This is a genomic window from Arthrobacter sp. PvP103, assembly GCF_017833075.1.
GTDB lineage: Bacteria > Actinomycetota > Actinomycetes > Actinomycetales > Micrococcaceae > Arthrobacter.
This window is the reverse complement of the sequence record NZ_JAFIBQ010000001.1, coordinates 57,672-171,720: the sequence shown is the minus strand read 5'-3', so window position 1 is coordinate 171,720 and position 114,049 is coordinate 57,672. Positions and strand designations below refer to the sequence as shown.

The 114,049-nt window shown below is 65.2% G+C and carries 107 protein-coding genes and 1 tRNA gene (2 of these 108 only partly in view); 45 read left to right on the top strand and 63 right to left on the bottom strand.

The window, feature by feature from the left end:
- The 9 genes from pafA to JOE41_RS00760 all read right to left on the bottom strand — a co-directional run.
- Window positions 1-225 carry the 5' end (the start) of a Pup--protein ligase gene (gene pafA / locus JOE41_RS00800; protein WP_011692024.1) on the bottom strand. It extends 1,140 nt beyond the left edge of the window, so the window shows 225 of its 1,365 coding nt (coding positions 1-225); it begins with the start codon at window positions 223-225; the stop codon falls past the left edge of the window.
- 1 nt (window position 226) lies between these two features.
- Window positions 227-934 (bottom strand): proteasome subunit alpha, encoded by a 708-nt coding sequence (prcA, locus tag JOE41_RS00795; RefSeq protein ID WP_011692023.1) that lies wholly within the window; start codon window positions 932-934, stop codon window positions 227-229.
- Between the two features lies 1 nt (window position 935).
- A complete protein-coding gene (gene prcB, locus JOE41_RS00790; RefSeq protein ID WP_011692022.1) occupies window positions 936-1,763 on the bottom strand; it encodes a proteasome subunit beta in 828 nt (275 codons plus the stop codon).
- Window positions 1,764-1,849: 86 nt separating this feature from the next.
- Entirely contained in the window at window positions 1,850-2,053 is a 204-nt protein-coding gene (locus tag JOE41_RS00785; RefSeq protein WP_209750368.1) for a ubiquitin-like protein Pup, read from the bottom strand.
- Between the two features lie 84 nt (window positions 2,054-2,137).
- A complete protein-coding gene (dop, locus tag JOE41_RS00780) occupies window positions 2,138-3,757 on the bottom strand; it encodes a depupylase/deamidase Dop (protein WP_209753493.1) in 1,620 nt (539 codons plus the stop codon).
- 50 nt (window positions 3,758-3,807) lie between these two features.
- Complete coding sequence (gene arc / locus JOE41_RS00775) at window positions 3,808-5,589, bottom strand: proteasome ATPase (RefSeq protein WP_043430712.1); 1,782 nt, start codon at window positions 5,587-5,589, stop codon at window positions 3,808-3,810.
- An 82-nt stretch (window positions 5,590-5,671) separates the two neighbouring features.
- Window positions 5,672-6,739 carry a tRNA (adenine-N1)-methyltransferase gene (locus JOE41_RS00770; RefSeq protein WP_011692018.1) on the bottom strand — a complete coding sequence of 356 codons (1,068 nt, stop codon included), beginning with the start codon at window positions 6,737-6,739 and terminating at the stop codon, window positions 5,672-5,674.
- A 101-nt stretch (window positions 6,740-6,840) separates the two neighbouring features.
- Window positions 6,841-8,052: a site-2 protease family protein gene (locus JOE41_RS00765; RefSeq protein WP_011692017.1), complete on the bottom strand. Its 1,212-nt coding sequence runs from the start codon at window positions 8,050-8,052 to the stop codon at window positions 6,841-6,843.
- Window positions 8,021-8,770 carry an HAD family phosphatase gene (locus JOE41_RS00760; RefSeq protein WP_083812691.1) on the bottom strand — a complete coding sequence of 250 codons (750 nt, stop codon included), beginning with the start codon at window positions 8,768-8,770 and terminating at the stop codon, window positions 8,021-8,023. Before JOE41_RS00760 ends, JOE41_RS00765 begins: the two co-directional genes overlap by 32 nt.
- A gap of 164 nt (window positions 8,771-8,934) precedes the next feature.
- On the opposite strand from JOE41_RS00760, the gene JOE41_RS00755 reads away from it, so the two are divergent.
- Window positions 8,935-9,840, top strand: a complete 906-nt coding sequence (locus JOE41_RS00755; RefSeq protein WP_011692015.1) for a PAC2 family protein — start codon at window positions 8,935-8,937, stop codon at window positions 9,838-9,840.
- Between the two features lie 68 nt (window positions 9,841-9,908).
- Here the strand turns inward: JOE41_RS00755 and mshC are convergent, their stop codons facing one another.
- Both mshC and JOE41_RS00745 read right to left on the bottom strand, forming a co-directional pair.
- Window positions 9,909-11,189 (bottom strand): cysteine--1-D-myo-inosityl 2-amino-2-deoxy-alpha-D-glucopyranoside ligase, encoded by a 1,281-nt coding sequence (gene mshC / locus JOE41_RS00750; RefSeq protein ID WP_209750367.1) that lies wholly within the window; start codon window positions 11,187-11,189, stop codon window positions 9,909-9,911.
- A gap of 15 nt (window positions 11,190-11,204) precedes the next feature.
- Window positions 11,205-12,038 carry an undecaprenyl-diphosphate phosphatase gene (locus tag JOE41_RS00745; protein WP_043429776.1) on the bottom strand — a complete coding sequence of 278 codons (834 nt, stop codon included), beginning with the start codon at window positions 12,036-12,038 and terminating at the stop codon, window positions 11,205-11,207.
- A gap of 52 nt (window positions 12,039-12,090) precedes the next feature.
- Here JOE41_RS00745 and JOE41_RS00740 point away from each other — a divergent pair, with 52 nt between their 5' ends.
- Window positions 12,091-13,026 (top strand): aldo/keto reductase, encoded by a 936-nt coding sequence (locus tag JOE41_RS00740; protein ID WP_011692012.1) that lies wholly within the window; start codon window positions 12,091-12,093, stop codon window positions 13,024-13,026.
- A 54-nt stretch (window positions 13,027-13,080) separates the two neighbouring features.
- On the opposite strand, the gene JOE41_RS00735 is transcribed toward JOE41_RS00740, so the two are convergent.
- The gene (locus tag JOE41_RS00735; RefSeq protein ID WP_011692011.1) at window positions 13,081-13,347 is read right to left on the bottom strand and encodes a hypothetical protein; all 267 of its coding nucleotides are present in this window, start codon (window positions 13,345-13,347) and stop codon (window positions 13,081-13,083) included.
- A gap of 39 nt (window positions 13,348-13,386) precedes the next feature.
- On the opposite strand from JOE41_RS00735, the gene JOE41_RS00730 reads away from it, so the two are divergent.
- Window positions 13,387-13,620, top strand: coding sequence for a DUF5703 family protein (locus tag JOE41_RS00730; RefSeq protein ID WP_011692010.1), 234 nt, complete (start codon window positions 13,387-13,389; stop codon window positions 13,618-13,620).
- Window positions 13,621-13,624: 4 nt separating this feature from the next.
- On the opposite strand, the gene JOE41_RS00725 is transcribed toward JOE41_RS00730, so the two are convergent.
- Together JOE41_RS00725 and JOE41_RS00720 are read right to left on the bottom strand one after the other, a co-directional pair.
- Entirely contained in the window at window positions 13,625-14,788 is a 1,164-nt protein-coding gene (locus JOE41_RS00725) for an acyl-CoA dehydrogenase family protein (RefSeq protein WP_011692009.1), read from the bottom strand.
- Between the two features lie 44 nt (window positions 14,789-14,832).
- On the bottom strand, window positions 14,833-16,137 hold the full coding sequence (locus tag JOE41_RS00720; protein ID WP_209750366.1) for a M20/M25/M40 family metallo-hydrolase: 1,305 nt from the start codon (window positions 16,135-16,137) through the stop codon (window positions 14,833-14,835).
- 165 nt (window positions 16,138-16,302) lie between these two features.
- On the opposite strand from JOE41_RS00720, the gene JOE41_RS00715 reads away from it, so the two are divergent.
- A tRNA-Leu gene (locus tag JOE41_RS00715) sits at window positions 16,303-16,385 on the top strand.
- Between the two features lie 391 nt (window positions 16,386-16,776).
- On the opposite strand, the gene JOE41_RS00710 is transcribed toward JOE41_RS00715, so the two are convergent.
- From JOE41_RS00710 to JOE41_RS00700, 3 genes are all read right to left on the bottom strand, one after another.
- On the bottom strand, window positions 16,777-17,853 hold the full coding sequence (locus tag JOE41_RS00710; protein WP_209750365.1) for a hypothetical protein: 1,077 nt from the start codon (window positions 17,851-17,853) through the stop codon (window positions 16,777-16,779).
- A 109-nt stretch (window positions 17,854-17,962) separates the two neighbouring features.
- On the bottom strand, window positions 17,963-18,715 hold the full coding sequence (locus JOE41_RS00705; protein WP_011692006.1) for an HNH endonuclease family protein: 753 nt from the start codon (window positions 18,713-18,715) through the stop codon (window positions 17,963-17,965).
- Between the two features lie 129 nt (window positions 18,716-18,844).
- On the bottom strand, window positions 18,845-19,417 hold the full coding sequence (locus JOE41_RS00700; RefSeq protein ID WP_209750364.1) for a hypothetical protein: 573 nt from the start codon (window positions 19,415-19,417) through the stop codon (window positions 18,845-18,847).
- Window positions 19,418-19,530: 113 nt separating this feature from the next.
- Between JOE41_RS00700 and JOE41_RS00695 the strand changes: the two genes are divergently transcribed.
- From JOE41_RS00695 to JOE41_RS00670, 6 genes are all read left to right on the top strand, one after another.
- Window positions 19,531-20,004 (top strand): hypothetical protein, encoded by a 474-nt coding sequence (locus tag JOE41_RS00695; protein WP_209750363.1) that lies wholly within the window; start codon window positions 19,531-19,533, stop codon window positions 20,002-20,004.
- The gene (locus JOE41_RS00690; RefSeq protein WP_011694000.1) at window positions 20,001-20,192 is read left to right on the top strand and encodes a hypothetical protein; all 192 of its coding nucleotides are present in this window, start codon (window positions 20,001-20,003) and stop codon (window positions 20,190-20,192) included. Before JOE41_RS00695 ends, JOE41_RS00690 begins: the two co-directional genes overlap by 4 nt.
- Before the next feature lie 525 nt (window positions 20,193-20,717).
- Window positions 20,718-22,022 carry a class I SAM-dependent methyltransferase gene (locus tag JOE41_RS00685; protein WP_209750362.1) on the top strand — a complete coding sequence of 435 codons (1,305 nt, stop codon included), beginning with the start codon at window positions 20,718-20,720 and terminating at the stop codon, window positions 22,020-22,022.
- A gap of 45 nt (window positions 22,023-22,067) precedes the next feature.
- Window positions 22,068-23,267, top strand: a complete 1,200-nt coding sequence (gene lhgO, locus JOE41_RS00680; RefSeq protein WP_011692002.1) for an L-2-hydroxyglutarate oxidase — start codon at window positions 22,068-22,070, stop codon at window positions 23,265-23,267.
- A gap of 139 nt (window positions 23,268-23,406) precedes the next feature.
- Window positions 23,407-23,778: an STAS/SEC14 domain-containing protein gene (locus JOE41_RS00675; RefSeq protein ID WP_011692001.1), complete on the top strand. Its 372-nt coding sequence runs from the start codon at window positions 23,407-23,409 to the stop codon at window positions 23,776-23,778.
- A 58-nt stretch (window positions 23,779-23,836) separates the two neighbouring features.
- On the top strand, window positions 23,837-24,730 hold the full coding sequence (locus JOE41_RS00670) for an HNH endonuclease (protein ID WP_209750361.1): 894 nt from the start codon (window positions 23,837-23,839) through the stop codon (window positions 24,728-24,730).
- A gap of 60 nt (window positions 24,731-24,790) precedes the next feature.
- Here the strand turns inward: JOE41_RS00670 and malQ are convergent, their stop codons facing one another.
- Window positions 24,791-26,944, bottom strand: coding sequence for a 4-alpha-glucanotransferase (malQ, locus tag JOE41_RS00665; protein ID WP_209750360.1), 2,154 nt, complete (start codon window positions 26,942-26,944; stop codon window positions 24,791-24,793).
- Window positions 26,945-27,010: 66 nt separating this feature from the next.
- Complete coding sequence (locus JOE41_RS00660; protein WP_209750359.1) at window positions 27,011-27,529, bottom strand: hemerythrin domain-containing protein; 519 nt, start codon at window positions 27,527-27,529, stop codon at window positions 27,011-27,013.
- Between the two features lie 165 nt (window positions 27,530-27,694).
- Between JOE41_RS00660 and JOE41_RS00655 the strand changes: the two genes are divergently transcribed.
- Genes JOE41_RS00655 through JOE41_RS00635 form a run of 5 tightly spaced genes read left to right on the top strand, consistent with a single transcriptional unit; the run spans window position 27,695 to window position 32,241 of the window.
- The gene (locus tag JOE41_RS00655) at window positions 27,695-28,060 is read left to right on the top strand and encodes a TraR/DksA C4-type zinc finger protein (protein WP_043429769.1); all 366 of its coding nucleotides are present in this window, start codon (window positions 27,695-27,697) and stop codon (window positions 28,058-28,060) included.
- Complete coding sequence (locus JOE41_RS00650; RefSeq protein WP_011691996.1) at window positions 28,057-28,803, top strand: M50 family metallopeptidase; 747 nt, start codon at window positions 28,057-28,059, stop codon at window positions 28,801-28,803. The genes JOE41_RS00655 and JOE41_RS00650 overlap by 4 nt, the downstream gene beginning before the upstream one ends.
- A 9-nt stretch (window positions 28,804-28,812) precedes the next feature.
- Window positions 28,813-29,895 carry a glutathione S-transferase family protein gene (locus tag JOE41_RS00645; RefSeq protein WP_209750358.1) on the top strand — a complete coding sequence of 361 codons (1,083 nt, stop codon included), beginning with the start codon at window positions 28,813-28,815 and terminating at the stop codon, window positions 29,893-29,895.
- 36 nt (window positions 29,896-29,931) lie between these two features.
- Complete coding sequence (locus tag JOE41_RS00640; protein WP_209750356.1) at window positions 29,932-31,068, top strand: serine hydrolase domain-containing protein; 1,137 nt, start codon at window positions 29,932-29,934, stop codon at window positions 31,066-31,068.
- Between the two features lie 51 nt (window positions 31,069-31,119).
- Window positions 31,120-32,241: an aromatic acid exporter family protein gene (locus tag JOE41_RS00635; protein WP_011691993.1), complete on the top strand. Its 1,122-nt coding sequence runs from the start codon at window positions 31,120-31,122 to the stop codon at window positions 32,239-32,241.
- Here the strand turns inward: JOE41_RS00635 and JOE41_RS00630 are convergent.
- Genes JOE41_RS00630 through JOE41_RS00620 form a run of 3 tightly spaced genes read right to left on the bottom strand, consistent with a single transcriptional unit; the run spans window position 32,232 to window position 35,873 of the window.
- Window positions 32,232-33,155: a MaoC/PaaZ C-terminal domain-containing protein gene (locus JOE41_RS00630; RefSeq protein WP_209750354.1), complete on the bottom strand. Its 924-nt coding sequence runs from the start codon at window positions 33,153-33,155 to the stop codon at window positions 32,232-32,234. The genes JOE41_RS00635 and JOE41_RS00630 overlap by 10 nt on opposite strands.
- Window positions 33,152-34,492: a 3-oxoacyl-ACP reductase gene (locus tag JOE41_RS00625; RefSeq protein WP_011691991.1), complete on the bottom strand. Its 1,341-nt coding sequence runs from the start codon at window positions 34,490-34,492 to the stop codon at window positions 33,152-33,154. Before JOE41_RS00625 ends, JOE41_RS00630 begins: the two co-directional genes overlap by 4 nt.
- A 10-nt stretch (window positions 34,493-34,502) precedes the next feature.
- The gene (locus JOE41_RS00620) at window positions 34,503-35,873 is read right to left on the bottom strand and encodes an acetyl-CoA C-acetyltransferase (RefSeq protein ID WP_209750352.1); all 1,371 of its coding nucleotides are present in this window, start codon (window positions 35,871-35,873) and stop codon (window positions 34,503-34,505) included.
- 156 nt (window positions 35,874-36,029) lie between these two features.
- Between JOE41_RS00620 and JOE41_RS00615 the strand changes: the two genes are divergently transcribed.
- Together JOE41_RS00615 and JOE41_RS00610 are read left to right on the top strand one after the other, a co-directional pair.
- A complete protein-coding gene (locus JOE41_RS00615; RefSeq protein ID WP_209753492.1) occupies window positions 36,030-36,686 on the top strand; it encodes a TetR/AcrR family transcriptional regulator in 657 nt (218 codons plus the stop codon).
- A gap of 30 nt (window positions 36,687-36,716) precedes the next feature.
- Window positions 36,717-38,831 carry an acyl-CoA dehydrogenase gene (locus tag JOE41_RS00610; RefSeq protein WP_011691988.1) on the top strand — a complete coding sequence of 705 codons (2,115 nt, stop codon included), beginning with the start codon at window positions 36,717-36,719 and terminating at the stop codon, window positions 38,829-38,831.
- 86 nt (window positions 38,832-38,917) lie between these two features.
- On the opposite strand, the gene glgA is transcribed toward JOE41_RS00610, so the two are convergent.
- Window positions 38,918-40,114, bottom strand: a complete 1,197-nt coding sequence (gene glgA / locus JOE41_RS00605; protein WP_209750350.1) for a glycogen synthase — start codon at window positions 40,112-40,114, stop codon at window positions 38,918-38,920.
- Window positions 40,115-40,216: 102 nt separating this feature from the next.
- On the opposite strand from glgA, the gene glgC reads away from it, so the two are divergent.
- The 3 genes from glgC (at window position 40,217) to JOE41_RS00590 (ending at window position 43,695) form a co-directional block, all read left to right on the top strand.
- The gene (gene glgC / locus JOE41_RS00600) at window positions 40,217-41,614 is read left to right on the top strand and encodes a glucose-1-phosphate adenylyltransferase (RefSeq protein ID WP_209750348.1); all 1,398 of its coding nucleotides are present in this window, start codon (window positions 40,217-40,219) and stop codon (window positions 41,612-41,614) included.
- Between the two features lie 68 nt (window positions 41,615-41,682).
- The gene (locus JOE41_RS00595; protein WP_011691985.1) at window positions 41,683-43,134 is read left to right on the top strand and encodes an SDR family NAD(P)-dependent oxidoreductase; all 1,452 of its coding nucleotides are present in this window, start codon (window positions 41,683-41,685) and stop codon (window positions 43,132-43,134) included.
- 96 nt (window positions 43,135-43,230) lie between these two features.
- Window positions 43,231-43,695 carry a pyridoxamine 5'-phosphate oxidase family protein gene (locus JOE41_RS00590; protein WP_011691984.1) on the top strand — a complete coding sequence of 155 codons (465 nt, stop codon included), beginning with the start codon at window positions 43,231-43,233 and terminating at the stop codon, window positions 43,693-43,695.
- Between the two features lie 58 nt (window positions 43,696-43,753).
- Here JOE41_RS00590 and JOE41_RS00585 read toward each other — a convergent pair whose 3' ends face one another.
- The gene (locus JOE41_RS00585; protein WP_209750346.1) at window positions 43,754-44,197 is read right to left on the bottom strand and encodes a universal stress protein; all 444 of its coding nucleotides are present in this window, start codon (window positions 44,195-44,197) and stop codon (window positions 43,754-43,756) included.
- A 271-nt stretch (window positions 44,198-44,468) separates the two neighbouring features.
- Here JOE41_RS00585 and JOE41_RS00580 point away from each other — a divergent pair, with 271 nt between their 5' ends.
- Entirely contained in the window at window positions 44,469-45,233 is a 765-nt protein-coding gene (locus JOE41_RS00580; protein ID WP_011691982.1) for a response regulator transcription factor, read from the top strand.
- On the opposite strand, the gene JOE41_RS00575 is transcribed toward JOE41_RS00580, so the two are convergent.
- Window positions 45,230-46,927, bottom strand: coding sequence for a GAF domain-containing sensor histidine kinase (locus JOE41_RS00575; RefSeq protein ID WP_209753491.1), 1,698 nt, complete (start codon window positions 46,925-46,927; stop codon window positions 45,230-45,232). The two genes, JOE41_RS00580 and JOE41_RS00575, sit on opposite strands and share 4 nt — an antisense overlap.
- 157 nt (window positions 46,928-47,084) lie before the next feature.
- On the opposite strand from JOE41_RS00575, the gene JOE41_RS00570 reads away from it, so the two are divergent.
- On the top strand, window positions 47,085-47,570 hold the full coding sequence (locus JOE41_RS00570; protein WP_043429765.1) for a pyridoxamine 5'-phosphate oxidase family protein: 486 nt from the start codon (window positions 47,085-47,087) through the stop codon (window positions 47,568-47,570).
- A gap of 11 nt (window positions 47,571-47,581) precedes the next feature.
- On the opposite strand, the gene JOE41_RS00565 is transcribed toward JOE41_RS00570, so the two are convergent.
- From JOE41_RS00565 to JOE41_RS00555, 3 genes are all read right to left on the bottom strand, one after another.
- On the bottom strand, window positions 47,582-48,433 hold the full coding sequence (locus JOE41_RS00565; RefSeq protein ID WP_011691979.1) for a transglutaminase family protein: 852 nt from the start codon (window positions 48,431-48,433) through the stop codon (window positions 47,582-47,584).
- The gene (locus tag JOE41_RS00560) at window positions 48,430-49,356 is read right to left on the bottom strand and encodes an alpha-E domain-containing protein (RefSeq protein ID WP_011691978.1); all 927 of its coding nucleotides are present in this window, start codon (window positions 49,354-49,356) and stop codon (window positions 48,430-48,432) included. Before JOE41_RS00560 ends, JOE41_RS00565 begins: the two co-directional genes overlap by 4 nt.
- 81 nt (window positions 49,357-49,437) lie before the next feature.
- On the bottom strand, window positions 49,438-50,994 hold the full coding sequence (locus JOE41_RS00555; protein WP_043430693.1) for a circularly permuted type 2 ATP-grasp protein: 1,557 nt from the start codon (window positions 50,992-50,994) through the stop codon (window positions 49,438-49,440).
- A gap of 120 nt (window positions 50,995-51,114) precedes the next feature.
- Between JOE41_RS00555 and JOE41_RS00550 the strand changes: the two genes are divergently transcribed.
- Both JOE41_RS00550 and pepN read left to right on the top strand, forming a co-directional pair.
- Window positions 51,115-52,239: a YeiH family protein gene (locus tag JOE41_RS00550; protein ID WP_011691976.1), complete on the top strand. Its 1,125-nt coding sequence runs from the start codon at window positions 51,115-51,117 to the stop codon at window positions 52,237-52,239.
- Window positions 52,240-52,300: 61 nt separating this feature from the next.
- Window positions 52,301-54,928, top strand: a complete 2,628-nt coding sequence (gene pepN / locus JOE41_RS00545; RefSeq protein WP_209750337.1) for an aminopeptidase N — start codon at window positions 52,301-52,303, stop codon at window positions 54,926-54,928.
- Window positions 54,929-54,977: 49 nt separating this feature from the next.
- Here pepN and JOE41_RS00540 read toward each other — a convergent pair whose 3' ends face one another.
- The 5 genes from JOE41_RS00540 to JOE41_RS00520 all read right to left on the bottom strand — a co-directional run bounded on the left by JOE41_RS00540 (window position 54,978) and on the right by JOE41_RS00520 (window position 59,021).
- Window positions 54,978-56,087: a biotin/lipoate A/B protein ligase family protein gene (locus JOE41_RS00540; protein WP_209750334.1), complete on the bottom strand. Its 1,110-nt coding sequence runs from the start codon at window positions 56,085-56,087 to the stop codon at window positions 54,978-54,980.
- 91 nt (window positions 56,088-56,178) lie between these two features.
- Window positions 56,179-56,436: a type B 50S ribosomal protein L31 gene (locus JOE41_RS00535; protein WP_011691973.1), complete on the bottom strand. Its 258-nt coding sequence runs from the start codon at window positions 56,434-56,436 to the stop codon at window positions 56,179-56,181.
- A 179-nt stretch (window positions 56,437-56,615) separates the two neighbouring features.
- The gene (locus tag JOE41_RS00530) at window positions 56,616-57,425 is read right to left on the bottom strand and encodes an RNA methyltransferase (protein ID WP_209750332.1); all 810 of its coding nucleotides are present in this window, start codon (window positions 57,423-57,425) and stop codon (window positions 56,616-56,618) included.
- 7 nt (window positions 57,426-57,432) lie between these two features.
- Window positions 57,433-58,218, bottom strand: a complete 786-nt coding sequence (locus JOE41_RS00525; protein WP_011691971.1) for a sulfite exporter TauE/SafE family protein — start codon at window positions 58,216-58,218, stop codon at window positions 57,433-57,435.
- A gap of 17 nt (window positions 58,219-58,235) precedes the next feature.
- Window positions 58,236-59,021, bottom strand: a complete 786-nt coding sequence (locus JOE41_RS00520; RefSeq protein WP_011691970.1) for an ABC transporter ATP-binding protein — start codon at window positions 59,019-59,021, stop codon at window positions 58,236-58,238.
- Between the two features lie 120 nt (window positions 59,022-59,141).
- Here JOE41_RS00520 and serB point away from each other — a divergent pair, with 120 nt between their 5' ends.
- On the top strand, window positions 59,142-60,035 hold the full coding sequence (gene serB / locus JOE41_RS00515) for a phosphoserine phosphatase SerB (protein WP_209750330.1): 894 nt from the start codon (window positions 59,142-59,144) through the stop codon (window positions 60,033-60,035).
- Window positions 60,036-60,168: 133 nt separating this feature from the next.
- Here serB and JOE41_RS00510 read toward each other — a convergent pair whose 3' ends face one another.
- The 3 genes from JOE41_RS00510 to fabG form a co-directional block, all read right to left on the bottom strand.
- Window positions 60,169-60,930, bottom strand: a complete 762-nt coding sequence (locus tag JOE41_RS00510; protein WP_209750328.1) for an SDR family oxidoreductase — start codon at window positions 60,928-60,930, stop codon at window positions 60,169-60,171.
- A gap of 208 nt (window positions 60,931-61,138) precedes the next feature.
- Entirely contained in the window at window positions 61,139-61,558 is a 420-nt protein-coding gene (locus JOE41_RS00505) for an Hsp20/alpha crystallin family protein (protein WP_011691966.1), read from the bottom strand.
- Between the two features lie 154 nt (window positions 61,559-61,712).
- Window positions 61,713-62,438, bottom strand: coding sequence for a 3-oxoacyl-ACP reductase FabG (fabG, locus tag JOE41_RS00500; protein ID WP_043481540.1), 726 nt, complete (start codon window positions 62,436-62,438; stop codon window positions 61,713-61,715).
- A gap of 140 nt (window positions 62,439-62,578) precedes the next feature.
- Between fabG and JOE41_RS00495 the strand changes: the two genes are divergently transcribed.
- The 4 genes from JOE41_RS00495 to JOE41_RS00480 are packed head-to-tail and all read left to right on the top strand — an operon-like array spanning window position 62,579 to window position 64,617.
- Entirely contained in the window at window positions 62,579-63,010 is a 432-nt protein-coding gene (locus JOE41_RS00495; RefSeq protein WP_209750326.1) for a DUF3099 domain-containing protein, read from the top strand.
- On the top strand, window positions 63,007-63,267 hold the full coding sequence (locus JOE41_RS00490; protein ID WP_011691963.1) for a hypothetical protein: 261 nt from the start codon (window positions 63,007-63,009) through the stop codon (window positions 63,265-63,267). The genes JOE41_RS00495 and JOE41_RS00490 overlap by 4 nt, the downstream gene beginning before the upstream one ends.
- Window positions 63,268-64,134 (top strand): SURF1 family protein, encoded by an 867-nt coding sequence (locus JOE41_RS00485; protein WP_209750324.1) that lies wholly within the window; start codon window positions 63,268-63,270, stop codon window positions 64,132-64,134.
- Window positions 64,135-64,617, top strand: a complete 483-nt coding sequence (locus JOE41_RS00480) for a YbaK/EbsC family protein (protein ID WP_209750322.1) — start codon at window positions 64,135-64,137, stop codon at window positions 64,615-64,617.
- Between the two features lie 25 nt (window positions 64,618-64,642).
- On the opposite strand, the gene JOE41_RS00475 is transcribed toward JOE41_RS00480, so the two are convergent.
- Window positions 64,643-66,241 (bottom strand): ABC-F family ATP-binding cassette domain-containing protein, encoded by a 1,599-nt coding sequence (locus tag JOE41_RS00475; protein WP_011691960.1) that lies wholly within the window; start codon window positions 66,239-66,241, stop codon window positions 64,643-64,645.
- A 311-nt stretch (window positions 66,242-66,552) separates the two neighbouring features.
- On the opposite strand from JOE41_RS00475, the gene JOE41_RS00470 reads away from it, so the two are divergent.
- Genes JOE41_RS00470 through JOE41_RS00460 form a run of 3 tightly spaced genes read left to right on the top strand, consistent with a single transcriptional unit; the run spans window position 66,553 to window position 68,646 of the window.
- Window positions 66,553-67,227, top strand: coding sequence for a biotin transporter BioY (locus tag JOE41_RS00470; protein WP_209750320.1), 675 nt, complete (start codon window positions 66,553-66,555; stop codon window positions 67,225-67,227).
- Between the two features lies 1 nt (window position 67,228).
- Entirely contained in the window at window positions 67,229-67,999 is a 771-nt protein-coding gene (locus tag JOE41_RS00465; protein ID WP_011691958.1) for an energy-coupling factor ABC transporter ATP-binding protein, read from the top strand.
- Window positions 67,996-68,646 carry an energy-coupling factor transporter transmembrane protein EcfT gene (locus tag JOE41_RS00460; RefSeq protein WP_209750318.1) on the top strand — a complete coding sequence of 217 codons (651 nt, stop codon included), beginning with the start codon at window positions 67,996-67,998 and terminating at the stop codon, window positions 68,644-68,646. The genes JOE41_RS00465 and JOE41_RS00460 overlap by 4 nt, the downstream gene beginning before the upstream one ends.
- Here JOE41_RS00460 and JOE41_RS00455 read toward each other — a convergent pair.
- Complete coding sequence (locus JOE41_RS00455; protein ID WP_374068597.1) at window positions 68,643-69,866, bottom strand: acetyl-CoA C-acyltransferase; 1,224 nt, start codon at window positions 69,864-69,866, stop codon at window positions 68,643-68,645. The two genes, JOE41_RS00460 and JOE41_RS00455, sit on opposite strands and share 4 nt — an antisense overlap.
- On the bottom strand, window positions 69,859-71,265 hold the full coding sequence (locus JOE41_RS00450) for a class I adenylate-forming enzyme family protein (RefSeq protein ID WP_209750315.1): 1,407 nt from the start codon (window positions 71,263-71,265) through the stop codon (window positions 69,859-69,861). Before JOE41_RS00450 ends, JOE41_RS00455 begins: the two co-directional genes overlap by 8 nt.
- Before the next feature lie 60 nt (window positions 71,266-71,325).
- On the opposite strand from JOE41_RS00450, the gene JOE41_RS00445 reads away from it, so the two are divergent.
- Window positions 71,326-72,207 (top strand): neutral zinc metallopeptidase, encoded by an 882-nt coding sequence (locus JOE41_RS00445; RefSeq protein ID WP_011691954.1) that lies wholly within the window; start codon window positions 71,326-71,328, stop codon window positions 72,205-72,207.
- 96 nt (window positions 72,208-72,303) lie between these two features.
- Here JOE41_RS00445 and JOE41_RS00440 read toward each other — a convergent pair whose 3' ends face one another.
- The 6 genes from JOE41_RS00440 to JOE41_RS00415 are packed head-to-tail and all read right to left on the bottom strand — an operon-like array spanning window position 72,304 to window position 77,448.
- Window positions 72,304-72,636 carry a metal-sulfur cluster assembly factor gene (locus tag JOE41_RS00440; protein WP_011691953.1) on the bottom strand — a complete coding sequence of 111 codons (333 nt, stop codon included), beginning with the start codon at window positions 72,634-72,636 and terminating at the stop codon, window positions 72,304-72,306.
- Between the two features lie 13 nt (window positions 72,637-72,649).
- Window positions 72,650-73,447 (bottom strand): Fe-S cluster assembly ATPase SufC, encoded by a 798-nt coding sequence (sufC, locus tag JOE41_RS00435; RefSeq protein ID WP_011691952.1) that lies wholly within the window; start codon window positions 73,445-73,447, stop codon window positions 72,650-72,652.
- A 42-nt stretch (window positions 73,448-73,489) separates the two neighbouring features.
- On the bottom strand, window positions 73,490-73,846 hold the full coding sequence (locus tag JOE41_RS00430; RefSeq protein WP_209750307.1) for a non-heme iron oxygenase ferredoxin subunit: 357 nt from the start codon (window positions 73,844-73,846) through the stop codon (window positions 73,490-73,492).
- Window positions 73,847-73,865: 19 nt separating this feature from the next.
- Complete coding sequence (gene sufD / locus JOE41_RS00425; RefSeq protein ID WP_209750305.1) at window positions 73,866-75,116, bottom strand: Fe-S cluster assembly protein SufD; 1,251 nt, start codon at window positions 75,114-75,116, stop codon at window positions 73,866-73,868.
- Window positions 75,116-76,579 (bottom strand): Fe-S cluster assembly protein SufB, encoded by a 1,464-nt coding sequence (sufB, locus tag JOE41_RS00420; protein ID WP_011691949.1) that lies wholly within the window; start codon window positions 76,577-76,579, stop codon window positions 75,116-75,118. Before sufB ends, sufD begins: the two co-directional genes overlap by 1 nt.
- Entirely contained in the window at window positions 76,579-77,448 is an 870-nt protein-coding gene (locus JOE41_RS00415) for a metalloregulator ArsR/SmtB family transcription factor (RefSeq protein WP_011691948.1), read from the bottom strand. The genes sufB and JOE41_RS00415 overlap by 1 nt, the downstream gene beginning before the upstream one ends.
- 113 nt (window positions 77,449-77,561) lie before the next feature.
- Between JOE41_RS00415 and JOE41_RS00410 the strand changes: the two genes are divergently transcribed.
- Genes JOE41_RS00410 through JOE41_RS00400 form a run of 3 tightly spaced genes read left to right on the top strand, consistent with a single transcriptional unit; the run spans window position 77,562 to window position 80,237 of the window.
- The gene (locus JOE41_RS00410; RefSeq protein ID WP_011691947.1) at window positions 77,562-78,530 is read left to right on the top strand and encodes an ABC transporter ATP-binding protein; all 969 of its coding nucleotides are present in this window, start codon (window positions 77,562-77,564) and stop codon (window positions 78,528-78,530) included.
- On the top strand, window positions 78,527-79,285 hold the full coding sequence (locus JOE41_RS00405; protein WP_011691946.1) for an ABC transporter permease: 759 nt from the start codon (window positions 78,527-78,529) through the stop codon (window positions 79,283-79,285). The genes JOE41_RS00410 and JOE41_RS00405 overlap by 4 nt, the downstream gene beginning before the upstream one ends.
- Window positions 79,286-79,292: 7 nt before the next feature.
- On the top strand, window positions 79,293-80,237 hold the full coding sequence (locus JOE41_RS00400) for a heme A synthase (protein WP_043429759.1): 945 nt from the start codon (window positions 79,293-79,295) through the stop codon (window positions 80,235-80,237).
- A gap of 330 nt (window positions 80,238-80,567) precedes the next feature.
- Here JOE41_RS00400 and JOE41_RS00395 read toward each other — a convergent pair whose 3' ends face one another.
- The gene (locus JOE41_RS00395; RefSeq protein WP_209744804.1) at window positions 80,568-81,527 is read right to left on the bottom strand and encodes a heme o synthase; all 960 of its coding nucleotides are present in this window, start codon (window positions 81,525-81,527) and stop codon (window positions 80,568-80,570) included.
- 437 nt (window positions 81,528-81,964) lie between these two features.
- On the opposite strand from JOE41_RS00395, the gene tkt reads away from it, so the two are divergent.
- The 6 genes from tkt to pgl all read left to right on the top strand — a co-directional run bounded on the left by tkt (window position 81,965) and on the right by pgl (window position 90,229).
- On the top strand, window positions 81,965-84,082 hold the full coding sequence (gene tkt / locus JOE41_RS00390; protein WP_043429756.1) for a transketolase: 2,118 nt from the start codon (window positions 81,965-81,967) through the stop codon (window positions 84,080-84,082).
- A gap of 63 nt (window positions 84,083-84,145) precedes the next feature.
- Window positions 84,146-85,261, top strand: a complete 1,116-nt coding sequence (tal, locus tag JOE41_RS00385; RefSeq protein WP_209750303.1) for a transaldolase — start codon at window positions 84,146-84,148, stop codon at window positions 85,259-85,261.
- Window positions 85,262-85,267: 6 nt separating this feature from the next.
- Window positions 85,268-86,905, top strand: a complete 1,638-nt coding sequence (locus JOE41_RS00380; RefSeq protein WP_209750301.1) for a glucose-6-phosphate isomerase — start codon at window positions 85,268-85,270, stop codon at window positions 86,903-86,905.
- A gap of 15 nt (window positions 86,906-86,920) precedes the next feature.
- Window positions 86,921-88,483, top strand: a complete 1,563-nt coding sequence (zwf, locus tag JOE41_RS00375) for a glucose-6-phosphate dehydrogenase (protein ID WP_011691940.1) — start codon at window positions 86,921-86,923, stop codon at window positions 88,481-88,483.
- Entirely contained in the window at window positions 88,480-89,421 is a 942-nt protein-coding gene (locus JOE41_RS00370) for a glucose-6-phosphate dehydrogenase assembly protein OpcA (RefSeq protein WP_011691939.1), read from the top strand. Before zwf ends, JOE41_RS00370 begins: the two co-directional genes overlap by 4 nt.
- Window positions 89,411-90,229: a 6-phosphogluconolactonase gene (pgl, locus tag JOE41_RS00365; protein WP_011691938.1), complete on the top strand. Its 819-nt coding sequence runs from the start codon at window positions 89,411-89,413 to the stop codon at window positions 90,227-90,229. Before JOE41_RS00370 ends, pgl begins: the two co-directional genes overlap by 11 nt.
- Here pgl and JOE41_RS00360 read toward each other — a convergent pair.
- The 17 genes from JOE41_RS00360 to JOE41_RS00280 form a co-directional block, all read right to left on the bottom strand.
- Entirely contained in the window at window positions 90,200-90,577 is a 378-nt protein-coding gene (locus tag JOE41_RS00360; RefSeq protein WP_011691937.1) for an RNA polymerase-binding protein RbpA, read from the bottom strand. The two genes, pgl and JOE41_RS00360, sit on opposite strands and share 30 nt — an antisense overlap.
- A gap of 145 nt (window positions 90,578-90,722) precedes the next feature.
- Window positions 90,723-90,980: a preprotein translocase subunit SecG gene (secG, locus tag JOE41_RS00355; RefSeq protein ID WP_011691936.1), complete on the bottom strand. Its 258-nt coding sequence runs from the start codon at window positions 90,978-90,980 to the stop codon at window positions 90,723-90,725.
- A gap of 49 nt (window positions 90,981-91,029) precedes the next feature.
- Complete coding sequence (tpiA, locus tag JOE41_RS00350; protein WP_209750299.1) at window positions 91,030-91,845, bottom strand: triose-phosphate isomerase; 816 nt, start codon at window positions 91,843-91,845, stop codon at window positions 91,030-91,032.
- Between the two features lie 80 nt (window positions 91,846-91,925).
- The gene (gene pgk / locus JOE41_RS00345) at window positions 91,926-93,152 is read right to left on the bottom strand and encodes a phosphoglycerate kinase (protein WP_209750297.1); all 1,227 of its coding nucleotides are present in this window, start codon (window positions 93,150-93,152) and stop codon (window positions 91,926-91,928) included.
- A gap of 10 nt (window positions 93,153-93,162) precedes the next feature.
- A complete protein-coding gene (gap, locus tag JOE41_RS00340) occupies window positions 93,163-94,173 on the bottom strand; it encodes a type I glyceraldehyde-3-phosphate dehydrogenase (RefSeq protein WP_209750295.1) in 1,011 nt (336 codons plus the stop codon).
- Between the two features lie 275 nt (window positions 94,174-94,448).
- Window positions 94,449-95,072 (bottom strand): superoxide dismutase, encoded by a 624-nt coding sequence (locus tag JOE41_RS00335; RefSeq protein ID WP_043430683.1) that lies wholly within the window; start codon window positions 95,070-95,072, stop codon window positions 94,449-94,451.
- 182 nt (window positions 95,073-95,254) lie between these two features.
- Window positions 95,255-96,235: a DNA-binding protein WhiA gene (whiA, locus tag JOE41_RS00330; RefSeq protein WP_011691931.1), complete on the bottom strand. Its 981-nt coding sequence runs from the start codon at window positions 96,233-96,235 to the stop codon at window positions 95,255-95,257.
- Window positions 96,236-96,244: 9 nt separating this feature from the next.
- Window positions 96,245-97,264, bottom strand: coding sequence for a uridine diphosphate-N-acetylglucosamine-binding protein YvcK (gene yvcK, locus JOE41_RS00325; RefSeq protein WP_011691930.1), 1,020 nt, complete (start codon window positions 97,262-97,264; stop codon window positions 96,245-96,247).
- On the bottom strand, window positions 97,264-98,187 hold the full coding sequence (gene rapZ, locus JOE41_RS00320) for an RNase adapter RapZ (RefSeq protein WP_011691929.1): 924 nt from the start codon (window positions 98,185-98,187) through the stop codon (window positions 97,264-97,266). Before rapZ ends, yvcK begins: the two co-directional genes overlap by 1 nt.
- 68 nt (window positions 98,188-98,255) lie before the next feature.
- A complete protein-coding gene (gene uvrC / locus JOE41_RS00315; protein ID WP_209750294.1) occupies window positions 98,256-100,265 on the bottom strand; it encodes an excinuclease ABC subunit UvrC in 2,010 nt (669 codons plus the stop codon).
- 56 nt (window positions 100,266-100,321) lie between these two features.
- Entirely contained in the window at window positions 100,322-100,990 is a 669-nt protein-coding gene (locus JOE41_RS00310) for a 1-acyl-sn-glycerol-3-phosphate acyltransferase (protein WP_011691927.1), read from the bottom strand.
- Window positions 100,977-101,693, bottom strand: a complete 717-nt coding sequence (locus tag JOE41_RS00305; RefSeq protein ID WP_209750292.1) for an HAD hydrolase-like protein — start codon at window positions 101,691-101,693, stop codon at window positions 100,977-100,979. The genes JOE41_RS00310 and JOE41_RS00305 overlap by 14 nt, the downstream gene beginning before the upstream one ends.
- 112 nt (window positions 101,694-101,805) lie before the next feature.
- On the bottom strand, window positions 101,806-104,733 hold the full coding sequence (gene uvrA / locus JOE41_RS00300) for an excinuclease ABC subunit UvrA (protein WP_011691925.1): 2,928 nt from the start codon (window positions 104,731-104,733) through the stop codon (window positions 101,806-101,808).
- A gap of 46 nt (window positions 104,734-104,779) precedes the next feature.
- Entirely contained in the window at window positions 104,780-105,160 is a 381-nt protein-coding gene (locus tag JOE41_RS00295) for a GntR family transcriptional regulator (RefSeq protein WP_011691924.1), read from the bottom strand.
- Entirely contained in the window at window positions 105,157-107,025 is a 1,869-nt protein-coding gene (locus tag JOE41_RS00290) for an ABC transporter ATP-binding protein (protein ID WP_245200583.1), read from the bottom strand. Before JOE41_RS00290 ends, JOE41_RS00295 begins: the two co-directional genes overlap by 4 nt.
- Window positions 107,022-108,758, bottom strand: a complete 1,737-nt coding sequence (locus tag JOE41_RS00285; protein ID WP_209753489.1) for an ABC transporter ATP-binding protein — start codon at window positions 108,756-108,758, stop codon at window positions 107,022-107,024. Before JOE41_RS00285 ends, JOE41_RS00290 begins: the two co-directional genes overlap by 4 nt.
- A 40-nt stretch (window positions 108,759-108,798) precedes the next feature.
- Window positions 108,799-109,578: a trans-aconitate 2-methyltransferase gene (locus JOE41_RS00280; protein WP_209750290.1), complete on the bottom strand. Its 780-nt coding sequence runs from the start codon at window positions 109,576-109,578 to the stop codon at window positions 108,799-108,801.
- 111 nt (window positions 109,579-109,689) lie between these two features.
- Between JOE41_RS00280 and JOE41_RS00275 the strand changes: the two genes are divergently transcribed.
- The 3 genes in view from JOE41_RS00275 to JOE41_RS00265 are tightly spaced (at most 31 nt apart) and all read left to right on the top strand, a layout consistent with a single transcriptional unit that may run on beyond the window.
- Window positions 109,690-112,236, top strand: a complete 2,547-nt coding sequence (locus JOE41_RS00275) for an RNA helicase (protein WP_209750288.1) — start codon at window positions 109,690-109,692, stop codon at window positions 112,234-112,236.
- A gap of 19 nt (window positions 112,237-112,255) precedes the next feature.
- Window positions 112,256-112,756, top strand: a complete 501-nt coding sequence (locus JOE41_RS00270; RefSeq protein ID WP_209750286.1) for a GNAT family N-acetyltransferase — start codon at window positions 112,256-112,258, stop codon at window positions 112,754-112,756.
- Window positions 112,757-112,787: 31 nt separating this feature from the next.
- Window positions 112,788-114,049, top strand: the 5' portion of a protein-coding gene (locus tag JOE41_RS00265) for an alpha/beta fold hydrolase (RefSeq protein ID WP_209753488.1). It continues 91 nt past the right edge of the window; 1,262 of the gene's 1,353 nt are visible here — the first part of the coding sequence; the start codon lies at window positions 112,788-112,790; its stop codon lies off the right edge, out of view.

The window sequence follows — 114,049 nt, the reverse complement described above, 5'->3', positions numbered from 1 at the left end:
CAGCTGTCCCAGGTCGTCGCATTCGGCGGTCGCGTACTCGGGGTGGGAGCCCACGTCCAGGTATAGGCGTGACCCGTTCGTCAGGAACACATTGGAGGAACGGCCCCAGCTGACCACCTTGCGGAAGAGGTAGCGTGCCACTTCCTCCGGTGCTAGCGGACGCGAGTCCGGGCTCGAGTACGAGATGCCGAATTCGGTTTCAATGCCGAAAATGCGCTTGTCCATTTCAGTTCTCCTTAGACAGCAGGGCGGCGATTTCGTCGTCGCCGAGGCGCCGGAAGGCCCGCCGGGATCCACGGGTGCTCTCCGAAGCGCGGTCCAGTACTGCAACTTCCAGGGCTGACGCCGGAAGTTCGCCGGCTTCCTTGTCGGTGACGAGCCCTTTCATTGCGAGCCTGATTGCACCGGCGAAGTTCAGTTCCTGCTGCCACCCGCCCTCCACCGTCTCGGCCACCTTGTCGGCCTGGCCGCCCATCACGATGAAGCGTTTCTCATCAGCGATCGAACCGTCGAACGTCAGCCGGTACAGGTGGTCGTCCGACTGGTTCCCTCCGACTTCCGCTACTGCAAGCTCAACTTCAAACGGTTTCTGTTCGGCCGTGAACACTGCACCCAGGCTTTGCGCATAGACGCTGGCCAGGCCCCTTGCTGTGACGTCCTCCCGGTCGTAGGAGTAGCCGCGGACGTCCGCGTACCGGACTCCCGCTTGGCGGAGGCTTTCAAACTCGTTGTATTTTCCGACGGCGGCGAAGGCGATCTTGTCGTAGATTTCACCGATTTTGTGCAACGACGGGGAGGGATTTTCCGCGACGAGTGCAATTCCCTCCTCGCAGCTGATGACCACGACCGAGCGGCCGCGGGCGATACCCTTCCGTGCGAAGTCCGCACGGTCCTTCATCAGCTGTTCGGGTGACACATAAAACTGTTGGGTCATCTCAGGCCTCCCGCCGTGCCGTGGTCCTGGCCTCGATAATGGCGCCGGCTACGGAGGCGAGGTCATGGTCGGGTATGCGCCTGGCGCCTGAACGTTCAACGGTATAGACAACCGGCCACAACTGCCGGACGGGGTCCGGTCCGCCGGTTGCCGAGTCGTCGTCAGCCGCGTCGTAAAGGGATTCAACGGCCACGGCCACGGCCTCTTCGGCCGTCAGCCCCGGCCGCCAAAGTTTCTTGAGTGCACCTCGAGCAAACACGGAACCGGAACCCACGGCATGGTGTTCCTTCTCCTCGTACCGTCCGCCGGTGACGTCGTAAGAAAACAGGCGGCCGATGCCGACGGGCAGGTCGAACCCGGCGAACAACGGCACTACGGCCAGTCCCTGCATGGCCATGGGCAGGTTTCCGCGGATCATGGCACCGAGCCGGTTGGCTTTACCCTCCAGGCTCAGCAGGGTTCCCTCGATCTTTTCGTAGTGTTCCAGCTCCACCTGGAACAGCCGCGTGAGATCGATGGCGATGCCTGCAGTGCCGGCAATTCCCAGCACCGAATAGCTGTCGGCAGGAAACACTTTTTCGATGTGCCTGCTGGCGATGACGTTCCCCATCGTGGCGCGGCGGTCTCCGGCCATCAGGACTCCCCCGCCATAGGTCAGGGAAACGATGGTGGTGGCGTGCGGCACCTGCAACGGCTGTGATCCCGCCCCGGTCAGCGCTGCCGGGAACGGCTGATTGTAGGGAAGCAGGCCGGGCCTGTTGCGTTGGAGGTGTTCAGTGAATGATGACGTGGCGTTGGCAGCTACCTGGTTGGCTGTGGTGTCCTGCACTGATGCACTCCTTCAACGTGGTGGATCAACGTCTCTTCGGGCGTCCGGCCTGCCGTCCCTCCGTTCAGGCGATGGCAGCCTGGGCCCTATTGGCCGCCCTTTTGAACGAAGGCACGGACGAATTCTTCGGCGTTTGATTCGAGGACGCCGTCGATTTCGTCCAGGAGGTCATCCACGCCTTGGGTGGCTGCCGACGCCTGGGCTTCTCCGGATGCGGGCGGCGTTGCGGGGGCGTCGTCTTCGAATTCGCTCTCCCGTGACTGCGGCTGCTGCTGCTCCTGGCCTGCCATTTTCCTTCTCCTTCTATCCATCCCCGATGAGAGGGGACATCCTGTAAGCCCATATTGCCACGCCTTAAGCCATGGTGGGGTGCTTTATGCCGGTGGCGGAGGCGGAGTTTGTCCGAGTAGTTCTGCCAGGAAAGACCCGGTGTCCTTGTGCCTCGCAAACAGGCCCCCGGTGAGGGCTTCCGTTCCCCTCAAGGGCTCACGGGTGGGTACTCGTTGGAGCCGTCCATGGCCCGGTACATCGAAGATGACCGAGTCCCAGCTTGCACCGACCACGTCCTTGCTGAAGCTGCTGACGCAGCGGCCGCGGAAGTATGCGCGCGTGTCCGACGGCGGCTCCGTCATCGCCCGGGCGATGGTTTCGTCGGCGACGATCCGGTCCATCCGGCCTCGTGCAAGCATCCGGTAGTAAAGCCCCTTTTCGGGCCTGACGTCTGCCCACTGAAGGTCCACAAGGCCCAGCCTGGCGTCGTTCCATTGCAGTCCATCCCGCTGCCGGTAGCCTTCCAGCAAGGAAAGCTTGGCAAGCCACTCCACGGACGAGGCAGCAGCCGTCCGGTCACTGTCGAGATTCGTCAGCGTCGCAGCCCAGCGTTCCAGGAGGGCGTGGGTGTGTCCGTCGCCGTCCACGGAATCAGCCACCCCGGTGTCCTGGGCGAGCTTGGCTGCGGCCTCGTGGTACATCCACTGCAGGTCCAAAGCCGTTACGCGGCGGCCATCGAGAAGCCTGAGGGTTGCGGTCAGGGACGTGTCATGGCTAACGGCCTGGAGGGCCGCGACCGGCTCGTGGACCTCAACGCGGGGGGCAAGTCCGGCCTCGATCAGGCTGAGCACCATGGCCGTGGTGCCGAACTTCAGGTAGTTGGCGGCCTGGCTGAGGTTCGCGTCTCCGATGATCACATGAAGGCGGCGGTATTTGTCGGCCGTGGCATGCGGTTCGTCACGGGTGTTGATGATCGGACGGCGGATGGTCGTCTCCAGACCAACCTCAGCCTCGAAGAAATCCGCCCGCTGGCTGATCTGGTAGCCCGGCCGCGAGCTGTCCTGTCCGAGGCCCACGCGGCCGGCACCGCACATGATCTGACGCGTGATGAAGAAAGGCGTGAGTCCCCGGACGATGTCGCCAAAGGGCACCGCCCGCGGCATGAGGTAATTCTCGTGCGAGCCGTAGGACACCGACTTGTTGTCCGTATTGTTCTTGTACAGGTTCACCGGCGGAAGCTGCGGATCGGCGGCCATGCGGCGTACCGCCGAAAGTGCCACCAGGTCTCCTGCAGCGTCCCAGGCAACCGCGTCAAGCGGATTCGTCACCTCCGGGCTGGAATATTCCGGATGCGCGTGGTCCACGTACAGGCGCGCGCCATTGCCCAACACCATGTTCATCAGGAGCGAGCCGGTTTCGTCTTCGCCGTCCTGCTCCAGTTCTTCGCGTCCGTAGGCCAGCGCCACAGCTTCGGCGTCGAGGACCGGGGGCTGGTCCGTCAGCTGGCTTGGGTCGGCCTGGTTGCGTTCGAGGGTCCAGCCCCGGGCGTCATGCAGGGGTTCCTCGTCCGTGTAGTCCCACCGTGTTTCCGCCCCGCCTGCAGCGCGCTGGCGGGTCAGCTGGGCATAGGCCTGAATTACCCGGGCGGACATCATCGTGGCGTTGGCGCCCGGCGCCGACGGAGCGTGGATGCCGTATTCGGTTTCCGAACCCATCACCCGCATGGCCCCGCCCGCCGGGAGCGGGGCGCCGGGAACCCCGGCGCTGCGCGGCGTCACAGGTACTGGCCCGTGCTGGGCATTGTCTCGATGGATTTCCCGGGTTCCTGTCCTGCCTTGCCCTGGACGATCGTGCGGATATAGGTGATGCGTTCACCCTTCTTGCCGGAGATCCGCGCCCAGTCATCCGGGTTGGTGGTGTTGGGCATATCCTCATGTTCACGGAATTCATCGACGACGGCCCGCAGCAGGTGGTCGATGCGAAGACCCTTTTGCTGTGTGGTCAGAAGATCCTTGATGGCGTACTTCTTGGCACGGTCAACCACGTTCTGCACCACGGCGCCGGAGTTGAAGTCCTTGAAGTACAGCATCTCGGTATCGCCGTTGGCGTACGTCACTTCGAGGTACTCGTTGGATTTCTCGGTGGAGTACATTGCCTCAACGGTGCGCTGGATCATGGCGTCGACGGTCGCCTGGACGTCGCCGCTGTGTTCGGCGAGGTCGGACTCGTGGAACGGAAGGTCCGTGGTGATGTACTTGTAGAAGATATCGGCGGCGGCTTCTGCATCCGGCCGCTGGATCTTGACCTTGACGTCCAGCCGGCCCGGGCGCAGGATGGCCGGGTCGATCATGTCCTCACGGTTGGACGCGCCGATGACAATCACGTTGTCCAGGCGCTCGACGCCGTCGATCTCGCTCAGGAGCTGGGGGACGATGGTCGTTTCCACGTCCGAGGAGATGCCGGTGCCGCGCGTGCGGAACAACGAATCCATCTCGTCGAAGAACACAACAACCGGGCTGCCGTCCGAGGCCTTTTCCCGTGCACGCGAGAAGATCAGGCGGATGTGCCGCTCGGTCTCGCCGACGTACTTGTCCAGGAGCTCCGGGCCCTTGATATTAAGGAAGTAGCTCTTCAGGTCCACGTTCCCGGTGCGCTCGGCGGCCCGGGCAGCAAGCGAATTGGCCACAGCCTTGGCGATCAGCGTCTTGCCGCATCCCGGCGGGCCGTAAAGGAGGATCCCCTTGGGGGCCTTCAGGCCGTGTTCGCGGTAGAGGTCCGGGTGCAGGAACGGCAGCTCGACGGCATCCCGGATCTGTTCGATCTGCGGGCCCAGGCCGCCGATGTCCTCATACGTGATGTCCGGGACCTCTTCGAGCACAAGGTTCTCCACCTCCGAGCGCGGAACCTTCTCGAGGGCATACCCCGTCCGCGAGTCGATGGAGAGGGCGTCGCCCACGCGGAGCTTCTCCGACATCAGCGCCCCGGAAAGGCGGATGACCCGTTCCTCGTCAGCGCGTCCCACGACCAAGGCACGGTCGGTCCCCAGCATCTCCTTGAGCGTGACCAGTTCCCCGGCGCGTTCGTAGCCGAGGCCCGCCACCACCAGCAGTGCTTCGTTGAGGAGGACTTCCTGCCCCACGGCAAGCTGATTCATGTTTACCAGCGGGCTCACGCCGACGCGCATTTTGCGGCCGGCGTTGAAGATGTCCACCGATTCTTCCGTGGCGGCCTGCCCGCTGTTGCCGGCTGTGGGCTGCCGCTTGGGGTTCAGCTGCAGAATGGTCCCAAAGCTGTAGGGCGGCTGGCCTTCCTGGTCCAGGGCGTTCTTGAGGCGCAGGATTTCCGCCTTGGCGGTTTCCAGCATGCCCACCAGTTTTGAGTTGTTCTGCGTCGCGGCGGCAAGCTGGCGGTCTATGTGCCGCAGCTTGTCCCGGAGGATGTTCACCTGACGGTCCGCAACTGAGAGTTCGTTGGCTACGTAGCGGGCACTCTCAGGGTCCGGTGCCCCTGCGGCCTCGTCCGGTGTCCGTGAGGAGTCGTTGTTCGGAGTCTCCATCATGCATCAGCCCCTTCCTGCGCTTCTATTAAGACCTTAGCCCCAAGAAGCCGGGTACTGCTGGAGACATCCGAAATACGGACTAGTTCGTGACCTCCGGGTCGTCCTTGACGTGGGTTCCGGCGATGGCATCTCGTGCAGCGCGGCGGAGTTTCTTGTCGGAGACGAGCCGCTCTCCTACAGCGCCGGGAGTCCAGGCGTTGACGTCGTCCTCGTTGAAGTCCGTCTTGGACGGCCGGCGTTTTACCGAGATGCCGGTGACGCCGTCCGCGAGCCTGCGGGTGACCAGCAGGAATCCAGTGTGGGCCACCATGCGGTGGTCCGGCCTGACGGCAAGGCCCTCCAGGTGCCAGCCGCGGACCATGGATTCCCAGGCGTCGGGCTCAGTGAAGCGGCCATCGGCCCGAATTGCTTCCGCCGTCCTGGACAGCTGGGTCACGGTGGCAACGTAGTTGATCCACACGCCGCCCGGGGCGAGAACCGTGGCGACGGCGTCAAGGCATTCCCAGGGTGCCAGCATGTCCAGCACTACGCGGTCCACGGATCCGGGTGCTTCGCTGCGGACCACTTCCTCCTGGAAGTCCCCGAGGGAAATCTTCCACGCGGGGTGCGGTCCGCCGAAGATTGTTTCCACGTTGCCGCGGGCAATGTCCGCGAATTCCTCGCGCCGTTCAAAGGAGTGCAGATAGCCGTTGTCGCCGACTGCCCGCAGCAGCGAAATCGACAACGCACCTGACCCCACACCGGCTTCCACCACACGGGCGCCGGGGAAGATGTCCGCCATGGTGACGATCTGGCCGGCGTCCTTGGGGTAGACCACGGCAGCCCCGCGGGGCATGGAGAGTACGAAGTCCGAGAGCAGCGGACGGAGCGTCTGGTACTGCTGCCCCACGTTGTTGGTCACGACGGATCCATCGGCCTGCCCAATGATTTCATCATGGTTAAGGAAGCCCCGGTGGGTGTGGAACGCTCCCCCGGCCTCCAGTGTGATGGTGTTCATCCGGCCGCGCTCGTCAGTCAGCTGCACACGCTCGCCTTCGCGGAACGGACCCCGGCGGCGGGCGGCACCCACGGGTACTACCCCGGTGGTGCCGGCGGCGTCTGCGGTGTCGTCCCGCGTGATGTTGTTGGCGGCAGTTTCGCTGCTCATGGAATATTCCTCGCTTTTGTAAACCTGGGTGGCCACGCATCAGTACGGCCGGGCACCAGTTGCGGGCCCGAGCAGCGGTATTTCACGACCGGCAGGTAACTCTACCGGTTCTGCGCCTTGGCGCGCCCGCCGCGGCGCATTTCTTTGCCTGTAATGGCGGTCACCACGGCCTGCTGGCGGAGCAGACCGGTCACCTTTCCGTGGTGGTCCACCACGGCATACTCGTGGCCCTCAAGCTGAGCAAGGTACTGCACCAGCTCCTGGCCCTGGGACCATTCGGGCACGTAGGCGCCGGCGCTGAGGGCGTGCGCCACTGCGGTGGCGGGGGTTGTTGCTGCGGCACCTGCGGGAACGGAGGCGGCGGCGACATCGGAGACTATTCCGGCCGGACGTCCGTCCGATCCGCAGAGAACGATGGCAGGGGTGCCTTGCGGAGCAAGCCGCAGAACGTCGGCCACGGTGGAGGATTCGGGTATTCCGACCGCTGGTTCCGCGAGGGCCGCTGCGTTGACAAGGTGCAGCCGGCTGCGAAGCCTTCCGTGCTGGATGGAGGCCGACGCCCCCATCCACAGGAAGCTGCCCACCAGCACGGTGATGAGCATCAGTGAAACGTCGGGGCGGTCGCCGCGCGCCAGCGGAAGCAGGACGAACCAGACCGCAAGGGCAATGACAATGATGCGCCCTGCCCAGCCGGCGGCCACGGTGCCTTTTTCCTGGCTTCCGGTGGCTTTCCAGACAGCGGACTCAACGAGGCGGCCGCCGTCGAGCGGCAGCCCAGGAAGGACGTTGAAGATGCCGATGAGCAGGTTCGCCCAGACAAAGATGTTGGACAGGATTCCCGCCACGCCGGAGGGATCCGTTGCCAGGATGAACAGCCAGCCGGCACCGGCCAGTGCCAGGTTCGCAGCAGGCCCGGCCATCGCCACCAGCACCGAGCGTCCGGGCGTTGCGGTGAAGCCCTCGAACTGCGTGTGGCCGCCCCAGAGGTTGAGCACGATTTTCTCGGTGGGCCAGTGGAAGATCTTGGCCGTCAGGGCGTGGGCGAGCTCGTGGACAAGTACTGAGAGGAGCAGGAGCAGGGCATAAGCGAAGGCCACGTAGTAGGCCGTGATTCCCATGTCCGGGTACTGCCCCTCCAGCACGGGTCCGTACACAATCACGGTGAACGCAGCAATGATGAACCACGAATACGCCAGGACTACCCTGATACCCGCGATGCGGCCCAGCGATATGCCTTCCCTGCGGCCATTGGCAACCTTCGGGTCGCTGCCGCCCGCCGGGTCAGTCAAGGCCGTGGCTCCGGAATGCTGCATCTTCCAGGCCGATGTCCCCTACAGCGAATTCGCTGCGCCGGGCCACCAACTGCTGCAGGTCGGCCACGGTGCGGCCTTCGAGGGAGTGCCAGGTGGCCCGGGCCGGATCGTCCGGTAGCGGAACGATGTGCGGGATCGCCACGGTCGCCACTCCTGCGGCCATGGCGGCAGCAACGCCGGGCGCCGAATCTTCGAGCGCAACGCAGTCGGCGATAGTCAGTGCGGAATCTCCTTGCTGGAGCAGTTCGACTGCTTTGAGGTAGGCCTCCGGGTGGGGCTTTCCGTTGGTGACGGTGTCGCCGGTGACCAGGAACTCGAAGTAGGGCTTCGGCAGTGCCGCGACGACCTCACGTGCAAGCGGCCCTTCGGACATGGTCACGAGGGCGCATCGGATGCCTGCCTCATGGAGCTGGTCCAGCAGTTCACGCGCCCCCGGGCGCCAGGGAACGGACTTGCGGACTTTACTGACGACCCGGGCCGTCAGTGAGTCGATGATCTCCCGGGCCTCAAGCTTGACTCCGGCCTTTTGGAGAACCCCTGCCGAGAAGACCAGGGATTGTCCCACCAGCTGCATGGCCTGCGCGTGGGACCACTGTCCGCCGTGGGCGGCAACGAGCGCATGCTCAGCTTCGATCCAGTACGGTTCAGTGTCGACGATAGTGCCATCCATGTCCCATAAAGCGGCTTTGAGAAGTGGCTGGGAGGCTGAGGATCGCATAGCTCCAAGTCTACGGTGCGCCCCTCGGGAGGCGGCGTGCACTACGCCCTCGGCGAATATCAGGCGGCGGGATGTTGTGTTGCAGCGGTGCGGCTGCGACCTGCGCAAGATTTGTGGCGCTTCATTCCATGCACCCGGCGGGGTCTTGGACGTAGGGTGAAGAAATGAATAGCTTCGACGGAGACACCAGCGAACCGGGTGCCACGCCCGAGCCGGAGCGGCTGCTGCAGCCCGTGCCAGAAGGCCAGCGCATCACGGTGATGCTCGCCGCCTTTGAAGGCTGGAATGATGCCGGCGAAGCGGCGAGCGACGCTTTGCGTTACCTGAACAAACTATGGGGCGGCAAAAAGGTGGCATCGATTGATGCCGACGAGTACTACGACTTCCAGTTCACACGACCAACCATCCGCCGGACGTCCTCCGGGGAACGCAAAATCAAATGGCCGTCCACGCGGATTTACAAAGCCAGCGCCCCGGACGCGAATGTCGATGTGATCTTCGTCCAGGGCACGGAGCCGTCCTATAAGTGGAGGGCCTATACCGCTGAACTGCTGGTCCATGCCGAGGCCCTGCACGTGGACTACGTCATCCTGGTGGGCGCCCTGCTCGCGGATGTTCCCCACAGCCGTCCCATCCCGGTGAGCACGTCCACGGACGATAGCGCCCTCCGGGAGCGCATGAACCTTGAGGCCTCGCAGTACGAGGGACCGGTGGGGATTGTCGGCGTACTTTCGGAAGTGGCGCTGCTGGCCGGCCTGCCTACAGTGTCCCTCTGGGCGGCCGTTCCGCACTATGTCGCGCAGGCCCCCTCCCCCAAGGCCCAGCTCGCCCTTCTTCATAAGATTGAGGAGTTGCTCCAGGTGCCGCTTGACACGCACGAACTGGCGGAAGAAGCAGACGCCTGGGAACGCGGTGTGGATGAGCTTGCCACCGAGGACCCGGAAATTGCAGCGTACGTGCGGCAGTTGGAGGAAGCCAAGGACACCGCTGACCTTCCGGAGGCCAGCGGCGAGTCCATTGCGCGCGAGTTCGAGCGCTACCTCAAACGCCGCGGCAAGGACAAGCAGTAGGGCGCAGTTTTAAACAGGGAGCGGTCCCCGGCGAATTTCGCCGGGGACCGCGCCCTGTTGCAAAAGAGTTAGAGTTCGACGCCGAGCAGGGCATTGACGGCGTCACTGACCAGCGCCTGGTCCATCGGCGAGCCGGCCCCTGCCTGCTGCTTTGCGGCGACGGCCCAGCGGTCCACGGCAGCGAGGGCGCCCGGGGCGTTCAGGTCGTTGGCCAGTTCGCTCCGCATCTCGGCGATAAGTGTGGCGGCTGACTCCCCCGGAGCCATAGTGAGGGCGTCCCGCCACTCGGCAAGCCTTGTCTTTGCTTGCGCGAAGCCTGCCTCTGTCCAGGACCAGTCCGTGCGGTAATGGTGGGCGAGGATTGCCAGGCGGATGGCCGCGGGTTCCTCGCCGGCAGCCCGGAGTTTGGACACGAGCACCAGGTTTCCCTTGGATTTGCTCATCTTTTCGCCGTCGAGGCCCACCATCCCGGCGTGGGCGAAATGCCGTGCCAGGGGAACGCCGGTCAGCGAGTATGCGTGTCCCGCGCCCATCTCGTGGTGCGGGAAGATGAGGTCGGATCCTCCGCCTTGAACGGTGAAGGGTGCCGGCAGGTACTTCTGTGCAATGACCGTGCACTCAATGTGCCAGCCTGGCCGGCCTGAACCCAGTTCGCCGCCCGCCCAGCTGGGTTCGCCGTCGCGGGCCACGCGCCAAAGCAGCGGATCCAGGGCCTGCCGCTTGCCACGGCGGCCCGGGTCGCCACCGCGTTCGGCGAAGAGTTCCAGCATCTCGGTTTCGGAGAGCCCGGACACTGATCCCAGGGTCCAGGCGTCCTTGGCCTCCGCGGAGTGCTTGCTGGCGGCCTCGACGTCGTAGTAGACGTCGCCGTCCGGCTCACCGGGAGTGCCGGTAACGCGGTATGCAAGGCCGAGGTGCAGGAGGCGTTCAATGGCGGGAACGATTTCCGGGATGGATTCGACCGCACCGACGTAGTGGTCCGGCGCCAGGACGTTAAGGGCAGCCATGTCGGTCTGGAAGAGTTCGATCTGGCTTGCGGCAAGGTCGCGCCAGTCAACGCCTGTTGCCGTGGCCCGCTCGAGAAGGGGGTCGTCGACGTCGGTGACGTTCTGGACATAGGCAACGCGCTGGCCGCCGTCCCGCCACGCCCGGTTCAGCAGGTCAAAAGCGACATAGCTGGCCGCGTGCCCCATATGGGTTGCGTCATACGGGGTGATTCCGCAGACATATAGTGATTGTTCACCCGTGGCATCGAGGGTGCTGTAAGCCCCCGCGGCGGTGTCGAAAATCCGAACGGCGGGCATGCGGCCCGGGAGCTGAGGGACAGGGCGGGAGATCCAGGATTTCACAGGCCAAGCCTAGTGCTAGGCGCTGATGACATTGAAACCGAGCAGCAAGTACAGTGCCAGCCCAAGGAAAATCCGGTACCAGACGAAGAGCCGGTAGCTGCGGGTGGAGACAAACTTCAGGAACCAGCCGATGATGACGTAGCCAACAACGAAGGCGATCAGAGTGGCCAGCGCCGTTTCCGGCAAGCCGTAGGGCCCCGTGATGCCGTCCTTGGACATCACCTTGTACAGCTGGTACAGCCCGCTGCCGAACACGGCCGGAATGGCCAGCAGGAACGAATACCGGGCTGCGGCTTCACGGGTGTACCCCATCAGCAGGCCGGCCGTGATGGTTCCACCTGACCGCGACACGCCGGGGATGAGGGCCATGGCCTGGGCGAACCCGTAAAAGATGCCGTGCTTGTAGGTCAACCTCGTCAGCTCGCGCTCCTGGCGGCCCACCGCATCTGCCACGGCGAGGATCAGGCCGAAGACTATGAGCATGGTGGCTACGATCCAGAGGCTGCGAAGGACGGATTCAATCTGGTCCTGGAAGATCAGGCCGAGGACGATGATGGGGAGGCTCCCCAGAATCACGAGCCAGCCCATTCGGGCATCCGGGTCGTCCGTCGGCACGCGCCGCGTCAACGTGCCGGCCCAGGCCTTGACGATCCTGACAATGTCCCGCCAGAAGTAAACGATTACCGCTGTCTCGGTTCCGAGCTGGGTGATGGCTGTAAAGGCCGCGCCCGGATCCGCTGCATTTGGCAGGAATGATCCGACGATGCGCAGGTGGGCGCTAGAGGAAATCGGGAGGAATTCGGTCAGCCCTTGGACAAGACCCAGCAGGGCCGCTTCAAACCAGTTCACGTTTATAGACCCTACGTCATGAAGCATGGTGAATCCCCGTAAGCTAACTGCTATGCAGCAGCGTTATGTCGGCAACAGTGGGTTGCGCGTGTCCTCACTCTCCCTTGGAACGATGTCGTGGGCACGGGAGACGGATGAGCAGGATGCCTCCGAACTGCTCAGGTCGTTCGTTGACGCCGGCGGGACGTTGATAGACACCGCTGCCTCCTACGCCGATGGCCAGGCGGAGGCCCTCCTGGGGTCCCTGCTGGGTGACGTCGTCTCCCGCTCGGAAGTGGTGATTTCCACCAAGGCAGGAATTTCGACGTCGGACGGCCGGCGCAGCGTCGATACCTCACGTAACGGCATGCTCTCCGGACTTGATGCCAGCCTTGCCCGGCTCGGCACCGACTATGTCGACGTCTGGTTTGCGCAGGCCTGGGACGCGAATGTCCCCCTGGAGGAGACGTTGTCAGCCCTGGAGTTCGCGGTACGCACGGGACGCGCCCGCTATGCGGGAGTGTCGAATTTCACAGGGTGGCAGGCGGCCAAGGCCGCCGCCGTGGCCGGCTTCCCGCTCGTGGCGAGCCAGACGGAATACTCGTTGCTGCAGCGGAAGCCTGAATCAGAGCTCATCCCGGCCATCGAGGACGCGGGCCTGGGACTGTTTGCCTGGGCGCCCCTGGGCCGCGGAGTGCTCACCGGGAAGTACCGCGGGCACATCCCGGCGGATTCCCGGGCGGCACAGAAGCGCCTGGCCGGCTACGTTGAGCCCTACCTGGAGGAGCCGGCGTCCAGGATCGTGGAGGCGGTTGCGATGGCCGCGCGGGGACTGGGCCGGTCATCAATCGATGTTGCCCTGAGCTGGCTGCTGTCGCAGCACGGAGTGGCGACCGCGATCGTGGGGGCCAGGTCTCCCGTGCAGCTCAAGGAGATCCTGGATTCGCAGCTGACACACGTGCCTGCGGAAATCGCGCGGGCGCTGGAAGACGTTTCCGCGGTGGATTGAAGTTACGGAGGAAGCAGGCTGTCGGGCCCCTGAATCGTGGCACCCGGAACCTGACTAATCGTCGACGATCTCCAAGTCTTCGTCGTCCTCGGCTTCTTCTTCTTCGTCTTCGTCGTCCACGTCGTCGATGACTTCAAGCGGGGTGACCTCGCCGTAGGCCTCATAAAGGGAATCGTCGTAGACTTCGAAAGCATCAGCAACGGCAAAGAACGCCGCTTCGACGGTTGGGTCTCCTTCGCCCCGCCGTGCGGAGGCTGCGATCAGGTGTTCTTCCAGGGCTGTGGTCAGGGACTGAAGCGCGACACGCGGATCGATGCTCATGACTTCACGTTAGCCGGAAAAGGACGAAAATGGAGAGCAATGAAAGAACATTTTCTGAGCAGTTCAGTCCAGCGGGAGCGGGACTATGCGAGGCAGTACGAGTATCTGGTACTGACGGTCGGCCCTGAGGATTCCCTTCCGGAAGCGCGTCGGCGCCTTGTTGAGCATTCCGAATACGGCAAGTGGGAACTGGAACGCAGCCGGCTTTACGTAGGCGGAGGCAGGCGCTTCTGGTTGCGCCGCAAAGTCATCCAGGTGCAGCGCACGGTCTAGCCTGCTAGTGCGTGTCCAGCGGTCCCAGCCAGGCATTGGCCACGGTGTTGTGCGCGGACTCGTCATCCGAGGGGTGGAACATCCCGGCGAGCACGTCCCGGTACAACCGCTCCAGTTCGGATCCCCGAAAGTAGCTGGAACCCCCTGAGACCCGGATAGCCAGGTCCACAACCGTACGCGCGGTCTCCGTGGCCCTGACCTTGAGGCCCACCAGCCGTGGGAACCACTGGCCGCCGTGGTCCACCAGGCCATCAACGTCACGCGAGAGCTCTGCCAGCTGGGGATACAAGGCATCCATTGCCATGGCGGCTTCCGCCACCTTCCAACGGATATCCGGGTCCTGGGCGTAACTGCGTCCATCGTTCTTGAAGGATGTCCGGCGTTTGACGGCCTCGACGCCCAGGGCCAGCGCCCGCTCGCCGAGCCCGGTGTAAACGGCAGCCAACAAGGTCTCGAAACATGCGAAGATCGCGAAGATCATCGGGTCCGTGTTTGGGCCCACCGGCAGTTTTCGGAAGATCCGGTCCGCTGGCACCAGGGCACCGTCCAGGACCGTGGTGTTTGACTGGCTCGCACGCATGCCCAGGGTGTCCCAGTCTTCCAGGATGTCGTAGCCGGCGGACTCCCTGCCGAGGAAGCCGTGCACCAGCTCCCCCTCGCCGTCCCTGGCTGAACCGTCCTTGCCGAAGATGCCGAGCCTTGTCCAGGCCGGGGACAGGCTGGTGAAGATTTTCCGCCCGGTGAAGCTGTAGCTCCCGTCCGCCTGCGGGGCTGCGACGGTCCGGGAATCGAACAGCACCGAATCGTTGCCGGCTTCAGAGTTCCCGAAGGCGAAGATCTCCCCCTCCGCCGCCTCCCGGAGGACAAAGTCCAGGGAGGAATCGCCGCGGGCGGCGAGGACATGTGCGACGCCGGTCCATACCAAATGCATGTTGATCGCCAACGCGGTGGCCGGGGCCGCCGTCGCCAGCCTCCTTTGCAGCTGGGCTGCCGCGGCGAGGCCGAGGCCCAGGCCGCCGTCGGACGCCGGCACAAAGATCTTGAGGTAGCCGGCAGCGGCGAGTTCTTCCAGGTCCTCAGTGAAGAACCCGTTCTCCCGGTCATAGCGGGCGGCACGGCCGCGGATACGGTCCAGCAGGGGGTCGGTGAGGATCTGTTCCGGTGTCATGACCTGGCTTTCGTGGCTGCTGTGGCTTTCGGCTGCGGAGGGACTCAGTAGTTGGTCAGGAGCCTGTCCAGAACCCTGGCCCCGAACTTGAGGGAATCCGCGGGCACCCGCTCGTCCACACCGTGGAACATGCCGGTGAAATCAAGTTCATCCGGGAGCTGCAGCGGGGCGAAGCCGTATCCGGTGATGCCCAGCCGGCTCAGGGACTTGTTGTCCGTGCCGCCTGACAGAGTATAGGGAAGTACCTTGGCGCCGGGGTCCTCGGAGTGCAGGGCGTCGATCATGGAATCCACCAGGTTCCCGGCAAACGGCACCTCAAGCGACACGTCGTTGTGGACATAGGAAACGTCGACGCCGGTACCTGCGAGCTCCTTGACGATCTCCAGTACCTGCTGCTCCTGGCCCGGAAGCGTGCGGCAATCCACCAGAGCCTCAGCCGACTCGGGAATGACGTTGTGCTTGTAGCCGCCTTTGAGGAGGGTGGGGTTGGTGGTGTTCTGAAGCGTGGCTCCCACGAACCGTGCAACGGTTCCGAGCTCTTTGAGAAGCTTCTCCGGATCGTCAGGATCGAATTCCACCCCCGTGAGTTCCGTCACGCCGTCAAGGAACCGCCTGGTGGTGGGTGTCAGTTCAACGGGCCACTGGTACTCGCCAATGCGGGACACTGCGCTGGCGAGGCGCGTCACGGCATTGTCGGTGTTGATCTGCGAGCCGTGGCCCGCGCGGCCGTGGGCCACCAGCCGCAGCCACGACAGTCCCTTCTCTGCGGTCTGCAGGAGGTAGGTCCGTTGTCCGCCGATGGTGGCGGAGAAGCCGCCGACTTCCGAAATGGCCTCTGTGGCGCCGTCGAACAGTTCGCGCCGGTTTTCGACTGCGTACCGGGCTCCGTAGGTGCCGCCCGCCTCCTCGTCGGCGAAAAACGCAAAGATCAGGTCCCGCTTGGGCTTGCGCCCGGTCCGGGCAAAGTTCCGCATGACAGCGAGGATCATGGCGTCCATGTCCTTCATGTCCACGGCTCCGCGGCCCCAGATCAGGCCGTCCTTGAGTTCGGCTCCGAAGGGATCGACTGACCACTGATCCCGGAGGGCAGGCACGACGTCGAGATGCCCGTGGACCACCAGGGCGCTGGCGGAGGGGTCCTCCCCCGCAATCCGGGTGACCACGTTGGCCCGGCCCGGCGCCGATTCGAAAATCTCTGCGTCCAGCCCCACTTCGGTGATGAGGCCGGCGGTGTATTCCGCAGCCGCGCGCTCCCCGGGACCTGTTCCGTCGCCGTAGTTCGAAGTGTCTATCCGGATCAGTTCCTGGCAGATCCTGACAACTTCATCCTCGGGGCGTACTTCAGTCATGTTTCACTCCTCGTGAGGGCCGCGCGATTGTTGGTTTCAGCCTACCCACAAGCCCCCTCCAACCCTCGATTATTTGTTTCCCGAAAAGTCGTGCTAGAGTCTTTCTCGCTGCTTCGGAGAAATCCAAAACGCTGAAAGGCGGAAACGATCTCCGAATTACCACCTGCGCGGGTGGCGGAATGGCAGACGCGCTAGCTTGAGGTGCTAGTCCTCGAAAGGGGGTGGGGGTTCAAGTCCCCCTCCGCGCACAACTGAAAGCCCCAGGAATCCACGGATTCCTGGGGCTTTTTCTGTGTCGGCCCACGCTGCGGGCGCCGTCCCCGCGGTCCCCCGCACTGGGGCTGACAACGCGGTGACGCACTAGCCGTCCGACCGGCATCAGGAGCTGCTGCCTTTACGCCATCGTTCGCTGTAGCTGCTAGCCCATTCCTGCTGGTCCGGCCCAGGCTCCCGGCGCGCCGGATCCGCCACCACCGCGATCATCGTCTTTACCGCAGCGCGTACAGCGCTTGTAGAGACTGCCATCGTCGGTGTGCTCGACGTGCCATTCGTGGCGGATGTCCAATTTGCAAAGCAGAGCGTGGATCATGGCAATCTCCGATCTGAATCGCCGCGCCCCATCACTCCAATGATGGCCCATTAGAACTCGACGCCGCGCACGAGGTTGATGAGTTGATCCTTCGTCTGCTCGGCCGAAGGCCCCGTCGGAGAGATCAGGACCTGCGCGTTGAATGTCGCGAGGTTCTGGCCCCTGACCACCATGACGGACAGGATCGTGATCGGCACATCGCTGGCGGGGCGGAGGGACTTCGGGCCGGCGGATTCGGTGCTCATGGTGAAGGACGCCCTGTCCCCGACGCCGTCGATCGGTTCGCCGTGAATGCCGGGGCCGGCCAGCGCCGGCGCCGCGCCCTCCAGGACGTCAACGGAGAAGACAAGGGAGTCCGGGCCCGGGGTGCCCAGGTCGCCGAACGTGTAGCGGCAACTGACCTCACGCGGTAGGACCTGCGGCTGGGTCTTCGCCCCGAACGCCTCCCTGACCTGATCGGTACTGATCAGGGCACACACCGCGTTGTTCGTCGTTGCCTGCGGGCCCACTGGGGGTGCCGCAGGGACGCTGAGTGCGGTGCCGTTGCCCCAGCCGGCATCCACTGCAGCCTGCGAGAGCGCGCGGGCCATAGCGTCGCCGTCCGGGACGGCAGACCCGGCCATGGGCGGTGACGCCACGTAGGGCATCTCGAGGGTCTCGGTACCCCGGACAGCCGTCAGGACGACATTCGCGGACGCCCCGCCCGTCTCACCGCGGAAATACCCCGTCCACTGCAGGCATGCGAAGTCGCCGATTCCTGTGACGGGTGAGCAGTCGGATGTCGATTTTGCTTTGGAGATGTCCGCTGCTGATGCCGGAGATATGAGGGCCACAGACAGCGCCGTCAGACCCTTATCGGACTTGCTCGAATAGGTGCACACGTACGCTTTGCTTCCCATCGGCCTGTCGGGGGTGTTTTGGCCAACAGGCACAAGCCCGGGTGCAGCCTTCGCTGCAATCTCCGGGGTAATGAGTTCGCATGCCGGGCTGCCCATGCCTGATGACGGGCCGACCGACGACGACGGCCCACTTTGGGGCCCGGGCTGACCGCATGCGGAGAGGAACAGGGCCAGCACGGCCACGAGCGTTCCGCCACGTCGAGAAGGCCAGGAGGGGTGACTGGGCATGGGGTTCCTTTCCGAGCCCGCCTGGCGCCGGGGCAACCACTCATCAGTGTGGCGCCACTAGGGCGCTGCGCCCCAGAGGCGAAAGTACCGGGCGGCACATCCCCCGGGATCACGCGCAGGCGGCCAGGATGCCTTGGATCGCGTCATGTTCGGGCTGGGTCACCCATAGCTTGTACTTTGCCTTCACTGCGGTCATCCGGGCCGTGTATTCGCACCGGAAACCTTTGTTAGGCGGGAGCCAGGTGGCCGCATCTTTGTCACCCTTGGCCGAGTTTGCCGGCCCGTCGGCCGCCATGAGGTTCAACGGATCGTTGGCAAGCTGCTTTCGCTGTTCTTCGGTGATCTGCTGGGCGCCGGTCTGCCATGCCAGGGAGAGCGGAACGATGTGGTCTATCTGGACCGCTGAGCTGGTCTCCGCGCCGCGAACGAACCGGATCGTCTTGCCGGTGTACTTGTCAGCCAGCGTCCCGTCGGCCACAACGCAGTCGTGGGTGCCCGGTTTGAAGGTCTCGCCGGTCAGGTCGCGGGCCAGGATGTCGTTCCGTGTGTCGCAGCCATTGTGGTCCACGTCAGCCCAGGCGGGGCCGAACTGTTCGCGGCTGTAGCCGGTTTTCGGTGCGCGGCCCTTCACCGGAATGGCCGCAAGCCGGGCCAACGCGGCTGAAACCTCATCCGGGTTCCCCGCCGGCTGCGGGGCTGGCTTGCCTGCGCCTACGGACGGTACAGCGCTGCGGACGGCTTCAGCGACGGCAGTCCCGGCCGACTCAACGGCCCCGCAACCGGCAAGGCCTCCCAACAGAAGTACGGCGGTCACAATGGTCAGTGCTTTGGAACTACGGCGCGGAATCGTCATGTCCTTCATTGATGCGGAAGTTGCAGCTCAGGTTATCGCCGTCGCAGGCACTGGTGCTGCAGGCCTAGTGATGGCGCCGGTCACAGCTGTCCGGGTGCGCGCCGCAAGGCCGGCCTCGCGCAAAACGGCATGGGCCTACTAGGGTTCGTCGTGTCCAGAGCGGCTGCCGTACAAATAGGCGAGATCGTTGAGCGTCTGCATCGTCAGCCCGCGCGCTTGGGCAATAAGCGCCATCCGCTCCGGATCCCCGGCTGAGTCGCCCGTGCCCCGCAGCAGCGACGCCGTCGAATCGGACTCATTGGCGCCAAGCGCCTTCAGGTACTCAAGCTGCAAACGGCTGCTGACGCCGTCGGCCTTTGACTGAACGTCTCTGACCGCCAGAAGCGCGAAGGCAACGTGTCGCCGCTCAGCCCACAGACCCGCCCTGAGTGCAAGCCGGAACAGTCCGTCCAGCTCCACGCCCGCCGGTGCCTTTGCCTTACCGGCGTAAACCTCGGCGGCCAGGCCTGACCGTGAATCTGCCCACCGGTAACCGACAGGCACGATGCGCCCTTTCCGGGACCGGTAAGTGGCCGAGACGTCTAACAGCGCCCGCCCGTTGGCCCCGGGTCTATGGTCCAACGCAATGTCGCTCAGTTTCTCCTGCCGGCAGGCTGAAATGAACTCCTGCACGTCCCTATCCCACAGCCGGTCCGTAACGCTGCTCTCCATGTTCTGCACCCCCGAAATAACGGTACCGGCCAAAGGTGCACCGGCTCAGGAGACTCGCTGCTGCGGCAGTTCAAATGCCGGCCACACGACAGGCCAAGGCCTAGGCTGACTATGTGAAGTTGTCCCCGGTCCCGCTTGAAGCAGCAGTGTCGGCCCCTGCCGAATGGTGGCAGATTGTTGCCGCGCTTGGCCCCCTGGCGGTCCTGGCCGGCGCCGTCCTGGCCGCGTTCATTGGGTGGCGGACACTGCGGCAAAAAGCCGTGGCGGACGCTCAGGCTCTGAGGCAAAGAACCCGGGCTGATGACCGCGCCGAGTGGTGGAAGCGCACACAGTGGGCGTTGGACAAAGCCTTGGAGGCAGATGAGGATGCAAAAGCCCTTGGCCTGGCGTCCCTGGCGGTCCTGGCCCGGAGCGATCTTGCCCGTGAAGAAGAACTGGAACTGCTGGACATCGCGTGGCAATCTGTGACGGAGGCCAACGGCGGCGAAGGAACGTGGGACGAGGACGTCGAAGCCGTGGACTCCGCGGACCCAATCGGCGACAATGGAACCACGAGTACGGACCGAACGGAGGAGGGAAGGCCATGAGCACCAGCACACCGGAGCAGAAGAAATCCCGGACGCCCCGTCACGTCTCCGCGTCGCGCGGCCGGCAACTAACCCCGTCCGAGCACAGGGTCCAGGTCGCCGCAGCAAAGCTGCGTGTGGCGCTCGACGAACGTTTGGGCCGCCCCACTCCGGCTGAGACCAAGGCGCTCTCCGAGGAAGACCTCTAGGCTAAAGCCCGGAAACCCGGCAACGGCAAAGAAAACCCGGGCAACGGAAGACCACATCTCAAGGAAAGGCCCCGCATAAGCGGGGCCTTTGCCTACCCTGGTCCAGGTTCGCCTAGACCTTCTCGGGAGTGCGGTCAACCACCGGTTCTGAGCCCGTAAACTTCCGTTCCCGGCGCGGGAAAGCCCAGAACTTGAAGTCCTTGGCCTCCACCCGGGGTTCGGGCTGCTTTTCCGGTTCCCGAGACTCTTCTTTCCGAATGTCCCTCCGGAATTCCTTGTTATACGGATAGCACATCACTGACCTCCTCATAGTGAATGCCCTTTAATCCTCCTCTCAATTTCCACGCAGGTCGATCATTTTTGGATCGGAAAGTGAGAGGTGTCGTTCGGCCCAAGACATCGGCGGGGGTTGCACCATAGATTGAACAACTACAGGTGCGCTTGAGGGCGGGCAGAGCCCTCAAGTAACCGTGGGATGAGGAACAGGCAGGCAGCATTTCCAGTTCGGATGAGGGGCAAACGTACATGGCGAAGACAAAGGGTGTGGCAACACGGCTGGCCGAAGCGCTGGCCATCGTCCTCGGTACGGAAGGGATCCCGCTAAGGTTGCGGGCCTGGGATGGGACGGAGGCCGGCCCGGACGACGCCCCTGTGATTGAGTTCCGTTCCCGCCGGGCCTTGCGCCGCATGCTTTGGTCGCCCGGGCAGCTCGGCCTCAGCCGGGCATATGTGGCCGGGGACATCGACGCGCCGGGTGACATTTTCGCCAGCTTCGCCGCGCTGAGCTCGGCAGGAAAGTTCGCCGAGCACGGTCCATTTCCTCCTTTGACCGCCAAGGAATTGTGGACATTGCTCAGAACCGCGATCCGGGTCGGCGCGATCGGCCCGAATCCTGCTCCGCCTCCGGAGGAATCCAAGGTGCATCGACAGGGCCGGCGCCATTCGAAGAGCCGCGACGCGGCTGCGATCTCGCACCACTACGACGTCGGCAACGATTTCTACGCCCTGGTTCTTGGCCCGTCAATGGTCTACTCGTGCGCTGTCTGGAACGAGAAAACGGACACAGATGATGACCAGGCCAACAGCCTCGAGGCCGCCCAGGAAGCCAAAATCGACCTGGTCTGCCGCAAACTGGGGTTGCAGCCCGGCATGCGCGTACTGGACGTCGGCTGCGGCTGGGGCAGCTTCGCGCTTCACGCGGCCCAGCGCTTCGGCGTGGACGTCGTTGGCGTAACACTTTCGAATGAACAGGCAGGGCTGGCGCGCAAGCGCGTGGCCGACGCGGGCCTGACGGATCGCGTGGACATCCGGGTCCAGGACTACCGCGACGTGGACGACGGACCGTTCGATGCGATCAGCTCCATCGGCATGTCCGAACACGTCGGCCGCGAGCAGATCTCCCGTTACGTCTCCCAGCTCCACAACCTGCTGCGGCCCGGCGGCAGGCTGCTTAACCACGCCATCTCGTGGAACGCGGGCCCAACGAGCCCGGACCCTGATTCTTTCATACCCCGGTACGTCTTCCCCGACGGCGAAATGCTCAGCCTTGCGGACATGATCGGTGCGCTGGAGTCCGGCGGGCTCGAAGTGCTCGACGTCGAGGCGCTGCGGCAGCACTACGCCCTGACCCTTCGCGCCTGGGTGCGTAACCTGGAGGAGCACTGGGATGACGCCGTGCACACCAGCAGCCCCGGACGGGCGCGCGTGTGGCGGCTCTACATGGCCGCGAGTGCGCTGGGCTTCGAGAACGGACTGACAGGCGTCAACCAGGTGCTCGTCCAGCGCCCTGGCGGGACCGAACCCCCGCTGCGGCGGCACGCATGGATGTGATGGTCCTGCACGCCGCTGACGATGCCCCGTCTGGGGGCCTTACGAATGACTGAGCAGATAGGCATTATTGGAGGCGGCATCGTCGGAATCGCGATTGCACGCGCCCTCAGCAGTCGCGGGCCGGCGGACGTCACAGTCCTGGAAAAGGAGCAGCGGGTTGCCGCGCACCAGACGGGGCATAACTCCGGTGTGGTGCACGCGGGTCTCTATTACGCCCCGGGATCACTGAAAGCCATGCTGTGCCAACGCGGCCGGGTGCTTACGCGGGACTACTGCCGGGAGAGGAACCTGCCGTACCGGGAACTGGGCAAGCTTGTCGTTGCCGTTACAGAGGATGAACTTCCGGCCCTTGCAGACATTGAAAGCCGCTCGGTCGCAAACGGCGTGCCCGGGCTGCGCCGGCTCGGTGCCGACGCGATGCGCGAGGTGGAGCCCCACGTCGCCGGCGTGGCAGCACTCCACTCACCGCATACCGCCGTCGTCGACTTTGCTGCCATCACGGAGTCCATGGCCGAGGATATCCGGGCTGCAGGCGGGCGGATCATGCTGGGCCACGAAGCCGTGTCCATCACTGCCGAACGCGGCAAAGTGCTTGTCACCACCAGCCACGCCGAATTCACCTTCGATCGACTGATCGCCTGCGCCGGGCTACAGTCCGACGTCGTTGCCGGACTTGCGGGCGCTTCTCCGGCGCCCAGGATCCTCCCCTTCCGCGGGGAGTACTGGGACCTGTCAGCCGCGAAACAACACTTTGTCAGGGGCATGATTTACCCCGTGCCTGATCCCCGCTTCCCCTTCCTGGGCGTCCACTTCACCCGCGGCGTCTACGACACCATCCACGTGGGGCCAAACGCCGTGCCTGCCCTGGCCCGGGAGGGCTATCGCTGGAGCAAAGTGTCCTTCCAGGACACTGCTGCGTCGATCATGTGGCCCGGCGCGATGGCGCTGGCCCGGAGACACTGGCGGATGGGCGCGCAGGAGATCGCCGCCTCCCTGATCAAGCCGCTGTATTTCCGGCAGGCACGCAGGTTCATCCCCGAACTTCACATGGACGACCTGACGGCGAAGACCGCCGCCGGCGTCCGCGCGCAGGCATGGTCACTGGACGGCAGCCTCCTCGACGACTTTGCGATCGAGGAGATGGGACCGGTGACCCTCCTGCGGAACGCCCCCTCCCCGGCGGCGACCTCCGCGATGGCGATCGCGGACTATGTGCTGGAGCATCATGTCCTCCCCCGCAGATGACGCCCTGAAGGGACTGCGTGGTTGATGGACAATGACGCCGGGTCCGGTTAGATTGACGCCGGGGCAGCTTTCCCGGTGAAATGCCGGGGAAGATTGCAGCCGGCCGGCTGCGCTGAGTACTGCACCGCCGGGGGAGCCAATGACCAACAGCACCGAGGCCAACGTCTGCGTGGGCCATATACGCGAGGGAGTATCGCGCATCACCCTGCGACCCGGCGCCCGGGTCACGGAAGAGGACGGGATCCGCACCCGGGAACAGCTGCTGGCCTTGACCGGCGGCGCCCGCGGCGGGGTTCTGCTGGACATCACGGGTGTGGGCTCAGTCAGCCGTGAAGCGATCCGTGTCTACAGCTCTGCAGCGACTGTCAGTGCCTTCGCCATCCTGGGCAGCACCCCCGTGGACCGCGTCATCGCGCATGGACTGCTTGGGCTGCCCCTGCCGGCCTGCCCAAGTGAATACTTCACGGACGAGGACGAAGCACTGAACTGGCTTCAATCCGTCACCGGATGACCTGCCCCGTCAGAGAACCGGCGGGTCCGTCCCGTCATTACCCTGAAAGAATGGGCGCATGACAGCCATCTTCCTGGTGTGGAACCCTGACCGCTGGAACGACTGGAACTACGCGTCCGTCGTCGAGCAGGTCAGCGACGCCGGTCAAGCTCACGGAGAGTGGCATTTTAGCCGCCCCGCCGGCGTCCCCGCCCGCGGGGACGCCTGGCTGCTGCTCAAGGGAAAGCACGGGCCCGGTCTCCTCGGGCACGGCGTGGTGATCCGCCCGCAGTCCTGGGCTGCGCCGCCTGCTGCAGCCGCCGGCGGGACGCCTTCCCCTGCCGTGACGGTCGCATTCGACTCGCTCCTGCCCCTTGGCGACCAGATCGGGCAGGAAATCCTGAGCACCGCCCTTCCGGAGCTGCGCTGGAACAGGGTGCGTAACGGGCAGGCCATTGAGCCGTCCGCGCAGGCCCGCATCCGTGACCTCTGGCGACTGGAAGGACCGCCGCCGCTTTCCGGGTCCACCTTGCCGGTGCCCGGGACCTATCCCGCGTGGGCCGTCAGCAAGGTAGAGGTGAACCGGTACGAACGAAATCCGGAGGCACGACGTGCCTGCATCGCCCACTACGGAACAAGTTGTGCAGCCTGCGGCTTTTCCTTCGAAATCGCCTATGGAGACGCCGGCAGGGAGTTCATCGATGTTCACCACACCACGCCGGTTTCGCTGCTGGACAGCAGCTACCGGCTGGATCCGGTGACGGATCTCGTGCCCCTATGTTCAAACTGCCACGCCATGGCGCACCTCGGCGTGACCACCTCGCGGACGCTCCCGGAATTGCGCCGGATGCTGGCCGGCGCGGGCTTTATGCAGGGGCGGGCGGTGAGCCCAGGGGAACTTGAGTCGCACCAGGAGGCACTGCGGCTCCTCGGTCCCGCGGAAGATCATCCCGGGCCGGAAACCGGGGCATAAGCACGGGGCCGATGCCCGACAAGCGCCCTAGCAGAACGTAGAACTCCGCGGGAAAAGCACTTAACCGGACGGCTTCAGCGCATTCCGGACCACCCCGACCAACGAATTGAACCGGGCGTTATCCGCCAGGTCGTCAATCAGTACCGGCCCCCCGGGCCCCGCGAGCGGAATACGCCAATTCGGGTGCTCCGCGTCCGTTCCGGGCTGGTTCTGCGTGCGAGTCTCCCCGACGGCGTCGACAAGGGCAACGCCCAGCAGGGCAGACGGCGTCAAGGCGGTCAATGCGTACAGCGCCTCGACGGTGCGCTGAACGTCCGCCGACGAATCCGCGAGCAGCCCCCGTTCGCGGACCAGGGCCAGCACGGCCTCCTGCTCCGCTGCCGCCTCCGCCCGTTCCTCTTCGACCGGGCGCAGGAGCAGGCCCAGCGTTTCGCGGAGCGTGACATGCTCCCCAGCGAGGTATCCGGCCGTCGGGGGCAGGTCGTGGGTGTTGACGCTGGTCAGGCACTGTTGGCGGTACTTTTCGGGCGGCAGCGGGCCCGCTTCATTGTGTTCGAACCACAGGATGGAAGTGCCGAGGATGCCCCGCTCCGTGAGGTAGTCACGGACCCAGGGTTCGAACACGCCAAGGTCCTCGCCGACAACAGTCGCGCCGGCCCGCTGGGCCTCAAGTGCCAGGATGCCGATGAGGGCTTCATGGTCGTAGTACACATACGTGCCCTCGTCCGGACCGGCGCCTTCCGGGATCCACCACAGGCGGAAGAGTCCAAGGATGTGGTCCACGCGGATGCCGCCTGCATGGCGGAGTACGGTTCGCAGCATGTCGCGGTACGGTTTGTACCCTGCCGCCGCCAGCCGTCCGGGGTGCCAAGGCGGCTGGGTCCAGTTCTGTCCCTGCTGGTTGAAGACGTCCGGCGGGGCGCCGACAGTGACGCCCTGGGCGAGTACGCCGCGAAGCATCCAGGCGTCTGCCCCGGTCGTCTTGACGCCCACCGCCAGGTCATGGACGATGCCGATGGCCATCCCGCATTGTTTCGCCGTCCGCTGGGCGGTAGCCAGCTGCTCGTCGCAGATCCACTGCAACCAGCGGTAAAACTCCAGCCGGTCCGCTTGCTCGTGCCGCACATTGTCGCAGTACGGGGTGTCCGGGGACAGCGCCTCGCCGGACCACTCGGGCGCCGTCGGCGGAAGCCGCTCCGCAAGCGTGCACCACAGGGCGAAGTCATCGATGCCCTTGCCTTCCGCTACGCAGAAGTTCTCAAACATGCGCGCACGGCCGGGACTGCGGCGGACCTTGAAAATGAGCTCAAGGGCCTCGAGTTTGGCTTGGTAGCTGACGTTTCTTTCCAGCAGGCCGACCGCCGTATTGGCGGAATGAAGCAATGCCGCGTTCTTCTCGATGCCTGCCCTGGCTGCAGGGTCCAGGTATCCGTACTCCGGCACGTCCTCAACGCGGATATAGAGCGGGTTGAAGAAACGGCGGGTGGTGGGCAGATACGGCGAATCCTCAATGGGAGGCCGGGGTTCCCCCGCGTGCAGGGGATTTACCAGGACAAAACCCGCACCGTCCTCTCCTGCAATCGCGGCAAGGTCCAGAAGGTCGGAGAAATCGCCGATGCCCCAAGAGCGGGAAGACCGGACCGAGTACAGCTGGGCTGTGAGCCCCCAATGGCGCTCGGATGCCAGGCGCCTGGTGGTTTCCAGCCGCTCGGGCGTAATGACCAGGGCACATTCCGCGAGTTCCCCGGCAGCATCGGCATGCAAGGTGTGCCAGCCAAGGGGCAGATCGCCGGGAATGGCAAAGGACGCCCGCCCTGTGAGCGTGCCGTCCACGTCCCGCGGATCCTCCCAGTTGTCGCGCTGGCCGGCCTCAACGCGGTTCCCGTCCTCGGTTACCGCCCACACCCTGACGGGTGTTCCGTGCGGGACATGGACGGCAACGTGGATTTCGCGACCTTCTCTCGATACCACCGATGGCGGCAGCAGCCTCCGCCACGGCGCCAGTTCCGCCTCGCGAAGGGCGTCTTGGAGCTCCTCCGGCGTCCCGGTCCGGTCTCCCAGCGCGGCAAGCACGCTGTGCAGCGTGCTTGCCGCGACGGGATGTTCCTTACCGTCCCAGCCGCGGAAAGACGTGCTTACGCCGCGTACTGCCGCCAGCTTGCGGAGCAGTTCGTCTGTTGTTCCTGTGTGGTCCTGTTCCGTTCCATCCGCCATGGCCCTACTCTATTGGCTCACCGGGCTATGGCACCGGCACCCGCACCTGTTTTCGTCCCACAGCCGTCAGGCGTGCCCGCTTCCACCCGGATGCGCGTGCCCTTCGCCCACCAGTTCGTGCAGCCCGGACACGGCTTCGGCCAGCGACAGCTCGGGCGACGCCGCCACGAACGGCATGAGAAGCCGGTTCTCTTTGTCCAGGTGCAAGGCGAAGATGCGTTGAATGGCGCCGGCGGCCACAGCGGCGGCCACGCCCCGGGCGCCGCGAAGCTCTTCTACAAGGGCCACGATCACCTGGTGCTCCGCCAGCATGCCCTCAACCAGGAGCCTCCCCTCGGCGGAATTCCGCGGCCCGCTGTACAAGGGGCCCTCTTCGGCAAGCGCATGGGGCACCAGCTCGTTCTCGCACCATTCCAGCAGCACCTCGTGTGCATCATGCTCGGCCGAGGCGTCATGCTTCTCCACGGAGCCCGTCACCGCGTCTGCGAGCGCCGTGAGGCGTCTGAGCATGTTGGTGTGATGACGTTCAACCGCTTCCATGGCTTCGGCCTCTGCGGCGGGGTCCTTCTTCGACACAAGATTCATGGTGCCTCCCTGGCTCCTTGCGCGCCTGCCGGCGGGCGGCCCCACACCGGGCATGGACTGTCTTCACGCACTTTCACTCTACGGCCGCCCGGGCCGGCGGCAACGGGTCTTAGGGCCCGGCCACTCTTTAGGCTCGGCCCCTGTAGCGGGCTAGCCTTGGACACTATGGTTGACGTCGAGAGGTTCAGGATCCTGCTGGAATCAGAGCGCGCCCGGAAAGCGCTGTTGCTGCCGGCCCTTCGGGAGGACATCACTTCCGCGAATGCTGCCCGGCACAACTCGAACGTTGATGACGAACATGATCCCGAGGGCGCCACCATCGCTTTTGAGCTTTCCCAGGCTTCCGCGTTGCTGCAGCAAAGCAGCGCCACCCTGGTGCAGGTCGAGGCGGCTCTGGCCCGGATCGCGGACGGCAGTTACGGCTACTGTGAAGTCTGCGGCGAGCCAATAGCAGAAGGCAGGCTGGAAGCCCGCCCGTGGACGCCCTACTGCATCGATCATGCTAGTGGCAAGGCCGGGACAAGGCCGTGACCGACGTTGCGGGCTCACTGTGGCAAAGGATCGTTTCGGGGTTCTCGCAGTCGCCGTCCCCTGAGGTAACGGCGACCGAACTGCTGATAGTCATCGTGCTGGCAACAGTGGTGTCCCTCCCCCGGGCTTCCTGGCGCTATTTCGGGCTGCTGGCCACCGTCACCCACGAGCTGGGGCATGCCTTTGCGGCCCTCATGACCGGTCAGCGCCTTGGCGGCATCAGGCTGAGCCTGGACCATTCCGGGACCACCACCACCTACAGCAGGGGCCGCTTCCCGGCAGTCTGGTCCACGTTCTGGGGTTACCCCGTGCCGGGCGTTGTGGGAGCCGCCATGGTGTGGTCCGGCTTCAACGGCTGGGGGCCGGCTGCGATGTCCGTCGGCACGCTGATCCTGCTGGGCTCGTTCCTCTTCATCCGCAACGCCATGGGGTTGGCCATCACCTTTGCAGCAGTCCTGGGCTGCTCACTCCTGGTTCTCTTCGTCCCGCCCCAGTTCACCGGCCACGTCGTCATTGCACTGGGCCTGGCGCTGCTGGTTGCTGCCGTCCGTGATCTGTCGAAGCTCTCGAACGTCCACTTGCGGCGTCGGGACAGGCTGTCCACGTCGGACGCACATCTTCTCTACCGGGCCACCTCGGTGCCCGCCGTCATCTGGATCCTCCTCTTCGCGGCCGTCGTTGGCGGTTCCTGGTGGGTGGCCTGGCAGCCCATGGCGCACGTGCTGGCGCCGGCCGGCCAATAAGGTGTAACCATGACTACCGATTCCCGCCCGACCGCCGACCATTCCTCCGATCCGGGGTTCAGCACCAGGGGGTCCTATGTGACCGGAGGTGAGGAGTTCACCCGTGACACCAACTACATCGAGGACCGGATCACGAGGGACGGCGAGCCGGGCCGCAACGGGGAACCCGGCTGGCCGGCGGAGGCGGGACGCTACCGCCTCATCGCCGCCCGCGCCTGCCCCTGGGCCAACAGAACTGTCATCGTACGCCGGCTACTGGGTCTTGAGGATGCCATATCCCTTGGGCAGCCCGGGCCCACGCATGACGCACGGTCCTGGACCTTCGACCTGGACCCGGGCGGTGTTGATCCGGTCCTCGGCATCGAACGGATCCAGGACGCTTATTTGCGGAGGTTCCCCGACTACCCCCGGGGAATCACCGTGCCGGCGGTCGTAGACGTGCCGTCGGGCGCCGTTGTCACCAACAATTTCCCGCAAATAACGCTGGACTTCTCCACTGAGTGGACTGCATTCCACCGGACGGGCGCCCCGGAGCTCTATCCTGCGCACCTCCGGGAGGAGATCGACGAAGTAAACAAAAGGGTGTTTACCGAAGTGAACAACGGTGTCTACCGCTGCGGTTTTGCCGGCTCACAGGATGCCTACGACGCTGCGTACACCCGCCTCTGGACCGCCCTGGACTGGCTGGAGGAACGCCTCACCGGCCAGCGGTACCTCGTGGGAGACACCATCACGGAAGCCGATGTGCGGCTGTTCACCACGCTGGTCCGGTTCGATGCCGTCTACCACGGCCATTTCAAGTGCAACCGGCAAAAATTGAGCGAGATGCCTGCGCTGTGGGGCTATGCCCGTGATCTGTTCCAGACGCCCGGCTTCGGCGACACCATCGATTTCATGCAGATCAAGCAGCACTACTACATCGTCCACGAGGACATCAACCCTACCGGGATCGTTCCGCAGGGGCCGGACCTGTCCGGATGGCTGACAGCGCACGGCCGGGAGTCACTGGGCGGCCGACCCTTCGGAGACGGCACGGCACCCGGCCCCGTCCGAAGCGGCGAGGAAGTTACCGCGGGACACGGCGCAAGCTGATCGCCGTCGTCATCCGCACGCCGCTAGTGTTGTCGCATGCCACTTTCGTCCGGTTTTGCCCTGCCCGAATTCCAAGCGGTCAGGGACCTGTTTGAGTCGTTCCTCGGGAACGACCCGCAGTACAGCGCCCAGGTCTCCGTCTATCGTGCGGGCCTGAAAGTGGTGGACCTTAGCGGCGGCGCCCACCTGGCGGAGGATTCGATCACGGGCGCCTACTCCTGTTCCAAAGGCGTGGCCGCCTTCGTCGTCGCACTCCTGGTCCAGGACGGATTGCTGGACCTTGACCGTACCGTGGCTCACTACTGGCCTGAGTTCGCTGCCCATGGAAAAGAGGAGATCACCGTGCGGCAGGCGCTGTCCCACCGCGCAGGGCTGCTGGGGGTGGAAGGCGGCCTGGCGCTCAGTGAATTCACGACGGCGGACGCAGCGCGGAAGCTTGCAGCTACGGCACCGCTGTGGCGGCCCGGCGCCACGTTCGGATACCACGCCCTCACCATCGGCATCATCATGGAGGAACTCTGCCGCCGGGTCTCCGGCAGCACCCTTCAGGAGTTGTACGGCTCCCGCATCAGGCAGCCGTTCGGCATCGACTTCTTCCTGGGGTTGCCGGAGGACCAGGAGTCCCGCTACCGGGACGTGCTGTACGCCGTCGATCCCAGCCAGCCGTGGCTGGACCCTCTGGGCCTCGAGGGGCTCAACGGCAACGCGGCAGTGGGCACAGTCATGGAGCTCCCCAACCACCGGGTCATTCGCGAGCACGGCATGAGCAGCGCCGGAGGCGTGGGATCCGCTGAAGGCCTGGCCCGGCTCTACGCCGCCGCCACCACGGGCGCTGACGGCGGTCCTGCGTTCCTGGAGCCGGAAACCGTCCGGATCATGTCCGAAGAGCAGGTGTGGGGCCTGGACCGCACCTCGGGACTCGACAACGCTTTCGCGGTGGTCTTCATGAAGCCGCACCCCAGCCGGAACTTCGGCAGCCATCGGGCGTTCGGCCACGAGGGTGCCAATGCCGCGCTGGGCTTTGCGGACCCCGCCTACGATCTCGCTTTTGGCTACATTCCGGGGACGCAGGAGGAAGGCAGAACACCCGGCCGCGCCCACCGGCTGGCACACGCGGCACGGCAAGCTGCGGCCTCCGCCGCGCAGGCAATGCCGGCCGGCACTTACCCGTGAGTAGGTTTGTCCATTTGTAGCACCTGCCATGCACCTTTATCGTGGGCCCAAATGGTAAATACAAAACAGCAGGACGAGGCCGCCCCGTCGCGGGTTGGCAAAATACGGCAGTCCGTGACGGACAGTGTGGCCGTAGCAGTTGCGGGACCCCGCCTCCAGCTGGCTGCCAAGGCAGGACTCGCCGCCGGCCTGGCATTCCTCATTGCACCCCTGATGCCGGGTGCCGCAGCCCAGTATCCCTACTACGCCCCGCTCGGTGCCCTCGTGGCAATGTACGAAAACGTGTCGGGTTCCATGAAGCAAGGGGTGCAGACGCTCGTGGGGCTCGGGATCGGCATTGGCCTGGCCTTCCTGCTCGTGAGTGTCACCGACCCTTCGCCGGTGACGGTGGCGATTGTCATGGGGTTGGGTGTCCTGCTCGCCGGGCTGCCGCGGCTCGGAGCGGGGCGTGACTGGATTCCGACGGCGGCGCTTCTGGTCCTACTGGTGGGCGGCAACAACCCGGACGACTTCTCCTTCGGCTACCTCCTGCAGATGGGCGTAGGAGTCGTGGTGGGCATAGCCGTCAACATGCTGGTTTTCCCGCCCCTGCATTTCAAAGCCGCCGCGCTCAGCCTTGCCGAACTCCGGTGGGCGCTCGCCAAGCAGCTCTCGGACATGGGCGAAGCGATGCGGGAAACGTGGCCGCCCGAGCACGAGGACTGGGCAGCGCGATCGGACGAGCTCGCCCAATCGGCCCGTGCCGTCCGGGCCGCCGTCCAGAAGGCCGATGCCAGCAGGCAGGTCAATCCGCGGCGCCGCCTCCACCCTCACGATCTGGACCGGGACTTCAAGGACCTCAGGGGCCTCGAGCGCGTGACCTTCCATATTCAGGACATGACCGAAGTGCTGGCCGATGTCATCTGGGACAAGGACGTCCCCTTCGTCATTCCGCTTCCCTACAGCGAGCCGCTGGCGGATGCATTGGCGGCGGTCAGCGAGGTCCTCAGGTCCATGGAAGACGAGCGCCCTGACCGGCAAAACGAACTGATTGAGGCGGCCACTGCCGCCGTGGACGCCCTGGCTGACCGGATGGCATCCGATGACGTCAACCCGGATGCCCCCAGCGCCGCGGAATCAATCGTGCTGAACCTGCACCGCATTCTCAGGGTGGTCACGGCCGGTCAGTCCTGACCCTGGAGCGCCGTTACGCTCCCGCTGAAGTGCCTCCGGCCCGACCGCGGATTCCACGCGGCATAGTCGGAGTGCTGCCAGGCGCCCGACGGGGAATCGACCGAGCTGATGTCCAGTGCCACCCGCGCCGGCAGGAACACCGGCGCTTCGAAGGCCACCTCCCAACTGAAGGATTCCCCCTTCACGGCGCCCACGTCGGCCAGCGCCCGCGAGGCGAGGTACATGCCGTGCGCTATGGACCGCCGCAGGCCCAGCGCTTTCGCCGAGAGGACACTGAGGTGAATGGGGTTGAAGTCGCCGGATACGGCCGCATACGCCCTGCCGGTGTCAACACCCAACTGCCACAGTGCCGTCGGGTCTGGCGCCGAGAACGTTGCGGGCGGGGCAGGGACCGACGGCTTGTCTATGCCCGGCAGGAAGACACCTTTGGCCAGATACGTGGACGTTCCCTTCCAGAGGACCTTGGCGTCCCCGGTTCGCCGGACCTCCGCCACGATGTCAACCTGCGTGCCGGCGCGGTGGCCGCGCAGGCTCTCAGCCCAAGAGGTAATGTCCAGCGCTTCAGTGAACAGGATGGTTCTGTGCTGTTCCACCTTGTTTTTCAAGTGCACCATTCCCAGCAGCGGCAACGGGAAGTCGTCACGGTTCATCACACTCATTGATACCGGGAAGGCGAGGGCGTGAATGAAGCCGGCAGGCAGGGTGTCGCTTGCTGTCTCACCCACCAGGTGCTGGAAGGCCGTGAGGTTGCCCACATCGGCCACCACTCCCCTGACCTCGTGTCCGCAGGGAGGCAGCGAAATCCCCGTGTCGGTACCGAGCACCCGACGCCTGGCTGCGGTGGCCGCGGCATTGACGTAGAGCTTGGACAGCGACGGCATGTCCCCGAGGATTACGGGCTGGGCACCGGTCATGCGCCCACCAGGTTCTGGCCGCACACCCGCAGCACCTCACCGGTGATGCCGCCCGCGGCGTCGCTGGCAAGGAAGGCGATGGCTTCCGCAACATCCCCGGGTTGCCCTCCCTGCTGCAGGGAGTTCAGGCGCCGGGCCACCTCCCGCGTCGCGAAGGGAATCCGGGCAGTCATCTCGGTTTCGATGAAGCCCGGCGCCACGGCGTTGATGGAGCCATGGTGCTCCCCAAGAAGGGGGGCCGTGGCGCGGACCATTCCAATGACGCCGCCCTTGGACGCCGCGTAGTTCGTTTGGCCGCGGTTGCCGGCAATACCGCTGGTGGAGGCGACCGACACAATCCGCGGGGAACTGCGGAAGTGCTCGGACGCCAGCAGCGCCTCATTGATGCGCAACTGGGCTGCGATGTTCACGGCAAGGACGGAACTCCAGCGGCCCTGGTCCATGTTGGCGAGGAGCTTGTCCCGGGTGATTCCCGCGTTATGGATCACGATGTCCAGGCGCCCGTGCCTGCCCACCGCATGCTCGATGATCCGTTGCCCGGCGTCCTCCCGGCTGATGTCCAGCTGCAGCGCCGTCCCGCGGACCGCGTTTGCTACCGCGGCCAGGTGGTCTCCGGCTGCGGGGATGTCCACGACCACCAGGGTGGCACCGTCACGGTGGAGCGTGCGGGCGATGGCCGCGCCGATGCCCCGTGCGGCCCCGGTCACCACGGCCACCTTGCCGGCAAGGGGTTTTTCAGGATCGGCGGGGAGCTGACCTTCCCCGGATGTGACGGTGAGGGACTGGCCGTCGACAAAGGCTGACCGGCCGGACAGGAAGAAGCGCAGAGCTCCGAGGGAGCTGGGACTCGTGGTGGTCACCCCGTCTGCCAGAACGATGCCGTTGGCGGTGGCGCCGGCACGCAGTTCCTTGGCCAGGGATCGCAGCAGGCCGTCAACTCCCTGGCGCGCTGCTGCGCAAGCGGGCCCCGGCGCGCTCGCCGGTGTACGGGACACCGTCACGACGCGGGCATTTGGTGCCAGATCCCGAACGGACGCCGCCGCCGAGAGGACCGGCCGTTCAAGTTCTTCAGGGTGGGCCAGTTCATCCAGCACCAAAATGATGGCGCCCAGCTTCTCCCGGGGCACCGCATGCCTCCGGACATCGAGGTCCCAGGACAGGAGGGCGGCCGCAAGCTCGTCAGCACCGTTGCTGGAGCCCTGGACCAGGATCGGCCCCGTGACAAGGGGCTGCCCTGGCTGGTAGCGCCTGAGCACCACTGGCTGCGGCAAGCCAAGCTTCTTGGCAACGTCCTTCCCGATGCCACGGGATACGAATTGTGTGTACTTGTCCGTCATTCCGGCCTCCCTAGAATGCTTCAAGAATGGCGACGACCCCTTGGCCGCCGGCAGCGCAGATGGAAATCAGGCCGCGGGCCGGTCGGCCGTCCACCTGCCCCTTGTCGTGAAGCATCTTGGCCAGCGTGGCCACGATCCGCCCTCCGGTCGCGGCGAAGGGGTGCCCGGCTGCCAGCGAGGAACCGTTCACGTTCAGCTTGGCCCGGTCGATGCTGCCCAGCGGACCGTCCAGGCCGAGGCGGGTGCGGCCGAATTCTTCGTCTTCCCACGCTGCCAGCGTGCTGAGGACTGTGCCGGCAAACGCTTCATGGATCTCGAAGAAATCGATGTCATCCAGCGTCAGACCGTTGCGGGCCAGCAGGCGGGGCACCGCGAAGGCCGGCGCCATCAGCAGTCCGTCCTTGCCATGGACGAAGTCGACGGCGGCCGCCTCGCCGTCAACGACCGTCGCGAGCTTGGGAAGTTCGTGGGCGTCCGCCCACTCCTCCGAGGCGAGCAGCACGGTGGACGCGCCGTCAGTGAGCGGGGTGGAGTTGCCGGCTGTCATGGTTGCTTCGGCGCCCAGGTTCTTACCGAAAACGGGCTTGAGCGTGGACAGTTTTTCACGTGTTGTGTCGGCGCGGAGGTTCGAGTCCCGGTTCAGTCCGCGGTACGGCGTGAGCAGATCGTCGAAGAAGCCGGCATCGTAAGCGGCCGCGAGGTTGCGGTGGCTGTTATATGCGAGCTCATCCTGGGCCTCGCGGGTAATCTTCCACTGCGCGGTGGTGAGGGCCTGGTGTTCGCCCATCGAAAGCCCCGTCCGGGGCTCCCCCGTATTGGGTGCGTCGGGCGCCAGGTCCTTGGGGCGAAGCCGGCCCAGGACCTTCAGGCGCTGGGGCAGGGTCTTGGCGCGGTTGAGGTCCAGCAGGACCTCGCGCAGGCCCTCACTCACGGCGATGGGCGCATCGGACGCGGAGTCGACTCCACCGGCAATGGCCGAATCGATTTGTCCGAGCTTGATCTTGTTGGCAAGGCCGAGGACCGTCTCGAGTCCCGTGGCACACGCCTGCTGGAGATCATAGGCAGGAGTCTCCGCGGAGAGTGCCGAGCCCAGCACCGCCTCGCGGGTGAGGTTAAAGTCGCGGGAGTGTTTGAGCACAGCGCCTGCGGCAACCTCGCCGATCCGTTCATCCGCGAGGCCGAAACGCGCAATCAGGCCGTCCAGGGCTGCGGTCAGCATGTCCTGGTTCGAGGACTTGGTGTACGCGCCGCCGGTCCGGGCAAACGGAATCCGGTTTCCGCCCACGACCACAGCCTTGCGCAGCAGGCCTGCGCCGGGTGTGGCTGCGGGGGCTGCGGCTGATTCATCTGGTCCGGTGGCGGACTGTCCGTTAAAGGACATGTGCTGTCTCCTTTTGCTCAACGCTGATTACCGATACCCAGCGTACCTGATACGCTGGGTATCGTGAACATCCTTCCCGCCGACCCTGGCGTTTCCAGGGGTGGCAACTCCCCCGGCCACGGCGCTCCAGCCAGTTCCGCCGCAAGCGGCTCAGCAATTGACGGACGCGCCGCCCGCTGGCAGTCCCACCGGGAGGAGCGCCGTCGCGAACTCATCAAGTCCGCACGGAAAGCGGTCCATGCACTGGGCAGCGACGCTTCCATGGAGGACATCGCCGCCGCCGCCGGGACGTCCAAGTCCGTGTTCTACCGCTACTTCGGCGACAAGGCGGGGCTGCAGCAGGCTGTCGGCGAGGTGGTGATAAGCCAGATGCAACGCCGCATCCACGAGGCCGCCAAGGGCGCCCAGACGCCCCGGGAGGGGCTTCTGGCCATGGTGTCCGCCTACCTTCAAATGGCGGAAACCAGCCCCAACGTCTACACATTCGTCACCACGTACTCGGCAGGAGAATCCGGAACAGCCATCGGCGGCATGGCGGCAACAGGCGCGCTCGGCCATTTCTTCGAAGAGGTCCGTGACATGATCGCCCGTCCCATGCGCGCACACCTGGGCACCGGCAAGGAAGCCGTGATCGGCTACTGGCCCACCGCGGCAATCGGGCTCGTCCGGAACGCCGGCGAACAGTGGCTCGCCGCGCCGGAGTCGCCTGGCAAACCCGACCAGGAAACCATGGCCCGCCAGATCACCGCCTGGCTGTGCGTCGGGATTGCCCCGGAGCTGGAGACCCTGGACCCCCACAATCCAAACCCCTAGTGAATTGTCAGAACCAAAGAAGGAATCGACATGACTGACGTAGTTGACCGCGCCGCCAGCCAGGCGCGCCGCCCCGCCGGGAGCGCACACCACCATGCCGACGCGGCGCCCGCCGTCGACGTCGCTGCGCTGGGCGAGCAGCTCCTGGGCAAGTGGGCCCACATCCGCCGGCATTCGCGCGACCTTTCAGGCCGTCCCGAACTGCACAAGACCGAAGGCCTCACCCACACCGAGCACCGGAAGCGCACGTTCGGCCAGCTCCAGTACCTGGTGGAGAACGGTGCCGTTCATCGCGCTTTCCCCGAATCACTGGGTGGTTCGGATGATCACGGCGGGAACATCGCCGGGTTCGAGGAACTCGTCACAGCCGATCCGTCGCTGCAGATCAAGGCTGGCGTCCAGTGGGGGCTGTTCGGTTCGGCTGTGATGCACCTGGGCACCGAGGAGCACCATGCCAAGTGGCTGCCCGGCATTATGAACATGGACATTCCCGGCTGTTTCGCGATGACGGAAACCGGGCACGGCTCCGACGTGGCCAGCATTGCCACCACGGCGACCTTTGACCCGGCCACGCAGGAATTCGTCATCAACACGCCCTTCCGTGCCGCCTGGAAGGACTACATAGGAAATGCCGCCATCGACGGTCTCGGCGCCGTGGTGTTCGCCCAGCTGGTGACCCGCGGCGTGAACCACGGGGTCCACGCGTTCTACGTGGACCTGCGGGACCCGAAGACCAAGGAGTTCCTGCCGGGCATCGGTGGAGAGGACGACGGCGTCAAGGGCGGGCTGAACGGCATCGACAACGGCCGGCTGCACTTCAGCAACGTCCGCGTACCGCGGGCCAACCTGCTCAACCGGTACGGCAACGTTGACGCCGACGGGGCCTACACCTCTCCCATTGCCAGCCCGGGCCGTCGCTTCTTCACCATGCTGGGCACCCTCGTCCAGGGCCGCGTCTCCCTGGACGGTGCCGCGGTGGCTGCCAGCAAGCTGGCCCTCAAGACCGCCATCCAGTACGCCACTGAGCGCCGCCAGTTCAACGCCTCCTCGCACACTGACGAAGAAGTGCTGCTCGATTACCAGCGTCATCAGCGACGGCTGTTCACCCGGCTCGCCACCACTTATGCCGCAGGCTTCGCCCACGAACAGTTGCTGCAGAAATTCGACGACGTCTTCTCGGGTGCACACGACACCGACGAGGACCGCCAGGACCTCGAGACACTGGCCGCCGCACTCAAGCCACTCAGCACGTGGCACGCCCTGGATACTTTGCAGGAGTGCCGCGAGGCCTGCGGCGGCGCAGGGTTCCTGATCGAGAACCGTTTCGCTTCCCTCCGGGCGGACTTGGACGTGTATGTCACGTTTGAAGGCGACAACACCGTGCTCCTCCAGCTGGTGGCCAAGCGGCTCCTCGCGGACTACGCGAAGGAATTCCGCAACGTGGACGTCGGGGTGCTGGCACGCTACGTAGTGAGCCAGGCGGCCGGCGCCGCGGTACACCGGACCGGGCTTCGCCAGGTCGCGCAGTTCATGGCCGACACGGGCTCGGTGCAGAAGGCGGCCATTGCACTCCGGGACGAGGACACCCAGCGGCTGCTGCTGACGGACAGGGTGCAGACCATGGTTGCCGAGGCCGGAGCAGCACTCAAGGGAACCAACAAGCTGCCGCAGCAGAAGGCCGCTGCGGCTTTCAACCAGCACCAGCACGAATTGATTGAGGCGGCGCAGGCTCACGCGGAGCTTCTGCAGTGGGAAGCCTTCACGGAAGCCCTGGCCGACGTGAAGGACCCGGGCACCAAGCGGGTGCTGACCTGGCTCCGGGATTTGTTCGGACTCTCGCTCATCGAGAAGAACCTGTCCTGGTACCTCATGAACGGTCGCCTGTCGATGCAGCGGGCGCGCACTGTGGGCGACTACATCAACCGCCTCCTGGTCAAGATCCGCCCGCATGCCCTGGACCTGGTGGATGCCTTCGGCTACGGCCCGGAGCATCTCCGCGCGGCAATTGCCACCGGAGCAGAAAAGACACGCCAGGACGAGGCCCGTGCGTTCTTCAGGACCCAGCGCGCCGACGGCAAGGCCCCGGTCGACGAAAAGGTCCTCCTGGCCCGGAAGGCCCGTGACACGAAGGCTCCGCGCCGCTAACCCCGGCGTACCGCCCGGGCACAACGATAAGACCACGACGGCGCCGCCCCCCGGGAGGGAGCGGCGCCGTCGTCGTTCGTTGCTGATCAGGCAAGGACGGAGCGGTACACCTCAAGGGTGGTCTGCGTAATGGAGTCCCAGGAGAAGTGCTCCTCGGCGCGGCGGCGGCCCGCCTGTCCCATGGCGCGGGCACGCTCCGGATCGGACACGACTTCGGTGAGGGCAGCTGCGAATTCGTTGACGAACTTCTCCGGGTCCAGCGGGGTCCCGGTGCCGTCAGTGACCTGTTCCAACTCCACCAGCAGGCCGGTTTCGCCATGCTGGACAACCTCCGGGATGCCGCCGGTGGCGCTGGCCACGACTGCTGCACCGCAGGCCATGGCTTCGAGGTTGACGATCCCCAGCGGTTCGTAGATGGACGGGCAGGCAAAAGCGGTTGCGTGGCTGAGCACCTGGATCAGCTCGTGCCGGGGCAGCATTCGCTCGATCAGGACGACTCCGCTGCGCTGGCTCTGCAGCTCCTCGATCAGGCGGGCGGTTTCCGCTGCGAGTTCCGGGGTATCAGCTGCGCCGAGGCAGAGCACAAGCTGGACACCCGCGGGCAGCTTGGCGGCGGCACGGAGCAGGTACGGAACGCCCTTCTGGCGGGTGTTGCGGCCGACGAAGACCACACTGGGCAGTCCGGGGTCGATGCCCAGGGCACGGACGGCGTCCTCGCCCTCATCACGGTTCCAGAGTTCGACATCGATGCCGTTGTGGACCACGCGCACCTTGGCGGGATCGACGTCCGGGTAGCTGCGGAGGATGTCCTGGCGCATCCCTTCGGACACGGCGATGATGGCGGCCGCGGCCTCGTATGCGGTCTTTTCCACCCAGGAGGACAGGGCATAGCCGCCGCCAAGCTGTTCAGCCTTCCAGGGCCGCAGCGGCTCGAGGCTGTGGGCGCTCAGCACGTGCGGGATACCGTGAAGCAGCGATGCCAGGTGGCCCGCCATGTTGGCATACCAGGTGTGCGAATGCACAAGGTCGGCTCCCGCGATATCCGGCACGATGCGCAGATCCACACCGAGCGTCTGCACGGCGGCGTTCGCGGCACCCAGATCCTCCGGGACCGAATAGGACGTCACCTTCGCCCCGTGGTAGTCGGGATCCCGGGGCGCCCCGAAGGCCCGCACCTGCAAATCCACATGTTTGGCCAGCACACGGCTTAATTCAGCCACATGGACCCCGGCGCCACCGTAAATCTCGGGCGGGAACTCTTTAGTCACAATGTCTATTCGCACGATACCCAAGGTAGTCCTTACGGCGTATCTGTTCTAGTGTGAAGGAGTCCGGGCGTGCCGGACTTTTTGGGGAAGTTACGAAGGCGTACAGGAGCGACCACCATGCCGTTGAATAAGAAAGTCCTGGCTATTGTCCTCGCAGGCGGCGAGGGCAACCGGCTCATGCCACTGACGGCTGACAGGGCCAAACCCGGCGTGCCCTTTGCCGGGAGCTACCGGCTAATCGACTTCGCGCTGTCCAACCTCGTGAATTCCCGCTATCTGCAGATTGTGGTGCTCACGCAATACAAATCCCACAGCCTGGACCGGCATATTTCCGAAACATGGAGAATGTCCACGCAGCTGGGAAACTACATCGCCTCCGTCCCCGCGCAGCAGCGCGTGGGCAAGAGCTGGTTCCTCGGCAGTGCCAACGCGATCTACCAGTCCCTGAACCTGATCCACGACGCCAACCCCGACATCGTCGTTGTGGTGGGCGCCGACCACGTCTACCGCATGGACTTCGCACAGATGGTTGAGCAGCATGTCGCCAGCGGGGCCAAAGCCACAGTGGCCGCAGTCCGCCAGCCGCTGAACATGGCCGACCAGTTTGGTGTCATCGAGGTGGACCAGGAGAATCCCCAGAAGATCGCCGCCTTTGTGGAGAAGCCGTCCTCAACCCCCGGGCTGGCAGCAGATCCCACGCAGTTCCTGGCATCCATGGGAAATTACGTTTTCGATGCGGACGCCCTGGTGGACGCCCTGCACGTGGATTCCGAGCGCCTCGACACCAAGCACGATATGGGCGGCGACATCATTCCTTACTTCGTCAATAAGGGTGAAGCAGGCGTTTATGACTTCACGCTGAATGATATTCCCGGTTCCACCGAACGGGACCGTACTTATTGGCGCGATGTCGGCACCATCGATTCCTTCTACGACGCCCACATGGACCTTATTTCCCCCATGCCGGTCTTCAACCTGTACAACTCGGAATGGCCCATCTACACGCGGCAGAGCATCTCCCCGCCGGCAAAGTTCGTGCGCGGCCAGGGCAACACCGTGGGTACGGCCCTCGATTCCATCGTGGCCAGCGGCGTGGTGATTTCCGGCGGCATCGTGGAAGGCTCAGTCCTGTCCAACGACGTCTATGTGGGCACGGCGAGCCGCGTAGTGGATTCGGTCCTGATGGACAAGGTCCAGATCGGCGAGGGTGCCGTGGTCAACCGCGCCATCATCGACAAGAACGTCAAGGTGCCCGCCGGTGCAGCGATCGGCCTGGATCCGGAGCGCGACCGCGCCCGCGGTTTCAAGGTCACCGAATCGGGCATCACGGTGCTTTCCAAGGGGCAGGCGGTTCCTGAACCGGACGAGGCCGAACGTGCGTTGTCAGCCGCCAACCTCCACCTGGTGCCCAACGCGATCAAAGCGGCAACGGAGAACTACCCGGCTGCCCGGGACTCCGCGGCCAAAGTAGGGGAAGCCCACGCTGCGGCCGTGGGAGTATCCAGCAACGACTAGGCGCCCACGCCGCTGCCGCTGAACCTTGACGGCAGGCCGAAGGATTCCCAGGCTGTAAAATTGGATCAATGAACTCCTCCGATTTGACGCCTGAGGACATCCAGGCCTGCCTCAAGGTTCTTAACACCATCCACGCCTATGACGAGGAGCACCCGGACTACGTCTCGGTTCGCCGCGCCACGGGCAAGATGTTCAAGGCGGTCAAACGCCACCGCCGGGTCACCAAGCGCGACCTGATCGCAGAGTCCGATCGGGCAGTCATCGCCCAGACGGCTACGGCAGCGCCGGACCGGATCGATGACGAAACCCGCGGGAACAAGCTGGAACCCTCTGCGACCGGCAAGGTGGCCGGACACCTCATCAGGTCCCGCCCGTGCTACATCTGCAAGAATCACTACACCCAGGTTGATGCCTTTTATCACCAGTTGTGCCCTGAGTGCGCTGCGTTCAGCCACAGCAAGCGCGACGCGCGGACGGACCTCACCGGCCGGCGTGCCCTCCTTACGGGAGGTCGCGCCAAAATCGGCATGTACATCGCCCTGCGGCTGCTGCGGGACGGTGCCCACACCACCATCACCACCCGGTTCCCGAAAGATGCGGCCCGGCGCTTCGCCGCGATGGAGGACAGCGGTGAGTGGCTCCATCGGCTCAGGATCGTGGGCATCGACCTTCGTGATCCCTCCCAGGTAATGGCCCTGACGGATTCCCTCGACGCCGCGGGCCCGCTGGACATCATCATCAACAATGCGGCCCAGACGGTCCGCCGCTCCGGCAACGCCTACAAGCCGCTGGTCGATGCAGAGGACGAGCCCCTGCCGGCCGCCCTCGACGCTGCCAACGGCGGACCGGAGCTGGTGACCTTCGGCCACGCCCACGACAAGCACCCGTTGGCCCTTGCCAGCAGCGTCATGGAACACCCGGTCCTGGCCGGCGACGCCATCACATCCCTGGCACTCTCTACGGGTTCGGCTTCGCTGGAACGGATAGCCACCGGCACGGCCATCGACGCCGGCGGGCTGGTTCCTGACCTGGCCACCATCAACAGCTGGACGCAGGTGGTGGATGAAGTGGACCCGCTGGAGATGCTCGAAGTTCAGCTCTGCAACGTGACGGCGCCCTTCCTGCTCGTGAGCCGTCTGCGTGCCGCCATGAAGCGCTCCACCGCGCACCGGAAGTACATCGTGAACGTTTCCGCCATGGAAGGGCAGTTCTCACGCGCATACAAGGGTCCGGGCCACCCCCATACCAACATGGCCAAAGCGGCGCTAAACATGATGACCCGCACCAGCGCGCAGGAAATGCTCGATTCCGACGGCATCCTGATGACCGCCGTGGACACCGGATGGATCACTGATGAGCGTCCGCATTACACCAAGGTCAGGCTCATGGAGGAAGGCTTCCATGCTCCGCTGGACCTCGTGGACGGTGCAGCGAGGGTCTATGATCCGATTGTCATGGGAGAAAACGGCGAAGACCAATACGGCGTCTTCCTCAAGGACTACAAGCCCAGCCCCTGGTAGCCGGCGCTTCCCGGCCGGTAGCAGAGGCTGCCGGGGTGCCGCTAGGGGCCCTATGGCCCTAATGGGCACGCCGGAGGGACCGTAACGTGGGTTGACATGAACACCATGACGCCGCCCGAGGGCCAGTTGTCCATTGACCAGTGCTGGGTACTGCTCGACACCGAGGTGGTCGGGAGGATAGCGCTCATTGTCGATGGCCACCCGGAAATCTTCCCGGTTAATTTCGTGCTCCAGCGCCGCACTGTCGTTTTCCGGACGGCCGGCGGAACCAAGCTGTGGGCAGCCATGACGGCCAAGCCCGTGGCTTTTGAAATTGACGGCTACGACGCCCATGAAGAGATGGCCTGGAGCGTGGTTGCCCGCGGCGAAGCCGAGCTCATCGAAACCCAGGAGGAAAAGGACGAAGTGGACGCCCTGTTCCTGGAACCATGGCAGCCCGGCGACAAGGACTACTACGTACGGCTGGCGCCCAAGGCACTCACCGGCCGACGGTTCAAGGTCAAGAAGCCGGACATGTGGAATACTCGGCTGTCCGATCCCCGGCGCGCCGCGTTCGAGTAGCCCGCTTCGCTGCCGCGTTCGAGTAGCCTGCTCCGCTAGGGAGCCATCAGTAGAACCGTCAGCTTTTTTCGGGGGTGTGCACAACCAGTACCGGGCAATGCGCGTGGGCTACGCAGGCAGAGCTCACCGAGCCCAGCAGCAGGCCGCCGAAGCCGCCGTGGCCGCGTCTTCCGACAACGAGCATGTCGGCATCACGGCTCGCATCAATGAGAGTATTCCGTGGGCGTCCCTGCACCAGCTTGGTCTCGACGTTGGGCGGTGTTTCCGTCCCGAACGCCTTGGCCACTGTTTCCTGGAGGATCTCCCCGGCACGCACATCGAAGTCGTTGATTCCCATGGCCACGTACCCGTCGTACACGGGCGGGTAATCCCAGCATGCCATTGCGACGAGCTGTGCTCCAAGCCTGTCCGCCAGTCCTTGTCCCTGCTTCAAGGCCTCCACCGAGGCCTCTGAGCCATCGACTCCAACAATGATCGTCCGGACGTCCTTGGCCTCATTCATGGCTTCCCCTTTCGAGGGCGGATATCGCGGGAGGGCCCCCGACGGACCGGCAGGTCCCATTCAAGGATGTGTGCCGGAACCCGCCTTCGCTAGGGCCTAAAGTCATGGCCGCTGTGGGTCCAAGGACCCTTGTTGCCTTTAGCGCCGTCAACGAGAATTGCAGGGCCGGATGACGGAAACCGGGTCCGGACAGAGATAATGGGATCTGCACCGCTCCGGCAAGCCGGGTGCGGACCGATTATGGCAGCTCCGGCCGCCGGACAGGAGGACAATGATTCCTCGGGCAGACCTAGGTCCCTCCGCGCAGGACATGCACACCGGCCTCATCCGTGTGTTCATCCTCGACGATCACGAACTCGTCAGGCGGGGGCTCCAGGAGCTTCTGGAAGGAGAGGGTTTCCAGGTCGTGGGCAGTTCCGGTTCCGCTGTCGAGGCCACCCGGCGCATTCCTGCCCTGCATCCCGACGTCAGTGTGCTGGATGCCCGCCTTCCGGACGGAACGGGCATCGAAGTCTGCCGGGACGTCCGGTCCGTGGATCCGAACCTGAACTGCCTGATCCTGACGAGCTTTGACGATGAGCAGGCCCTGCGCGGTGCCGTACTCGCCGGAGCCAGGGGATACGTCCTGAAGGAGATTGGGGGCACCGACTTGATCGGCGCCCTGCGCCGGGCGGCCGCCGGTGAGTCACTGTTCGACGACGGCGTGGCGGCGAGCATCGTGGAAAGCCTCGTCACACCCCAGCAGGTGGATCCCAGGATAGCCGGCCTCACGCCGCAGGAGCGGCGCGTCCTCGAGCTGGTGGGCGGCGGCCTGACCAACCGGCAGATCGCTGCCGAAATGTTCCTGGCGGAGAAGACCGTCAAGAACTACGTGTCCTCGCTACTGGCAAAACTGGGCTTTGAACGGCGTACGCAGGCCGCGGTGTACATTGCCAACAGCTCGGTTCCGGCGCCGTCCGCTTCAGGGCACTCCGGTGCGGCCCATTCTGGCGCGGCGCACGCCGGCGGCAATGATTCCGACGGACACCGGCGCTAGAGCGGAACCGACCACACCAGACTGGTTCCGGTGTCCGGGGCGCCGGTGATGGTGCAGGTGCCGTTCAGCATCCTCGCGCGCTCTTCCATGTTGTTCAGTCCGTTGCGCTTTGCCGAATCTTTGAACCCGCTGCCGTTGTCGGTCACCAGGACGGTCATCCTGCCATTCATGGCGGAGACGGCAACCTCGATCGAATCAGCTCCCGAATGCCGGATGGCGTTGCTCAGTCCCTCTGAAACAACGGCCACCACATGGTCTGCCTTGTCCGGTTCGACTGAGTCAACCGGGCCCTCGAGGCTAAGCGCCGGCGCAAAGGGCATGGACTTTGCAGCGCTCCGCGCCACACTCCGCAGCCTCCCGCTGAGGGGTTCGGCATCGCTGTTGCCGGTCTTGAGCGAGTAGATGGTGTCCCGCAGGCTGCGGATGGCCTCATCCAGTTCACCGGTGATGGCACGAATCCTCTCCAGTGCAAGGTCTTCCTTCGTGAACCGGTTCAGGCTCTGGACGCTCAGGCCTGCTGCGAAGAGCCGCTGGATCACGAGGTCATGGAGGTCACGGGCAATCCGGTCGCGGTCAGTGAAGACCAGCAGCTCTTCCCGCAGCCTGTGGACCCGGGCCAGTTCAAGCGCCAACGCCACGTGGGACCCGAAAACGGCTCCCATCTCCATATCAATCCGGCCGTAGGGACCCTCGCTGGCGTCCCGGACCAGGAGGAGCAGGCCATGATGTGCGCCCTGGGTGCTGAGCGCCACTGCGAGGAGCGAACCGGCCACGGTCCCCTCCAGCACCCCCAGCACGTCGGCGGCCTTGTCCACGAGTAGCGGGTCCCCGCCGGCAAGCACCCCCTGGAGAATTTCCGAATCCAGGTACAGCGTCAGGCCGGCGAACAACTCCGCGTCGTCACCGTCGGCCCCGGCAACGACATATCCCACGCCGTCCGCGGCGGGTTCCACTATCAGGGCCAGCCGGGACCCGGATTCCCGCAGCGCCCTGCCGGCAATGGGATCAAGGCCGGCAGACGACGACGGTTCGGTCCCCAGCATCAGCCCGGAGACATCCATGCAGGCCTCAAGCCATTGTGCGCGCCGGCGGGCGTCATCATAAAGCCGTGCGTTCTCGATGGCGACACCGGCAGCGGCAGCCAGGGCTACGGCCAGCTCCTCGTCCTCGACCGTAAAGTCGCCGCCGCCCTCCTTCTCCGTCAGATACAGGTTTCCGAACACAACGTCCCGTACCCGGACGGGAACGCCAAGGAAGGACTGCATGGGCGGGTGATGCTCGGGAAAGCCGTACGCCTCGGGATGGCTCCGCAGGTCGGGGAGCCGCAGCGGCCGCGGATCGGAGATCAACAATCCCAAGACCCCATGACCGGTAGGGAGGGGGCCGATCCGTTTGGCCAGTTCACCGTCAATCCCGACCGTGATGAAGTGGCTGAGGGCGCGGTCATCGCCGATGACGCCCAACGCGCCGTAGCGGGCGCGCAGCAACTGGCAGGCGGACTGAACGACGCGCTCCAGGACGGCGTCGAGGCTCAAATCCTCCGCAACCGCCACGACGGCTTCAAGCAGGCCGCCCATGCGCTCTTGGAACTGAAGGAGTTCGCCGGCCCGGGCGACGAAATCCTTGAGCAGGTCTTCAATCCTCGTACCGCTCGCAGCCGTGTACCGTTCGGGACTGTCGCCATCGGCATGCATATCCACAACCCAACTCCTGACCGCGTCCGGCCGCTCCGGCGGCGTGAGGCCAGAATACCGTTAAGCCCTTCGTCCCGGGGCGGCGGTGGTCGTTTTCTGCGGCATGGGGACCTTGGGCCCTAGCTTTCCGGAGGTTCCCTGGCTTAGGCTCGGCGTCATGAGCACTGATCCGAAACCCGGCGCCGAGCACCCACACGAAGTCGAAAACCTCGACAATCACGAATGCTGGCGCTTGCTGCGCAGCGTCTCAGTGGGCCGGCTGGCGGTCTGGGTCGAAGACCACCCGGACATCTTCCCCATCAACTACAAGGTAGACCACGGGACACTGGTCTTCCGCACGGCCGACGGCACCAAGCTGCAGGCAGCAACCGGCGACACCCCTGTGGCCGTCGAGGCCGACGGCGTGGACGCGGACAGCGGCGTCGCCTGGAGTGTCGTGATCAAGGGGCAGGCAGCTCCCGTCAAGAACCAGCAGGAGGTTCTGGACACGGTGGGACTGCTGCTTTTCCCGTGGCAGGCCGGCAAGAAAGAGCACTTCGTACGGATTACCCCGGACACCGTCACCGGCCGGCGTTTTAAGGTGACTCCCCCGCTGACCTGGTGGACGCCGCTGGACGACGCCACCAGGTCCGGCTTCGAGTAGAGCCTGCCGGCCTATGCCAGGCGGGTAATTTCCACGCTCACGTTCAACGCGGAACCGCCGCCACCGGACAGGATGCCCTTAAGCGGCGGCACATCCCGGTAGTCGCGGCCACGTGCCACGGTGACATGGAAGTCACCGGCGGGTTTGTGGTTGGTGGGATCCCAGCTGCGCCATTCACCGTCCCACCATTCCAGCCACGCATGCGACTGGCCGGCCACCGTCTCGCCGATGTCCGCCGTCGAACGCGGATGAAGGTAACCCGAGACATAACGGGCGGGGATTCCGCAGCTGCGCAGCGAGCCGACGGCAAGGTGCGCCAGGTCCTGGCATACGCCCTGGCGCTGGCTCCAGGCCTGCGCCGCGTTGGTGGTGACCCCGGTGGAGCCCTTCATGTAGGTCATCTCTCCGCGCATCCATTCGAAGATGGCCATGGCGGACTCGTAAGGGTTCCTGCCCTCGACGATTCCCGGAATGATGCCGAGGACCTCGTCCCCCGGACCACTCAGCCGGGACTGCGGGATCCAGTCGCTGAACTGGTTGAGAGTCTCAGGCGCCTGCAACACGTCCCAGGAGACGATGTCGCCGTCGGCCGGAACGCGATCCACACGGTGGACTTCCACCGTGGTGGTGGCGACCACCTCAAGGTATTCGTGCGGCATCTGCATGTCGAAGGCAGTGACACGCGTGCCCCAGTAGTCGCGGTAGCTGCTGACAGCGGCCTGCGACGGCGCAACCTTCATGGACGATTCCAGCACCACCTGCTGTGGGTCCGTCAGCGGGGTCATGCGGGCCTCGTTGTACGAGAGCGTGACGCGCTTGTTGTACTTGTAGCCGGTTTTATGAATGATGCTCAGCCGGGTCATGAAACTTCTCCCACCCAGGCCAGTTCGTCCGCCTGATTGAAGTACTTACGGGAAATGGCGTCGGAGGCCTGCGACACGGCCTTCTGAACGCGCTCCATGTGCTCCGGCAGTTCGGACATGAGGTCGTCCGTGCGGTGGAACTCCAGGAACGTGCGGGCCTGGCCTACAATCCGGCGCGCATCATTGATGAACCCGACGCGCTGGGCGGACGGGTCAAGCTTCGCCAGGCACTCGTCGGCGTCCCGCAGGGCATAGACGATGGAGCGCGGAAAGAGCCGGTCCAGCAGCAGGAACTCTGCGGCGTGCTGGTCGCCAAAGGCAGCCCGGCGCGTCCGTAGGAACGACTCGTAGGCACCGGCGCAACGGAGCATGTTCACCCATGACATGCCGGCGGAGAGCACGTCGCGGGTGGAGAGCATGCGGGCCGTCATGTCGGCGCGCTCCAGGGAACGCCCCAGGGCGAGGAACAGCCAGCTGTCATCGTGGCTGACGGTGGTGTCCGCCAGGCCGCTCACCATGGCGGTGCGTTCCAGCACCCAGTGGCAGAACCGGTACGTGCCCACCACGTCCTTGCGGTGCTGGTTCAGGCCGTAGTACGTCGTGTTCAGGCTCTCCCAGAGCCCGGAGGAAACTGTTTCGCGGGCGCGGCGGGCGTTTTCGCGGGCGGCACCGAGCGAGCCGGCGATAGACGTCGCGCTTTGTTTGTCGTAGGCGAGGGCGTGCAGCAGCTCCTCGAGGCCGAACTCGTCGCTCTCGGGCCGGGCTCCCATGACAGCCAGGAGTTCCCGGGCAACGTTGTCCCGCTCCTCCGTGGGCAGGTGGTTGAGCCGCTCAAGGTGGACGTCCAGGATGCGCGCGGTTCCGTCCGCGCGTTCCACGTAACGGCCGATCCAAAATAGGGACTCGGCAATACGGCTAAGCATTTGCGGCTACCTCCTGCGGGTCCGAAATCTGCATGAACATAAATGGGCAAACTGATGCGGGCTGCACCGACGGGCGGCGGCTCATTGCTGCTGCTCCGTCTGGCGGTCGCGCCAGTTGCTTTCGACCGGCCACACTGAAACCCGTTCCCGGACGGCGATGGACGGCCTTGGCAGGGCTTCCACCGGAACCTCGGGAGAGTCAGAGAGCACCCACGTGTCCTTGGAACCGCCGCCCTGGCTGGAATTGACGATCAGTGAACCCTCCTTGAGGGCTACGCGTGTCAGTCCGCCGGGTAGCACCCAGACGTCGTCGCCGTCGTTGACGGCAAACGGCCGCAGGTCAACGTGCCGAGGGCCAAACTTATCACCGCTGAGGGTGGGAACCGTAGACAGCTGCAGGACCGGCTGGGCAATCCAGCCCCGGGGATCGGCGATGACGCGCTTGCGCAGCGCGTCGAGCTCCTCTTTGGACGCATCGGGTCCGATGACCAGGCCCTTGCCGCCGGACCCGTCCACCGGTTTGACCACCAGTTCATCCAGCCTGTCCAGGACGTGCTCCCGCGCCTCTTTCTCCTCCAGCCGGAACGTGTCCACGTTCGCGATCACGGGCTCTTCGTTGAGGTAGTAGCGGATGAGGTCCGGCACATAGCTGTAGACGAGCTTGTCGTCAGCCACGCCGTTGCCCACGGCATTGGCGATGGTGACGCCTCCGGCCCGGGCCGCGTTCACCAGGCCGGGGCAGCCCAGCATGGAGTCGGCGCGGAACTGCAGCGGATCGAGGAAGTCGTCGTCGATCCGCTTGTAGATGACGTCAACGCGCTGTTCGCCGTCGGTGGTCCGCATGTACACCCTGTTGCCGCGGCAGATCAGGTCACGGCCCTCCACAAGTTCAACGCCCATGAGCCCGGCCAGCAGCGTGTGCTCGAAATATGCGCTGTTGAACACGCCGGGAGTAAGGACCACTACCGTGGGGTCGTCGACGCCGGAGGGCGCCGTCTTGCGCAGGGCGGAAAGCAACCGGCGCGGGTACTCCTCCACCGGACGGATCAGCTGCTGGCCGAAGGCCTCAGGCAGGCCCTTGGCCATGGCCCGGCGGTTTTCCAGGACGTAGCTGACACCGGACGGCACGCGCACGTTGTCTTCGAGCACCCGGAATGTTCCCGCAGCGTCACGGACGACGTCGATGCCCGAGATGTGGACGCGGACTCCGCCAGCCGGCTCGAACCCATGGACCTGGCGGTGGAAGTGGGCACTGGTGGTGACGAGTTGGCGAGGAATGACGCCGTCAGCCACCACGGACATCTTGTCGTAGACATCGTTGAGGAAGGCCTCGAGGGCGCGGACCCGCTGGGCCACGCCCTTCTCCAGGACGGTCCATTCGTCGGCCGGGATCACGCGGGGGACGATATCCAGCGGAAACGGGCGTTCCTCCCCTGCGAAGTCGAAGGTGACACCGCGGTCCAGGAAGGTCCTGGCCATCGAATCGGCCCGGGCGGTCACATCGGTGAGCGAAAGTTCACGGAGAGCCCCGGCGACCTGCCCGTAGGACTTCCTGGCTTCTTGGCCGGGGGTGAACATCTCGTCGTAGGCACCGGAGCGGCCGGCGGCCTCGGAGTAATCCTGGAATAGGTCAGACATGGTCATTAGCCAACCACCTTTTTGTTTCGAATTCATTACTGGTGCCCATTGTGGCGTGTTGGAGCCACCCCCGCCGGTTCGTGTTTTTCCGCACTGTTCCGGCAAAGTATGTGAGTGCCCTTGCCCAGATTCCCCGCCGCCCCTCAAGGACGGATCTCCGCGCGGATCCCACCCCTGGTGCCGGGACTGCTCACTGCCGCCCTCGCCGTCGGGGTGGCCTTTACCGTACACGGAATGGTGCCGGTCCTGCCCGCCATGACCGCCGCCGTCGTCCTTGGCCTGCTTGCCGCGAATCTTCCCGGCACGGGAACGTGGGCGGCGGGACGTGCGCGGGCCGGCCTCGACTTCGCCGGTAAGCACCTGATGCGGGCCGGCATTGTGTTCCTAGGGCTGAAAGTCAGCGTGATGGATGTCCTGGGCCTCGGCTGGCAGTCGCTGCTCCTGATCACGGGCGTGGTCCTGGCAAGCTTTGCCGGAACCTACGGTATTTCGCGTATCTTCCGTCTGACCCGTGACGCCTCCCTGCTCATCGCCACCGGCTTCTCAATCTGCGGTGCCTCGGCTATTGGCGCGATGGCGGCCGTCCGCAGGATCCGCCACGTGGACACCGTCCTCCCGGTGGCTCTGGTCACGCTGTGCGGCACGCTGGCCATCGGCGTCCTGCCGCTCCTGCTGCACCCCTTGCAGCTAACTCCCGAGGTTTTTGGTGCCTGGACCGGCGCATCGGTGCACGACGTCGGCCAGGTGGTGGCCACCGCGCAGACCGCCGGAACCGGTGCCCTGGCAATCGCCGTAGTGGTCAAGCTGACAAGGGTGATCCTCCTGGCCCCCATCGTGGCCGCAGCGGGCATCCACCAGAGGGCTGCACTCAGCCGCGGAGCGAACGGATCCGGCCGGAACGGAGCTGCCCGCAACGGAGCTGAGTGTGCCCGGGCAACCGGCCCCTCCCCCGAAATCGACGGGGCGGACGTCAGGATGCCGCCGATTGTTCCGCTGTTCGTCATCGGTTTTGTGGCCGCGGTGGGTTTGCGGTCAACGGGCTGGCTGTCCCCCGGCTGGCTGGAGGCGGGGGCCGCCCTGCAGGATGTTCTGCTGGGCATGGCACTCTTCGGCCTGGGCTCTGCGGTCCGCGTGCAAACCCTGCTGCACACCGGAGCCAGGGCGCTGCTGGCAGCCCTTGCGGCATGGCTTCTTATCGCCGTACTGGGACTTGGCGCAGCGCTGCTCATCATTCAGCCGCACTGACCGCCCTGCGGCAGGCCGGTCCGGCCCGGCCGCAGGGACCCGGCCGTGATTCAATAGCGTGGTGTCGAATGAGAACCTGCAACGCGATGAAGCGGCAATCCGCTCAGCCCTGATCACCACCCACAGCTATGACGTGTCCCTCGACGTCCGCCAGGCGCAGGATCCGGAGGTCACGGGCTACACGAGCCGCAGTGTCATCACGTTTTCGGCCCGGGAACCCGGCGGGTCGACTTTCCTGGACTTCATCAGCGGCGAGGTGCACAGCGTCTTCCTGAACGGCAAGGGGCTTTCCGTCACCGACGTGGTGGACGGCTCCCGCATCCGGCTGGACAACCTGCAGGCCGAAAACCAGGTGACTGTTACCGGAACAGCCCTGTACAGCACCTCCGGCGAAGGCATGCACCGCTTCTTCGATCCGGCCGACGGCAAGTGCTACCTCTACACCCAGTACGAACCGGCCGACGCCCGAAGGGTGTTCGCAAACTTTGAACAGCCGGACCTCAAAGCTGAGTTCACCTTCCATGTGATGGCCCCGTCCGACTGGCAGGTCGCCTCCAACGGCGCCGAGGCCGGCCGCACGCAACTCACGAGCGACCCCGCAACGAGCCGCTGGGACTTCGCGCCGACACAGCGGATGTCCACCTACATCACGACGGTGCTGGCGGGGCCGTACTTCAAGGCGGAGGACCACTGGAGCGGAACACTGGAGGACGGCACCGCACTGGAGGTCCCGCTGGCCCTGTACTGCCGCAGCTCCATGGCGGGATCCTTTGACACCGGGCACCTCTTTGAGCTGACGAAGCGGGGGCTCGGCTTCTTCAACAACCTCTTTGACTATCCGTATCCGTGGGGCAAATACGACCAGGCCTTTGTGCCGGAGTACAACCTCGGCGCCATGGAGAACCCCGGGCTGGTCACCTTCACCGAAAACTACGTCTTCACGTCCAGGGCAGCTGATTCCCAGTACCAGGCCCGTGCCAACACCCTGATGCACGAAATGGCGCACATGTGGTTCGGCGACCTCGTCACCATGCAATGGTGGAACGATCTCTGGCTCAAGGAGTCCTTTGCCGACTACATGGGCACCCTGGGCGTTGACCGCGCCACGGACTGGGATACGGCCTGGGTGAACTTCGCCAACAACCGCAAGGCCTGGGCCTATGTCCAGGACCAGCTGCCCACCACCCATCCGATCGTGGCCGACATACCGGACCTGGAGGCGGCCAAGCAGAACTTCGACGGCATCACTTACGCGAAGGGTGCGTCCGTACTGAAGCAACTGGTCGCCTATGTCGGCTTCGAGGCATTTGTCGCCGGCTCCCGCCGGTATTTCCGGGACCATGCGTACGGCAACACCACGCTCACCGACCTCCTGGCGGCCCTGGGCGAGGCGTCAGGCCGTGACCTGGCACTCTGGGCCCGGCAGTGGCTGCAGACCTCGGGGATTTCCACCGTCTCTGCCGAGATCGAAGAGCACGACGGCGTGCTGGGCCCGGTAACCCTCGTCCAGGACGCGCTGGACCCCGCAACGGGACGCCAGGAACTGCGCCCGCACCGGCTCCGCATCGGCCTCTACGATTTCGATGCCGACGGCCTTCTGGTCCGCATGGACAGCGTGGACACTGACCTGACCGGCCAGAGTACGGTCGTCCCGGAGCTCGAGGGCAAGCCGGTGCCGGCGCTGCTCCTGGTCAACGACGACGACCTCAGCTATGTGAAGGTGCGGTTTGATGCGCGCTCCGAGGCGACGGTGCGCGCGTCGCTTGGCGCCCTGCAGGATCCGATGGCACGGGCGCTGTGCTGGACGGCACTTTGGGACGCGGCACGCGACGCTGTGGTACCGGCGGACCGCTACGTTGCAGCCGTGGAAGTATTCGGGCCCGCCGAAACGGGCATCGGTGTTCTGCTGAACGTCCTGGGCAACGCCTCAACCGCCATCGACCGGTATGTCCCCGCGTCCGGGCGGGCAGCCGTCAGGGACGGATTCCTGGAGGTGGCTGCCCGGGAACTTGGCGCAGCCCGGCCCGGTTCGGACCACCAGCTGGCCTGGGCAAGGAGCCTCGCCACCACAAGCAGGCAGGCAGCGCGACGGCTTGACCTAGTAAGGGGAATCCTGGACGGCACAACGGTGCTCGAAGGCCTTGCCGTCGACCCGGAACTGCGCTGGAGCCTCTGGCACGCCCTGGCAGCGAACGGACAGGCAACCGAGGCCGAACTGGACGCCGAACTTGCCCGCGACACCACCGCCTCCGGCCGTGCCGGCTATGCCACCGCACTGGCAGCGCGCCCCGACGCCGCGGTCAAAGCCGCTGCGTGGGACGCCGCCGTCAGGGGCACCGCGCTCTCCAACCAGCTGCTCAGCGCCACGATTGCAGGCTTCAACACGGCACCTGACGGCCTGCTGGAAGCGTTCGTGGAACCATACTTCGAATGCCTGGAAGACGTCTGGGCGGAACGCAGCATTGAGATCGCCAGCCGGATTGTCCGCGGGCTCTACCCGTCAGGACAAGACCTCGACGGCGGAAGTCCGGACACGAATGCCGTGATTGTCCTGACGGACGGCTGGCTCGCCGGGCACCCGGATGCCCCGCGCGCGCTGCGCCGCATCATCATTGAGCAGCGGAGCCACCTGCACCGGGCCCTTTCGGCGCAGGCAGCCGGCGCGAAAACGCCGTCCGCTGCTCCCTAAATGCCTTTTGGCCCCTCAGAACGACAATTACGGAGCACCCGGTGTGTTTCTACGGCACCCGGTGCAGCCACTCCTCGGTGCCGAACTTGGCCGCCACGCGCTCATGGGCGGCGGCAAGTTCGGCCTCCGTCAGGACTGAGGGCGTGGCGCCGTACCGGCCGCTGAAGACATCCATCATGGCCTCCACGATGTCAGCCCGGGCCAGGCCGGTCTGACGGCGCAGCGGATCCACCCGCTTCTTGGCACTGGTGGTGCCTTTATCCGAGAGCTTTTCCTTGCCGATCCGCAGTACTTCCACCATCTTGTCGGCGTCGATGTCATAGCTCATGGTGACGTGGTGCAGCATGCCGCCGTTTGCGAGGCGCTTCTGGGCCGCACCGCCGATCTTGCCCTGCTCCGTGGCGATGTCGTTGAGCGGGACATAGAAGGCGCTGATGCCCAGTTTCTCCAGCGCAGCCATGACCCAGGCGTCCAGGAACGCGTAGGAATCGGCAAAGCTGATGCCGTCCACCAGGGTCTGCGGCAGGTACAAGGAGTAGGTGATGCAGTTGCCTGCTTCCATGAACATGGCTCCCCCGCCGCTGATGCGGCGGACCACGCTGATGCCATGGCGTGCCACGCCGTCGGGGTGGACCTCATTCCGGACTGACTGGAAACTTCCGATTACCACGGACGGCTCCTCCCAGTCCCAGAAGCGCAGCGTGGGATTGCGGCGCCCTGCGCCCACTTCCTCGGTGAGGACCTCGTCCAGGGCGACATTGACGTGCGTTGGCAACACGGACGGAGCAATGACGTTCCAGTGGTGGTCCCCCCAGCCGGTCGCCTTCGCCAGCGCGCGGCGGACGGCGATGGACACGGCATCGGCGGAGAAACCAAAAAGGACGGCGTCCTCGGGCAGGGCCGCGGTCACAGCGGCCGAGATATCCGCGGCCGTGGCCGTTTCCGGAAGGCCCGTCAGGGCACGGTTGATGTCGAGCAGCGCTTCATCGGGTTCCAGGAAGAAGTCACCGCTAACGGAAACATGCGAGAAATTGCCGCCCTCGACGTCGAAATCCACCACCACAAGCTTCCCGCCGGGAACCTTGTACTCACCATGGCGACGGCCGCCGTCGTCGTGCGTGCCGTCTGCCGGACGGGTCTCAAAAGGAGGAATTGTCATGCAACCCATCCTGCCCCAACAACGCAAAAGCCCGCATCTTCCAGAAGTTCCGGAAGATGCGGGCTTTCCAATTGACCTTGGGGAGAAGTTGTTACTTCTTGCCGCCGAAGCCCTTGAAGCGAGCGTTGAAGCGCTCGACGCGGCCTGCAGAGTCCATGATGCGCTGCTTGCCCGTGTAGAACGGGTGGGACTCGGAGGAGATTTCGACGTCGATGACCGGGTAGGTGTTTCCGTCTTCCCACTCGATGGTCTTCTTGGAAGACACGGTGGACTTGGTCAGGAACTTGACGCCGGAAGCCAGGTCGTTGAATACAACAGCTTCGTACTTCGGGTGGGTATTGGACTTCATAATTGGACCTTTGTTCGCACAACTGGATTTTGCCAGTTGCCAGGTATGAATGGGATGGGGCCGCAGGACAACGATGAATGCCACTAGCTTGCAAACACCGGGCGTCCGGACCAACACTCAATCCTAGCCTAAACAGGCTCCCGGCACGAAACGGATGGGACAGCGCGGGCCTGGCGGCGTCAGTCCCTCGGGCGCAGTTCCCAGAAGGCAACGGCGGAAGCGGCTGCGACGTTCAGCGAGTCCACTCCTGCCCGCATGGGAATCCTGACCGCCAGGTCCACGGCCGAGAGCGTCTCCGGGCTCATGCCCGCTCCTTCCGTGCCCAGCACCAGGGCTAGCTTGTCCAGGTTCCGGGCAGCCAGCTCGTCGACGTCCACGGCGTCGTCGGTGAGCTCCATGGCCGCCACCGTGAAACCCTGTTCCCGAAGCACGGCAAGGTCGCCCGGCCACGACTCCAGGCGGGCCCACGGGACCTGGAACACCGTGCCCATGCTCACGCGGACACTGCGGCGGTACAGGGGGTCGCCGCATCGCGGTGAAACCAGAACTGCGTCCACGCCCAGGGCGGCCGCGGACCGGAAGATGGCACCGACATTCGTGTGGTCCACGATGTCCTCGAGGACAGCCACCCGGCGGGCGTTCGCCAGCAGTCCGGGCAGCGGCACGGGCGACGGACGGTGCATGGCCGCCATGGCCCCGCGGTGCAGGTGGAATCCGGTGATGTCTTCCAGGAGGGCGGCGCTGCCTATATAGACCGGAACGTCCGGGAACTGTTCGAAGACGTCGTCGAGGTCCTCGAGCCATTTCTCCGCAAGAAAGAAGGACCGTGGCTGATGCCCGGCCGCCAGGGCACGCCGGAGCACACGTGACGATTCCGCGATGTACATGCCCTCAGCGGGTTCCCGGAGCTTGCGGAGGTGCACGTCCGTCAGCCGGGTGTAGTCGGAGACACGCGGATCGTCAGCGGATTGGAGATGGTGGAAAGTCACTGGCCGATTATTTCAGCAGGTTGGTGATCATGAAGCCCAGGGCCACGAGGCCCAGGACGAGGATCACGCCACGGAGCACTGTGGGCGAAAGCTTGCGGCCCACCTTGGCGCCGATGAGGCCGCCGACGCTTGAGGTGACGGCAATGAGGAGCACCACGAGCCAGTTGATCCGGTCGAACGCGAAAAGCAGGTAGGAGATGGCAGCCACCAGGTTTACTCCAAGCACCAGGATGTTCTTCATGGCGTTGGCGTTCTGAATGGTGCCGGTGAGGAAAACACCCAGGATGCCCACCAGCAGGATTCCCTGGGCAGCCACGAAGTAGCCCCCGTAAACACCTGCCAGATAAACCAGCACCACCAGGAGGACAGCGTGCCGCTTGTCCTTGACGGCGTGCTCCGGATTCTCCTCGCGGTTACGGACCCAGGCCTGCAGGCGGGGCTGGAACACCACCATCAGCAGGGCGAGCACTATCAGGAAAGGCGCCACGTAGTGGAAGACCTTTTCCGGCAGGTGCAGCAACAGCCAGGCACCGGATATGCCGCCAAGAAGGGACGCCGGCAGGAGCCGTACCAACTGCCGGCCGCGTCCCTTCAGTTCCCGGCGGTAACCGAAGGCTCCGGCCGCGGTTCCGAAGACGAGCCCCATGGCGTTGCTCATGGAGGCGACCACGGGAGTGACCCCCAAGGCAATGAGCACAGGGAACGTGACGAGGGTTCCGGAGCCCACCACGGCATTGATCGTGCCGGCCCAGAGGCCGGCGATGGACACAAAAATGCTACTGAGAAGATCCAAGATGCTGAGGTGCCGCTTTAGCGGCGGGCGACGGCGGTGTACCGGCCGGCGTTGACGGTCATGTCCAGGTCAAGCCCGAATGTCTCGCTGAGGTTTTCGGCCGTCAGGACTTCGGTGATGGGGCCCGCAGCCACGACTGCACCGTCGCGCAGCAGCATGGCGTGCGTGAAGCCCGGCGGAACTTCCTCCAGGTGGTGGGTCACCAGGACCATTGCGGGTGCTGCATCGTCCATGGCAAGCTCTCCGAGCTTGTGGACCAGTTCCTCGCGGCCGCCAAGATCCAGGCCGGCCGCGGGTTCATCGAGCAGCAACAGCTCGGGATCAGTCATGAGGGCGCGGGCAATCTGGACCCGTTTGCGCTCACCTTCGGACAGAGTGGCGAAGGTCCGGTTCAGGAGCGGGCCCATCCCCCAGTCGTTGAGGAGGCGGAAAGCCCGCCGCTCGTCATCACGCTCGTATCCCTCGCGCCAGCGGCCAGTGACGCCGTAGGCCGCGGTGACCACGACGTTCAGGACATTCTCGTGTTCCGGAATCTGGGTGGCGAGGGCGGCCGAAGAGAGGCCAATGCGGGGGCGCAACTCGAAAACGTCAACCCGGCCCAGTATCTCGTCAAGAATTCCTGCCGTACCGCTGCTCGGGTGCATCCGGGCGGCTGCGATCTGGAGAAGAGTGGTTTTGCCGGCGCCGTTGGGGCCGAGGATCACCCAGCGTTCGCCTTCGTTGACCTGCCAGTCAACCTTGTCCAGCAGGGTCTTTTTACCTCGGACAACGCTGACGGCGTCCAATTCCAGAACATCACTCATGGAGTAGACACTAGGACAAAACGGGGTCCGACTGATAACCGGTGCACCGGCGCTTGCACACCATGCAGGCGGAACGAAACGAATTCGGGCGCCGGGAAAGCGCTGGCTAAGATTGCAGCCATGAGTTCGAACGTGACTGCGGTCAGCTACGGCGTCAAATTGTCCCCTTCGGAACTGGAGCACCTCCGGTCCCTGCTGACCGGATCAGGCGCTTCCTTCTCCGCCGAATCCCGCACCGGCGACCACCGTTTTGAGGTGTACACGGTGGATTTCTCCGTGGAATCCGGCACGGCTGCCGAGATCGCCGCGCTGCGCCATGAGGTGGCTTCTGCCGGTTTCACCGGAATGGACACCGCAATCGTCCCGGCGTCCCTCCGCGAGGCGCCCCGCAAGTTGCTGATCATGGATGTTGATTCCACGCTGATCCAGCAGGAGGTCATTGAGCTCCTGGCTGCTTACGCCGGCAAGAAGGAGGAGGTCACGGCGGTCACCGAGGCGGCCATGCGCGGCGAACTCGACTTCGCCCAGAGCCTGCACGCGCGTGTGGCGGTCCTCGCCGGACTGCCGGCCGACGTCGTCGATTCCGTTCGGGCCGAGGTGCAACTCAGCGAAGGGGCCGCGGACCTCGTGGCGGCGTTCCAGGCGGGCGGCCACGCCGTTGCAGTCGTCTCGGGGGGCTTCAACCAGATCCTGCGCCCCATCGCGGAGGACCTCGGGATGGATTACTGGATCGCCAACGAACTGGAAATCGTCGACGGCGCGCTGACAGGCAAGGTTCTCGGAGCGGTGATCGACCGGGCGGCCAAGGAGAAGTACCTCCGCGAGTGGGCGGCGGCCGAGGGCATCCCCCTGGAGCACACCATCGCCGTGGGTGACGGTGCCAACGACCTGGACATGCTCAGTGCCGCCGGGATCGGCGTCGCCTTCAACGCGAAACCAGCCGTGCGCGCAGCCGCCGATGCGGCGGTCAACCTGCCCTACCTGGACGCCGTGCGGCACATCGCCGGGGTCTGAGGCAGCGGCGACGTACTGGGCATCAGTCCTGGCTCCGGTTTCGAGGAAAACTTGACGTGACGGAAAACGTGACGTGACACAAAGAAGGCCGGGCATCTGCCCGGCCTTCTTTATGCTTTCCCTGGCGGCTGTGTCAGCCGGCCTGGCCGGTGCTCTTACCGAAGTAATCGGCTCCCCCGGCGTACTCGGTGTGGCCGGTCTCGACGTCGGCAGTGACCATCTTGGCGATCTCCGCGGCGAACTCCGCCACTGAATACAGTTTGCCGGCTTCGGCCCTGCGGGCTTCGATGGCCCCCGGGTTGGACCGGTCAAGCAGGGTGGCGGTGACGGTTCCTTCAATCATGTCCCCGGAAACCACTACGAAGGAAATGCCCTTGTCCGCGAGGTTCGGGATGAGGGCGCGCAGGGCGTCCTCGCCCGCGCGCTTGCTGCGTGCCACCGGTTCGTACTCCGGCATCGTGGGCACGGTATCAATGAAGTGGGCCTGGTGGCTGGTCACGAAGACTACACGGGAACCTTCGCGCATCAGCGGCACCGCTGCGTTCAGCATGTTGACCTGGGCGTCACGGTTCAGCTTCAGGGCGTAGCCCTCTTCCATGCCCGACTCCATGCCGCCGGAGGCATTGAGGACCAGGACGTCGAGCGAGCCGAAGTTCTCCATGGCCGCGCTGGCCAGTGCCTGGACACCTTCCTGCGTGGTGAGGTCGGCGCCGACCGCTGCGGCACGGCCGCCAGCGGCCTCGATTTCAGCCACAACCTTGTTGGCCCGCGGGGCCTTCTGGCGGTAGTTCACTACGACGGCGGCACCTTCAGCCGCGAGGAGCTTGGCGACGTCAGCACCGATCCCCCTCGACGAACCGGTCACAATGGCAGTCTTCTTGTCCAGCAATCCCATTCGAGCTCCTTTGTTCCAAACGTCCAAAATCTGTGGGTCTGCCATCCATCATGCCAGCGGACCGGGAGATTTCAGTTGTTTGACGCCAACAAAGAAGCTGGCTCCGGCTAGTTCCTGCCAGGGCAGGGCCGTGGCTGCACCCTGACCTCGGGCGCAGGAGGTTTGCCTACATGTGGCGGCCGGGCAGGCACATCAAGGCGGCCGCTCCTCAGCCGTGCTCGATCTGGATCTTGCGTGTCCCGGCGGCCGGCGGGGCCTGTTCGGGCGCCGGCACCCGGACTTCCAGGACACCGTCCTTGTAGGAGGCCGTCACATCTTCCTCCCGTGCACCCGGGGGCAGCGAGACACTCCGTGCGAACGAGCCGTACCGGAACTCCGACCGGTAGCCGCTCTTGCTCTTATGCTCGGTTTTTTCCTCGCGCTCCGCTTTGATGTGCAGCATGCCGTCTGCAACCGAGACGTCCACGTCCTTCTCGGGATCGAGGCCGGGCACCTCAGCCCGCACCACGAGCGTGTTTCCGTCCAGGAACTGCTCCACACGGATTGACGACATTGTCAGGTCTCCGTCGAGGAAACGCCGGATGGGTTCCAGGACGTCCGACGGCGTCCATTTGTTGAGATCGGCCATGATAGCTCCCTAGTGTTGTACCCCGTGATCTGTGGCCGGCCGGGTGCGGCTCCGGCCGGTATGCCCATTACACACCCGCCAACGGGGCGTGTAACGGGCAAAAGGTCCCCTTCATGGCAGGGGGTTTGGAACGGGTGTGGGAGCGCGCGGAGGGTTAGTGGCCCATGCCCAGGCCGCCGTCGACAGGGATCACGGCGCCGGAGATGTAGGACGCTTCATCACTGGAAATCCAGCGCACCACGTTCGCCACTTCAGCGGCTTCGGCGAAGCGCCCCGCCGGCACCTTGGACAGGTAGTCCTTCTGGGTGGCCTCCGGCAACTCCGCTGTCATGTCGGTGTTGATGAAGCCTGGTGCCACGACGTTGGCCGTGATGCCGCGGCCGCCGAGTTCGCGGGTCAGCGAGCGGGCAATTCCCACCAGGCCGGCCTTGGAGGCGGAGTAATTAATCTGGCCCGGGGCACCGTAGAGCCCCGAAACGGAGGAAATCAGCACAACCCGGCCTTTGCGCATCCGGATCATTCCCTTGGACGCCCGCTTGATGACACGGAAGGCTCCGGTCAGGTTGGTGTCGATGACCGAGGTGAAATCGTCTTCGCTCATGCGCATCAGCAGCGTGTCCTTGGTGATCCCGGCGTTGGCGACCAGCACCTCCACCGGCCCGTGCGCAGCCTCAACGGCTGCGAACGCGGCGTCTACGGAGGCCTCATCGGTGACATCGGCCTTGACGCCCAGGATTCCCTCCGGGAGCGCCGACTCGCTGCGGTACGTCACGGCAACCTTGTCACCGTTGGCCAGGAACGCCTCGGCAATGGCCAGGCCGATGCCCCGGTTGCCACCGGTGATCAGGACGCTGCGGCCGGTCGATGCTGCTTCAGTCATAGTTTGCTCCGGAATTCTGCGGCATGGGGCACCGCGGTAAGGGGCGGGATTTTTACTGCCTCCGATCTTAGCCTCCGTTTGGGCGGCACCGGCGAGGGTGAGAGAATTGGGTTAAGCCTTGGGAGCGTGATTAGACAGCCGTGACACTTGCAAAACGACCCGGACCTTCGACGTCCGGTGAACCGGACGCTGTCTCAGGTGACGCCCAGGTGCATAGCATCACGGAGGCCGCCACTGCCCACTCGGAAGAGATGCGCGTGCGGATGATCAAGTACGCCGTGGCAATGGGCATCCGCATGGTGTGCCTGATCCTGGTGTTCGTTGTTGATGGCTGGTTCAAAGTCCTGCCGATCGCCGGGGCGGTGTTTCTTCCGTGGATCGCCGTGGTCATCGCCAACGGCAGCGACAAGGCGGAGATCCACAGCGATTCCCTGCTGGACGCCGCCCCGCTTGCAGAGCTCGAAGCACCGGATTCGCCGGCTGCCGTCGCGGACGAAGGGCCCACGGTTCTCCAAGGCGAAATCATCGAGGACGAAGACGATAACGACGGCCAGGAACGGGCAGCTTCATGAACATTTTTGACCTGGCCGGCGGCGACGCGGGGCCCGCGGAAACGGCTGCACCGATGTGTTCCCGGAAGGCCTGCCGGGCGGGGGCAGCCTGGCAACTGCTGTGGAACAACCCGAAGATCCACACGCCCGACCGCCGCAAGACCTGGCTGGCCTGCGATGACCACCGGCTGTGGCTTGAGGACTACCTCCAGACCCGGGGCCTCTGGAAAGAGACCTTGCCGCTGGGTCTGGCCACTGCCTCGGGCAGGGACAGCTGAATGTACCGCTTCCTCTTCTCCAGCAAATGGCTGGGTTATCTGTTGCTGGCTGCGATCTTTGCCACTGCCTGCGTCTTCCTTGGCCGCTGGCAGATGGACCGCAGGGCCGAATCCCTGGCGGAGATCAACCGGGTCACATCCAACTACTCGGCAACCCCCCTGCCCTTCGCAGCTGCGGAAGGGCAGTTCTCCCGGCTGGATGCCGACAAGGAATGGACCCAGGTGGAGTTGAAGGGCCGCTACGACGTCAGCGGCCAACGCGTAGTGCGTAACCGGCCGCTCAACGGCCAGCCCGGCTACGAAGTGGTGGTCCCCTTCAGACTCACCACAGGACAGGCGGTTATCGTGGACCGCGGCTGGCTCCCGATCGGAAACAACACTCCCGGGCGCCCGGATTCCGTGCCGGAACCGCCGGCGGGCGAAGTCACCGTGGTAGTGCGCCTTAAACCGGGCGAGCCGGAGCTTCAGCGTGGCGCCCCCGACGGGCAGCTTGCCTCCATCGATCTCCCGGCTTACGCCGCCCAGCTTGGGTATCCCGTTCTGACCGGCGCTTACGGGCAGCTCGCTTCCGAAACGCCGGCCGCCGCCACCATGCCGTACCCGTTCCCGAAACCCTCCGTGGAAGAAGGGACACACTTGTCCTATTCGCTGCAGTGGTTCGCTTTCGGCGTGTTGATGTTTATTGGCTTCGGCTACGCGGCGCGGCAGCAGGCGCGCAATGCGGAGATCGACGCCCAGGACGCCGCCGAGGACGGCGCGCCCGAGTACGCCGTGGCTGCGAACCGGCGCCGCCCGGCTCCCCGGAAGCGCAGGAATCCCACCGCGGAGGAAGAGGAAGACGCCATCCTGGATGCCCAGGGGTACTAAGTGACAAGCCCTGATGGCGTTCCCGCGCCCGTCGCCAACGTCAGGCGCGTCCTCGCCGCCCTTGGCGCCGAGGACACGGTGACCGTGTTCGACTCAAAAGTCCCGACGGCGGCGGCGGCAGCTGCGACGCTGGGCTGCGAAGTAGCGGCCATCACCAACAGCCTGGTGTTCGACGTCGACGGCGTTCCCCTGCTGATCCTGGCCAGCGGTGCGGCGAGGGTGGACACTGCGCTGGTGGCAGCCCGGTTGGGAACAGGAAGGATCCGCCGCGCGTCCCCCGCCTACGTCCTGGAACATACCGGCCAGGAAGTAGGAGGAGTGGCCCCTGTAGGCCACCCGGAAAGGATCAGAACAGTGTTGGACGAGTCCCTCAAAGCCCACAACCTGCTCTGGGCCGGAGCAGGAGACCACCACTCGATGTTCAGCATCACCTACAACGAGCTGAAGAAGATCACCGGCGCAGAAGAGATGCCGGTCCGCTAGCGCACCCGATCCCAGAATCCCGGTGCTAAGCCAGCGTAATCAGGTCCAGGTAGTCTTCGTTCCAGTGGTCTTCTACGCCGTCGGGCAGCAGGACGACGCGCTCGGGGTTGAGGGCTTCGACGGCACCTTCATCGTGGCTCACCAGGACGACGGCGCCGGTGTAGTTGCGCAGGGCACCCAGAATCTCGGTGCGGCTGGCCGGGTCGAGGTTGTTGGTGGGCTCATCGAGAAGCAGCACGTTCGCGCTCGACGCCACGATCGTGGCCAGCGCCAGGCGCGTTTTCTCACCGCCGGAGAGCACACCGGCGGGCTTGTCAACGTCGTCGCCGGAAAACAGGAACGAACCCAGGATGCCGCGCACCTCGGAGTCGTTCATGTCCGGCGCGGAGGAGCGCATGTTCTGCAGGACGGTCCGGTCGACGTCGAGCGTCTCGTGCTCCTGGGCGTAGTAGCCCACCTTGAGCCCGTGGCCGGCGATTACTTCGCCGGTATCCGGCTTGTCGACGCCGGCCAGCATCCGCAGCAGCGTGGTTTTGCCGGCACCGTTGAGTCCCAGGATGACCACCTTGGAGCCGCGGTCAATGGCCAGGTCCACGTCGGTAAAGATTTCCAGTGAGCCGTAGGACTTGCTGAGGCCGTCCGCGGTGAGCGGGGTCTTACCGCAGGGCGACGGATCCGGGAAGCGCAGGGCTGCCACGCGGTCGTTTTCGCGCACGGCCTCCAGCCCGCTGAGCAGGCGTTCGGCGCGTTTGGCCATGTTCTGGGCGGCAACGGCCTTGGTGGCCTTCGCCCGCATCTTGTTGGCCTGGTCGAACAGGACCTGGGCTTTCTTTTCGGCGTTGGCGCGTTCCCGCTTGCGGGCGCGTTCGTCGGTTTCACGCTGCTGGAGGTAGCGCTTCCAGTCCATGTTGTAAAAGTCGATCTGGGCGCGGTTGGCGTCCAGCAGGAAGACTTTGTTGACGGTGGCTTCGAGCAGCTCCGTGTCGTGGCTGATCACGATCAGGCCGCCCTGGTGGTTCTTCAGGAAGTCGCGCAGCCAGGCGATGGAGTCGGCGTCGAGGTGGTTGGTGGGCTCATCGAGGAGCATGGTCTCGGCATCCGAGTAGAGGATGCGGGCGAGCTCCACGCGGCGACGCTGCCCGCCGGAGAGCGTCTTGAGCGGCTGGTTCAACAGGCGGTCCGGGAGGGCGAGGTTCGAGCAGATCGCGGCTGCCTCGGCCTCGGCGGCGTAACCCCCGGCCGCCAGGAACTCGGACTCAAGCCGGTCGTAGCGGTTCATCGCCTTGCGCTGGACTGCGGCGTCCTCACTGGCCATTTCTTCGTGGGCCAGGCGGAGTTTGCCGACGGCGATGTCCAGGCCGCGGACGGACAGAATCCGGTCGCGCGCGAGCTGTTCCATGTCCGGCGTGCGCGGGTCCTGGGGAAGGTAGCCGATCTCACCGCTGCGGGTGACCTTGCCGGCGGCCGGGAGCCCCTCGCCGGCGAGAACCCGGGTCAGAGTGGTTTTACCTGCACCGTTACGGCCTACCAGGCCGATCTTGTCTCCCTTGTCGATCCGGAAGCTCACCTGGTCCATGAGGAGGCGGGCGCCGGCGCGCAGTTCGAGATCCTGGACGGTAATCAATGCAGCTAAGGCCTTTCACAACAGGGAACGCCGCGGCACAACGGATGGAATCTGGGCGGGGCCGGGGCAGTGTGGCCGAGAGAACGGCCTCTACCAGTCTACCGGCACCGCTCCTTCCGGATTACCTCCGCTGCGGGCGGCCGCAGGCATCCATTGGCCACCTCGTCCAGAGCCGGCGCGCCCCGTTAGTGGATCCCCTACAAAATAGGCCCGCGGCCGGAGACGTATCGTCGGAATTGACGGGAATCGGCCGCAGGCGTGCGGCCTCCTTCCCCGTTGCTTCGCACTTGCACTCACTGACAGGACCTCCCATGACCAAGACTGACAACGCAGTTACCGGCCAGGCTGCAGCCAGCCGTCAATCAGGCAGCAAACCGGCCCGCAACCGCTGGAATGCCACGGACCTCGGCCTTATCGCCGTCTTTGCCGCCCTCGTGGCCGGCTCTGCGCTCATTGCAGCCATTCCGGTGGGCGGACTTGGCGTCCCCATCACCCTGCAGACCCTCGCCGTGATGCTTACCGGGCTGGCGTTGGGCCCCGGTCGGGCGTTCGCCGCCGTCGGCCTTTACACCCTGCTGGGGCTGGCGGGCCTGCCGATCTTCAGCGGCGGACGGAGCGGGCTGGGGATCCTCGCCGGACCCTCCGCAGGCTACATCGTCGCCTTCCCGCTCGCAGCCCTGGTGGTCGGCTGGCTGACCACCATCGTGTTTCGCCGCACCCTGAAATACCGGGGGCTGTTCCTTTTCGCTGCGGCCATGGCCACAAGCATCGTCGTGGTCCACGGCCTGGGCGTGCTCGGAATGATGGTCAACGGCAAACTCGACCTTTCCAAGGCGTTCGTCCTTGACCTTGCCTACTACCCCGGCGACATCGTCAAGAACGTCCTGGCAGTCACCATCGCACTCGCCCTGCACAAGGCGTTCCCGGATCTCCTGATCCGCCGTCCCGGTATCCGGAACCCCGGGGCGGGCAAGGCCAGCAACTAGCATGGGCAGCATCCTGCTGGACGGCGTCAACGTCCGGGTGGCGGTGGATGGACGGCCGCAGCCCAAGACACTCCTGGATGGAATCTCGCTGAACCTGACCGAGCAGCGGATCGGCGTGATCGGAGCGAACGGGTCGGGCAAGTCCACCCTCCTGCGGCTCCTAAACGGACTGGTTGCACCGAGCAACGGAACAGTCACCGTTGACGGTGACGATACCGTGGGTGCCGTTCGTTCCGTGCGCCGCAAAGTCGGTTTTGTGTTCACGGACCCGCTCTCCCAGCTCGTGATGCCTACCGGCCGGGAAGACGTGGAACTCTCGCTGCGGCGTTCCATCCGTAAGACGCGCGAGCGTCAGGAAGCTGCGGCGGCCATCCTCAACCGTTTTGGGCTGATGGCGCTTGCCGACCAAAGCATCTATGAGCTGTCCGGCGGAGAACGGCAGCTGATGGCCCTGGCAGCTGTCCTTGCCGTTGAGCCTGCGGTATTGGTGCTGGACGAGCCGTCCACGCTGCTGGACCTTCGGAACCGCGAGCTTCTCCGCCGCACCCTCGCAGGCCTCAGCCAGCAGATCGTGATGTCCACGCACGACCTCGAGCTGGTCCGGGACATGGACCGCGTCCTGGTGGTGGAGTCCGGTCACGTGGTGTTCGACGGCGGTGCCGCCGCCGCCGTCGAACACTACAGGGACCTGGCCGCCGCCGGCCTCCCGCCGGCGGACGGCGCCCCGCCGGTCAGCGCCATGTCTACACCGCACCGTCCGGAGGACACGTGAGCGGCCACGGATTCCTGCTGGTCAACTACGTTCCCGGGACGTCCCTGGTGCACCGGGCGCCCCTCTGGCTGAAGTTCGTCCTGGTGGTTGGCTGCGGCATGGCCTCTTTCCTGGTGGTGGACTGGGTGGTTGCCGCGGCGGCGCTGGGCCTGATGTCCGCACTGTTCCTCGCCAGCGGCGCCGGCCCGGCTCGTCTGTTCAGAGCAGTCCGACCCATCCTCCCCGTGATGGCGGCCATCGGGTTGTTCCAATGGTGGCAACTGGGCGGTCCCGTGGCGGCGCGGATCGTACTCAATGTCCTGGTCTGCGTGGTGGCCGCGTCCATATTGACCGCCACCACGCCGATGCAACGGCTCCTCGACGGCGTCGTCTCCCTGGCTGTGCCGTTCCGGCGCTTTGGCGCGGATCCCGAACGCTTTGCACTGACCATCGCAATCATGCTCCGCAGCATTCCGTTCATCGCCGGAGCCTACTCCGAAGTCAGGGATTCGGCCCGCGCGCGCGGGCTCGAACGCAACCCCCGGGCACTGGTCCTGCCGGTCTTCATCACTACGGTGGCCTACGCGCGCCAGACCGGCGATGCCCTCGCCGCCCGGGGCCTGGGCGAGGCCGGCACGGCTGACGACGACGATCAGCCAAACCGCTAGACGCTGTCGAGCCGTTCGTACCGGAAGAGGGCGGCGGTTCCCATGCCGCCCGCAATGCTGATCATGGCCAGCGCCAACTGCCCGGCCCGGCGGCCCGGTGCAGAATTCCCGCGCGCCTGGGCGAGGAGCCTCGTCACAAGCACAGCGCCCGAGGCACCGTACGCATGGCCCAAAGCCAGCGCTCCGCCGTCGAGGTTTGCCCGATCCGGGTCGATGCCGAGGGCGTCCAGGCAGGCGAGCGTCTGAGACGCGAAGGCCTCATTGAATTCCACGAGGTCGATGTCCTCGGCCGTGACACCGCGCCGCGCCAGCAGGCGCCCGGCCGCCGCGGCGGCCCCCATGCCCAGAACGCGCGGGTCCACGCCCGCGGTATCGGTGTCCAGCACCAGGAGCCCGTCCGCCGCCCCCAGTTCCCGTGCACGCTGCAGCGAAGTAACGACGACGGCGGATGCGGCATCCGCATCGAAGCAGGAGTTCCCGGCGGTGACGGTGCCGCCCTCGGCGAAGGCGGGCGGGAACCGCGATATCAGGGCGGCCGACATGCCGGCCCGCGGACCGTCGTCGGACTCCACCGTTCCAGACGCGGCCTGCAGCGGCACCGTCTCACCGGAGTAGCGTCCGGCGGCTGCGGCTGCCAGTGCCAGGCGGTGGCTGCGCAGCGCAAACCGGTCCTGCCGGTCACGGCTGATGCCGAATTCGACCGCTACGTTTTCCGCGGCGCACCCCATGTCCGGGTCGCCGAAACTGAGCGGGACGAACTGGGCGCGGCGGAAAAAGGCGGGACTGCCGTCGGCGGACCTGTTCGCACGCAGCGGCGCGGTGCTGATGCTCTCCACGCCGCCCGCGAGGAAGGCGCCGTTGCCTCCGGCCGCGACGAGCCGCGACGCGAGCACAATGGCGTCCAGCCCGGACCCGCACTGCCGGTCCACGGTCACGCCGGGAACGCTGACCGGCAAACCCGCTTCGAGGGCAGCAAGTCGCGCGACGTTGCCTCCTCCCCCCACGGCGTTACCGACCACAACGTCCGAAACAGCGTTTGCCGGCAGGCCGGTGTCTGTCAGGAGGCCGCGCAAAACAGGGGCGAGTAGCTCATGCGCGCGGAGCTCCTTGAAGGCGCCATTGACCCTCCGGACGGGGGTCCGCAGGGCTGAGATGACCACCGGCTGCCGGTCCGGCGGCAACTGCTCGGGCGGCAACTCTCCTGCCCCAGGCTTAGCCAAGGCGGCGGACCCTGGTATCCCCGCGTTCAATCCAGTCCAGCAGAAGCTGCCTGCTGACTTTCCCGCGGTCCGTCACCGGCAGTTCCGTGAGGGCAAAATACTGCAGCGGCCGCTTGTCCCGGGGCAGCACATCGTCAAGCCCGGCCTTCAGCTGGATTGCCGTGATGCCGCCATGGGAAGGGACCACGCCGGCAACCACCCGCTGCCCGCGGACATCGTCTGCCATGCCTGACGCGACGGCGGCAGCAACGCCGGGGACGGAGGCGAGGGCCAGTTCCACCTCGTGCGGATAGACGTTCTTGCCGGAGGTGATGATCATGTCCGCCCGACGGCCCAGGATATGGAGCTCACCGTCCCGCAGGTAGCCCTGGTCCCCCACGGTGAACCAGCCGTCGAAGCAGCGCAGTGCCTGGCCGTCGTCGCCCCACAGGTAGCCGTTGCTGACCATACCGCTGCGGACGCAGATGTTGCCGTCCGTCCCGTCGGGAAGCAGGGCGCCGTCGTCGTCCAGGATCCGCACTTCGACGCCGGGGAACGGTTTCCCGATTCCCGTTCCGCCGGCGTCCAGCGGCGCTCCGGAGCGCAGGCCGGCGCCCGAAACGAAGCTTAGTTCGGAGGCGCCGTAATACTCGAAGATGGTGGCCCTGGGTGCCCAGCGGCGGGCGGCCTCCAGGGTGCGGGCATCCAGCTTGGACCCGGCGCAGATGATGGACGTGACGCCGGAAGCGTCCACGCAGCCGGCCAGGCCGCGCTCACTGAGCAACCGGAGCATGGTGGGGACCAGGACAAGCCGTGTGATGCCGTCATGCGTGATGGCGGCGTGCACGTCGCCGACGTCGAACGTTTCCAGGGTGTGGAACTCGGAGCCGGCATACAGGCACTCGGACAGCGCGTACAGGTTGAGGCTGGCCGCCAGCGGCCCCGGGGCGAGCGTCTTGTCCTGCGGGGTCAGTCCGAAGAACTCAATGGACGCGTCGAAGGAAAGCTGCCAGGAACGCCGGGACCTCGTGAACGCCTTGGGCACAGACGTGGTGCCGGAGGTCAGTCCGATCAGGAAGGGGGATTCCGGGGTGCCGTCGCGGAGCTTATCGGAAGCAGGCCGGCCGGATACGGCAGCGGCGCCGGTGTGCAGCCGGGCCGCTATGTCGGCTTTGAGCTGCGCGGGCCAGGTGGGGTCGAGGACGGCACACTGCCGGTCGCCGGCAACCGCGGCGGCATAGGACACAGCGAAATCCACGGAATTGGGCTCGGCCAGCACGGTTACCGGTCCGATTTCCGCGGCCCGGGCTGCGGCAGCGTCCCGCAGCGCGGCCCAGCTGAGGTGCCGGCCCGCCACGACGACGGCGGTGTCGTCGGGGCGGTCATCGGCCCAGCGTTGGAGTCTGTTGAGGAAAGGCATCGGATCAACTTTACCGGCGTCCACAGGTTCAGGCAGGGCCGCTACGGCTATTGTGACTTTATGAGTTTCAATGACAACGTTCAGCTGGATCCGTCGCAGGTCCAGGACCGGCGCGGGATGGGCCGCGGGACCAAGATCGGCGGCGGCATCGGCGGCGGAATCATCCTCCTGCTTGCCGCCCTGTTTGGGGTCAACCCGCAACTGCTGGAAGGCCTGACTGGCACGGTCCAGGAACCGCAGAGCACGGGTAGCGCGCCTGCCTGCCAGACGGGCGCCGACGCTGATGCCCGGCTCGACTGCCGCATCACCGGAACGGTGAACAGCCTTAACGCGTTCTGGCCGGCCTACCTCGCCCAGTACAACACGGAGTATCCGCGTCCCACCACGGTGATCTTCAGCCAGGCCACCAATACCGGCTGCGGCGGGGCAACCTCCGAGGTGGGTCCGTTCTATTGCCCGGCCGACACCACCGCCTACTTCGATCCCGGCTTCTTCCAGGACCTGGTGGACCGGTTCGGATCTTCAGGCGGGCCGCTGGCCCAGGAATACGTCGTGGCGCACGAGTTCGGCCACCATGTCCAGAACATCATGGGCAACCTTGACCGCGCCCAGCAGGATCCGCAGGGCCCCGAATCCGGTGCCGTCCGCGTTGAACTGCAGGCGGACTGCTACGCCGGACTCTGGGTCCGGTACGCCACAACGCAGAAGGACCCCAACACCGGCCAGCCGTTCCTTGAGCCGCTCACCCAGCAGGACCTGAACGATGCACTTTCCGCGGCATCCGCCGTTGGTGACGACCGCATCCAAAAAGCGGCAACCGGCCGGGTCTCCCCTGAGGCCTGGACACACGGATCCAGCGCCCAGCGGCAGAAATGGTTCTACCAGGGCTACCAGACCGGCGACATCAACAAGTGCGATACCTTTAGCGCCGCCACGCTCTAGCAGGCTGGACGCTTCGGCTGAACGGAAACAGCACGACGGCGGCCGGTGACCTTCCCCAAGGAAGGTCACCGGCCGCCGTCGTATGTTTACCGGTGGCTAGATATTGAAGCCCAGCGCACGCATCTGGTCGCGTCCGTCTTCGGTGATCCGCTCCGGACCCCATGGCGGCATCCACACCCAGTTCAGCCGCCAATCGTCCACGACGCCGTCGAGGGCCTTGCCGACCTGCTCCTCAATGACGTCCGTGAGCGGGCAGGCCGCCGTGGTGAGCGTCATGTCGATCAGGAGGGCGCCGTCGTCGTCCGAGTACTTCAGGCCGTAGAGCAGCCCGAGGTCAACGATGTTGACGCCCAGCTCGGGGTCGATGACGTCCTTCAGTGCCTCTTCGACATCTTCGAGGCCCGTTCGGGCCGCTTTGATTTCGGTCATGGCGTTGTCCTAACTAGCCCTGGACTGCAGCGTCGGCTGCAGCGATGGTGGCTGCGCCCGCACCCTTGGCGTAACGATCGTAGCCTTCTTCTTCGAGGCGGTCGGCAAGTTCCGGGCCGCCCTCTTCGACAACCTGGCCGTCGACGAAGACGTGGACGAACTCAGGCTTGATGTAGCGCAGGATCCGCGTGTAGTGCGTGATGAGCAGCGTGCCCATGTTGCCTTCGGCGTGGGCGCGGTTGACGCCTTCGGAAACGACCTTCAAGGCGTCGACGTCCAGGCCGGAGTCGGTTTCGTCCAGGACGGCGAACTTCGGCTTGAAGAGTTCCAGCTGGAGGATCTCCACGCGCTTCTTCTCGCCGCCGGAGAAGCCTTCGTTGACGTTGCGCTGCGTGAAGTCGGCGTCGATGCGCAGCTTCTGCATGGCAGCCTTGACGTCCTTGGTCCAGGTACGCAGCTTGGGAGCCTCGCCGTCGATGGCGGTCTTGGCGGTCCGCAGGAAGTTGGTCATGCTGACGCCGGGGACCTCCACCGGGTACTGCATGGCCAGGAACAGGCCGGCGCGGGCGCGCTCGTCCACGGTCATGGCCAGGACATCTTCGCCATCCAGCGTGATGGTGCCGCTGGTGACGTTGTAGCGCGGGTGGCCGGCAATGGTCGACGCCAGCGTGGACTTGCCCGAGCCGTTGGGGCCCATGATGGCGTGGGTTTCGCCGGTCCTGATGGTCAGGCTGACGCCCTTCAGGATCTCCTTGGTGCCCTGCTCCGTCTCAATGCTGACGTGCAGGTCCTTGATCTCAAGAGTTGACATGCTCTTCTTTCTTTCGTTCGTAAGTCTTGTGAAGCCGGGCGCTCAGTAGTTGTTGACCGTGGCGCCGTTCAGAACATTGGTCACATCCACGTAGACGTCGTCACCGTGAAGCTCGACGGCGAAGACCGGTACGGGATCGTAGGCAGGAAGCTGAAGGGGCTGGCCGTTGCGCAGATCGAACTGCGAACCGTGGCCCCAGCACTCGATCGCGCAGCCTTCCACTTCGCCTTCGGACAGCGAAATGTCCGCATGCGAGCACGTGTCTCCGATGGCGTGGATTTCGCCCATCGAATCCTTGACGATGGCCACCGGGTAGTCATCAATCAGGATCCGCAGCGCCTGTTTCACCTGGATGTCGTTGGTGTTGCATACCAGCTCACCCTTGGTTTGTTCACTCATGCGTTCCTGCCTGCCTGTTTCAGTTCTCGCTCGCGGCGAGCTCGCGCTCAACGGCGTCAGTCAGGCGCTCTTCGAGTGCCGGAACCTTGATCTTCTGGATGATCTCGTTGAGGAAGCCGCGAACAACCAGGCGGCGGGCAACATCTTCGGGGATGCCGCGGGCCATGAGGTAGAACAAGTGCTCGTCGTCGAAACGCCCGGTGGAGCTGGCATGGCCGGCACCCTCGATAAGGCCCGTTTCGATCTCAAGATTAGGAACCGAGTCGGCACGGCAGCCGTCCGTCAGAACCAGGTTCTGGTTCTTCTCGTAGGAGTCGGTACCCACGGCCTGCTTCTGGATCAGGACGTCGCCCACCCAGACAGTGTGTGCGTCCTTGCCCTGCAGGGCGCCCTTGTAAAGCACGTTGGACTTGCAGTTGGGCACGTTGTGGTCAACGAAGGAGCGGTGCTCCAGGTGCTGGCCCGCGTCGGCGAAGTAGAGGCCCAGCAGCTCGGCCTCGGCACCCTCGCCCGAGAAGCGCACATTGGAGTTCAGGCGGACGATGGAGCCGCCCAGGGAAACGGCAATGTGCTTGTACACAGCGTCCTTGCCCACCTGCGCGTCGTGCTGGGCCAGATGCCTGGCGTCGTCTTCCCAGAGCTGCACCGAGATCACGGTGAGGTGCGCGCCCTCGCCGACGATGACTTCCAGGTTGCCGTTGTGGTCGGCGGCACCGGTGTGCTCCAGGATCACAACGCTGCGCGAGTTGGCGCCTGCCTCCAGCACATAGTGTGCGTTGGAGCGGCGGCCCGCGGCTGCGCCGTGGACCAGGATCCGCAGCGGCTCGGCCGGCTCGGCTTCCGCCGGGATCACCACGTGCAGCGCCTCGTCCGTGTTGGCGGACGCGACGGCGGCGGCCCGGTCAGCCGGGACCAGGACGGTTCCGCGGGGCGCGGCTCCGGGAGCCAGCGTGCCGCGGACGTAGCCCTCCGGCGCTTCGACCGTGAAGTCGGCGGCCGGCACGGGTTCGAGGTCCGTTGCGGTGTCGGAGAGAAGGTTGGCCAAGGCACGGACGGGGCTGAAGCGCCACTCCTCCTCGCGGCCCGTGGGCAGCGGGAAGTCGGCAACGTTGAAGCTCGTCAGGCGCTCGGCGCGGGAGGACATCACGGTAACGCCGTGATTGTGGCTATGGTCCACCTTGGCGGCGACCAGCCCCTCCCCCTCCTCGGTGAAACCTGCGATGGAAGGCGCTCCGATGCGGGCCTTTTCAGTAGTAATTTCGGCAGTCATTAACCGACGGATCCTTCCATCTGGAGTTCAATGAGGCGGTTCAGCTCGAGGGCGTATTCCATCGGCAGCTCACGGGCAATCGGCTCGATGAAGCCGCGAACGATCATCGCCATGGCCTCGTCTTCGCGCATGCCGCGTGACATCAGGTAGAAGAGCTGCTCTTCGGAAACGCGCGAGACGGTTGCCTCGTGACCCAGCTGCACGTCATCTTCACGGATGTCGATGTACGGGTAGGTGTCCGACCGGCTGATCGTGTCGACGAGCAGGGCGTCACAGCGCACGGTGTTGGCCGAGTGCTTGGCGCCTTCGCGGACCTGGACCAGGCCGCGGTAAGCGGCACGGCCGCCGCCGCGGGCCACGGACTTGGAGACGATGGAGCTCTTGGTGTTCGGTGCGATGTGCACCATCTTCGAGCCCGTGTCCTGGTGCTGGCCTTCGCCGGCGAACGCGATCGAAAGAGTTTCACCCTTGGCGTGCTCGCCCACGAGGTAGACAGCCGGGTACTTCATGGTGACCTTGGACCCGATGTTGCCATCGATCCATTCCATGGTGGCGCCCTCTTCGCAGATGGCGCGCTTGGTGACCAGGTTGTACACGTTGTTGGACCAGTTCTGGATGGTCGTGTAACGGACGCGGGCGCCCTTCTTCACGATGATTTCCACAACGGCGGAGTGCAGCGAATCCGAGGTGTAGATCGGCGCCGTGCAGCCTTCGATGTAGTGGACGTAGGAGTCCTCGTCGGCGATGATCAGCGTGCGCTCGAACTGACCCATGTTTTCCGTGTTGATGCGGAAGTAGGCCTGCAGCGGGATGTCCACATGGACACCCTTGGGAACGTAGACAAAGGACCCGCCGGACCATACAGCCGTGTTGAGCGACGCGAACTTGTTGTCGCCCACGGGGATGATGGTGCCGAAGTACTCCTGGAAGATCTCCGGGTGCTCACGCAGGGCGGTGTCCGTGTCCAGGAAGATGACGCCCTGGGCTTCGAGGTCCTCGCGGATCTGGTGGTACACAACTTCGGATTCGTACTGCGCCGCCACGCCTGAAACCAGGCGGCTGCGCTCGGCTTCCGGGATGCCCAGCTTCTCGTACGTGTTCCGGATGTCCTCGGGGAGGTCCTCCCACGTGGCGGCCTGCTTCTCGGTGGAGCGCACGAAGTACTTGATGTTGTCGAAGTCAATGCCGGAGAGGTCTGCACCCCAGGTGGGCATGGGCTTGCGGTCGAAGTACTTCAGGCCCTTCAGGCGGAGGTCCAGCATCCACTCCGGCTCGTTCTTCTTCGCCGAAATGTCCCGGACAACTTCGTCGTTGATGCCACGACGTGCGTTGGCTCCGACATCGTTCTTGTCGGCCCAGCCGTACTCGTAGGTGCCGATACCGTGGAGCTCGGGGTTCTTCTCCAGAATCTCCGAAATCACAGTAGTTTCAGCAACCTTATTCTCTGATAGTTGGTCCGTCATCACGGCCTTTCTTGCAGATGGTTGGATACTTCGCCCAGGCTGTCCGTGGTGTGTCCGGGACCCGCGGGCCCCTTGGCGGCCGGACGGCCTGTAGGTATATGGGTAGTGCAGACGTGTCCGCCCCGTGCGAGGGTGGACAGCCTGCGCACGTCAACGCCGACGAGCCGGGAAAAGACTTCGGTCTCGACATCGCAGAACACGGGGAACTTGGTGGCCAGCTGCTGGATGGGGCAGTGGCCCTGGCACAGCTGGACGCTGGAAAGCGCGGCAGGCAGTGGTGCTTTGGCTTCGATGGAGGCGGCGGAGGCCACAAACCCGTCACGGCTCAACGCTGCGGACAGCGCCCGCGCCCGCGCAGTGATGTCCGTCCCTGCGGCTTCGATCTCCGGCGCATAGCGGCGCTCCATGTCGGAAAAACGTTCGACGGCGAACTCGCGGACGGCGTCGGGGCCGGCGATCTCGCCCAGCCGCTGGAGGGCCTGGCCTGCAATGTCGAGGTAGTCGTCGCCCAGGCTGGACTGGCCCTGGGAGCTAAGGACGTAGCGCCGGGCGGGGCGTCCGGCTCCGGCACCCGCTTTGGCTACACGCTTGACTTCAATCACGCCGCTGCGTGAGAGGTGGTCAAGGTGGCGTCGCACGGCGGCCGGAGTGAAGCCAAGCAGGTCGCCGAGCTCGGCAGCGCTGACGGGCCCGTGCTCCAGCACGGCATTCAGTACACGGTCACGAGTGCGTTCTTCGGAGTCCGCCGGCAACGTGTGCGGCGCCGGCGCCGGGCTTGTTGCAGGCGCAGACGTTCCGGGCCGGAACGAGCCGGCGGCGCCGTCGGGCGCAGCTTGCCCGGTCCGGGGCGCAGAAAGTCGAGTGCTCATGGAATACACAACACAATCATGTCGTAATTTACTCCCCCGTTCCAGTAAGGCGAGGCTGACCTCGGTCACATCCGGTCGGGTGGCGTGCCTACTACATCCCGTAGAATGCTTTGGTGCGATCTCCCGATTCTCCCGTCCTGTCCATTACGGGACTCATTAAGGACGTTGGCCCGCTGGCCTCGCTTGACGGCAAAATGCTGCGGGTGGTCAGCGGCGTATCCCTCACCGCCGAACGCGGACAGGTCACTGCCCTGCTGGGAGCCAACGGCGCCGGTAAAACGACCACCATCGAATGCGCCCAGGGTTTGCAGCGGCGGTCCGGCGGTGCGGTATCCCTGCTGGGCCAGGATCCGGACACCTCGGGGGCGTCCCTCCGTTCCCGCGTTGGCGTGATGCTGCAGGACGGCGGGTTGCCGCCGTCGGCCCGTCCCATCCCACTGCTGAAGCATATCGCCGGAATGTACCAGGATCCATGGCCGGTGGATGAGTTGATCGGACGCCTTGGCATTGACACTTTCAGCCGCACCACAGTCCGGCGCCTCTCGGGCGGCCAGCGGCAGCGGCTGGCCCTCGCGGCTGCCCTGGTGGGAAACCCCGAGGTCCTCTTCCTCGACGAGCCGAGCGCGGGGCTGGATCCGCAGTCGCGCCAGCTTGTTTTCCAGCTCATTTCCGAACTGCGGGACGCCGGCATGGGAATCGTCCTGACGACGCACCTCATGGATGATGCACAGCGGCTGGCCGACTACGTGTACATCATTGATGCGGGCCGGAACGTCGCGGAAGGTACGGTGGCCCAGCTGCTGCAGCGGAACGTCGGTGCCGACGCCGCCCAGGAACATGTCCGGACGCTTCTCTTCGAGGCACGGCCCGGACTCGACTTCACGGGCGTGCTGCCTGCCGCCGTAGACGTCCGCGAGACCCGCGCCGGGAGCTATGCCGCCACCGGCGCGCTGACGCCGGACGACCTGGCCGCACTGACAGCCTGGTGGGCCGCGCGCGGCATCATGCCGGGTTCCATGAGCCTGGAGGCCCGGAGCCTTGAAGACGTATTTTTGGACATTTCGGGAAGGGAGATCCGATGAGCCGGGTTCTCGGCAGCGCTCCTGCCCCGCTGCTTCGCCGCATTCTGCTCCAAGGCAGGTACGAAGCGCTCACGATGCTCCGGAACGGCGAGCAGCTCATCCTGGCAATTGTGCTGCCACTGCTGGCATTGGTGGGCCTGACCGTCACCCCGCTATTGGACGGCCTGGGCGGCAGCCGGGTTGACGTGGCCGTGCCGGGCATCCTCGCCCTGTGCGCCATGTCCACCGCCTTCACCGGACAGGGCATCTCCACCGGCTTCGACCGCCGTTACGGGGTGCTGCGGTTCCTGTCCACCACTCCCCTGGGCCGCACCGGCCTGATCGCAGGAAAGATCCTGGCCGTACTGGCCGTACTGATCCTTCAGGTACTGGTGGTGGGCATGGTCGCTTTCCTGCTCGGTTGGCAGCCCACGACGGCGGGCTGGGTTCCGGCAGTGGTACTGCTGGTTCTGGGGGCGGCAGCTTTCACGGCCCTGGGGCTTCTGGTCGCAGGCACGGTCCGCCCGGAGGCAACCCTGGCCATCACCAACCTTTTGTGGATCCTCCTCGGAGCCCTGGGCGGCATCGTGCTGCCTGCCGAGCGGCTGCCCGGCCCGGCCCGGGACATCGTCCACCTCCTGCCCTCCGGGGCTTTGGGCGAGGCGCTTCGGGATGCCTTCCTCGCAGGCAGCTTCAATGGCGGAGCCACCCTAATCCTGCTGCTCTGGACGGTAATCGCCGGCGCAGCGGCCATCCGTTGGTTCAAGTGGAATTGAGAAAAACGTGAGCACGGCATCGCGCTTCCCCCAGATACTCGGACGCATGACGTCCAAGCTGCCAGTCACGGTGGACTCGACCGTCCGCAGGCTGGCCGTCCTCTCACTCATCGGACAGACGGTGCTCGTGGTGACCGGCGGCGCGGTCCGCCTCACTGCGTCCGGGCTGGGCTGCCCCACCTGGCCGCGCTGTACTGATGCGTCCCTGGTCAACACTCCGGAAATGGGCATCCACGGTTTCATCGAATTCGGCAACCGGCTCCTGACGTTCGCGCTGGCGGCGATTGCGGTGCTCATGCTGGTGTATTTGTGGAACCTCCGCAAAGAGCGCAGGGACCTCTTCCTGCTCGCCTTGGGCCTGCTGGCAAGCATCCCGGCCCAGGCCGTCATCGGCGGCATCACGGTGCTCACCCAGCTCAACCCGTGGGTCGTGGGTCTCCACTTCCTGGTCTCGATGGCCCTCGTTGTTATCGCGACGCTGCTGGTCAACAGGGCCTACGGGCGTACGGGACGGTTCCCCGCCGTCGCACTTCCTGCCCTTCCCGGAGCCGCCCGGCCGGTGATGGCCGCCGTCGCGCTCTTTTCCGGCGTCGCAGTGATGCTTGGAGTGGTGGTTACCGGAGCGGGGCCGCACGCAGGTGACGCCGACGCGCCCCGGAACGACCTGGACTGGGACCTCTTCTCCCACATCCACGCCGTGCCCGCCTACCTTGTGACCGCCGGTGCGCTCTTCGGTGTATATCTCGTATTCCGAGACCGGATCACGGGGCCGTTCCGCACGGCTGTCCTGTTGCTGCTGGGAGTCACGGTGCTGCAGGCGGTTATTGGCTTCACGCAGTACTACAACGGCATTCCCGCACTACTGGTAGGCGCCCACATGCTCGGTGCGGCGCTCCTCATGAGCGCCGCCACGAACGCGGCGGACCTCGCACGGTTCAGCCCGGTTAAATAGGGCTTACCGGCCGATAGTACTGCCGGACCCCGTAGGGCAGCGCCGTTCGGTCAGACGGCTCGAGCACCCCGGACCCCCAAGGTCCGGGGTGCTTTACTTTTCACGGCCGACGCTCTCTCACATCCTGCGGGTTTTCCACCGACGCTCTCTCACATCCTGCGGCCCCCAAAAGGAAACGCTCCTTCACGAGTGTGAACTGGTCCCGGAAAGTCGGAACTGAATTTCTCAGTACAACTTCCGCGAACCAGGTCAGTATGAAGGAGCGTTTCAGGAAAAGCTGCGAAAGCTGACAGAGCGTCCGGGTTTAACCAGCAGGGAGTGAGAGAGCGTCTAGCCCATGATGGCTGAACCGACAAAGGGGTCGACGGCCAGTGCAATGAAGAGCAGGGTCAGGTAGCTGATGGAACCGTGGAAGACCTTCATGGCGCCCTTGTTGGAGACGTCGCCGCCCTGGGCACGGTTGTAGAGCGCGTGCGATTCATAGAGGAACCAGGCACCCGCGACAACGGCGGTTACCGTGTAAACCCAGCCGGCCCCGCCGGCGGGGATCAGCAGCAGCGAGCAGGCAACCATGGCCCACGCGTACAGGACGACCTGGACCGAGACAACCTTTGCGCCGGCGATTGCCCCGAGCATCGGCACGTTGGCGTTGCGGTAGTCCTCGCCGTAGCGCATGGACAGCGGCCAGTAGTGCGGCGGGGTCCACAGGAAAATCACCATGAACAGGACGATGGCCGGCCACTCCACAGTGTTGGTCACGGCGGCCCAGGCGATCAGCACCGGGAAGCATCCGGCCGCTCCGCCCCAGACGATGTTCTGGGCCGTACGGCGTTTAAGGATCATGGTGTAAATGACTACGTAGAAAACGATGGCGCCGAGGCCAAGCCAGGCCGAGAGGGGGTTGGCGCCGAACCAGAGGATAGCGATGGCGGCTGCACCCAGCAACCAGGAAAACACGAGTGCCTCGCGCGGAGTCACTTCACCGGTTACCAGGGGGCGGTTCTCGGTCCGGTGCATCAACTTGTCGATGTCGCGGTCGATGTAGCAATTGAAGGCACCGGCGCTGCCGGCAGCGAACGCTCCGCCCACGAGCGTGGCCAGGATCAGTCCGATGGAGGGGAATCCGCGTTCGGCGTAGATCATGGTGGGCAGTGTGCTCACAAGCAGGAGCTCGATGACCCGCGGTTTCGTGAGGGCAAGGTACGCCTTGGCTTTGCGGGCTATCCCGATCTTACCGGGGAGCCGGGAGGCGTTCAGCGGCGTATCTGTTGTGCTCACGGTGGCAGTCACTCTGTTCTGTCTGGCTGTTCAGTCCGGCTGGTTCTCGCAGCGGCGGCGGCCCAAAAGGGCCCGCTCCCTCCGGCGGTGGCCTCCGAATATCATACCGTGGCTCTCCGGCGCCCAAAGCCTCCATGATTCCGACAGGTTAAGCGTTCCTCACTGCAACTGCGCGGCGTGGTGATTCATATAAGGAAAATTCAGTCCACTTAGTGAGATATACGCTGACCAGCCCTTGGAATGGGGCTAAGCTGTCTGCAGATCAGCACGCAAGGAATGCCAACGGAATGCGCATTCCCGGAATCTCGAACGCGACTGAATGAAGATCAACGTTTCAATGGTGAACGGCTGGTACTAACCGCAGCGGGCGCCATTATGTGTGTCCCCGCTCCGGCCTGTTCGTACCACCTGCCGTCAGCACAGAGAGGGGCCCGGTTTTCGTGCCACATTTGGAAGAGCAAGAACTGTCATGGACCAGTTTGGACCAGCGAGCCGTTGACACGGTCCGCATTCTGGCCGCGGACGCGGTCGAAAAGGTAGGCAACGGCCACCCGGGCACCGCGATGAGCCTCGCCCCGGCCGCCTACCTTCTCTTCCAGAAGCTGATGCGCCACGACCCGAAGAACCCGGACTGGATCGGCCGCGACCGGTTCATCCTCTCCCCCGGCCACACCTCCCTCACGCTGTACATCCAGCTGTTCCTCTCCGGCTACGGGCTGGAACTGAAGGACCTGAAGGCGCTGCGGACCTGGGGTTCGCTGACACCGGGACACCCGGAGTACAAGCACACCGCCGGTGTGGAAATCACCACCGGCCCGCTGGGCCAGGGCCTGGCGTCCTCGGTCGGTTTCGCTTACTCCCAGCGCCGCCAACGCGGCCTGTTCGACGCCGATGCTCCCGCCGGCACGTCGCCGTTCGACCACACCATCTGGGTCATTGCCTCCGACGGCGACCTCCAGGAAGGCGTGACCTCCGAGGCTTCCTCGCTGGCCGGCCACCAGGAACTCGGCAACCTCGTCGTTGTGTACGACGAGAACCACATCTCCATTGAGGACGACACCGACGTCGCTTTCACCGAGGACGTCCTCAAGCGCTACGAAGCCTACGGCTGGCACGTCCAGCGCGTGGACTGGACGAAAACCGGCGAATACAAGGAAGACGTGCAGGAACTGTACGCCGCCCTCCTCGCCGCGAAGGCGGAGACCTCCAAGCCCTCCATCGTCTCACTGCGCACCATCATTGGCTACCCGGCGCCGAAGAAGCAGAACACCGGCAAGATCCACGGCTCCGCCCTGGGTGCCGAAGAAGTCGCCGCGCTGAAGAGTGTCCTGGGCTTTGACCCCGCGAAGACCTTCGAAGTTGACGAAGAGGTGCTGGCCCATGCCCGCGCCGTCGTGGACCGCGGTGCAGCCGCCCGCAGCGAATGGCAGGACTCCTTCGAAGCGTGGCAGGCATCCAACCCTGACGCCGCCGCGCTGCTGGAACGCGTCGAGGCACGCAAACTCCCGGTGGAGCTCGACTCGGCCCTGCCGGTGTTCGAAGCAGGCAAGGACGTCTCCACCCGCGCCGCCTCCGGCAAGGTCCTGAACGCGATCGGCCCGGTCATGCCGGAACTGTGGGGCGGCTCGGCCGACCTCGCCGAATCCAACAACACCACCATCGAAGGTTCGCCTTCGTTCATCCCGGCGTCCCGGTCCACCGAGGCATGGAAGGGCAACCCGTACGGCCGGGTGCTGCACTTTGGCATCCGTGAGCACGCCGCCGCCTCGATCGTGAACGGGATCGCCCTGCACGGCAAGACCCGCGCGTTCTCCGGCACCTTCCTGATTTTCTCGGACTACCAGCGCCCGGCCATCCGCCTCGGCGCACTGATGGGCGTCCCGTCCCTGTACGTCTGGACGCATGACTCCATCGGCCTCGGCGAAGACGGCCCCACCCACCAGCCGGTGGAGCAGCTGGCCTCCCTGCGCGCCATTCCGGGCCTGGACGTTGTCCGCCCCGGTGACGCGAACGAGGTTTCCGCTGCCTGGAAGGCCATGCTCGAAAACCACGAGAACCCGGCCGGCATCGTCCTGACCCGCCAGAACATCCCCACCTACGCCCGTGGCGAAGGCGACGCCGAGGGTGACACCTTCGGTGCAGTCTCCGGCGTGGCGAAGGGCGGCTACGTCCTGGCCGAAGCTTCCAAGGACGGCAAGACCGCCGATGCCCAGGTCATCCTGATCGGCACCGGCTCCGAGGTCCAGCTTGCCGTGAACGCCCGCGAAGCCCTCCAGGCCGAAGGCATCCCCACCCGTGTGGTGTCGATGCCGTGTGTGGAGTGGTTCAACAAGCAGGACGCCGCCTACCGCGACGCCGTCCTGCCCCCGGCCGTGAAGGCACGTGTGTCCGTCGAAGCCGGCCTGGCCCTGGGCTGGAAGGAATTCGTCGGCGACGCCGGCCGTTCCATCAGCCTGGAGCACTTCGGCGCCTCCGCCGACTACAAGCGCCTCTTCCAGGAATTCGGCATCACGGCAGAAGCAGTTGCCGCCGCGGCCAAGGAATCCCTCGCCGGCCTCTCCAACTGATTAACAACCACGGTTCCGGGGGACGTTGCGCCCCCGGAACCCCTGATTTCCAGGAGTTATGACATGACTACCCCCACCCAGCAGCTCTCGGACGCCGGCGTCTCGATCTGGCTCGACGACCTCTCCCGCGGCCGCCTGCAGACCGGCACCCTGCGCAAGCTCATCGAAGAGAAGAATGTCGTTGGTGTCACCACCAACCCGTCCATCTTCCACGCCGCCATCACCTCCGGCACGGACTATGACGCCACCATTGCTGAGCAGGCAGCAGCCGGCTCCACCGTCGAAGAGACCGTCTTCGAAATCACCACGACTGACGTCGCCGACGCCTGCGACCTGTTCGCCCCCGTCGCCGCCGCAACCAGGGGTGTTGACGGCCGCGTGTCCATCGAAGTGGATCCCCGCCTCGCCTGGGACACCGCGGGCACCATCGCCGAAGCCAAGCACCTGTACAAGAAGGTCAACAAGGACAACGTCCTGATCAAGATCCCGGCAACCCTCGAGGGCCTCGAGGCCATCACGGCCACCCTGGCCGAGGGCATCAGCGTCAATGTGACCCTGATCTTCTCGCTGGAACGCTACCGCGCCGTGATCAACGCCTTCCAGTCCGGCCTGGAACAGGCCAAGGGCAACGGCCACGACCTCTCCAAGATCCACTCGGTCGCCTCCTTCTTCGTCTCGCGCGTCGACGCCGAAATCGACAAGCGCCTCGACGCCATCGGCACCGACGAAGCCAAGGCACTCAAGGGCAAAGCCGGCCTGGCCAACGCCCGCCTGGCATACCAGGTGTACGAGGAGCTCTTCTCCACCGAACGCTGGGCACTGCTCGCCGAAGCCGGCGCCCTCCCGCAGCGCCCGCTGTGGGCCTCGACCGGCGTGAAGGACCCGGCCTACCCGGACACCCTCTACGTCACCGAACTCGTCGCACCCGGCGTGGTCAACACCATGCCGGAGAAGACCCTCGACGCCACGTTCGACCATGGTGTGGTCACGGGCGACACCGTCACCCGCGGTTACGACGACGCGAACGCGACGCTGAACGCCCTCGACGCGCTGGGGATTTCCTACAACGACGTCGTGGCACTGCTTGAGTCCGAGGGCCTGGATAAGTTCGTGGCCAGCTGGAAGGAACTGCTGGGTGACGTCGAAGGCGCCCTGGCCTCTGCACGGAAGGCTTCCTAACCCATCATGAGCACACTCAGCTACGACGCCACCGGCGCAGCCCGTGAGGCACTTGAGCAGCACCTCCCCGCGCTGCTGGAAGACCGCATCGCCACCAGGATTTTCGCGAAGGACCACACCTTGTGGGGTCCGGACGCCGAACAGGAATCCGCTGTCCGGCTGGGCTGGGTCGAGGCGGCCACCGTCTCGCAGCCTCTGGTCAGTGACATCCTGGAACTCCGCGACGCACTGAAGGCCGAGGGTGTCACGCGGATTGTCCTCTGCGGCATGGGCGGATCCTCGCTGGCGCCTGAAGTCATTGCGGGCACCGCTGGCGTCGAGCTGACTGTGCTTGACAGCACTGACCCCGAACAGGTCAGTGCTGCCCTTGTGGACCGCCTTGCCGAAACCGCCATTGTCGTTTCGTCCAAGTCCGGCTCCACCGTCGAAACGGATTCCCAGCGGAGGATCTTCGAGCAGGCCTTCACCGATGCCGGCGTTGACGCGAAGAGCCGCATCGTCATCGTCACTGACCCGGGTTCGCCGCTGGACAAGGCATCACGTGAGGCCGGCTACCGCGCCGTCTTCAACGCCGACCCCAACGTCGGCGGACGCTTCTCGGCACTGACCGCTTTCGGACTGGTCCCCTGCGGGCTGGCCGGCGTGGACATCCAGGCGTTCCTGGACGAGGCCGAAGAAGCAGCCGAGATCCTCAACGAGGACGCCCCCGAAAACATCGGCCTCGCCCTGGGGACCGCGCTGGGCGGCACCAACCCGCTGCGCAACAAGATCGTCATCGCGGAAGACGGGTCCGGCATTGTCGGTTTCGCCGACTGGGCCGAACAGCTCATCGCCGAATCCACCGGCAAGCTCGGCACCGGAGTCCTGCCGGTCGTCGCCGGTCCGTCAGCTCCGGAGGTCACCTCCGGCGCTGCCGACATCCTGGTGGTGCGTCTGGTTGCTGCCGACGCCGACGACGTCCAGCTCGGTGATAACGAGGTTGCCATCGCCGGGGGCCTGGCAACGCAGATGATGGTGTGGGAATTCGCGACGGCCGTTGCGGGGCGCCTGCTGGGCATCAACCCGTTTGACCAGCCCGACGTCGAAGCCGCCAAGGTGGCCGCACGCGGCCTGCTGGACGCGCAGCCGGAACCGACTCCCGCCAACTTCGTTGACGGCGCCATTGAGGTCCGCGGCGGCGACTGGCTGGGAGATGCCTCGACGGCGTCTGCCGCAGTGTCCGCGTTGCTCGCCCAGCTCGCCGACGACAGCTACCTCAGCGTCCAGGCCTACTTCGACCGGCTGGCAAATGCTCCGTTTGAAGGTGTCCGCGACCAGCTCGCAGCAGTCAGCGGACGTCCTGTGACGTTCGGCTGGGGCCCGCGGTTCCTGCACTCCACCGGCCAGTTCCACAAGGGCGGACCCGCCATCGGCGTGTTCCTGCAGGTCACTGCCGAGTCCGCAACGGATCTGTCTATCCCGGAGCGGCCGTTCACGTTCGGTGAGCTGATCTCGGCGCAGGCCGCCGGTGACGCCCAGGTTCTCAGCGACCACGGACGTCCGGTCCTCCGCCTGCACCTCACTGACCGCGCCTCAGGCGTCAAGCAGCTGCAGGATATCGTTTCAGAGCTTGCCGGCCAGGCAGCATCCCACACTGAAAGCTAAGGCACCGAACCAACCATGCCAGAAACTGAAAACGGCAGCAGGAAGTCAGCCGGGCGGGGCCGCAACCCGTTGCGGGATCCCCGGGACCGCCGGCTAAACCGCATCGCCGGCCCCTCCTCGCTGGTCCTCTTTGGAGTGACCGGCGACCTTGCCCGCAAGAAGCTCATGCCTGCCGTCTACGACCTGGCCAACCGGGGCCTGCTGCCGCCGAGCTTTGCCCTGGTGGGCTTCGCCCGGCGGCAGTGGGAAAACGAGGATTTCGCCGCCGAGGTCAAGGAGTCCGTTAAGGCCTACGCCCGGACCCCGTTTGACGAGGCAGTGTGGAATCAGCTGTCCGAGGGCATCCGTTTTGTCCAGGGAGAGTTCGACGACGACGACGCCTTTGAGCGGCTCGGTGACACGATCGATGAACTGGACGAGCAGCGGGGTACGCGCGGGAACCACGCGTTTTACCTGTCGATTCCGCCGAAGGCGTTCGAACAGGTCTGCCGCCAGCTGTCGAAGCACGGCCTGGCCCAGGCTGAGGGTGACAAGTGGCGCCGTGTGGTCATCGAGAAGCCGTTCGGGCACGACCTCGAGTCCGCCCGGCAGCTTAATGACATCGTGGAGTCGGTGTTCCCGCCGGATGCTGTCTTCCGGATCGACCACTACCTGGGCAAGGAAACGGTCCAGAACATCCTGGCGCTGCGTTTCGCGAACCAGTTGTTCGAACCGCTCTGGAACGCGAACTATGTCGACCACGTCCAGATCACCATGGCCGAGGACATCGGGACCGGCGGCCGGGCAGGCTACTACGACGGCGTGGGCGCGGCCCGCGACGTCATCCAGAATCACCTGCTGCAGCTCCTGGCGCTGACGGCCATGGAGGAACCCATTTCCTTCAACGCCGATGACCTTCGTGCCGAGAAGGAAAAGGTCCTGGCTGCGGTCAAGCTCCCGGACGATCTCTCCACCCATTCAGCGCGCGGTCAGTTCGCCGGCGGCTGGCAGGGCGGCGAGCAGGTTCTTGGGTACCTGGAGGAGGAAGGCATCCCTGCCGACTCCACCACGGAAACCTACGCCGCCATCCGGGTGGATATCCACACCCGGCGCTGGTCCGGTGTGCCGTTCTACCTGCGTGCCGGCAAGCGGCTGGGACGCCGCGTGACGGAAATCGCAGTCGTCTTCAAGCGCGCCCCCAACCTGTTGTTCCGCGATCACGGCGAGGACGACTTCGGCCAGAACGCCGTGGTGATCCGCGTGCAGCCTGACGAGGGCGCCACGATCCGCTTCGGTTCGAAGGTTCCGGGGACGCAGATGGAAGTCCGCGACGTCACGATGGACTTCGGCTACGGGCACTCGTTCACCGAGTCCAGCCCCGAAGCCTATGAGCGGCTCATCCTGGACGTCCTGCTGGGCGAACCGCCGCTGTTCCCGCGGCACCAGGAGGTGGAACTGTCCTGGAAGATCCTGGATCCCTTTGAAGAGTACTGGGCAAGTTTGGGCGAACAACCTGAGCCCTACGCCCCCGGAAGCTGGGGCCCCGCCTCGGCGGACGAGCTGCTTGCCCGCGACGGACGAACCTGGAGAAGGCCATGATCGTAGATCTTCCCGACACAACAACCTCGAAGGTCTCCAAGAAGATCATGTCCCTGCGCGAGCAGGGCGGCGTGATCGCCCTCGGACGGGTGCTCACCCTCGTGGTGGTCACCAAGTCCGGGCTGGAAGAAGAGGCCATTGAAGCGGCCAACGAAGCCAGCCGGGAACACCCCTGCCGGATCATCGTCCTCGCCGATGCCGGTGCCCAGGCCCCCACGCGGCTGGACGCCCAGATCCGCGTGGGCGGCGACGCCGGCGCGTCCGAAGTGATCGTACTCCGCGGCTATGGTGAGCTCGCCGAGGAAAGCGAGTCGCTCGTTGCCGCCCTCCTGCTCCCCGACGCTCCGATTGTGGCCTGGTGGCCTCACGGTGCGCCCAAGAGCGCCTGTGAGACCTCCATCGGACGCATCGCGCACCGCCGCATCACCGACTCCGCCAACGAGGAGGACCCGCAGAAGGCACTGGACAACATCCGGAATACATACAAGGCCGGCGACACCGACCTCGCCTGGACCCGCCTCACCAACTGGCGGATCCAGCTGGCCGCTGTCCTGGACCAGGTCGACTCGTCGCCTGTCACGGCCGTCGCCGTGGAAGGCGCCTCGGACTCCCCCAGTACCCTCCTTCTTGCAGCGTGGCTGACACTGGCCCTCGATGCCCCGGTGACCATCGTGGCAGATCCCGCCGGGACCGGCATCCGGCGCGTCCGGCTGAGCCGCGCCAGCGGCGACGTCCAGCTGTTCCGTCCGGGATTGTCCGTGGCTGAACTGACGCAGCCGGGCCAGCCCGCCCAGCGCATCTCGCTGCCGCGCCGCAGCCTCAGGGACTGCCTCGCCGAAGAACTGCGGCGGCTGGATCCCGACGAAGTCTTCGGCGAAGTGATTACTATTGGACTGCCCCGTACAAATCTAAGGAGTGTCCGTCCCAGTGAGCGCTGATCCCAGAGTAAGCATCCACCCTGACTCATCAGTATTGATGGCTGCCATTGCAGCGCGGCTCATCACCAAACTCGTGGATGTTCAGGACAAACACGGTGAGGCAACGGTGGTGCTCACGGGCGGGACTGTGGGCATCGGAACCCTCAGGGCGGTTGCTGACTCGGCCGCGGCTCCGGCAGTGAACTGGTCCAAGGTCAACTTCTGGTGGGGCGACGAACGCTTTGTCGCCAGCTCAGACAGCGACCGCAACACCCTCCAGGCGCATGAAGCGCTGCTGTCGCACATCCCCGTGGACCCGGAACGGGTGCATGAACCCGGCTCCACGGACCACTTCGACAGTCCGGAGGACGCTGCCGCTGACTACGCACGCCGTCTGGCCGAAGCAGCTGCAGCCGAGCATGCCGCGGACATGTCCGATGACCGTCCCGAGAACCCGGGGACGCTTCCCCGGTTCGACGTGGTCCTCCTTGGCGTGGGCCCGGATGCCCACGTGGCCTCACTCTTCCCCGAACAGGCAGGCATCCGGGAAAAAGAGCTCACGGTTGTGGGCGTCCGGAATTCGCCGAAACCGCCGCCCGAACGGATTTCGCTGACTTTGCCGGCGATCAACACGGCAAGTGAGGTCTGGATGGTCGTTGCGGGCGAGGACAAGGCAGGTGCCGTGGGCCTTGCCCTGGCAGGTGCAAACCCCGTGCAGGTCCCCGCGGCGGGACCTACGGGCCGCTCACGGACGCTGTGGCTGATCGATGAGAACGCCGCGTCAAGGGTTCCCGAGCAACTAGTCCGTAAAGGTCCCGCGGGCTCGTAGCCGTTCCAGCGCTCCGGCCAGTACGTCTTCGGCGTCCTGGCTGGAGCGTCGCTCTTTAACGTACTCAAGGTGGCTTTTGTAGCCCTCGTCGGCATGATGCGGCAGCTCGACGCGGGACTCGTCCCGTGAGGCAGTCCCTCCGCAGCGGCGGCAGTCCCAGACCACGGGGATCTGGTCCTCCGGTAGCTTAATGAAAACAGGCCGCGTCTCGTGTCCTTTGGCGCACCAATAGGAAACACGAATACGCGGCAAGCGTTCACCGACAACGTCGTTAGGCTGAATTTTCGGGGCTGACCCTTCGGCCACCCCCACACGGGTTCCCCGGAACCCTGAAGCAGCATGCACCATCGGGAACTCCTGGCTACTCGACTGACCGGTTGTTGGAAGCCAACAGCCACAGTTTAGTGCGGAGTTCCCGACGGCGGCAGGGCCGTTAGTACCGGGCGTGTAAATTCCGGGGAAAATCCCGTCCCGGCACGTTTCGGCCGGACTGCTAGGAGTCGCCGCCCCCGGAGAAGCGCATCAGCAGGCCGAGTGCGATGATGACGACTCCCCAGGTGACGCCCAGGATGACCGTGAACCTGTTGAGGTTGCGCTCCGCCACACCGGACGAGCTGAGGCCCGAGCTCATGCCTCCGCCGAACATGTCCGACAGACCGCCGCCCCGTCCCTTGTGGAGCAGGATGAGCAGCGTCAGCAGGAGGCTGGTGATGCCCAGGAGGATCTGCAGAATGACATGAAGAACGTCCACGACGGCCTTTCAGAAGTTGATGATTGCGGAGGTCAAGGCTGTGTCCGGACTAATCCGTCAGCAGGTGACTCTCGAACCTGACAATATTAGCAAACTCGGCGGGATCGAGGCTGGCGCCGCCCACCAACACGCCGTCGACGTCGCGTTCGTTCAGGATGGCGGCCGCATTGTTGGCCTTGACCGAACCGCCGTAAAGCAGACGGACCTTGGCGGCAACCTCGTCGCCGAACAGGGTGGTGAGCTCGGCGCGGATGGCGGCGCACATCTCCTGTGCATCCTCCGGACCTGCTACTTCACCGGTGCCGATGGCCCAGACGGGCTCGTACGCGACCACAAGTTCGGCTGCTTCGTCGGCGCTGAGGCCTTCGACGTCGGCACGGAGCTGGTCAAGGGTGTGCTGGACGTGCGTGCCGGCCTGCCGGATCTCGAGGCCTTCACCGACGCAGAGCACCGGGGTGATTCCGTGGCGGTAGGCGGCCTTCACTTTGGCGTTGAGGACCTCGTCGGTCTCGTTGTGGATGGTGCGCCGTTCGCTGTGGCCGACCAGGACGTACTTGCAGCCCAGCTTGTTCAGGAACTGGCCGGAGATGTCACCCGTGTAGGCACCGGAATCGAACTGCGAAAGGTCCTGGCCGCCGTAAACGATTTCCAGTTCGTCGCCCTGGACGAGGGTCTGGACGCCGCGAAGGTCGGTGAAAGGCGGGAAGACAGCTACCTCGGCGCGGCTGTAATCATGCTTGGCGTCGGACAGGGTCCAGGCCAGTTTCTGCAGCAGCGTGATGCCCTGGACGTGGTCCATGTTCATCTTCCAGTTGCCGGCAATGAGGGGCGTGCGGTCGAACTTGCCATTCGTTGACGTAGTCACGTGTTCTCCAAAAGTGCTTGTGATGTGAACAGCCGGCAGGGCCCCGACTTTTCAGTGCGGTGCCCTGCCGGCTGGAGGATCTAGCGGTCCAGGACGCTAAGGCCCGGCAGTTCCTTGCCTTCGAGGTATTCCAGGCTGGCGCCACCACCCGTGGAGATGTGGCCGAACTGGTCGTCGGCGAAGCCCAGGGTGCGGACAGCAGCTGCGGAGTCACCGCCGCCGACCACGGTGAAGGCATCCGCTTCAGTGAGGGCCAGCGCAATGGCACGGGTGCCGCCGGCAAAGGCGTCGAATTCGAAGACGCCCATGGGGCCGTTCCAGAACACTGTCTTGGCGCCCTTGATCCGGTTGGCGAATTCCGCCGCCGATTCGGGTCCGATGTCCAAGCCGATGCCCTGCGCGCCGAAACTGCTGCCTTCGATGGCGTCGGCCCTGACCGTCTCGTGGTCAGCGTCAGCGGCAAACTTGGCAGCCACCACAACGTCCGTGGGCACGACGAACTCGGTGCCTGCGTCCGCCGCGCGCTTCAGGTAGTCCTGGACCACGGGGATCTGGTCTTCTTCGAGCAGGCTGCCGGCGACCTTGTGGCCGTCAGCTGCCAGGAACGTGAACAGCATGCCGCCGCCCACCAGGATGGTGTCGGCTTTGCCGATCAGGTTATCGATGACCGCGAGCTTGTCCGAGACCTTGGAGCCGCCGAGCACCACCACGTAAGGCCGCTGGGTCTCAGTTGTGAGCTTGCGGAGCACCTCCACTTCGGTGTGCACAAGGTCGCCCTGGTACGACGGGAGCCGGGTGGCGACGTCGTACACGCTTGCGTGCTTGCGGTGGACGGCGCCAAAGGCGTCATCCACGAACGCGCCGTTCTCCCCCGTCAGCGACACCAGTTCGTCCGCGAAGGCGCCGCGCTCGGCGTCGTCCTTGCTGGTCTCACGGGCATCGAAACGGACGTTTTCAAGGACCAGGACTTCGCCGTCCTGCAAGGCAGCGGCATGCTCCTTTGCCGAGGCACCGACGGTGTCTCCGGCCAGGGTGACCTTGAAGGGAGCCAGCTCGGCCAGCCGCGTGGCGGCAGGCTTGAGGGAGTATTTTTCCTCCGGGGCGCCCTTGGGGCGTCCGAGGTGGGCTGTGACCAGCACGCGGGCACCGGCGTCCGTGAGCTTCGTCAGTACTGGCAAGGACGCTTTGATGCGGCCGTCGTCAGTCACTTCAGAGCCGTCGAGCGGCACATTCAGGTCACTTCTGACCAGAATGTACCGCCCGCGGACACCATCAGCGATCAGTTCGTTGAGGGTGTGGAATGTCATGTGTCTAACCCTAGCCCAGCTTGGATGCGACGAGCTCCGTGAGGTCGACCAGGCGGTTCGAGTAGCCCCATTCGTTGTCATACCAGGAAACAACCTTGACCTGGTTGCCGATGACCTTCGTCAGGCCGGAGTCGAAAATCGACGACGCCGGGTCGCCCACGATGTCCGATGAGACGATCGGCTCATCCGTGTAGGTCAGGAAGCCCTGGAGCGCCTCGGACTCGGATGCCTTCTTCAGGGCTGCGTTGACTTCCTCAACGGTGGTCTCACGGGAAACGGTGACCGTGAGGTCGGTGGCGGAGCCGGTGGGGACGGGGACGCGGATGGCGTAGCCGTCCAGCTTGCCCTTGAGTTCCGGAAGCACCAGGCCGATTGCCTTGGCCGCACCGGTGGAGGTGGGGACCATGTTGATGGCGGCGGCGCGGGCACGGCGGAGGTCGTTGTGCGGACCGTCCTGCAGGTTCTGGTCGGCCGTGTACGCGTGGACCGTCGTCATGAGGCCGCGTTCGATGCCGAACTCGTCGTTGACGACCTTGGCCAGCGGGCCGAGGCAGTTGGTGGTGCAGGATGCGTTGGAGATGATGTGGTGCTTGGCGTTGTCGTAAAGCTCGTGGTTGACGCCCATCACGATGGTGATGTCCTCGTCCGAAGCCGGGGCGGAGATCAGGACCTTCTTGGCGCCGGCGTCGAGGTGCTTCTTGGCGGCAGCGGCCTTGGTGAAGAAGCCGGTGGACTCGATGACGATGTCAACGCCCAGCTCTCCCCAGGGGAGGTTCGCGGGGTCGCGCTCGGCGAGAACCTTAACGACGTTGCCGTTGACGACGATGTTGCCGTCCTTGACCTCGATGGTCTCCTTGAGGCGGCCGCCTACGGAGTCGTACTTGAAGAGGTGGGCCAGCGCTTCGGGGCTGGTGAGGTCGTTGACTGCAACGATCTCGAGGTCAGCGCTCTGTGCCAGTGCAGCACGGAAGTAATTGCGGCCAATGCGGCCAAAGCCGTTGATACCAATACGGGTCGTCACTTTTTCAGTCTCCTTGGTGCTTGTTGAAGCACAACTAGTTAAGCGGGCGTTCAAGCCAACTAACAGATCCCGCACGCCATTGGGCAGAGATGATTACCAGATCGGAGGGCGACCAGCCACATTGCTGAAGGCTAACCGCCTTCCGTGATCCATCTTACGTTTAAGAAGGTCCGCCCCCGCAAGTGCGGGGGCGGACCGTCCACGATTCGGCCCGAAACGGACTAAATGTGAAGTTTGTTACAGGGTGATGTCTCGCCCGTCACACCTGAACGGCACTACAGGGTGATGAGACCCGTGGCGTTCTTGCGTGCGCCGTCGAAGCGCTTGGCGACGTCGGCCCAGTTCACGATGTTCCAGAACGCCTTGACGTAGTCGGCCTTGACGTTGACGTAGTCCAGGTAGAAGGCGTGCTCCCACATGTCGAGCATCAGCAGCGGCGTGGTGCCGAGTGCAACGTTGCCCTGCTGGTCATAGAGCTGCTCGATGACGAGGTTTCCGCCGATGGGTTCGTAGGCCAGGAATCCCCAGCCGGAACCCTGCAGGCCCAGCGCGGCGGCGGTGAACTGCGCACGGAAGGCGTCGAAGGAACCAAACGCGTCATCGATGGCTGCGGCCAGCTCACCCTCGGGCTTGTCGCCGCCGTCCGGGGACAGGTTGTTCCAGAACACGGAGTGGTTGACGTGGCCGCCGGTGTGGAAAGCCAGGTCCTTCGAAAGCCGGTTGATGTTGGCGAAGTCGCCCTTTTCGCGTGCCTCAGCCAGCTGGGCCAGCGCGTTGTTGGCACCGGTCACATAGGCAGCGTGGTGCTTGCTGTGGTGCAGCTCCATGATGCGAGCGGAGATGTGGGGCTCCAGCGCTGCGTAGTCGTAGCTGAGTTCAGGCAGTACGTACTCGGTCACAAAATCCTCCAATGTCGTGGACAGGTTGTCCGGTTTGGTAACTCTCGGATTGTGCATCCGGATGACTGGTCATCCGGAAATCTAGGGGGACGGTATCCAGGCGGAGCGGTGGCTCCCTTGGGGCACAACCTCCGGCCGCCGCGAGGTATTTCCGTTACCCGGTCTTGATTCTAGGGGGACCGTTACTCGTCCAGCATTTCCGGCGTCACATTGGCCTCGGTCCCGGGGATCCCCAGGTCCAATGCGCGTTTGTCGGCCATCGCCAGGAGCCTGCGGATTCTGCCGGCGATCGCATCCTTGGTCATGGGCGGATCAGCCAGCCGGCCAAGTTCGTCCAGGCTCGCCTGTTTGTGGGCGACGCGGAGTTCACCCGCGTACTTAAGGTGGTCGGGGACGTCGTCGCCGAGGATCTCCAGTGCACGGTCCACGCGGGCGCCGGCGGCAACAGCTGCCTGGGCCGAGCGGCGCAGGTTGGCGTCGTCGAAGTTGGCCAGCCTGTTCGCCGTCGCCCGCACTTCCTTGCGCATGCGGCGTTCTTCCCAGACCATGAGCGCGTCATGAGCACCCATCCGGGTGAGCAGGGCTGCGATGGTATCGCCGTCCCGGATGACCACCCGGTCCACTCCCCTGACTTCGCGGGCCTTGGCCTGGATGCCGAGGCGTCGGGCCGCGCCCACCAGCGCCAGGGCCGACTCGGGCCCGGGGCAGGTCACTTCCATGGCGGAGGACCGGCCCGGCTCGGTCAGCGATCCGTGGGCGAGGAAGGCGCCGCGCCACACGGCTTCGGCGTCGGCGGCGGAACCGTTGACCACTGCCGACGGCAGCCCGCGAACCGGGCGGCCGCGCGCGTCCAGCAGCCCGGTCTGGCGGGCGAGGGCTTCGCCGTCGCGCACCACCCGCACCACATACCGGTTGCCGCGGCGGAGCCCGCCGCCGGAGACGACGATGATCTCGCTCTGGTGGCCGTACACCTCGGCGATCGCGGCCCTGAGGCGGCGTGCCGTGGAGGCGAGGTCAACCTCGGCCTCGATCACGATCCGGCCGGAAATGATGTGCAGTCCGCCGGCGAATCGGAGCATCGCAGAGACTTCTGCCTTGCGGACCGAGGACTTCTTTATGTCCAGGCGGGACAGTTCTTCTTTGACTGATGACGTCAGTGCCATGGCACCTTCCTAACTGTTCCCGAAAATATCGTGGTACGCCGTTGCCAGACGCAGGGGGTCGTGGATCGGACGGCGGCTCGACGCCCCTACTTTACCCAACACCACCTCGGCCCCGAGCATCCCGGCGGCCCGTTTGAACTCTTCGACGTCCGGCACGGACACAGGGTCCGCGAGCACGACGTCGATACTGAAGTCGGGCGCGTAGCTGCGCAGCACATGCAGGTGGTCGGCAGCGGACATGCCGGACGTCTCCTTGGTGTCCGTGGCCAGGTTCATCGTGAGGCACCGTTTGGCAGGCGTGTCTGAAAGAGCCTGCCGCATCTCCGGCAGCAGGAGGTGCGGCAGTACGGACGTGTACCAGGATCCCGGGCCCAGGATGACCCAATCGGCCAGTTCGATGGCCGTCAGGGCTTCGACGCAGGCATGCGCCGACTCCGGCAGGAGCCGGACGCTTTCCAGCGAACCTGCCACGGCGCACTTGGCCTGCCCCCTGACGGTCTCCAGTCTGTAGGTTCCGTCGGGGCCGGGCACCCTGACGTCGCCCTCGATCGTCAGCGGCTCGCCGGACATGGGCAGGACCTGTCCGCGTGCGCCGAGCAGGGCACCAGCCCATTTCAGGCCGCCCACAGTGTCGCCCAGCAGTTCCCAGAGCGTGACGATGAGCAGGTTGCCCATGGCGTGGTCGTCGAGCGAGCCACCCCGGCCCGCCCCCGGCTTGAACCGGTGCTGCATGACGTCCCGCCAGGTCCGTCCCCAGTCGGTGTCGTCACAAAGGGCCGTGAGGGCCATCCGCAGGTCGCCGGGCGGAAGGACGCCGTACTCCTCGCGCAGCCGGCCGGAAGACCCGCCGTCGTCCGCTACGGTGACGATGGCTGTCAGTTCGGAGGTCAGCAGCCGAAGGGCGGACAGCGAAGCGGACAGCCCGTGACCGCCGCCGAGGGCGACGACGGAAGGTCCTTTGTCCAGCTGCCCGCCGCCGGTGCCGGCGGCCGGCGGAACCAGGGGCAGCGGCCCGGTAAGCAGTCCCATTACTCGCGGCCCAGGTCCCGATGGGTGGTGGTCACCGTGACACGGGGGTATTGCGCCAGCTTCTTTGAAAGTTCCATGGCGACGGCCACGGAGCGGTGCTTGCCCCCGGTGCAGCCCACGGCAATGGTGGCGTAGTGCTTGTTTTCGCGGCGGTACCCGTCCAGGACCGGCTCAATGGCCAGCACGTAGCGGTCTACGAAGCTCTTGACGCCTTCGGCCTCGAGGACGTAGTCGCTCACGTCCTTGTCCAGGCCGGTGTGCGGACGAAGCTGCGGGACCCAGTGCGGATTCGGGATGAAGCGTGCATCGACCACAAAGTTCGCGTCCACCGGCAGCCCGTACTTGAAGCCGAAGCTCATGACGTTCAGCCGCAGGGCGACCGGACCTGTTTCGCTGAAAAGCTCCGTGATGGCGGTGGCAAGGGCGTGGACGTTGAACTCGGATGTGTCCAGCACGATGTCCGCGGAATCCCGCAGTTCATGCAACAAATCGCGCTCCGAGGCGATGCCGTCGAGGATCCGCCCGCCTTCCTGGAGTGGATGCGGACGGCGGCCCTGCTCAAACCGGCGCACCAGGACGTCGTCGTTGGCGTCCAGGAACAGGACACGAAACGTAACGCCGCTGGCTTCAAGGGTTTTCAGCGCCGCCCGGATGTCGGCGAAGAGCGCGGTGCTGCGCACATCAACCACCACGGCGAGCTTGGGGATGGACTGCGGGGCGTGGGACACGAGTTCGGCCAGGGTGCCGAGCATCTGCGGCGGAAGGTTCTCAACGACATACCAGCCATGGTCCTCAAGGGCGTCTGCAGCGGTACTGCGCCCCGCCCCGGACATACCCGTCACCACGAGCAGTTCCGCTTCAACGGGCCTGACGGGCGTCATGCCGTCCTGTTCCGCTTCGGATCCTGCCGTTGACTCTGCCATGAGTAAAGCCCCATTCCTGCTATGTAATTCGACGCAACCGCGCGTTCCGCTTCAGGTCCTTACCCTAGCTAAGTTTCAATGATTTCGCCGGTCGTCATATTGATTGACGGCGCATCCGCACCGGAGGCCGCGGCGCCGTTGCTGAAATGGCTGACGATTGCGTCCGCCAGCGAGGGGCCGATGCCCTTTGCAGTGGCCAGTTCGGCCGCACTGGCGGTCCGGATGCTCTTGACCGAGCCGAACTGTGCCAGCAGGGCTTTGCGTTTGGCCTCGCCCAGGCCGGGAACGCTGTCCAGGGCGGAAACCGTCATGGCCTTTCCGCGCTTCTGCCGGTGGAACGTGATGGCGAACCGGTGGGCTTCGTCGCGGATGCGCTGCAGCAGGTAGAGGCCCTCGGATGTCCGCGGCAGGATCACCGGAAAGTCGCTGTCCGGCAGCCAGACCTCTTCAAGGCGCTTGGCCAGGCCAACCACGTAGACGTCGTCAATCCCGAGTTCAGCCAGGGCGCGCGCAGCGGCGTTCACCTGGGGCTTGCCGCCGTCCACCACGACGAGGTTGGGCGGGTAGGCGAACTTTGCGCGCGGTGCGGGCGTGGTGGTGTCCTGCATGGAGGCCACCGCCATGGCCTCGAGCGCCGCCTGGTGCCCGGGGAGCTGTGCCGCTTCCGCCTGGGCTGCTTTTTCCTGAAGATAATTCCGGAAGCGCCGGGTGAGGACATCATGCATGGCCGCTGTGTCATCCACGGCCGCGGCGCCGGTTATGGAGAACTTGCGGTAGTCGGACTTCTTCGGAAGACCGTCTTCCACCACCACCATGGACGCCACCACATTGGTGCCCTGCACGTGGGAAATGTCGAAGCACTCGATGCGGAGCAGCGCGACGGGCAGGTCCAGGGCCTCCTGGAGCTCCTGCAGTGCGAGGGACCGGTTCGTCAGGTCACCGGCGCGCCGCGATTTGTGCAGCTTGAGTGCGTGCTCGGCGTTTTCCCGGACCGTGGACATGAGTGCTGCCTTGTCCCCGCGGCGCGGGACCCGGATGTCCACTTTCGCGCCCCTCAGGCCGGCAAGCCACTGGGCAAGTTCGGCAGCGTTGCTCGGCTCTTCAGGAACCAGGACCTCTCGGGGCAGCCGCCCCTGCGTTTCGCCTTCCTCGCCGTAGACCTGCTGCAGCAGGTGCTCCACAAGGTCCGGCGTAGTGAAATCCTCGACCTTTTCCACCACCCATCCGCGCTGGCCGCGGACCCGGCCGCCGCGGACATGGAAAACCTGCACGGCGGCTTCCAGCTCATCCTCATGCAGCGCAAAAACGTCGGCGTCCGTGTCTTCCGCCAACACCACGGCGTTGCGTTCGAAGACTTTCCGCAGTGCGATGATGTCATCCCGGACGCGTGCGGCCCGCTCGTAGTCGAGCTCGGCAACTGCTGCGGCCATGTCCTTCTCCAGCCGTCCGATGAAGCGCTTGGCTTCACCGCCCATGAACGAGCAGAAGTCCTCCGCCAGCGCCCGATGCTCCTCCGGTGTGACCCGGCCGACGCACGGTGCGGCGCACTTGTCGATGTAGCCAAGCAGGCACGGCCGTCCGCTGGCCTGCGCCCGCTTCAGGACGCCCGGGCTGCAGCTTCGGACGGGGAAGACGCGCAGCAGCGTGTCCATGGTTTCGCGGATGGCCCCTGCCGTGTAAGGACCGAAGTAGCGGGTGCCCTTGCGGCGTTCGCCGCGGAGCACCTGGACGCGCGGAAACTTCTCGCCCATCGTGACGGCGAGGTAGGGGTAGGTTTTGTCGTCGCGGAAGACGACATTGAACCGGGGCTTGAACTCCTTGATCCAGGTGTATTCCAGCTGGAGCGACTCCAGTTCACTTGCGACGACGGTCCACTCCACGCTGCTGGCGGCGTGGACCATGGCGTAGGTCTTGGGCAGCAGCCCGCCGGGATTGGCGAAGTACGAATTCAGGCGGGACCGCAGGTTTTTGGCCTTGCCGACGTAGATGACGCGGCCGTGCGGGTCCCGGAAACGGTACACGCCCGGGTTTGTTGGAATCTCCCCCGTTTGGGGTCGGTAACTAGCTGGATCTGCCACGATTCAAGTCTACTGACGCTGCAGGGGGCATCCGGACAGGGGGTTCCGGGGCGCCCCTACTCGGCGGCTTTGCTCTGGTTGTAGCTCGTTGACCGCTCCTGGCCGCTGAGCTCCGCGATGGCGTCCATGATGCGGTCCGTCACCTGGCGCCGTGCGGGCAGGGAGTGGTCCGGTCCGGTCTTCTCAAAGTACAACGGCTCGCCGACCTTCATGGTGAAGTGCTGCGGCTTCACGCCGTTCTGCCCGGCCGGCTGGAGGTTTTCGGTTCCAATGAGGCCGACGGGAATGACCGGTGCCCCGGTGGTCAGCGCGAGCCAGCCGACGCCGGTGCGGCCCCGGTAGAGGATGCCGTCCCGGGAGCGGGTTCCCTCAGGATAAATGCCGATGCCCTTTCCGGCCTCGAGGATGTCGAGCAGCGTCTTGAGGGCCGCCACGCTGGCAGCCTGCTCCCCGCGTTCCACCGGAATGGAGCCTACGGATTCGAAGAAGGACTTCATCACCTTGCCCTTCACGCCCCCGGTGGTGAAGTATTCGGCTTTCGCGAAGAAGGCCACCGGCCGGGGCATTAGCGCCTGCACAATGACGCTGTCCAGGAAGGACAGGTGGTTGGGTGCGACGATGAACGGGCCTTCCTTCGGAACGTTTTCCAGCCCGATGACGGTGGGCCGGCAGGTTCCGGAGATCAACGTGCGGGTGGTCCAGCGGATCGCATCAAACAACGCCATCGTTGTTCACCCCGCTCAGGGCTGCGCCGTGCAGTGCGTCAAGGCGTTCCACGACTGCAAATAGATCCGTGGTGGTATGCACAATTGCCATGGCGCCCGCTTCATGGAGTTCCCCGTCCGGGGCGAATCCCCAGCTGACGCCGATGCAGTCGAGGCCGTTGGCCAGGGCACCGGCCACATCCTGGGCGCGGTCCCCCACCATCACGGCGTGTTGGGTGCGGAGGTCGGACAGGGCGGCGGCAACAATTTCAGTCTTGCCGAGAGGAACCTGGGTGTGCGCGGCTTCGTCGGCGGCGGAACCGCGGATGAAGCGGAACGAGGACGCAATGCCGTGGTGTTCCAGCACGATCCGGGCCAGTCCTTCCGGCTTCTGCGTTGCCACGGCGATCGGCCTGCCCGTGGCGGCGTATTCCTCGATGAGCTCGCGGATGCCCGGGTACAGGCGGCTCTGGGCGATGCCCGTTTCGAGGTAGTAGGACCGGTACAGGCGGATGACCTCGGCCAGCTGCTCCTGCGGAACTCCCGCGATATTGAGGAGCGAGTCGCTGAGTTTAGGACCGATCATCGCGTCCAGCCGGGCCGGGTCGGGAACCCCGATGCCGAGTTCGGTAAGGGCCGCGGAGATTCCGTCCGTGATCCCCCCTGCCGGGTCGACAAGAGTGCCGTCCAGGTCGAAGATCACGGGCACTGTTGAAAGGGTCACCGGGTTAGTTTCCCACAAGTGCGCGAATGGCTGAAACTCGCATTCCCCGGCAGGAATACTTCTTCCTGCCGGATCTGCAAGCTCCAGCCATTCCGTCGCGGTGCGCCAGACGCTAGCCCAGTATCTCCGCCAGGAAGGAGGCCGTGTAGCTCGTGGTCGACTTTGCGACCTGTTCGGGGGTTCCGGTCGCGATGATCTGGCCGCCGCCGGAACCGCCGTCCGGCCCCAGGTCCACGATCCAGTCCGCGCTCTTGATGACATCGAGGTTGTGCTCGATGGTGATCACGGTATTGCCTTTGTCCACCAGGCCCTGGAGGACCATAAGCAGCTTGCGGATGTCCTCGAAGTGCAGCCCGGTGGTGGGCTCGTCCAGGACATAGATGCTGCGGCCGTTGGACCGTTTCTGGAGTTCCGCGGCCAGCTTCACGCGCTGGGCTTCGCCGCCGGACAGCGTGGTGGCCGGCTGCCCCAGCCGCACGTAGCCCAGACCGACGTCCACGAGCGTGCGGAGGTGGCGGGCGATGGGTGTGAACGCGGCGAAGAACTCGGCGCCCTCCTCGATGGGCATGTCAAGGACGTCGGCGATGGTCTTGCCCTTGTAGTGGACTTCCAGGGTTTCGCGGTTGTACCGCGCACCGTGGCAGACCTCGCAGGGCACATAGACGTCCGGCAGGAAGTTCATTTCGATCTTCAGCGTGCCGTCGCCGGAGCACGCCTCGCAACGGCCGCCCTTCACGTTGAACGAGAACCGGCCCGGCTGATAGCCGCGGACCTTGGCCTCAGTGGTCTCGGCGAAGAGCTTGCGGATGTTGTCGAACACGCCCGTGTACGTGGCGGGGTTGGAGCGCGGTGTCCGGCCGATGGGGCTCTGGTCGACGTGCACCACCTTGTCCAGGTGCTCCAGGCCCTGCACGGACTTGTGCCGGCCTGCCACCTGCTTTGCGCCGTTGAGCTTGTTGGCCAGCACCTTGTAGAGGATTTCGTTGATCAGGGTGGACTTGCCGGAACCGCTCACGCCGGTAACTGCGGTCAACAAGCCCAGCGGGAAGGCGGCATCTACGTTGACGAGGTTGTTCTCCCTTGCGCCGACGACCTTCAGCTCACGCTTTTTGTCATACTTGCGACGCTTCTTCGGGATTTCAATCTTTTTACGCCCGGAGAGGTAATCGCCGGTGAGGGACTCGGTGTTTTCCAGGAGTTCCTTGTAGGAGCCGGAGTGCACCACCTGGCCGCCGTGTTCCCCGGCTCCGGGCCCGATGTCGACTATCCAGTCGGCTTCCTGGATGGTGTCTTCGTCGTGCTCCACGACGATGAGCGTGTTGCCGAGGTCGCGCAGGCGGGTCAGCGTTTCGATCAGGCGCCGGTTGTCCCGCTGGTGCAGGCCGATGGAGGGCTCATCCAGAACGTAGAGGACACCCACGAGGCCGGAGCCGATCTGGGTTGCCAGGCGGATGCGCTGGGCTTCGCCGCCGGACAATGTGCCGGAAGGGCGCTCCAGGTTCAGGTACTCCAGCCCGACGTCGAGGAGGAAGGTCAGGCGTGCCTGGATTTCCTTCAGGACCTGGTGCGCAATCTGGGCCTCGCGCCCGGTCAGCACCAGGGTGTCCAGGAAGTGCGCGCACTCACGCATGGGCATGGCGGCAACGTCGGCGATGGACTTGCCGTTGATCAGCACGGACAGCGAGGCCGGGTTCAGGCGGGCGCCGTTGCAGGCAGGGCACGGGATCTGCCGCATGTACTCCTCGTAGCGGTCCCGGGCAGAGTCCGAATCCGTCTCCAGGTGCTTGCGGTGAACGTACTGGATGACGCCCTCGAAGCCGGTGCTGTACTTGCGCTCCCGGCCGAAGCGGTTGCGGTACTGCACTACGACCTTGTGGTCCTTGCCGTGCAGGACGGTCTGCCGGATATCCTTGGGAAGCTTCTGCCACGGCGTCTTCATCGAGAAGCCGAGTTCTTTCGCCAGCCCGGACAGCAGCCGGTTCCAGTACTCGCTGGTGGCCGTGCCCAGCGACCAGGGCGCGATGGCACCCTCGCCCAGGGAAAGCTCCCCGTTCGGAATGATGAGTTCCTCATCAACTTCCAGTTTGGTGCCGATGCCGCTGCATGCCGAGCACGCCCCGAAGGGGTTGTTGAACGAGAACGAGCGGGGCTCGATTTCATCGATGGCAAGGGGGTGTTCGTTGGGGCACGCGAGGTGCTCGGAGAACGCCCGGACCCGTTCCGGATCATCCGCTTCGAGGTCCACGAACTCGGACAGGACGCGGCCCTCAGCCAGTCCGAGTGCCGTTTCGACGGAGTCGGTCAGGCGCTGCCGGATGCCGTCCTTGACCACAAGCCGGTCCACCACCACTTCGATGGTGTGCTTGAACTGCTTGCCGAGCTTGGGAGGATCGCTGAGCTGGATGAGCTCGCCGTCCACCCGGGCCCGGGAGTAGCCCTTGGCTGTGAGTTCCTTGAAGAGGTCGACGAATTCGCCTTTGCGGCCGCGCACCACGGGAGCGAGGACCTGGAAACGCGTGCCGTCCGGCAGTTCAAGGAGTTGGTCGACGATTTGCTGCGGCGTCTGCTTGGCCACTTGCTCGCCACAGACGGGGCAATGGGGACGGCCTACGCGAGCCCAGAGCAGGCGCATGTAGTCGTAGATTTCCGTGATGGTGCCGACGGTGGACCGGGGGTTCTTGCTGGTGGATTTCTGGTCGATCGAAACAGCCGGGGACAAGCCCTCGATGAAGTCCACATCCGGTTTGTCCACCTGCCCCAGGAACTGGCGGGCGTACGCAGAGAGGGATTCGACGTAGCGGCGCTGTCCCTCGGCGAAGATGGTGTCGAACGCCAGGGACGACTTGCCGGACCCGGACAGCCCGGTGAAAACGATCATGGAGTCGCGCGGCAGGTCCAGGTCCACGTTCCGCAGGTTGTGCTCCCGTGCCCCCTTCACCACGAGGCGGGAAAGGTCGGGGCGCGCCGGTTTTCCTTGTTTTAAGGGGACGACGGCGGAGCGGGCATCAAGGGCTGGTTCTTCAGCTACGGCTTTAGGCACTCACCAATGCTAATCGAAAACTTCTTCGAATTTCTATTGCGGGCGCCTATTCGGCGTCGTAGGCGGCCGCAAGCAGCTGCACTGCCTCTGCGAAGCTGGCGCCCTGCGCCTTTGCCGCCGCGGCGAATTCCGCCGCTGCTGCGGTCAACGAGGTCCAGGCCTCGTCCCTGGCGCAGATGACGGTGCCGTGCCGGCCACGGGTGGCAACCACCCCGGCCGCTTCCAGCTCCTTGTACGCCCGGGCGACGGTGTGCGGTGCGACGCCCAGTGCGGTGGCGAGGCTCCGCACGGCGGGGAGGCGGGTACCGGGAGCGAGGGCCCCGCTGTCCGCCCGCTCGATGATATTCAGGCGCAGCTGTTCAAAGAGCGGTACCGAACTGCCCTGGTTGGGTTTCCAGGTCCCCGGGAATTCGTTCACGGTGCTCACAGACCGGACTCCCCTGACCCCAGGGACTCTTGCCCGCCGGCAAACTGGGCGTCGTAGAGCCTGCTGTAGTGGCCCTTGGCTGCCAGCAGCTGTTGGTGGTTTCCTTGTTCAACGATTCGTCCGTGGTCCATGACGAGAATTAGATCAGCGTCCCGCACGGTGGACAAACGGTGGGCTATCACGAAGCTGGTCCGGCCGTGCCGCAGCCGCTGCATCGCCTGCCGGATCTGTACTTCCGTGCGGGTATCCACGGAACTCGTTGCCTCGTCCAGCACCAGGATGCTCCGGCCCGCGAGATGGGCCCTCGCGATGGTGATCAGCTGACGCTGCCCCTGGCTCAGGGTGTCGCCGTCGTTGCCCAGCATGGTGGCGTAGCCGTCGGGGAGGGCGCGCACGAAGTGGTCCACCAGGGACGCTTCGGCGGCCGCAACGACGTCGGCCTCGCTCGCACCGGGCCGCCCGTATTCGATGTTTTCCCGGATGGAGCCGGTGAACACCCAGGCGTCCTGCAGCACCATCCCGATCATGGAACGCAGCTCGTCGCGGGAGCGCTCCGTGATGTCGGCGCCGTCGATGGTGATCCGGCCGGAATCCAGCTCGTAGAACCTCATGAGCAGGTTCACCATGGTGGTCTTGCCGGCTCCGGTGTGGCCTACGATCGCCACGGTCTGCCCCGGTTCGGCGGTGAAGGACAGGTCCCGGACCACGGGAGCCTCCCTGGTGTATCCGAAGGTGACGGCGTCGAACACCACCCGGCCGCCGGTGGCACCGGTCCCCGGCTGGCGGGCACCTGACGGTTCGCCCGCGTCCGGTTCGTCCCCGTCCGGCGGAATCTCCGCGGCATCGAGCAGGGCGAACACACGCTCCGCTGACGCAAGGCAGGACTGGATCAAGGTGACCATGCCGCCAATCTGGCCGATGGGCTGGCTGAAGAGCCGGCTGAACTGGATGAAGGCCTGGACTCCGCCGATGGTCATGGCACCGGCCGTGACCTGCAGGGCCCCCACCACGGCCACCGCAATGTAGTTGAGGTTCGAGACGAACACCAGGAGGGGCTGCACGGCGCCGGAAACGTACTGGGCGCGGGCGCTGGTCCGGAAGAGCCTGTCGTTGCTGTTGGTGAAGGTCTCGGTGGCCAAACCCTGCCGGCCGAAAGCCTTGAGCACCTCGTGTCCGGTGATGTACTCCTCAAGGTGCGCGTTGAGTTCGCCCGTGGTGCTCCACTGCTCGGAAAAATGCGCCTGCGACTTCCGGGCCACAAGCACTGTGACCACTGTGGAAAACGGCACGGTCACGAGCGCAATGACCGCCAGCAGCGGGGAAAGCCACAGCATCATGGACAGCGCGCCGAGCAGCATGAGCACCGACAGGATCAGCTGGTTCAGCAGCTGGTTCAGGGCCTGCGAAATATTGTCGACGTCGTTGGTTGCGCGGCTCAGGACGTCACCGCGGCGCTGCTCGTCGAAATGCGCGGACGGCAGCCTCGCCAGTTTGTCCTCCACCGCGGCACGCAGCCGGTAGCTCACCCGTTGCACCGCGGTGGCGGTGACCGCCCCCTGCACCCAGCTGAAAGCGGAGGCGCCGATGTACATCACTGCCACCAGGAGTAGCACGGCGGCCAGCTTCTGTTCGTTGAAGATCCCTCCAAAAACACCTTCAACCACGACGTCGGTGGCGTCGCCCAGCAGCTTCGGCGCCGACACATTAAGCGCCACGAACGCGCAGGTGGCCGCCACGGCCGCGAGCATGCGCCCCCTGACGGGACGCAGCAGCCGCAGCAGCCGCCTGCCGGTGGCCAAGGCGGCTGCACCCCCGGCCCCATTCGCGGCGTTGTCCGCCGTCGTCGTCGTAGTGGCTGCCGTCATAGCCTGCCTCCCAACGCGAGCTGTGAGGCAGCGATCTCCTGGTACACCGTCGACGTGCGCATGAGTTCCGTATGGGTCCCCTGCGCAACGAGCCTGCCCTGGTCCAGCACCAGGATCAGGCCCGCGTCGAGGATGGTGGCGATGCGCTCGGCCACGATGATCACCGTGGACCTGCGGGTGAGCGGTGCAAGCGCCTGGCGGAGGCGGGCGTCGGTTGCGTAGTCCAAGGCGGAGAAACTGTCGTCAAAAAGGTATACCGGAGCGTCCCGGAGCAGTGCGCGGGCAATGCACAGCCGCTGGCGCTGCCCGCCGGAAAAGTTCGTTCCGCCCTGGCTCACGGCGCTGTGGAGCCCGTGCGGCAGTTCGCGCACGAAGTCCTCCGCCTGGGCGGCGCGGAGCGCCCGAAGGATTTCCTCGTCGCTGGCGTCAGGGGCCGCCATGCGCAGGTTCTCGGCCACGGTGCCGGAGAAGAGGTAGGCGCGCTGCGGCACCAGCGACAGGCTGTCCCGCAGGAAATGAAGCGGGAGGGAGCGCACGTTGTGGCCGCCGATCAGGACCTCCCCGGACGTAGCGTCGAGGAACCGGGGCAGCAGGTTGAGTAGCGTCGACTTGCCGCTGCCCGTGGACCCGATGATGGCGGTAGTGGTGCCCGGCGAAGCGGTGAAACTGATGCCGTCCAGCACGGGCGCTTCCGCTCCGGGGTAGGCAAACGTGACGTCGCGGAATTCCACCGTGCCGCCGGGCGTGCGCCGCCCCGGAGGCAGCCCGGCCCGTGAGATCAGGGGGTCCGCGATGGCCGGGCGGGTGTCCAGTACGGCCTGGATCCGTTCGGCGCAGACCGCGGCACGGGGGGCGGTCATCAGCACGTACATCGCCATCATGATGGCGATGAGGATCTGCAGAATGTAGGCGATGAAGGCCGTCAGCGAGCCCAACTGCATGTCCCCGGCCTGGATCCTGTGGCCGCCGAACCACACCACCGCCACCGATGACAGGTTGACCACGATCATGATCAGCGGCAGCATCCCCGCCACCAGCAGGGCCGACTGCAGGTTGTTGCGGGTCAGTTCACGGTTGACGACGGCGAAGCGGCGCGCCTCGTGTGCCTGGCGGACGAACGCGCGGATCACGTTGGCTCCGATGATCTGCTCGCGCAGCACGCGGCCGATCCGGTCGATCAGCACCTGGCCCTGCCGGTACAAGGGCACCAGGCGTCGGACGATCACATACATGATGAGCACCAGTAGGGGAATGATGGCCACCACGATGCCGGAGAGGACCACGTCCTGGTTCAGGGCCAGGACTATGCCGCCGATGCCCATGGCCGGGGCCGCCACGAGCATGGTGAAGACCAGCACGGCCAGCGCCTGGATCTGTTGGACATCGTTGGTGGCCCGTGTGACCAGGCTGGGTATGCCGAACGTCCCAACTTCCTGGGAGGACAGCGACTGGACTTTGGCGAAGAGCTCCTGGCGAAGCTGCCGGCCAAGCTTCATGGCCACGGTGGCGCTGAAATACCCAGCAGCCAGGGCGGCCGCAACCTGGACGGCGGCAATTGCGGCCATCCAGCCGCCCAGCCGAAGAATGAGGTCTGTGTTTCCCTTGACGATGCCGTCGTCGATGACAGCGGCATTGAGCGTGGGCAGGAAGAGGTTGGCCGTGGTCTGGATGAATTGGAGCACCACGATGGCCACAACGGCAGGCTTATGCGCGGCGAGCAGCCGCATCATCATGCACCGGAGCACCGGAGCTCCTCCCGCCGTAGCGCCATGCTCAGCGCCGTTTCCGCGCGACTGCGAAGATCCTTCGGAACGGGAACACTGTGCCGTGGGCCGTGGCGGGATAGGCGTCCCTGAGCATCGCGGAGTATTCCGCTTCGAATTCAGCCGCCTCTTCGGGTTTGAGCGCCGCGAGTATCGGCCTCAGACCGGCTCCCCTGACCCATTCCAGCACCGGATCCGGTCCGTGGAGCACCTGCTGGTAGGTGGTTTCCCACGCGTCCGCGTCGCAGCCGGCGTCGAGCATGATGTTCAGGTAGCTGGCGGGTTCGGCGACGGCATCGTCGTGGCGCAGCACGCCGTCGAGCGTGTCCTTCCAGCGGCCGGACTCCGCGAGCTTCCGCATGAGCACATGGGAGGGGGACCTGAAATTCCCGGGAACCTGCAGGGCGAACCATGCACCGGGCGCGAGTGCCTCCAGCCAGCCGGCCAGCAGGGCGGGATGGCCGGGGACCCATTGCAGCGCCGCATTCGAGACCACCACGTCCGTGCTCTCCGATGGCCTCCAGTCGGTGATGTCCTGCAGCGTGAAGGAAAGGTTGGCCGCCTGCGCCGAGTGCACCGCCGCCATGCGAAGCATCTCGGCGGACGAGTCGACTCCCACCACCCGGGCAGCGGGCCAGCGCTCCGCCAGTGTGGCGGTCAGGTTGCCGGGCCCGCAGCCGAGGTCCACAACATGGCGGGGACTCTCAGCGTGGACCCGCGCAGTGAGGTCAAAAAATGGCCTGTCGCGGTGGTTCCCGAACTCCACGTACTTCGCTGGATCCCACTTCAAAGACGCCCCTCCAATGGCTCGTGCTGTTGCCGTCAGGCCGAGCCTAGCCCGGCCCGGCCCCGCGACCAAGGAAGAACCACCCATTGGCGGCGGGCACTAAGCTTGAAAGCAATGAAACTCGTTGAGCAGCTCCCTGTCCCGGCCGAACGCACGTCCAGCGGGACGAACCACGATCCGGACGAGCTCTACACCCGCTTTGTCGAATGGACGGAGAGCCGCGGGCTGTCCCTCTACGCCGCGCAGGACGAAGCCATCATGGAGCTGGCATCCGGAGACAACGTCATTCTGGCGACACCGACCGGTTCCGGCAAGTCCCTGGTGGCAATCGCCGCGCACTTCCAGGCCATGGCGCGCGGTGACCGCAGCTACTACACGGCTCCCATCAAGGCCCTCGTCTCGGAGAAATTCTTCGCCCTGTGCGACATCTTCGGCGCCGAAAACGTGGGCATGATCACCGGCGACTCGGGCGTCAACCAGGACGCGCCCATCATCTGCTGCACCGCGGAGATCCTGGCCAACATCGCCCTGCGCGAGGGCGCCGGGGCGGATCTCGGCGCAGTGATCATGGACGAGTTCCACTTCTACTCCGACCCGCAGCGCGGCTGGGCCTGGCAGGTACCCCTGCTGGAGCTCCCGCAGGCGCAGTTCCTGCTGATGTCCGCCACGCTGGGGGACGTCAGCCGCTTCGAGGCCGGCCTCACGGAACTGACGGGACGCCCGACGACGACCGTCAGTTCCGCTGAACGTCCGATTCCGCTGCACTACTACTACGAGCAGACTCCTGTGCACGAGACCCTCGAGGAGCTGCTGTCCACCAAGCAGGTCCCCGTCTACGTGGTCCACTTCAGCCAGCTTGAGGCAATAGACCGGGCGCAGAACCTGATGAGCATCAACGTCTGCACCCGCGAGGAGAAGGACAAAATCGCTGAGCTGATTGCCGGCTTCCGTTTTGCGGCCGGGTTCGGCAAAACCCTCAACCGCCTGGTGCGGCACGGCATCGGCGTCCACCACGCCGGAATGCTGCCGAAGTACCGGCGGCTGGTGGAGCAGCTGGCGCAGGCCGGCCTGCTCAAGGTCATCTGCGGCACCGACACACTGGGTGTTGGCATCAATGTGCCCATCCGCACCGTCCTGCTCACCGCCCTGAGCAAGTACGACGGCGTCCGCACCCGGCTGCTGAACTCGCGCGAGTTCCACCAGATCGCGGGCCGCGCGGGGCGGGCCGGCTACGACACCGCCGGCACCGTGGTGGTGCAGGCTCCCGAACATGTGACTGAGAACGTCAAGGCGATGGCCAAGGCCACCGCCAAGTTCGGCGACGACCAGAAGAAACTCCGCCAGGTGGTCAAGCGCAAGCCGCCGGAGGGCTTTGTGTCCTGGGGCGAACCGACCTACAACCGGCTGGTCAACTCAGTCCCGGACCCGCTGACCTCCAGCTTCACTGTCACGCACGCCATGCTGATGAACCTGATGGAACGGCCCGGCGACCCGTTCAAGGCTGCCCGCCGGCTTCTCACCGAAAACCACGAACCCCGCAGTTCACAGCTGCAGCTGATGAAGAAGGCACTGGGTATCTACCGGGAGCTGCTGGCCGCGGGAGTTGTGGAACGGATTCCGCACGAGGAACAGGGCCCGGACGGCAGGACCGTCCGGCTCACGGTCCACCTGCAGGCCAACTTCGCGCTGAACCAGCCGCTCTCGCCGTTCGCGCTGGCGGCGCTGGAACTCCTCGATCCGGAGTCGCCGTCGTACGCCCTAGATGTGGTGTCCGTCATCGAATCCACGCTGGAGAAGCCCCGGCAGATCCTCTCGGCCCAGCAGAAGAAGGCACGCGGCGAAGCCATCGCCGCCATGAAGGCCGACGGCATTGAGTACGACCAGCGCATGGCCATGCTGGAGGATGTCACCTACCCGCAGCCGCTCGCGGAAATTCTTGGCGAGGCCTTCGATGTCTACCGCAAGGCCGCGCCGTGGGTGGGCGACTTCGAACTCGCGCCCAAATCGGTGGTCCGGGACATGTACGAACGGGCCATGAACTTCGGCGAATTCGTCCAGTTCTACGGGCTGGCCCGCTCCGAAGGCATTGTGCTGCGGTACCTCGCCGACGGCTTCAAGGCACTGCGGCAGACTGTGCCGCAGGACGCCCTGCGGGAGGACCTCGAGGACCTGATTGCGTGGCTGGGCGAGCTGGTCCGCCAGGTCGATTCCAGCCTCCTGGACGAATGGGAGGAGCTGACCTCCGGCGCCGCCCCGACTCCGCATGACGCTCCCCCGCCTCCCCCGCCGTCACTGACGTCCAACATCAGGGCCTTCCGGGTCATGGTGCGGAACGAGATGTTCCGGCGCGTGGAGCTCTTCGCCGATGAGGCGGCCACCGATCTGGGCGAGCTCGACGGCGCCGCCGGCTGGGATGCCGAACGCTGGGAAGACGTCCTGGACGACTACTTCGACGAACACAATGACATCGGCACCGGGCCGGACGCCCGCGGACCGGGCCTGCTGATCATCACCGAGGAACCCGGAATCTGGAAAGTGCGGCAGATCTTCGACGATCCCGCCCGGAACCACGACTGGGGCATCTCGGCAGAGGTGGACCTGGCGGCGTCCGACGAAACCGGCACTGCAGTGGTCCGGGTGACCGACGTGAACCGGCTGTAGTCGCTAGTAAACTCGAACAATGAGTGTAATCCGCCCCGCAACCGTTGAAGACGTCCCCGTCATCCTGCAGATGATCCACGAACTGGCCATCTACGAGAAGGAACCCCACGCCGTCCGGAACACCCCGGAAATGCTCGCCGGGGTCCTCTTCGGCGAAAATCCACGGGTATACGCCGCGATGGCGGAGAACGAATCCGGTGACGTCCGCGGCTTCGCGCTCTGGTTCCTGAACTACTCCACCTGGGAAGGCGTCCACGGCATCTACCTGGAGGACCTTTACGTGACCCCGGAGGCCCGCGGCGAAGGCCACGGCAAGGCGCTGCTGCAGCACCTGGCGGCCACCGCCGTCGAACGCGGTTACGCGCGCGTTGAGTGGAGCGTTCTGGACTGGAACGAACCGTCCATCAACTTCTACAAGAAGCTGGGCGCCTTTCCCATGGAAGAATGGTCCACTTTCCGGCTGACGGGGGAAGCCCTCGAATCCTTCGGGACGTCCCGCGAGGCGCAGGTCCTTGGCTGATCTACCGATGACCGGGCTCTCCGCCGTGGGAATGCTGGAGGCCGCAGCCGATGCCGCCGCCAAGGTTCCCGATGCCGTCCCGCACACCGTCAAGGCCCGCCATGAGTACCGCGGGATGCGCACCGCCGAGCACTATTTCGAGGTGCCGCTGGATCATTTCAGCGGCGGTACCGGGGAAACCATCACCGTGTTTGCGCGCGAGTACGTCTCCGCCGACCACAGCGAGGAAGATGCCGCCAGGCTGCCGTGGCTGCTGTACCTTCAGGGCGGCCCCGGCGGACGCGGCAACCGTTTCCCCTCCCTGGGCGGCTGGAGCAAGGCCGCCGCCAGGGATTTCCGTATCCTCATGCTGGACCAGCGCGGCACGGGGCTGTCCACTCCAATCGACCGCAACACGCTCCCGCTTCGGGGGAACGAAACGGACCAGCTGGAGTACCTGACGCACTTCCGGGCGGACTCGATCGTGGCTGACGCGGAAGCGATCCGGTATGCCCTCGGGTCCGCACCGTGGACCATCTACGGGCAAAGCTACGGCGGCTTCTGTGCCCTCAGCTACCTCTCTTTCGCGCCGCACGGCCTGCGCGAGGCGCTCATCACCGGCGGGCTGGCTCCCCTGCAGGGCCCTGCGGACCGTGTGTACCAGGCCACCTACCGCCGCGTCGCGGCCCGCAACGCAGAATACTTCAAGTCCTACCCCGAGGACCGCGCCGCGGTCACCCGCATTGCCCGTCACCTTCGCGAAACGGTGGAGCACCTGCCCGACGGCGAGCGGCTCACCGTGGAGCGTTTCCAGATGGTGGGCTCGTTCCTTGGCGGGAACACCCGGGTGGACACCCTGCACCATCTGCTCGAGGACGCCTTCGTGGCCACGCCCGCCGGCGACCGCCTTTCGGACGCGTTCCTGGAGCAGGTACGTGGGGTCGTCACCCGTGCAGGGAACCCGCTGTATGCACTCATGCACGAGTCCATCTACGGGCAGCGGGAAGCGACGGACTGGGCCGCGTTGCGCGTACTCCAGGACTTTCCCGAATTCCGCCCGGACGCTGCCGAGCCGCTGCTGACCGGCGAAATGGTCTATCCCTGGTACTTCGAACAGGACGCCGCGCTCCGGCCGCTGCGCGATGTTGCCCAACTGCTGGCCGAGAAATCCGACTGGAAGCCGCTGTATGACCTGGAGGGGCTGGGAGCGAACACCGTTCCCGTTGCTGCCGCGGTGTACAGCGAGGACATCTACGTTGACCGGGACCTCTCGCTCGAAACGGCTTCGGCCGTGCGGGGGCTCCAGGTCTGGGA

Coding starts and splice junctions, on each gene's coding strand:
- prcA (WP_011692023.1), bottom strand. CDS start 934: ATGACCCAACAGTTTTATGTGTCACCCGAACAGCTGATGAAGGACCGT.
- JOE41_RS00785 (WP_209750368.1), bottom strand. CDS start 2,053: ATGGCAGGCCAGGAGCAGCAGCAGCCGCAGTCACGGGAGAGCGAATTC.
- dop (WP_209753493.1), bottom strand. CDS start 3,757: ATGCGGGTGATGGGTTCGGAAACCGAATACGGCATCCACGCTCCGTCG.
- arc (WP_043430712.1), bottom strand. CDS start 5,589: ATGGAGACTCCGAACAACGACTCCTCACGGACACCGGACGAGGCCGCA.
- JOE41_RS00770 (WP_011692018.1), bottom strand. CDS start 6,739: ATGAGCAGCGAAACTGCCGCCAACAACATCACGCGGGACGACACCGCA.
- JOE41_RS00765 (WP_011692017.1), bottom strand. CDS start 8,052: ATGCAGCATTCCGGAGCCACGGCCTTGACTGACCCGGCGGGCGGCAGC.
- JOE41_RS00760 (WP_083812691.1), bottom strand. CDS start 8,770: ATGCGATCCTCAGCCTCCCAGCCACTTCTCAAAGCCGCTTTATGGGAC.
- JOE41_RS00755 (WP_011692015.1), top strand. CDS start 8,935: ATGAATAGCTTCGACGGAGACACCAGCGAACCGGGTGCCACGCCCGAG.
- JOE41_RS00740 (WP_011692012.1), top strand. CDS start 12,091: ATGCAGCAGCGTTATGTCGGCAACAGTGGGTTGCGCGTGTCCTCACTC.
- JOE41_RS00735 (WP_011692011.1), bottom strand. CDS start 13,347: ATGAGCATCGATCCGCGTGTCGCGCTTCAGTCCCTGACCACAGCCCTG.
- JOE41_RS00730 (WP_011692010.1), top strand. CDS start 13,387: ATGAAAGAACATTTTCTGAGCAGTTCAGTCCAGCGGGAGCGGGACTAT.
- JOE41_RS00725 (WP_011692009.1), bottom strand. CDS start 14,788: ATGACACCGGAACAGATCCTCACCGACCCCCTGCTGGACCGTATCCGC.
- JOE41_RS00720 (WP_209750366.1), bottom strand. CDS start 16,137: ATGACTGAAGTACGCCCCGAGGATGAAGTTGTCAGGATCTGCCAGGAA.
- JOE41_RS00710 (WP_209750365.1), bottom strand. CDS start 17,853: ATGCCCAGTCACCCCTCCTGGCCTTCTCGACGTGGCGGAACGCTCGTG.
- JOE41_RS00705 (WP_011692006.1), bottom strand. CDS start 18,715: ATGAAGGACATGACGATTCCGCGCCGTAGTTCCAAAGCACTGACCATT.
- JOE41_RS00700 (WP_209750364.1), bottom strand. CDS start 19,417: ATGGAGAGCAGCGTTACGGACCGGCTGTGGGATAGGGACGTGCAGGAG.
- JOE41_RS00690 (WP_011694000.1), top strand. CDS start 20,001: ATGAGCACCAGCACACCGGAGCAGAAGAAATCCCGGACGCCCCGTCAC.
- JOE41_RS00685 (WP_209750362.1), top strand. CDS start 20,718: ATGGCGAAGACAAAGGGTGTGGCAACACGGCTGGCCGAAGCGCTGGCC.
- lhgO (WP_011692002.1), top strand. CDS start 22,068: ATGACTGAGCAGATAGGCATTATTGGAGGCGGCATCGTCGGAATCGCG.
- JOE41_RS00675 (WP_011692001.1), top strand. CDS start 23,407: ATGACCAACAGCACCGAGGCCAACGTCTGCGTGGGCCATATACGCGAG.
- JOE41_RS00670 (WP_209750361.1), top strand. CDS start 23,837: ATGACAGCCATCTTCCTGGTGTGGAACCCTGACCGCTGGAACGACTGG.
- malQ (WP_209750360.1), bottom strand. CDS start 26,944: ATGGCGGATGGAACGGAACAGGACCACACAGGAACAACAGACGAACTG.
- JOE41_RS00660 (WP_209750359.1), bottom strand. CDS start 27,529: ATGAATCTTGTGTCGAAGAAGGACCCCGCCGCAGAGGCCGAAGCCATG.
- JOE41_RS00655 (WP_043429769.1), top strand. CDS start 27,695: ATGGTTGACGTCGAGAGGTTCAGGATCCTGCTGGAATCAGAGCGCGCC.
- JOE41_RS00645 (WP_209750358.1), top strand. CDS start 28,813: ATGACTACCGATTCCCGCCCGACCGCCGACCATTCCTCCGATCCGGGG.
- JOE41_RS00640 (WP_209750356.1), top strand. CDS start 29,932: ATGCCACTTTCGTCCGGTTTTGCCCTGCCCGAATTCCAAGCGGTCAGG.
- JOE41_RS00635 (WP_011691993.1), top strand. CDS start 31,120: ATGGTAAATACAAAACAGCAGGACGAGGCCGCCCCGTCGCGGGTTGGC.
- JOE41_RS00630 (WP_209750354.1), bottom strand. CDS start 33,155: ATGACCGGTGCCCAGCCCGTAATCCTCGGGGACATGCCGTCGCTGTCC.
- JOE41_RS00625 (WP_011691991.1), bottom strand. CDS start 34,492: ATGACGGACAAGTACACACAATTCGTATCCCGTGGCATCGGGAAGGAC.
- JOE41_RS00620 (WP_209750352.1), bottom strand. CDS start 35,873: ATGTCCTTTAACGGACAGTCCGCCACCGGACCAGATGAATCAGCCGCA.
- JOE41_RS00610 (WP_011691988.1), top strand. CDS start 36,717: ATGACTGACGTAGTTGACCGCGCCGCCAGCCAGGCGCGCCGCCCCGCC.
- glgC (WP_209750348.1), top strand. CDS start 40,217: ATGCCGTTGAATAAGAAAGTCCTGGCTATTGTCCTCGCAGGCGGCGAG.
- JOE41_RS00595 (WP_011691985.1), top strand. CDS start 41,683: ATGAACTCCTCCGATTTGACGCCTGAGGACATCCAGGCCTGCCTCAAG.
- JOE41_RS00590 (WP_011691984.1), top strand. CDS start 43,231: ATGAACACCATGACGCCGCCCGAGGGCCAGTTGTCCATTGACCAGTGC.
- JOE41_RS00585 (WP_209750346.1), bottom strand. CDS start 44,197: ATGAATGAGGCCAAGGACGTCCGGACGATCATTGTTGGAGTCGATGGC.
- JOE41_RS00580 (WP_011691982.1), top strand. CDS start 44,469: ATGATTCCTCGGGCAGACCTAGGTCCCTCCGCGCAGGACATGCACACC.
- JOE41_RS00575 (WP_209753491.1), bottom strand. CDS start 46,927: ATGCATGCCGATGGCGACAGTCCCGAACGGTACACGGCTGCGAGCGGT.
- JOE41_RS00570 (WP_043429765.1), top strand. CDS start 47,085: ATGAGCACTGATCCGAAACCCGGCGCCGAGCACCCACACGAAGTCGAA.
- JOE41_RS00565 (WP_011691979.1), bottom strand. CDS start 48,433: ATGACCCGGCTGAGCATCATTCATAAAACCGGCTACAAGTACAACAAG.
- JOE41_RS00560 (WP_011691978.1), bottom strand. CDS start 49,356: ATGCTTAGCCGTATTGCCGAGTCCCTATTTTGGATCGGCCGTTACGTG.
- JOE41_RS00555 (WP_043430693.1), bottom strand. CDS start 50,994: ATGTCTGACCTATTCCAGGATTACTCCGAGGCCGCCGGCCGCTCCGGT.
- JOE41_RS00540 (WP_209750334.1), bottom strand. CDS start 56,087: ATGACAATTCCTCCTTTTGAGACCCGTCCGGCAGACGGCACGCACGAC.
- JOE41_RS00535 (WP_011691973.1), bottom strand. CDS start 56,436: ATGAAGTCCAATACCCACCCGAAGTACGAAGCTGTTGTATTCAACGAC.
- JOE41_RS00520 (WP_011691970.1), bottom strand. CDS start 59,021: ATGAGTGATGTTCTGGAATTGGACGCCGTCAGCGTTGTCCGAGGTAAA.
- serB (WP_209750330.1), top strand. CDS start 59,142: ATGAGTTCGAACGTGACTGCGGTCAGCTACGGCGTCAAATTGTCCCCT.
- JOE41_RS00510 (WP_209750328.1), bottom strand. CDS start 60,930: ATGGGATTGCTGGACAAGAAGACTGCCATTGTGACCGGTTCGTCGAGG.
- JOE41_RS00505 (WP_011691966.1), bottom strand. CDS start 61,558: ATGGCCGATCTCAACAAATGGACGCCGTCGGACGTCCTGGAACCCATC.
- fabG (WP_043481540.1), bottom strand. CDS start 62,438: ATGACTGAAGCAGCATCGACCGGCCGCAGCGTCCTGATCACCGGTGGC.
- JOE41_RS00490 (WP_011691963.1), top strand. CDS start 63,007: ATGAACATTTTTGACCTGGCCGGCGGCGACGCGGGGCCCGCGGAAACG.
- JOE41_RS00485 (WP_209750324.1), top strand. CDS start 63,268: ATGTACCGCTTCCTCTTCTCCAGCAAATGGCTGGGTTATCTGTTGCTG.
- JOE41_RS00470 (WP_209750320.1), top strand. CDS start 66,553: ATGACCAAGACTGACAACGCAGTTACCGGCCAGGCTGCAGCCAGCCGT.
- JOE41_RS00465 (WP_011691958.1), top strand. CDS start 67,229: ATGGGCAGCATCCTGCTGGACGGCGTCAACGTCCGGGTGGCGGTGGAT.
- JOE41_RS00450 (WP_209750315.1), bottom strand. CDS start 71,265: ATGCCTTTCCTCAACAGACTCCAACGCTGGGCCGATGACCGCCCCGAC.
- JOE41_RS00445 (WP_011691954.1), top strand. CDS start 71,326: ATGAGTTTCAATGACAACGTTCAGCTGGATCCGTCGCAGGTCCAGGAC.
- JOE41_RS00440 (WP_011691953.1), bottom strand. CDS start 72,636: ATGACCGAAATCAAAGCGGCCCGAACGGGCCTCGAAGATGTCGAAGAG.
- sufC (WP_011691952.1), bottom strand. CDS start 73,447: ATGTCAACTCTTGAGATCAAGGACCTGCACGTCAGCATTGAGACGGAG.
- JOE41_RS00430 (WP_209750307.1), bottom strand. CDS start 73,846: ATGAGTGAACAAACCAAGGGTGAGCTGGTATGCAACACCAACGACATC.
- sufD (WP_209750305.1), bottom strand. CDS start 75,116: ATGACTGCCGAAATTACTACTGAAAAGGCCCGCATCGGAGCGCCTTCC.
- sufB (WP_011691949.1), bottom strand. CDS start 76,579: ATGACGGACCAACTATCAGAGAATAAGGTTGCTGAAACTACTGTGATT.
- JOE41_RS00415 (WP_011691948.1), bottom strand. CDS start 77,448: ATGAGCACTCGACTTTCTGCGCCCCGGACCGGGCAAGCTGCGCCCGAC.
- JOE41_RS00405 (WP_011691946.1), top strand. CDS start 78,527: ATGAGCCGGGTTCTCGGCAGCGCTCCTGCCCCGCTGCTTCGCCGCATT.
- tal (WP_209750303.1), top strand. CDS start 84,146: ATGACTACCCCCACCCAGCAGCTCTCGGACGCCGGCGTCTCGATCTGG.
- JOE41_RS00380 (WP_209750301.1), top strand. CDS start 85,268: ATGAGCACACTCAGCTACGACGCCACCGGCGCAGCCCGTGAGGCACTT.
- zwf (WP_011691940.1), top strand. CDS start 86,921: ATGCCAGAAACTGAAAACGGCAGCAGGAAGTCAGCCGGGCGGGGCCGC.
- JOE41_RS00370 (WP_011691939.1), top strand. CDS start 88,480: ATGATCGTAGATCTTCCCGACACAACAACCTCGAAGGTCTCCAAGAAG.
- JOE41_RS00360 (WP_011691937.1), bottom strand. CDS start 90,577: ATGGTGCATGCTGCTTCAGGGTTCCGGGGAACCCGTGTGGGGGTGGCC.
- pgk (WP_209750297.1), bottom strand. CDS start 93,152: ATGACATTCCACACCCTCAACGAACTGATCGCTGATGGTGTCCGCGGG.
- whiA (WP_011691931.1), bottom strand. CDS start 96,235: ATGGCACTGACGTCATCAGTCAAAGAAGAACTGTCCCGCCTGGACATA.
- yvcK (WP_011691930.1), bottom strand. CDS start 97,264: ATGGGACTGCTTACCGGGCCGCTGCCCCTGGTTCCGCCGGCCGCCGGC.
- rapZ (WP_011691929.1), bottom strand. CDS start 98,187: ATGGCAGAGTCAACGGCAGGATCCGAAGCGGAACAGGACGGCATGACG.
- JOE41_RS00310 (WP_011691927.1), bottom strand. CDS start 100,990: ATGGCGTTGTTTGATGCGATCCGCTGGACCACCCGCACGTTGATCTCC.
- JOE41_RS00290 (WP_245200583.1), bottom strand. CDS start 107,025: ATGACGGCAGCCACTACGACGACGACGGCGGACAACGCCGCGAATGGG.
- JOE41_RS00285 (WP_209753489.1), bottom strand. CDS start 108,758: ATGATGATGCGGCTGCTCGCCGCGCATAAGCCTGCCGTTGTGGCCATC.
- JOE41_RS00275 (WP_209750288.1), top strand. CDS start 109,690: ATGAAACTCGTTGAGCAGCTCCCTGTCCCGGCCGAACGCACGTCCAGC.
- JOE41_RS00270 (WP_209750286.1), top strand. CDS start 112,256: ATGAGTGTAATCCGCCCCGCAACCGTTGAAGACGTCCCCGTCATCCTG.